Source organism: Sporosarcina sp. So3-204 (genome assembly GCF_058068165.1).
In genome coordinates this window covers 2,883,570-2,998,912 of the sequence record NZ_CM176485.1, presented here as the reverse complement: position 1 = coordinate 2,998,912, position 115,343 = coordinate 2,883,570, and the positions used below count along the sequence as shown (strand labels likewise).

The 115,343-nt window shown below is 36.6% G+C and carries 108 protein-coding genes, 1 tRNA gene, 1 other RNA gene, 1 pseudogene and 1 riboswitch (2 of these 112 cut by a window edge); of the genes and pseudogenes, 89 read left to right on the top strand and 22 right to left on the bottom strand.

Going from position 1 to position 115,343, the window contains the following annotated elements:
• The 13 genes from AC3RV6_RS14775 to AC3RV6_RS14715 all read left to right on the top strand — a co-directional run.
• Positions 1 to 10, top strand: the 3' end of a protein-coding gene (locus AC3RV6_RS14775) for a DUF4097 family beta strand repeat-containing protein (RefSeq protein WP_489746756.1). It extends 1,166 nt beyond the left edge of the window; 10 of the gene's 1,176 nt are visible here — the last part of the coding sequence; the start codon falls outside the window, past its left edge; its stop codon occupies positions 8 to 10.
• A 183-nt stretch (positions 11 to 193) separates the two neighbouring features.
• Positions 194 to 1,144: an HPr(Ser) kinase/phosphatase gene (gene hprK, locus AC3RV6_RS14770; RefSeq protein WP_489746755.1), complete on the top strand. Its 951-nt coding sequence runs from the start codon at positions 194 to 196 to the stop codon at positions 1,142 to 1,144.
• A gap of 2 nt (positions 1,145 to 1,146) precedes the next feature.
• Complete coding sequence (gene lgt, locus AC3RV6_RS14765; protein WP_489749277.1) at positions 1,147 to 1,956, top strand: prolipoprotein diacylglyceryl transferase; 810 nt, start codon at positions 1,147 to 1,149, stop codon at positions 1,954 to 1,956.
• A gap of 16 nt (positions 1,957 to 1,972) precedes the next feature.
• Positions 1,973 to 2,914 (top strand): nucleoside recognition domain-containing protein, encoded by a 942-nt coding sequence (locus tag AC3RV6_RS14760; protein ID WP_489749276.1) that lies wholly within the window; start codon positions 1,973 to 1,975, stop codon positions 2,912 to 2,914.
• Entirely contained in the window at positions 2,907 to 3,560 is a 654-nt protein-coding gene (gene ppaX / locus AC3RV6_RS14755; protein ID WP_489746754.1) for a pyrophosphatase PpaX, read from the top strand. The genes AC3RV6_RS14760 and ppaX overlap by 8 nt, the downstream gene beginning before the upstream one ends.
• The gene (locus AC3RV6_RS14750; protein ID WP_489746753.1) at positions 3,557 to 4,090 is read left to right on the top strand and encodes an acyltransferase; all 534 of its coding nucleotides are present in this window, start codon (positions 3,557 to 3,559) and stop codon (positions 4,088 to 4,090) included. The genes ppaX and AC3RV6_RS14750 overlap by 4 nt, the downstream gene beginning before the upstream one ends.
• Positions 4,091 to 4,185: 95 nt before the next feature.
• Positions 4,186 to 5,709 (top strand): tetratricopeptide repeat protein, encoded by a 1,524-nt coding sequence (locus tag AC3RV6_RS14745; RefSeq protein WP_489746752.1) that lies wholly within the window; start codon positions 4,186 to 4,188, stop codon positions 5,707 to 5,709.
• 73 nt (positions 5,710 to 5,782) lie between these two features.
• Positions 5,783 to 6,733, top strand: coding sequence for a thioredoxin-disulfide reductase (gene trxB / locus AC3RV6_RS14740; RefSeq protein WP_489746751.1), 951 nt, complete (start codon positions 5,783 to 5,785; stop codon positions 6,731 to 6,733).
• Between the two features lie 241 nt (positions 6,734 to 6,974).
• Entirely contained in the window at positions 6,975 to 7,448 is a 474-nt protein-coding gene (locus tag AC3RV6_RS14735; protein WP_489746750.1) for an NUDIX domain-containing protein, read from the top strand.
• 6 nt (positions 7,449 to 7,454) lie between these two features.
• On the top strand, positions 7,455 to 8,345 hold the full coding sequence (gene rapZ, locus AC3RV6_RS14730) for an RNase adapter RapZ (RefSeq protein WP_489746749.1): 891 nt from the start codon (positions 7,455 to 7,457) through the stop codon (positions 8,343 to 8,345).
• A gap of 4 nt (positions 8,346 to 8,349) precedes the next feature.
• Positions 8,350 to 9,327: a gluconeogenesis factor YvcK family protein gene (locus AC3RV6_RS14725; protein ID WP_489746748.1), complete on the top strand. Its 978-nt coding sequence runs from the start codon at positions 8,350 to 8,352 to the stop codon at positions 9,325 to 9,327.
• A 29-nt stretch (positions 9,328 to 9,356) separates the two neighbouring features.
• A complete protein-coding gene (gene whiA, locus AC3RV6_RS14720; protein WP_489746747.1) occupies positions 9,357 to 10,304 on the top strand; it encodes a DNA-binding protein WhiA in 948 nt (315 codons plus the stop codon).
• 80 nt (positions 10,305 to 10,384) lie between these two features.
• On the top strand, positions 10,385 to 10,642 hold the full coding sequence (locus AC3RV6_RS14715; protein ID WP_489746746.1) for an HPr family phosphocarrier protein: 258 nt from the start codon (positions 10,385 to 10,387) through the stop codon (positions 10,640 to 10,642).
• Positions 10,643 to 10,917: 275 nt separating this feature from the next.
• On the opposite strand, the gene clpP is transcribed toward AC3RV6_RS14715, so the two are convergent.
• Positions 10,918 to 11,532: an ATP-dependent Clp endopeptidase proteolytic subunit ClpP gene (gene clpP / locus AC3RV6_RS14710; protein ID WP_489746745.1), complete on the bottom strand. Its 615-nt coding sequence runs from the start codon at positions 11,530 to 11,532 to the stop codon at positions 10,918 to 10,920.
• Positions 11,533 to 11,818: 286 nt separating this feature from the next.
• On the opposite strand from clpP, the gene AC3RV6_RS14705 reads away from it, so the two are divergent.
• Positions 11,819 to 11,890, top strand: a tRNA-Arg gene (locus AC3RV6_RS14705).
• Positions 11,891 to 13,150: 1,260 nt separating this feature from the next.
• Complete coding sequence (locus AC3RV6_RS14700) at positions 13,151 to 14,422, top strand: RidA family protein (RefSeq protein WP_489746744.1); 1,272 nt, start codon at positions 13,151 to 13,153, stop codon at positions 14,420 to 14,422.
• A gap of 271 nt (positions 14,423 to 14,693) precedes the next feature.
• Here AC3RV6_RS14700 and AC3RV6_RS14695 read toward each other — a convergent pair whose 3' ends face one another.
• A complete protein-coding gene (locus AC3RV6_RS14695; protein ID WP_489746743.1) occupies positions 14,694 to 15,338 on the bottom strand; it encodes a TetR/AcrR family transcriptional regulator in 645 nt (214 codons plus the stop codon).
• Between the two features lie 290 nt (positions 15,339 to 15,628).
• Here AC3RV6_RS14695 and AC3RV6_RS14690 point away from each other — a divergent pair, with 290 nt between their 5' ends.
• The 4 genes from AC3RV6_RS14690 to AC3RV6_RS14675 all read left to right on the top strand — a co-directional run bounded on the left by AC3RV6_RS14690 (position 15,629) and on the right by AC3RV6_RS14675 (position 20,668).
• The gene (locus AC3RV6_RS14690) at positions 15,629 to 16,555 is read left to right on the top strand and encodes an NADP-dependent oxidoreductase (RefSeq protein ID WP_489746742.1); all 927 of its coding nucleotides are present in this window, start codon (positions 15,629 to 15,631) and stop codon (positions 16,553 to 16,555) included.
• A gap of 829 nt (positions 16,556 to 17,384) precedes the next feature.
• Positions 17,385 to 17,894 (top strand): YfiT family bacillithiol transferase, encoded by a 510-nt coding sequence (locus AC3RV6_RS14685; RefSeq protein ID WP_489746741.1) that lies wholly within the window; start codon positions 17,385 to 17,387, stop codon positions 17,892 to 17,894.
• Positions 17,895 to 18,582: 688 nt separating this feature from the next.
• Positions 18,583 to 19,209 carry a superoxide dismutase family protein gene (locus AC3RV6_RS14680; RefSeq protein ID WP_489746740.1) on the top strand — a complete coding sequence of 209 codons (627 nt, stop codon included), beginning with the start codon at positions 18,583 to 18,585 and terminating at the stop codon, positions 19,207 to 19,209.
• An 817-nt stretch (positions 19,210 to 20,026) separates the two neighbouring features.
• A complete protein-coding gene (locus tag AC3RV6_RS14675; protein ID WP_489746739.1) occupies positions 20,027 to 20,668 on the top strand; it encodes a YfbR-like 5'-deoxynucleotidase in 642 nt (213 codons plus the stop codon).
• 359 nt (positions 20,669 to 21,027) lie between these two features.
• Here the strand turns inward: AC3RV6_RS14675 and phaC are convergent, their stop codons facing one another.
• From phaC to AC3RV6_RS14660, 3 genes are all read right to left on the bottom strand, one after another.
• Positions 21,028 to 22,113, bottom strand: coding sequence for a class III poly(R)-hydroxyalkanoic acid synthase subunit PhaC (gene phaC / locus AC3RV6_RS14670; protein ID WP_489749275.1), 1,086 nt, complete (start codon positions 22,111 to 22,113; stop codon positions 21,028 to 21,030).
• 77 nt (positions 22,114 to 22,190) lie between these two features.
• The gene (gene fabG, locus AC3RV6_RS14665; RefSeq protein ID WP_489746738.1) at positions 22,191 to 22,973 is read right to left on the bottom strand and encodes a 3-oxoacyl-[acyl-carrier-protein] reductase; all 783 of its coding nucleotides are present in this window, start codon (positions 22,971 to 22,973) and stop codon (positions 22,191 to 22,193) included.
• 90 nt (positions 22,974 to 23,063) lie between these two features.
• Complete coding sequence (locus AC3RV6_RS14660) at positions 23,064 to 23,489, bottom strand: poly(R)-hydroxyalkanoic acid synthase subunit PhaE (RefSeq protein WP_489746737.1); 426 nt, start codon at positions 23,487 to 23,489, stop codon at positions 23,064 to 23,066.
• 249 nt (positions 23,490 to 23,738) lie between these two features.
• Between AC3RV6_RS14660 and phaQ the strand changes: the two genes are divergently transcribed.
• From phaQ to AC3RV6_RS14620, 8 genes are all read left to right on the top strand, one after another.
• On the top strand, positions 23,739 to 24,158 hold the full coding sequence (phaQ, locus tag AC3RV6_RS14655; protein WP_489749274.1) for a poly-beta-hydroxybutyrate-responsive repressor: 420 nt from the start codon (positions 23,739 to 23,741) through the stop codon (positions 24,156 to 24,158).
• A 77-nt stretch (positions 24,159 to 24,235) separates the two neighbouring features.
• Positions 24,236 to 24,721, top strand: a complete 486-nt coding sequence (locus AC3RV6_RS14650; protein ID WP_489746736.1) for a hypothetical protein — start codon at positions 24,236 to 24,238, stop codon at positions 24,719 to 24,721.
• A 533-nt stretch (positions 24,722 to 25,254) separates the two neighbouring features.
• Positions 25,255 to 26,001 (top strand): IclR family transcriptional regulator, encoded by a 747-nt coding sequence (locus AC3RV6_RS14645; protein WP_489746735.1) that lies wholly within the window; start codon positions 25,255 to 25,257, stop codon positions 25,999 to 26,001.
• A gap of 334 nt (positions 26,002 to 26,335) precedes the next feature.
• Positions 26,336 to 27,400: a TRAP transporter substrate-binding protein gene (locus AC3RV6_RS14640; RefSeq protein ID WP_489746734.1), complete on the top strand. Its 1,065-nt coding sequence runs from the start codon at positions 26,336 to 26,338 to the stop codon at positions 27,398 to 27,400.
• 14 nt (positions 27,401 to 27,414) lie between these two features.
• Entirely contained in the window at positions 27,415 to 27,900 is a 486-nt protein-coding gene (locus tag AC3RV6_RS14635; RefSeq protein WP_489746733.1) for a TRAP transporter small permease, read from the top strand.
• Positions 27,897 to 29,174 carry a TRAP transporter large permease gene (locus tag AC3RV6_RS14630; protein WP_489746732.1) on the top strand — a complete coding sequence of 426 codons (1,278 nt, stop codon included), beginning with the start codon at positions 27,897 to 27,899 and terminating at the stop codon, positions 29,172 to 29,174. Before AC3RV6_RS14635 ends, AC3RV6_RS14630 begins: the two co-directional genes overlap by 4 nt.
• A gap of 209 nt (positions 29,175 to 29,383) precedes the next feature.
• A complete protein-coding gene (locus AC3RV6_RS14625) occupies positions 29,384 to 29,869 on the top strand; it encodes a flavin reductase family protein (RefSeq protein ID WP_489746731.1) in 486 nt (161 codons plus the stop codon).
• 21 nt (positions 29,870 to 29,890) lie between these two features.
• Positions 29,891 to 31,375 (top strand): 4-hydroxyphenylacetate 3-hydroxylase family protein, encoded by a 1,485-nt coding sequence (locus AC3RV6_RS14620; RefSeq protein WP_489746730.1) that lies wholly within the window; start codon positions 29,891 to 29,893, stop codon positions 31,373 to 31,375.
• Between the two features lie 465 nt (positions 31,376 to 31,840).
• On the opposite strand, the gene AC3RV6_RS14615 is transcribed toward AC3RV6_RS14620, so the two are convergent.
• The 3 genes from AC3RV6_RS14615 to phnW all read right to left on the bottom strand — a co-directional run bounded on the left by AC3RV6_RS14615 (position 31,841) and on the right by phnW (position 34,481).
• The gene (locus AC3RV6_RS14615) at positions 31,841 to 32,362 is read right to left on the bottom strand and encodes an MgtC/SapB family protein (RefSeq protein ID WP_489746729.1); all 522 of its coding nucleotides are present in this window, start codon (positions 32,360 to 32,362) and stop codon (positions 31,841 to 31,843) included.
• 65 nt (positions 32,363 to 32,427) lie between these two features.
• Positions 32,428 to 33,231, bottom strand: coding sequence for a DeoR/GlpR family DNA-binding transcription regulator (locus tag AC3RV6_RS14610; RefSeq protein WP_489746728.1), 804 nt, complete (start codon positions 33,229 to 33,231; stop codon positions 32,428 to 32,430).
• Between the two features lie 125 nt (positions 33,232 to 33,356).
• On the bottom strand, positions 33,357 to 34,481 hold the full coding sequence (gene phnW, locus AC3RV6_RS14605) for a 2-aminoethylphosphonate--pyruvate transaminase (RefSeq protein ID WP_489746727.1): 1,125 nt from the start codon (positions 34,479 to 34,481) through the stop codon (positions 33,357 to 33,359).
• A 481-nt stretch (positions 34,482 to 34,962) separates the two neighbouring features.
• Between phnW and AC3RV6_RS14600 the strand changes: the two are divergent.
• The 28 genes and pseudogenes from AC3RV6_RS14600 to AC3RV6_RS14465 all read left to right on the top strand — a co-directional run.
• Positions 34,963 to 35,301 (top strand): annotated as a pseudogene (locus AC3RV6_RS14600) (DUF4372 domain-containing protein); the annotation flags it as partial.
• Between the two features lie 663 nt (positions 35,302 to 35,964).
• Entirely contained in the window at positions 35,965 to 37,155 is a 1,191-nt protein-coding gene (locus tag AC3RV6_RS14595) for a saccharopine dehydrogenase family protein (protein ID WP_489746726.1), read from the top strand.
• Positions 37,156 to 37,242: 87 nt separating this feature from the next.
• Positions 37,243 to 38,052 (top strand): phosphonoacetaldehyde hydrolase, encoded by an 810-nt coding sequence (gene phnX / locus AC3RV6_RS14590; protein ID WP_489746725.1) that lies wholly within the window; start codon positions 37,243 to 37,245, stop codon positions 38,050 to 38,052.
• A 100-nt stretch (positions 38,053 to 38,152) separates the two neighbouring features.
• Entirely contained in the window at positions 38,153 to 38,704 is a 552-nt protein-coding gene (locus AC3RV6_RS14585) for a BMC domain-containing protein (protein ID WP_489746724.1), read from the top strand.
• Entirely contained in the window at positions 38,701 to 40,176 is a 1,476-nt protein-coding gene (locus AC3RV6_RS14580) for an acetaldehyde dehydrogenase (acetylating) (RefSeq protein ID WP_489746723.1), read from the top strand. Before AC3RV6_RS14585 ends, AC3RV6_RS14580 begins: the two co-directional genes overlap by 4 nt.
• 22 nt (positions 40,177 to 40,198) lie before the next feature.
• Positions 40,199 to 40,486: a BMC domain-containing protein gene (locus AC3RV6_RS14575; RefSeq protein ID WP_489746722.1), complete on the top strand. Its 288-nt coding sequence runs from the start codon at positions 40,199 to 40,201 to the stop codon at positions 40,484 to 40,486.
• Positions 40,487 to 40,496: 10 nt separating this feature from the next.
• A complete protein-coding gene (gene pduL, locus AC3RV6_RS14570; protein WP_489746721.1) occupies positions 40,497 to 41,270 on the top strand; it encodes a phosphate propanoyltransferase in 774 nt (257 codons plus the stop codon).
• A 9-nt stretch (positions 41,271 to 41,279) separates the two neighbouring features.
• Complete coding sequence (locus tag AC3RV6_RS14565; RefSeq protein WP_489746720.1) at positions 41,280 to 42,110, top strand: hypothetical protein; 831 nt, start codon at positions 41,280 to 41,282, stop codon at positions 42,108 to 42,110.
• 12 nt (positions 42,111 to 42,122) lie between these two features.
• Entirely contained in the window at positions 42,123 to 42,389 is a 267-nt protein-coding gene (locus AC3RV6_RS14560) for a EutN/CcmL family microcompartment protein (RefSeq protein WP_489746719.1), read from the top strand.
• 153 nt (positions 42,390 to 42,542) lie between these two features.
• Positions 42,543 to 43,478, top strand: coding sequence for a malate dehydrogenase (gene mdh / locus AC3RV6_RS14555; RefSeq protein ID WP_489746718.1), 936 nt, complete (start codon positions 42,543 to 42,545; stop codon positions 43,476 to 43,478).
• A gap of 337 nt (positions 43,479 to 43,815) precedes the next feature.
• Positions 43,816 to 44,901, top strand: a complete 1,086-nt coding sequence (locus AC3RV6_RS14550; protein ID WP_489746717.1) for a putative 2-aminoethylphosphonate ABC transporter substrate-binding protein — start codon at positions 43,816 to 43,818, stop codon at positions 44,899 to 44,901.
• Between the two features lie 179 nt (positions 44,902 to 45,080).
• Positions 45,081 to 46,130 carry an ABC transporter ATP-binding protein gene (locus AC3RV6_RS14545; protein WP_489746716.1) on the top strand — a complete coding sequence of 350 codons (1,050 nt, stop codon included), beginning with the start codon at positions 45,081 to 45,083 and terminating at the stop codon, positions 46,128 to 46,130.
• Positions 46,131 to 46,150: 20 nt separating this feature from the next.
• The gene (locus tag AC3RV6_RS14540; protein WP_489746715.1) at positions 46,151 to 47,920 is read left to right on the top strand and encodes a putative 2-aminoethylphosphonate ABC transporter permease subunit; all 1,770 of its coding nucleotides are present in this window, start codon (positions 46,151 to 46,153) and stop codon (positions 47,918 to 47,920) included.
• 107 nt (positions 47,921 to 48,027) lie between these two features.
• Positions 48,028 to 48,873, top strand: a complete 846-nt coding sequence (locus tag AC3RV6_RS14535; RefSeq protein WP_489746714.1) for a DMT family transporter — start codon at positions 48,028 to 48,030, stop codon at positions 48,871 to 48,873.
• Positions 48,874 to 48,896: 23 nt separating this feature from the next.
• Positions 48,897 to 50,267, top strand: a complete 1,371-nt coding sequence (locus tag AC3RV6_RS14530) for an aspartate aminotransferase family protein (RefSeq protein ID WP_489746713.1) — start codon at positions 48,897 to 48,899, stop codon at positions 50,265 to 50,267.
• 257 nt (positions 50,268 to 50,524) lie between these two features.
• Positions 50,525 to 51,643, top strand: coding sequence for an alanine dehydrogenase (ald, locus tag AC3RV6_RS14525; RefSeq protein WP_489746712.1), 1,119 nt, complete (start codon positions 50,525 to 50,527; stop codon positions 51,641 to 51,643).
• Between the two features lie 690 nt (positions 51,644 to 52,333).
• The gene (locus AC3RV6_RS14520; protein WP_489746711.1) at positions 52,334 to 52,540 is read left to right on the top strand and encodes a 2-hydroxymuconate tautomerase family protein; all 207 of its coding nucleotides are present in this window, start codon (positions 52,334 to 52,336) and stop codon (positions 52,538 to 52,540) included.
• A gap of 249 nt (positions 52,541 to 52,789) precedes the next feature.
• Positions 52,790 to 53,335, top strand: coding sequence for a 3-hydroxyanthranilate 3,4-dioxygenase (locus tag AC3RV6_RS14515; protein ID WP_489746710.1), 546 nt, complete (start codon positions 52,790 to 52,792; stop codon positions 53,333 to 53,335).
• Entirely contained in the window at positions 53,326 to 54,339 is a 1,014-nt protein-coding gene (locus tag AC3RV6_RS14510) for an amidohydrolase family protein (protein ID WP_489746709.1), read from the top strand. The genes AC3RV6_RS14515 and AC3RV6_RS14510 overlap by 10 nt, the downstream gene beginning before the upstream one ends.
• On the top strand, positions 54,339 to 54,785 hold the full coding sequence (locus tag AC3RV6_RS14505) for a RidA family protein (protein ID WP_489746708.1): 447 nt from the start codon (positions 54,339 to 54,341) through the stop codon (positions 54,783 to 54,785). Before AC3RV6_RS14510 ends, AC3RV6_RS14505 begins: the two co-directional genes overlap by 1 nt.
• A gap of 18 nt (positions 54,786 to 54,803) precedes the next feature.
• Positions 54,804 to 56,273, top strand: a complete 1,470-nt coding sequence (locus AC3RV6_RS14500) for an aldehyde dehydrogenase (protein WP_489746707.1) — start codon at positions 54,804 to 54,806, stop codon at positions 56,271 to 56,273.
• Between the two features lie 71 nt (positions 56,274 to 56,344).
• Complete coding sequence (locus tag AC3RV6_RS14495) at positions 56,345 to 57,124, top strand: 2-keto-4-pentenoate hydratase (RefSeq protein ID WP_489746706.1); 780 nt, start codon at positions 56,345 to 56,347, stop codon at positions 57,122 to 57,124.
• Between the two features lie 41 nt (positions 57,125 to 57,165).
• Positions 57,166 to 58,059, top strand: a complete 894-nt coding sequence (locus tag AC3RV6_RS14490) for an acetaldehyde dehydrogenase (acetylating) (protein WP_489746705.1) — start codon at positions 57,166 to 57,168, stop codon at positions 58,057 to 58,059.
• A gap of 22 nt (positions 58,060 to 58,081) precedes the next feature.
• Positions 58,082 to 59,101, top strand: a complete 1,020-nt coding sequence (gene dmpG / locus AC3RV6_RS14485) for a 4-hydroxy-2-oxovalerate aldolase (protein WP_489746704.1) — start codon at positions 58,082 to 58,084, stop codon at positions 59,099 to 59,101.
• Positions 59,102 to 59,104: 3 nt separating this feature from the next.
• Complete coding sequence (locus AC3RV6_RS14480; RefSeq protein ID WP_489746703.1) at positions 59,105 to 59,896, top strand: 2-keto-4-pentenoate hydratase; 792 nt, start codon at positions 59,105 to 59,107, stop codon at positions 59,894 to 59,896.
• A 72-nt stretch (positions 59,897 to 59,968) separates the two neighbouring features.
• Complete coding sequence (locus tag AC3RV6_RS14475; protein ID WP_489746702.1) at positions 59,969 to 61,213, top strand: MFS transporter; 1,245 nt, start codon at positions 59,969 to 59,971, stop codon at positions 61,211 to 61,213.
• A gap of 698 nt (positions 61,214 to 61,911) precedes the next feature.
• Positions 61,912 to 62,562, top strand: a complete 651-nt coding sequence (locus AC3RV6_RS14470; protein WP_489746701.1) for a DsbA family protein — start codon at positions 61,912 to 61,914, stop codon at positions 62,560 to 62,562.
• Positions 62,552 to 62,956 (top strand): disulfide oxidoreductase, encoded by a 405-nt coding sequence (locus tag AC3RV6_RS14465; protein WP_489746700.1) that lies wholly within the window; start codon positions 62,552 to 62,554, stop codon positions 62,954 to 62,956. The genes AC3RV6_RS14470 and AC3RV6_RS14465 overlap by 11 nt, the downstream gene beginning before the upstream one ends.
• 159 nt (positions 62,957 to 63,115) lie before the next feature.
• Here the strand turns inward: AC3RV6_RS14465 and kynB are convergent, their stop codons facing one another.
• From kynB to kynU, 4 genes are all read right to left on the bottom strand, one after another.
• Positions 63,116 to 63,748, bottom strand: a complete 633-nt coding sequence (kynB, locus tag AC3RV6_RS14460; RefSeq protein ID WP_489746699.1) for an arylformamidase — start codon at positions 63,746 to 63,748, stop codon at positions 63,116 to 63,118.
• A 14-nt stretch (positions 63,749 to 63,762) separates the two neighbouring features.
• Positions 63,763 to 65,109, bottom strand: coding sequence for a sodium-dependent transporter (locus AC3RV6_RS14455; RefSeq protein ID WP_489746698.1), 1,347 nt, complete (start codon positions 65,107 to 65,109; stop codon positions 63,763 to 63,765).
• Positions 65,110 to 65,176: 67 nt separating this feature from the next.
• The gene (gene kynA / locus AC3RV6_RS14450) at positions 65,177 to 66,031 is read right to left on the bottom strand and encodes a tryptophan 2,3-dioxygenase (RefSeq protein ID WP_489746697.1); all 855 of its coding nucleotides are present in this window, start codon (positions 66,029 to 66,031) and stop codon (positions 65,177 to 65,179) included.
• A gap of 173 nt (positions 66,032 to 66,204) precedes the next feature.
• Complete coding sequence (gene kynU, locus AC3RV6_RS14445) at positions 66,205 to 67,488, bottom strand: kynureninase (RefSeq protein ID WP_489746696.1); 1,284 nt, start codon at positions 67,486 to 67,488, stop codon at positions 66,205 to 66,207.
• 539 nt (positions 67,489 to 68,027) lie between these two features.
• Here kynU and AC3RV6_RS14440 point away from each other — a divergent pair.
• Complete coding sequence (locus AC3RV6_RS14440) at positions 68,028 to 68,642, top strand: TetR/AcrR family transcriptional regulator (RefSeq protein ID WP_489746695.1); 615 nt, start codon at positions 68,028 to 68,030, stop codon at positions 68,640 to 68,642.
• A gap of 448 nt (positions 68,643 to 69,090) precedes the next feature.
• Here AC3RV6_RS14440 and AC3RV6_RS14435 read toward each other — a convergent pair whose 3' ends face one another.
• Complete coding sequence (locus AC3RV6_RS14435) at positions 69,091 to 70,281, bottom strand: MFS transporter (protein WP_489746694.1); 1,191 nt, start codon at positions 70,279 to 70,281, stop codon at positions 69,091 to 69,093.
• Between the two features lie 52 nt (positions 70,282 to 70,333).
• A riboswitch (purine riboswitch) is annotated at positions 70,334 to 70,433 on the bottom strand.
• Between the two features lie 155 nt (positions 70,434 to 70,588).
• On the opposite strand from AC3RV6_RS14435, the gene AC3RV6_RS14430 reads away from it, so the two are divergent.
• On the top strand, positions 70,589 to 71,428 hold the full coding sequence (locus AC3RV6_RS14430) for an aldo/keto reductase (RefSeq protein WP_489746693.1): 840 nt from the start codon (positions 70,589 to 70,591) through the stop codon (positions 71,426 to 71,428).
• Positions 71,429 to 71,575: 147 nt separating this feature from the next.
• On the opposite strand, the gene AC3RV6_RS14425 is transcribed toward AC3RV6_RS14430, so the two are convergent.
• Together AC3RV6_RS14425 and AC3RV6_RS14420 are read right to left on the bottom strand one after the other, a co-directional pair.
• Positions 71,576 to 72,685, bottom strand: coding sequence for an NAD/NADP octopine/nopaline dehydrogenase family protein (locus AC3RV6_RS14425; protein WP_489746692.1), 1,110 nt, complete (start codon positions 72,683 to 72,685; stop codon positions 71,576 to 71,578).
• Between the two features lie 20 nt (positions 72,686 to 72,705).
• On the bottom strand, positions 72,706 to 74,181 hold the full coding sequence (locus AC3RV6_RS14420; protein ID WP_489746691.1) for a YfcC family protein: 1,476 nt from the start codon (positions 74,179 to 74,181) through the stop codon (positions 72,706 to 72,708).
• Positions 74,182 to 74,416: 235 nt separating this feature from the next.
• Here AC3RV6_RS14420 and AC3RV6_RS14415 point away from each other — a divergent pair, with 235 nt between their 5' ends.
• From AC3RV6_RS14415 to AC3RV6_RS14355, 13 genes are all read left to right on the top strand, one after another.
• The gene (locus tag AC3RV6_RS14415; RefSeq protein ID WP_489746690.1) at positions 74,417 to 75,076 is read left to right on the top strand and encodes a response regulator transcription factor; all 660 of its coding nucleotides are present in this window, start codon (positions 74,417 to 74,419) and stop codon (positions 75,074 to 75,076) included.
• On the top strand, positions 75,073 to 76,407 hold the full coding sequence (locus AC3RV6_RS14410; protein WP_489746689.1) for a sensor histidine kinase: 1,335 nt from the start codon (positions 75,073 to 75,075) through the stop codon (positions 76,405 to 76,407). The genes AC3RV6_RS14415 and AC3RV6_RS14410 overlap by 4 nt, the downstream gene beginning before the upstream one ends.
• A 517-nt stretch (positions 76,408 to 76,924) precedes the next feature.
• Positions 76,925 to 77,155, top strand: a complete 231-nt coding sequence (locus tag AC3RV6_RS14405) for a hypothetical protein (RefSeq protein WP_489746688.1) — start codon at positions 76,925 to 76,927, stop codon at positions 77,153 to 77,155.
• A 12-nt stretch (positions 77,156 to 77,167) separates the two neighbouring features.
• Positions 77,168 to 78,085 (top strand): M20/M25/M40 family metallo-hydrolase, encoded by a 918-nt coding sequence (locus tag AC3RV6_RS14400; protein WP_489746687.1) that lies wholly within the window; start codon positions 77,168 to 77,170, stop codon positions 78,083 to 78,085.
• Between the two features lie 37 nt (positions 78,086 to 78,122).
• The gene (gene dpaL / locus AC3RV6_RS14395) at positions 78,123 to 79,349 is read left to right on the top strand and encodes a diaminopropionate ammonia-lyase (RefSeq protein WP_489746686.1); all 1,227 of its coding nucleotides are present in this window, start codon (positions 78,123 to 78,125) and stop codon (positions 79,347 to 79,349) included.
• 91 nt (positions 79,350 to 79,440) lie between these two features.
• Positions 79,441 to 80,940 carry a sodium-dependent transporter gene (locus AC3RV6_RS14390; RefSeq protein WP_489746685.1) on the top strand — a complete coding sequence of 500 codons (1,500 nt, stop codon included), beginning with the start codon at positions 79,441 to 79,443 and terminating at the stop codon, positions 80,938 to 80,940.
• Positions 80,941 to 81,109: 169 nt separating this feature from the next.
• Positions 81,110 to 82,267, top strand: coding sequence for a M24 family metallopeptidase (locus AC3RV6_RS14385; RefSeq protein ID WP_489746684.1), 1,158 nt, complete (start codon positions 81,110 to 81,112; stop codon positions 82,265 to 82,267).
• A 96-nt stretch (positions 82,268 to 82,363) separates the two neighbouring features.
• Complete coding sequence (locus tag AC3RV6_RS14380; protein WP_489746683.1) at positions 82,364 to 83,581, top strand: diaminopropionate ammonia-lyase; 1,218 nt, start codon at positions 82,364 to 82,366, stop codon at positions 83,579 to 83,581.
• A 278-nt stretch (positions 83,582 to 83,859) separates the two neighbouring features.
• Complete coding sequence (locus AC3RV6_RS14375) at positions 83,860 to 84,525, top strand: GntR family transcriptional regulator (RefSeq protein ID WP_489746682.1); 666 nt, start codon at positions 83,860 to 83,862, stop codon at positions 84,523 to 84,525.
• A 281-nt stretch (positions 84,526 to 84,806) separates the two neighbouring features.
• Positions 84,807 to 84,932 carry a hypothetical protein gene (locus AC3RV6_RS14370; RefSeq protein WP_489746681.1) on the top strand — a complete coding sequence of 42 codons (126 nt, stop codon included), beginning with the start codon at positions 84,807 to 84,809 and terminating at the stop codon, positions 84,930 to 84,932.
• A 188-nt stretch (positions 84,933 to 85,120) separates the two neighbouring features.
• Positions 85,121 to 86,464, top strand: a complete 1,344-nt coding sequence (locus AC3RV6_RS14365) for a sigma-54 interaction domain-containing protein (RefSeq protein ID WP_489746680.1) — start codon at positions 85,121 to 85,123, stop codon at positions 86,462 to 86,464.
• A 366-nt stretch (positions 86,465 to 86,830) separates the two neighbouring features.
• Positions 86,831 to 88,159 (top strand): GntP family permease, encoded by a 1,329-nt coding sequence (locus tag AC3RV6_RS14360; protein ID WP_489746679.1) that lies wholly within the window; start codon positions 86,831 to 86,833, stop codon positions 88,157 to 88,159.
• A 48-nt stretch (positions 88,160 to 88,207) separates the two neighbouring features.
• Positions 88,208 to 88,975, top strand: coding sequence for a 3-hydroxybutyrate dehydrogenase (locus tag AC3RV6_RS14355; RefSeq protein ID WP_489746678.1), 768 nt, complete (start codon positions 88,208 to 88,210; stop codon positions 88,973 to 88,975).
• Between the two features lie 137 nt (positions 88,976 to 89,112).
• Here the strand turns inward: AC3RV6_RS14355 and AC3RV6_RS14350 are convergent, their stop codons facing one another.
• Genes AC3RV6_RS14350 through AC3RV6_RS14340 form a run of 3 tightly spaced genes read right to left on the bottom strand, consistent with a single transcriptional unit; the run spans position 89,113 to position 92,603 of the window.
• Complete coding sequence (locus tag AC3RV6_RS14350) at positions 89,113 to 89,820, bottom strand: ABC transporter ATP-binding protein (RefSeq protein ID WP_489746677.1); 708 nt, start codon at positions 89,818 to 89,820, stop codon at positions 89,113 to 89,115.
• The gene (locus AC3RV6_RS14345) at positions 89,817 to 91,469 is read right to left on the bottom strand and encodes an ABC transporter permease (protein ID WP_489746676.1); all 1,653 of its coding nucleotides are present in this window, start codon (positions 91,467 to 91,469) and stop codon (positions 89,817 to 89,819) included. Before AC3RV6_RS14345 ends, AC3RV6_RS14350 begins: the two co-directional genes overlap by 4 nt.
• 3 nt (positions 91,470 to 91,472) lie before the next feature.
• Positions 91,473 to 92,603, bottom strand: a complete 1,131-nt coding sequence (locus AC3RV6_RS14340; RefSeq protein WP_489746675.1) for a Fe(3+) ABC transporter substrate-binding protein — start codon at positions 92,601 to 92,603, stop codon at positions 91,473 to 91,475.
• 371 nt (positions 92,604 to 92,974) lie between these two features.
• Between AC3RV6_RS14340 and AC3RV6_RS14335 the strand changes: the two genes are divergently transcribed.
• Positions 92,975 to 93,496: an acyl-CoA thioesterase gene (locus AC3RV6_RS14335; protein ID WP_489749273.1), complete on the top strand. Its 522-nt coding sequence runs from the start codon at positions 92,975 to 92,977 to the stop codon at positions 93,494 to 93,496.
• A gap of 94 nt (positions 93,497 to 93,590) precedes the next feature.
• Here AC3RV6_RS14335 and AC3RV6_RS14330 read toward each other — a convergent pair whose 3' ends face one another.
• Positions 93,591 to 93,908 carry a YflT domain-containing protein gene (locus AC3RV6_RS14330; protein ID WP_489746674.1) on the bottom strand — a complete coding sequence of 106 codons (318 nt, stop codon included), beginning with the start codon at positions 93,906 to 93,908 and terminating at the stop codon, positions 93,591 to 93,593.
• Between the two features lie 280 nt (positions 93,909 to 94,188).
• Between AC3RV6_RS14330 and AC3RV6_RS14325 the strand changes: the two genes are divergently transcribed.
• The 15 genes from AC3RV6_RS14325 to ssrA all read left to right on the top strand — a co-directional run bounded on the left by AC3RV6_RS14325 (position 94,189) and on the right by ssrA (position 108,106).
• Positions 94,189 to 94,446 (top strand): GlsB/YeaQ/YmgE family stress response membrane protein, encoded by a 258-nt coding sequence (locus tag AC3RV6_RS14325; RefSeq protein ID WP_489749272.1) that lies wholly within the window; start codon positions 94,189 to 94,191, stop codon positions 94,444 to 94,446.
• A gap of 246 nt (positions 94,447 to 94,692) precedes the next feature.
• A complete protein-coding gene (locus tag AC3RV6_RS14320) occupies positions 94,693 to 95,271 on the top strand; it encodes a LemA family protein (RefSeq protein WP_489746673.1) in 579 nt (192 codons plus the stop codon).
• The gene (locus AC3RV6_RS14315; RefSeq protein ID WP_489746672.1) at positions 95,268 to 96,056 is read left to right on the top strand and encodes a TPM domain-containing protein; all 789 of its coding nucleotides are present in this window, start codon (positions 95,268 to 95,270) and stop codon (positions 96,054 to 96,056) included. The genes AC3RV6_RS14320 and AC3RV6_RS14315 overlap by 4 nt, the downstream gene beginning before the upstream one ends.
• A gap of 95 nt (positions 96,057 to 96,151) precedes the next feature.
• The gene (locus AC3RV6_RS14310; RefSeq protein ID WP_489746671.1) at positions 96,152 to 96,394 is read left to right on the top strand and encodes a glutaredoxin family protein; all 243 of its coding nucleotides are present in this window, start codon (positions 96,152 to 96,154) and stop codon (positions 96,392 to 96,394) included.
• Between the two features lie 133 nt (positions 96,395 to 96,527).
• Positions 96,528 to 97,556: a sugar-binding transcriptional regulator gene (locus AC3RV6_RS14305; protein WP_489746670.1), complete on the top strand. Its 1,029-nt coding sequence runs from the start codon at positions 96,528 to 96,530 to the stop codon at positions 97,554 to 97,556.
• Between the two features lie 87 nt (positions 97,557 to 97,643).
• The gene (gap, locus tag AC3RV6_RS14300; protein WP_489746669.1) at positions 97,644 to 98,651 is read left to right on the top strand and encodes a type I glyceraldehyde-3-phosphate dehydrogenase; all 1,008 of its coding nucleotides are present in this window, start codon (positions 97,644 to 97,646) and stop codon (positions 98,649 to 98,651) included.
• A gap of 130 nt (positions 98,652 to 98,781) precedes the next feature.
• Complete coding sequence (locus tag AC3RV6_RS14295) at positions 98,782 to 99,966, top strand: phosphoglycerate kinase (RefSeq protein WP_489746668.1); 1,185 nt, start codon at positions 98,782 to 98,784, stop codon at positions 99,964 to 99,966.
• Positions 99,967 to 99,981: 15 nt separating this feature from the next.
• Positions 99,982 to 100,740 carry a triose-phosphate isomerase gene (gene tpiA, locus AC3RV6_RS14290; protein WP_489746667.1) on the top strand — a complete coding sequence of 253 codons (759 nt, stop codon included), beginning with the start codon at positions 99,982 to 99,984 and terminating at the stop codon, positions 100,738 to 100,740.
• Entirely contained in the window at positions 100,733 to 102,259 is a 1,527-nt protein-coding gene (gene gpmI / locus AC3RV6_RS14285; protein ID WP_489746666.1) for a 2,3-bisphosphoglycerate-independent phosphoglycerate mutase, read from the top strand. The genes tpiA and gpmI overlap by 8 nt, the downstream gene beginning before the upstream one ends.
• 15 nt (positions 102,260 to 102,274) lie before the next feature.
• Positions 102,275 to 103,570: a phosphopyruvate hydratase gene (gene eno, locus AC3RV6_RS14280; protein ID WP_489746665.1), complete on the top strand. Its 1,296-nt coding sequence runs from the start codon at positions 102,275 to 102,277 to the stop codon at positions 103,568 to 103,570.
• Positions 103,571 to 103,716: 146 nt separating this feature from the next.
• The gene (gene secG / locus AC3RV6_RS14275) at positions 103,717 to 103,944 is read left to right on the top strand and encodes a preprotein translocase subunit SecG (RefSeq protein ID WP_489746664.1); all 228 of its coding nucleotides are present in this window, start codon (positions 103,717 to 103,719) and stop codon (positions 103,942 to 103,944) included.
• A 71-nt stretch (positions 103,945 to 104,015) separates the two neighbouring features.
• Positions 104,016 to 104,762 (top strand): alpha/beta hydrolase, encoded by a 747-nt coding sequence (locus AC3RV6_RS14270; protein WP_489746663.1) that lies wholly within the window; start codon positions 104,016 to 104,018, stop codon positions 104,760 to 104,762.
• 91 nt (positions 104,763 to 104,853) lie between these two features.
• Positions 104,854 to 107,145 carry a ribonuclease R gene (gene rnr / locus AC3RV6_RS14265; RefSeq protein WP_489749271.1) on the top strand — a complete coding sequence of 764 codons (2,292 nt, stop codon included), beginning with the start codon at positions 104,854 to 104,856 and terminating at the stop codon, positions 107,143 to 107,145.
• A 46-nt stretch (positions 107,146 to 107,191) separates the two neighbouring features.
• Positions 107,192 to 107,665 carry an SsrA-binding protein SmpB gene (gene smpB / locus AC3RV6_RS14260; protein ID WP_489746662.1) on the top strand — a complete coding sequence of 158 codons (474 nt, stop codon included), beginning with the start codon at positions 107,192 to 107,194 and terminating at the stop codon, positions 107,663 to 107,665.
• Between the two features lie 81 nt (positions 107,666 to 107,746).
• Positions 107,747 to 108,106, top strand: a transfer-messenger RNA (tmRNA) gene (ssrA, locus tag AC3RV6_RS14255).
• 623 nt (positions 108,107 to 108,729) lie between these two features.
• On the opposite strand, the gene istB is transcribed toward ssrA, so the two are convergent.
• Entirely contained in the window at positions 108,730 to 109,482 is a 753-nt protein-coding gene (gene istB, locus AC3RV6_RS14250) for an IS21-like element helper ATPase IstB (RefSeq protein WP_489745758.1), read from the bottom strand.
• The gene (gene istA / locus AC3RV6_RS14245; protein ID WP_489746077.1) at positions 109,475 to 111,016 is read right to left on the bottom strand and encodes an IS21 family transposase; all 1,542 of its coding nucleotides are present in this window, start codon (positions 111,014 to 111,016) and stop codon (positions 109,475 to 109,477) included. Before istA ends, istB begins: the two co-directional genes overlap by 8 nt.
• 440 nt (positions 111,017 to 111,456) lie before the next feature.
• Here istA and AC3RV6_RS14240 point away from each other — a divergent pair, with 440 nt between their 5' ends.
• The 3 genes from AC3RV6_RS14240 to AC3RV6_RS14230 are packed head-to-tail and all read left to right on the top strand — an operon-like array spanning position 111,457 to position 114,556.
• On the top strand, positions 111,457 to 112,218 hold the full coding sequence (locus AC3RV6_RS14240; protein WP_489746661.1) for a glycoside hydrolase family 16 protein: 762 nt from the start codon (positions 111,457 to 111,459) through the stop codon (positions 112,216 to 112,218).
• A gap of 35 nt (positions 112,219 to 112,253) precedes the next feature.
• Positions 112,254 to 113,633 carry a glycosyltransferase family 2 protein gene (locus AC3RV6_RS14235; RefSeq protein ID WP_489746660.1) on the top strand — a complete coding sequence of 460 codons (1,380 nt, stop codon included), beginning with the start codon at positions 112,254 to 112,256 and terminating at the stop codon, positions 113,631 to 113,633.
• Entirely contained in the window at positions 113,630 to 114,556 is a 927-nt protein-coding gene (locus AC3RV6_RS14230) for a polysaccharide deacetylase family protein (protein ID WP_489746659.1), read from the top strand. The genes AC3RV6_RS14235 and AC3RV6_RS14230 overlap by 4 nt, the downstream gene beginning before the upstream one ends.
• Before the next feature lie 344 nt (positions 114,557 to 114,900).
• Here the strand turns inward: AC3RV6_RS14230 and AC3RV6_RS14225 are convergent, their stop codons facing one another.
• A protein-coding gene (locus tag AC3RV6_RS14225; protein ID WP_489746658.1) for an STAS domain-containing protein crosses the window boundary here: on the bottom strand, positions 114,901 to 115,343 show its 3' portion. It continues 409 nt past the right edge of the window; the window shows 443 of its 852 coding nt (coding positions 410-852); its start codon lies beyond the right edge, outside the window; it ends in the stop codon at positions 114,901 to 114,903.

Below are 115,343 nucleotides of genomic sequence, written 5' to 3'. Positions count from 1 at the left end.
AAAAAAATAAATAATAATAGGTGAATAGAAGATAGTCTAATAACTGGATGTATAACGGTTGTTTAGACTATTTTTTTTAGATTTATAAAAGAATTGAGATTGTTAAACTAAACTAAAATAATCAGCTGGACAGCTACTCCTTTCGATATTGTGTTAAAATATGACTTATGAATAAATAGAAGGGGGATATATCGTGTCTTATGTAACTGTGATAGATGTTCAAAATAGACTAGGACTTGAAATAGCTGCTGGCAGTGCTGGTTTGAATCGCAAAATACATACAAGTGATATTTCGCGGCCGGGATTAGAAATGGCCGGTTATTTTGATTTTTATACTTCTGATCGAGTTCAACTATTAGGAAAGTCTGAGTTGTCCTTTTTTGCGAAACTAGATAAAGAAACCCGGATGGATCGAATGAAAAAGCTATGCTCCAGTGAAACTCCAGCAATTATTGCCGCTCATGGCATGGAAGTTCCACATGAATTACTCGAAGCTGCTGAAAATATGAATATTCCCGTTTTGATGACGGATGTCGCGACTACTAAGTTTTCTGGCATGTTGGTGAATTATTTGGAAGGTAAGTTTGCACCTATGACAGCTATACATGGGGTGTTGGTTGATGTCTATGGTATTGGTATATTACTGACAGGAAAAAGTGGTATCGGTAAAAGTGAAACTGCACTTGAATTAGTGAAGAGAGGACATCGACTTATTGCTGATGATCTTGTAGAAATTAGACAAGTTTCTAAAAATATATTGATTGGAAATTCGCCGAAACTACTCGAGCATATGTTAGAGATACGCGGCGTCGGTATTATCGATATCATGACCTTGTTCGGAGCTAGTGCTATTAAGAGAGACAAACGTATTTTAATGGCGATTGAACTAGAATTATGGGATCCTGAAAAAAAATATGACAGACTTGGCTTGGATGAAATGAAAATGAAAATTATTGATTCCGAGCTGACTAAACTAACCGTCCCTGTTCGTCCTGGTAGAAACTTATCAGTCATTATTGAAGTAGCTGCCATGGATCACCGATTAAAAAGGATGGGCGTAAATGCTGCCGAAGACTTTGCAAGACGCTTGGATGATGAAATTGATGAAAAATCGAACTTGATAAATGGAGGTGGGCTTGAGTGACAATGCTAAATTTACTTGCAATTAACCCAATAGCGTTTTCGCTTGGTCCGTTAGAAGTTCGTTGGTATGGTATTTTAATTGTAACTGGAATTATACTAGCATTTATCGTCGTACAACGTGAGATGGTAAAGCGTGGGATGCACCAAGACTTTTTAACAGATTTACTCGTTTGGGCAGTACCTATTTCAATTATTAGCGCGCGGATTTATTATGTCATTTTCACTTGGGATTATTATAAGGATCATCTAGGACAGATTATCCAAATATGGGAAGGTGGAATTGCTATCCATGGCGCATTAATAGGCGCGTTTATCACTGCGTATGTATTTACAAAACGGCGTGGTATATCCTTTTGGAAAACCGTTGATATCACAGCTCCTGGACTCTTGATAGGTCAAATAATCGGTCGTTGGGGAAACTTTATGAACCAAGAAGCTCACGGTGGACCTGTTTCTCAACATTTTTTAAATAACAATATTATTCCTGATTGGATTATGAACCAAATGACGATTGAAGGTATAACCTATCATCCGACATTTCTTTATGAATCACTGTGGAATGTTGTGGCGCTTGTCGTTCTTTTATTGCTACGTAAAGTCCCATTAAAACGAGGCGAGATGTTCTTGTTTTATTTAGTATGGTATTCTGCAGGGCGGTTCTTCATAGAAGGTATGCGAACAGATAGTTTATATGTGATTGGAGAGCTACGAGCAGCACAGCTTGTATCCATTATTACGATTGTCGTTGCCGTGTCGGTTTTCATTATGAGGCGATTTTTCCAGAAAGTTGATGTGAAATATCAAGATGAGTAGAAATACTATTAAGGAAATGGGGACGCTACAAAATGGATTAAAGGCAGGATTAAAAACAACGTGGACGTTAGGGAAAATTATTTTTCCGATTACGATCCTCGTTGTAATTCTGCAACATACGCCGGTTTTACCTTGGATAGTTAAGTTAATTACACCGTTTATGGGGTTGTTTGGCTTAAGTGGAGAAGCCGCAATTCCTTTGGTGTTAGGTAATGGGTTAAATTTATATGCAGCAATTGCAGGGATATTGTCACTAGAGTTTTCTGTCAAAGAAGTATTTATAATTGCTGTTATGCTTTCTTTTTCACATAACTTATTTATTGAGACGAGTGTTGCATTAAAAGTTGGCGTGAAGTTATGGATTGTACTGTTAGTCAGATTCGGTCTGGCTGCTCTTTCCGGTATTATTATTAATTTAATGTGGAAGGGTGGCGGAGAAACAGCGGTTTACGGTATGTCACCTAAAGTAACTGCAATTCCTGATGGTTGGGTAGAGATTGTCATATTAGGTTTACAAAAGGCCTCCTATGGTGTGTTACAACTCGCACTCATTGTGATTCCATTAATGATTATTGTTCAACTTTTAAAAGATTTGAATTTTCTACAGAAGTTTTCAGAAAAACTAGCTCCTTTTACGAAACTTATTGGCGTGAAACCGAATGCTTCTATGACACTTGTAGCGGGATTGGTCATCGGCTTAGCTTATGGTGCAGGGGTTATGATTCAGGCGGTGCAAGAGGACGGAGTTAGTAAGAAAGATGCAACACTGGCCTTTATTTTTCTTATTGCTTGCCATGCGGTCATTGAGGACACACTTATTTTTCTTCCGCTAGGGATACCAATACTGCCACTCCTCGTCATTCGACTTATAACAGCATTCGTACTAACGATAACCGTAGCTTATGTCTGGAGAAAAGCAGAACAAGCTAAAGGAATGGAGGTTCCGACAGATGGTTAAAAAAATAACAACTTTATTATTTGATTTTGATGGTACTTTATTAAATACGAATGAATTAATCATTCAGTCCTTTGAGTATGTATTAAATAAGCATTTTCCTGGTCAGTTCGACCGTCAAGATATATTGCCGTTTCTTGGGCCAACGTTGAAAGACACATTTGATACTGTTGATTTAAATAATTCGGAGTTGCTATGTGCTGAATATAGAACGTGGAACAAATCGATGCATGATGAACTATCGAGTGAATTTGATGGTGTCACGGAAACGCTTCATTTATTAAAAGAAGAAGGTTTGAAAATGGCCATTGTTTCAACGAAGAAAAATGATATGGTCATGAGAGGACTTAATCTTTTAAAAGTTGCCGATTTGTTTGATGTTGTTGTTGGACTCGATGATGTGACAAATCCGAAACCAGATCCAGAGCCGATTTTGCTTGCACTTGAACGATTAGGTGCAGATAAAGCAGAAGCGCTAATGATTGGTGATAATTACCATGACATTGAAGGCGGAAAAAATGCTGGTGTACGTACTGCAGGTGTAGCATGGACGGCTAAAGGTGAGGACTTTTTACAATCTTTTAATCCGGACTATATGTTACAACATATTTCAGATCTCCTTGAAATTATCCAAGGAGAAGAAGTGTGAGAAGGACGCAAAGGTTTCCAGCAAAAGGTGGGGCAAATTCACTTTGGCATATTTATAAAACAGTACCTTTTTTCAAAGTAGCAAAAAACTTTGCTGTCATTCAGATTTCCAGGTATACACCGTTTATATCAATGAAGAATTTTTTGTTTCGAACTTTTTTGAAAATGGAAGTGGGCAAACAGACTTCCTTTGCGCTTATGGTGATGCCCGATGTGATGTTCCCAGAACTAATCAAGGTGGGTGATAATTCGATTGTTGGGTATAATACAACTATCCTAGCGCATGAGTATTTAATCGATGAATATCGCATTGGTGAAGTTATAATTGGTAAAAATGTTTTAATTGGTGCTAATACAACTATTCTGCCAGGAGTCGAAATTGGTGATGGCGCGATTGTTTCAGCAGCGACACTTGTGAATCGGGATATCCCTCCTGGTGTGTTTGCTGGAGGAAATCCGGTGAAAATAATTTTTACAAAAGAGCAGATGGCAGAGCGTTTGAAAATATCAACATTAGATGAAATTAATTAGTATGAGTTGGTAATAACGCTATATATGATATAATAGTTGTAATTAAGAGAAGGGACGTCAGATACGTTCCTTCTTATTTTTTCGGGGGAATATGATTGAATAATAAAAGATCAAATGAGAATAAGAAAATAATTACGTTCATACCCAATGGCGAATTCTACTATGAAAAAGCCGTGCAAGCGTTGGAAAAAGAACGTTTTGATGTTGCCAAAAAATATTTAATGAGGGCTGCTGAACTTAGTCCAGAGGACCCGCTTATTTTAATGCAATACGGTGTTCTAATTATGGAGGAAGGTCATTTTGAAGAGGCTCACGAGCTACTTATGACGGCCTATAAACACAATCCTAAAGATGAGTCAACAGTGTTTTATTTAGCTGAGGTTCATGCGCATCTTGGCTTATTATGTGATGCGAAATCATACGCAGAAATGTATATCGGACTTAATCCAGACGGTCCTTTCGGAGATGAGTCAATGGAGATAATTGATTTTGCAGAGCAAAAAGCAGCTGATTACGAAGAAGGCGAAGAGCAGGATGGGGAAATATTTTTCATCCAGGAAAAAGCACGTCGTCTGATGGAGTCAGGTGAATTTAAAGAAGCTGTTGCATTACTTGAATCGATTGTGAAGGATCATCCTGATTTCTGGGCAGCGTATAATAATCTTGCGTTAGCCTATTTCTACATAGGTGAAACTGAAAAAGCGAGTGATCTCCTTCATGATGTTTTAGGCCGTGATAAAGGAAACTTTCATGCGTTGTGTAACTTAGCTGTCTTTTATTATTACGAAAAGAAAGAAACAGACTTGGAATCCTTGCTTGAACTACTTTTAAAAATTAAGCCTTATTCGGTTGAAAATCGATATAAACTAGGTGCGACATTTGCCCTTGTTGGTAGACATAAAGAGGCATTTAATTGTTTGAGAAGTTTACAAAAACAGGGATTTGATAAAGATACTGGCTATTACTTCTGGCTATCCCATTCAGCTTATTTTACGGGGCATGAAGAAATTGCTCAAACTGCATATGCGAATCTTGTTGAAATTGATCCGACAAAAGAAGGATATGAGCCTTGGAAAGGCGTAGATGTTAATATTACAGCAAATTCTGTTGAGCAGGACAGGGATTTTTTACTTGAGAAAATTCAGAACGAATATAGAAGTGAGCGAATGCTTGGTTTTTATTTACTAGGGAAGTCTGGTCATAAGCAGGAGATTATTTCACATCCTTCTTATATTGAAATTGATAAACTTAGTTCGCTGGAGCGTTTGTTTTTTGCAAGTGGCCTTAATTATGAATTTATGCCAGAAACGTCTTTCGATAAATCTTTCGCACGCGCATTAGAGACAACAGAATTACTTTACGGGAAATATAGTCCATTAACCAAGCAGGCAACGCATCTCTTTCAAATGTGGTTTACATTATGTGAAAGTGCATTAACACGAGCATATCCATTTAAAAACCCTGCTGGACTAGCTTGCGCCGCTGATTATATGTTTCAGTCGGCACGCTACTCAGGTGTGACGAAAAAGTCAATAGCAGAAAAGTATGGCATTTCTACGCCAACTTTAACTAAATATGTAAATGAATTGATTGAATTTTTACCCCAGTTTGATGTGTAGGCAAGAAAGTTGAACAGAAACTGCTAATCTTATACGATTTGTTTAGTTGTAATGTTTAGAGGAGGAATTTAACATGACTGAAGAGAAAATATATGATGTTGTTATTATTGGTGCAGGCCCTGCTGGTTTAACTGCAGCGGTTTACACTTCACGTGGGAACTTGACTACGCTTATGCTTGAAAGAGGCGCACCTGGCGGACAGATGGCGAATACGGAAGATATAGAGAACTACCCTGGATTTGAACATATTCTAGGACCTGATTTATCTACGAAAATGTTTGACCATGCACGTACATTTGGTGCAGATTATGCTTATGGTGACGTAACTGACGTCATTGATGGCGAAGAGTTTAAAACAATTGTAGTAGGTAAAACGGAATACAAAGCACGGGCTATTATAATTACGACGGGCGCGGAATATAGAAAAATGGGTATTCCAGGTGAGGCGGAACTAACAGGCCGTGGTGTAAGTTACTGTGCGGTTTGTGACGGTGCATTTTTCAAAGAAAAAGAATTGGTCATAGTAGGCGGAGGGGACGCTGCAATTGAAGAAGGTGCATATTTAACGCGTTTTGCAAAAAAAGTTACCGTTATTCATCGACGTGATGAGTTACGTGCGCAGAAAATCCTTCAAGACCGTGCTTTTGCTAATGAAAAAATGAGTTTTGTTTGGAATTCAACTGTTAAAGAAGTAAATGAAAAAGATGGTAAAGTTGGTTCCGTAACAATAGTATCAACAGAAGATGGCAGTGAGAAGGAATTTAAAACAGATGGTGTATTTATCTACATCGGAATGGATCCGCTCACAGCTCCGTTTAAGAAGCTTGGTATTTTAGATGAAAATGGCTATATTAACACGAATGAAATAATGGAAACAACCGTGCCAGGAATTTACGCAGCCGGTGATGTTAGAGAGAAATTATTACGTCAAATTGTAACCGCAACAGGTGATGGTAGTGTTGCTGCTCAAGCTGTACAAAAGTATGTTGAGGAACTTATGGATAAATTAGGCGTCAATGCATAAGCTAACTTAATATATCCTTAACACAGCTGTAACAGGAATGCAATATCAAAAGCGTATAGTTAAGGAGAATTATCAATTGACCCCCCTTTTGATATAGTATTTCCTACAAGCTGTCTACCAGTTTTTACTGGTAGATGGCTTTTTTTGTTCATAAATTGACTTTTATATGCCTTTCTAATGACGTTTTATACTGGTAAGATGTATAATAGTTGTATGCATACGAAAGTGTGGGGATATACAGATGCAAAGAATTGCAAATTTACTAGTGGTTAAAAACAATCAAATATTATTATTAAAAAAACCAAGACGTAATTGGTATGTGGCACCTGGTGGGAAAATGAATTCGGGAGAGTCGATTTACGAAGCGGCGATACGAGAATTTGTTGAAGAAACGGGTGCGAAGCCGGTTAATCCACATCTAAAGGGTGTCTATACAATGATCATCAAAGATGAAGCAGACGTAGTCATACAAGATGAATGGATGCTTTATACTTTTGTTGCGACCGATTTGATTGGAACGCCATTTAAAACAACGGTTGAGGGTATACTGGAATGGCATTCTGTCGAGAGTTTAAAAAAACTACCGATGGCTGAAGGAGACCGAACTAATTTATTGTTTGCCGTTTCTCAGCCGGGCTTACAATATGGAACATTCTATTACACAGATCAATTTAAACTTTTAAAAGCAGAAATCCAGAACTCATTGGAAGGGTGATTGACGATGACAGATGAGACATCATATAGTCCGGATATGGAGCTAGTCATAATTACGGGCATGTCGGGCGCCGGTAAAACCGTTGCAATGCAAAGTTTTGAAGATTTAGGGTTTTACTGTATTGATAATTTACCTCCAGAACTGCTTGTTACATTTCTTGATTTGATGATGAAATCAGATAATCGAATGCGGCGTATAGCGGCCGTTATGGATACAAGAGGCGGAGATTTATTTGATTCTTTAATTGGTGCGCTAGATGACTTATTGTTAAGGGATCGTATATCGTCACGTGTTTTATTTTTGGAAGCCGATGATGAAAATCTTGTAAAGCGTTACAAAGAAAGCAGAAGATCACATCCACTATCTAATGGTGGATTGCTGCTCGAAGGTATTAAAAAAGAACGACAGTTATTATCAGAACTAAAAGGGCGTGCGCGCTCAATATACAATACATCAACCTTGCTTCCGCGCCAACTTAGAGAGAAAATCATAGCTGAATTTTCTTCTAGTTCAGATTCAATATTTACTGTAAACTTCATTTCATTCGGTTTTAAGCATGGTATGCCAATCGATGCAGATGTTGTTTTTGATGTACGATTCTTACCCAATCCTTTTTACAGTATGGAATTAAGACCGAAAACAGGTCTTCAAAAAGAGGTTTCGGATTATGTACTAAAATGGGGTGAAACCCAGATACTTATAGAAAAACTAACGGATTTGTTTAAGTTCCTCATTCCACAATATAAAAGTGAAGGTAAATCACAAGTAGTAATTGCGTTTGGTTGTACAGGCGGACAACATCGATCTGTAACACTTGCCGAGTTCTTTGGAGAACGCTTTCATTCCGAATACAAAACATTTATAACGCACCGCGATATCGAGAAAAGGAAGGGGTGATGCTATGCTTCGCTCCGTAGAAACAAAAAAAATAGTGATTTTTGGTGGAGGTACAGGCCTTGCAACTTTGGTGAGGGGTCTTAAAACGTATCCTGTTGATATCACCGCGGTTGTTACGGTGGCTGATGATGGCGGTAGTTCGGGCAGACTTTTGAATGAGTATGAAATTCCACCACCGGGAGATGTCCGCAATGTAATGGCTGCGCTATCAGACGTTGAACCACTTATTGAAAAGATGTTTCAATATCGCTTTGCAAGTACACAGGATTTAAAAGGCCATTCATTGGGCAATTTGATGTTAGCGGCAATGACAGATATTACGGGAGATTTTGCACGTGCTGTTGAACAAATGAGCCGCATTTTAAATATTAAAGGAAAAGTTTTACCTGCTGCGAATCAGCGTATCACCTTACATGCCGAGCTTGAAGATGGAACAATTGTGACTGGAGAATCCAAAATCCCTGTTTATGGACGTCGGATACGTCAAGTGTATTTATCGCCGCAAGAAGTAAAACCACTTCCTGAAACAATAGATGCTATTATGGATGCGGATCTAATCGTTTTTGGGCCTGGTAGCTTGTATACGAGTATATTACCAACGATACTTGTGCAGGCAATTCGAGAAGCTGTATTATCATGTAATGCAAAAAAGGTGTATATTTGTAACTTAACCACACAAGCTGGGGAAACGACGGAGTATTCAGCATCTGAACATGTTCAAGCACTATATGCCCACGCTGGGAAGGACTTCATTGACACAATACTAATAAATAATAATGATTTCAATTCGCTAATTAAAGGTACTGTCCATGAAGGAAAACTTAAGCCTGTAGATATTGATATAGAGTGTCTAAAGCAATTAGTTCCTGAAGTCGTATTAAAAGATATTGCAGTCATTATAGAAGGTAATATTCGACATAAGTCAGATGTAGTTGCGAACTGGCTCTTTGAATATATGCAAAACTCGACTGTAAATCATTAAGATTGATTCGGTGAGAAAGGAGCAAAGAAATGTCATTCGCTGCAAAAACAAAAAAAGAACTTACTCAATTTGAAGCCGATGATTGTTGTGTGCGTGCAGAAGTAGCCGCATTTGTTAGAATGAACGGAGCTTTATCCTTTTTAAATAAACAGCTTAGTTTTGATGTTCAAACAGAAAATGCTGCAATTGCTAGAAGGCTATATACAAATTTAAAAAGACTTTATCCTTATAAAATAGAGCTACTTGTAAGGAAAAAAATGCAACTGAAAAAGAATAATGTATACATTTGTAGAATTCGCGAAGGCGCAAAGACAATCTTAAAAGACTTACTCATTTTAACTGGGAATTTCGAATTCAAAAATGAAATCGCACCAGCTCTAGTAAAAAAAACCTGTTGTCAGCGTGCTTATTTACGTGGCGCATTTCTTGCAGGTGGCTCAGTAAATAATCCTAAAACATCAACATATCATTTGGAGATATTTTCAATATATAAAGAGCATAGTGAAGCACTCGTAGATCTAATGAATAAATATCGTTTGAATGCAAAGTCCATTGAACGTAAAAACGGTTATATTGCCTATATTAAGGAAGCGGAAAAAATTTCCGACTTTTTAGGTCTTGTAGGTGCTCATGTTGGACTCATGAAATTTGAAGATGTTCGGATTCTAAGGGATATGAGAAATAGCGTCAATAGACTTGTTAACTGCGAAACTGCCAATTTGAATAAAACGATTGGTGCTGCTCAGCGTCAAGTCGGCAATATTCAATTTATCGAAAAAACGATTGGTTTGGGACAATTACCAGACAGACTTCAAGAAGTAGCTCGACTGCGCATTGAACATCAGGATATTACTTTAAAAGAGCTTGGTGAACTTGTTTCGGGTACAACAGTGAGTAAATCAGGCGTAAATCACCGCCTTAGGAAGATTGAGGAGATTGCAGACAATCTTCGTAATGGAGGAACAGGAATTACATAAAATAATACTTTAATAAGTGGTAAACTAACTATATGTTAAAGTGAGATTAATTTACATGGGGAAGAGGGGTAGATTCTTGAATGGCAGAACAAATTGTAGAAGTCAAAATGAAGCCGGGATTACAAGCTCGACAAGCAGCATTATTTGTTCAAGAGGCAAATCGTTTTGAATCAGATATATTTTTACAAAAAGATAATCGTAAAGTAAATGCAAAGAGCATTATGGGCATTATGAGCTTGGCAATTGCGCATGGCACAACTATAACGCTTATTGCTAATGGAATTGATGATGAGCAGGCTATTGCATCATTGACGACGCTTGTGCAAAATGAGAGATGATTAATCAGTTAGGCCACTTCCTGTGGCTTTTCTGGCACTAGTACATAATGTACATTGGTGTTTAAACTTAATTCAGCCGAAATTTGACCCTCCATTTTGTTAAGGAAATAATATTGATTTAGTCCAAGAGGGAGTAAACAACCTCTTTCCGACATTTCACTTTAAGTAGGGTGGACTTCTGCTAAATTTAGTTAAAATAAATAAAAACCGCCAGATTTCGATCTGGCGGTTTTTCTGATTGTTGGCTAAGAAAATATAGACAACTAATTTTATATTTACTTTTCGTCTTTTTTGTCGATTTTTTTCATATCACTACGTGTAATAATATGGTCAATCAGGCCGTATTCTTTCGCGCGGTTCGCTGTCATGAAGTTATCGCGCTCTGTATCTTTACCAATAACCTCAACAGACTGTCCCGTGCGCTCTGAAAGGATTGTATTGAGTTTTTCACGTAAGAATAGAATACGTCTCGCAGCAATTTCGATTTCAGTTGCTTGACCTTGTGCGCCACCTAGTGGTTGGTGAATCATTACTTCAGCATTAGGGAGTGCATAGCGTTTTCCTTTTGTACCTGCAGCAAGAAGGAAAGCACCCATTGATGCTGCCATACCGATACAAATTGTTTGGATATCTGGTTTGATAAACTGCATTGTGTCAAAAATTGCCATTCCAGCAGTGATGCTACCACCGGGGCTATTAATATAAATTGAAATGTCTTTATCAGGATCTTCTGCTTCTAAGAACAAAAGTTGTGCAACGAGAGAATTTGCAACATTATCGTCAATTCCGCTTCCAAGCATAATAATTCTGTCTTTCAATAGACGAGAGTAAATATCATAAGCACGCTCGCCACGGCTTGTTTGTTCAATAACTGTTGGTATTAGATTCATTCCATTTCCTCCTTCAAGGTGGATATTAAGTTGTTTTTAAAAATTTGTAATGTAACAGAGGTGAAAGTACTTTGATTTGAATAAAGTTAAAAAGTATTTAAACGCAACAAATTTTTAAATGTTAATTAAAACAGTTTTGTTGAAACACTTTTCATTTCAACTCTAATAATATCATACCTATTATGGTCAATATAGGTCAAATATAACGCTCTAAAATAAGTCTTGCTTTCAATTAGTGCTATTAGTATAATGAAGAGTGTTCGTTGGAATTTGTTTTTTGATATCCGTCCTCGTGGTGCAATGGATAGCACGTAAGCCTCCGAAGCTTAAAATGTGGGTTCGACTCCCGCCGAGGGCATCCCGGAATGAGTAGGTAAGGATTTTGTAGCGCGAAACTTAGTGCGAAAGGATAGGCATTTGGTTTTTGCGTAGTAGCACGTAACCTTGAAAACTTCTGTTCGATTTACGTGGAAATACGTAGAGCGGATGGTTTTTTTCTTTAATAAAAAAATAATTGGATTCATCGCTTTTTTCGGCAATCAATAATGCAGCATGACGTACTGTAGAAAGTCCTGTCATATCGCACAATGCGGCTATAAATGAGTTTTCAGACTACGCCGATATGCGTGGGCTATCAGAGTATACGATAGCTTCTTGCGCTAAAGAACTAAAACAACTTCGTCTTTATTTTATTGATGCCGAAATTAAAAAATCAATACAGATTGATTAAGAATATCACTTGAATAAAAATAAAACCAATTACTCCTAAACGTGTAAGAAATTAACCTAGGATTATAAATCCCAAGGTATTCAGAAATGATGGCTTCATTGATTTAGTTATAAATTTCTTCTCATCACCAGCATTCTATTGCTACATACATACCTGACACAGGGAGTGTGTGGTGTTGGTAGTGAAGAAAAGGCTTGTATCAAAGGTTTTGAGCGAAACAAGTGAATATTGAAGTGTGTTTTATGTTCCCTCAGACTAAGGGGGGAGGGGATTATTTGTTGAAGGGGTCTCGCAATTACGCAGGACAGGAGATATTTGCGTTAAGGTATAGGATTACATATTAGTGTGAGATACTACTTAAGAATAAAAAAATCAGTTTTGTCATTCAGTAAAGTTATTGGATTTAAGTAATTTTCGTGGTAACATTATTTATTATATGGTATTTAATACTCTTTCGGTTGAACTTAAGCAGCCTTCAAATCCTTATCAATGACTTCATCATAAAAAGTCCGATGATTCCGTCATCGTTTTCACTCCAACAACAAGTTCTGTGAAAAAACAATGGAGGTGTGCGCGACGAGCGCACCTCCATTGTTACATTGAAACTCATTTGCAAGGCGAAGCGGCGACATAGTCGATTTGAAGAAAACTTGAATGCTTCAGTGGATGCCATATATTTAAATGATTTCAGCATCGCAAAGGGTCGCATCGGTACTGAGTACACCTAGCGCTTCACTTTTTGCGGTTTTGTACGAACACGATTCTCACGGCGAATCCATTTTTCGTCTTTGCAATCATGTAACCATGGTTTAGTCCGTTTTCTTCGGTGCGAAATAAGAGTTGATAAAACAATCTATTAAAAAAATTGTCTAAAAGGGGAACACTATCATGAGCGGCTATAACGCAGTAGTAGCAAAAAACACGGAAAATGCTCCAAACGGTAACGGTCTATATTCACAAACTGTCGCTTTTTCTCATTACAATAATCTTTCAGCTCAATTACCTATTGAACCGGAAACTGGGAAATTGGTAGCTGGTGGTATAAAAAAGCAAGCTGAACAGTGCTTTAAAAATATCGAGGCAATTGTAGACAGCATCGATCATGTTATGAGCGATGTTGTTAAAATCACTGTATTCGTTAAGAATATTAAAGACATTGACGCTGTAGACGAGGTTTATAAAACATTCTTCCCGACCTATGTTCCTACACGGACTACAGTCGCAGTTGCAGCTTTACCTATGGATGCTTTGGTGCAAATTGAAGCACTTGTTTCACACGGTGAAGGTACAGTTCCAAACGCACCACAATCAGGCGACCTCATAAAGCTAACAAATAACACGTCAAATGCACCAACAAGTCTTCTATCTACACAAACTGTGTCTTTCTCTCATTACAATAATCTTTCAGCTCAATTACCTATTGATCCGAAAACGGGTAGATTGGTGGCTGGTGGTGTTAAAGAGCAGGCTGGACAGTGCTTAAAAAATATTAAAGCAATTTTAGGAAGTATCGACGTTCCATTTGACGATATTGTTAAAATTAATATTTACCTTAAAAACCTTTCAGATATTGAAGCCGTAAACGAAGTTTATTCAACATTTTTCCCAGACTCGGCTATCGCCAGGACCGTAGCCTATGTACCTGCACGGACGACAGTTGCAGCTTCAGCTTTACCTATGGATGCTTTGGTACAAATTGAAGCAGTTGTTTCACACGGAGATGGTACACCTCCACAAGCCGTCGAGGATAGACTTGGAATCGTTATCTGGGCAAACAACACTGAAAATGCACCAAAGAGTTCTCTATCTACGCAAACTGTAGCATTTTCTCATTACAACCACCTTTCAGCTCAATTACCTTTGGATTCAAAAACTGGTGAATTGGTAGCTGGTGGTGTAAAAGAACAGGCTGAACAGTGCTTGAAAAATGTAAAGGCAATTGTAGAAAGTATCGACCATGCTATGGAAGATGTGGTTAAAGTAAATATCTTCCTTAAAAACATCGAAGATATTAGTTCTGTAGATGCAGTTTATACGACATTTTTCCCTGGCGGTATTCCTGCACGAAGAACAGTTGGCGTATCAGCTTTACTTAAAGATGCTTTAATCCAAATTGATGTAGTTGTATCAAATGCTGAAGGAACACCTCCAAAAGCATAATCGGTATTTTTTTATAAATACAGGTTCTATCAAAGTTACTTGCTAATGCCGATGGTGAATGCGAAACCGCATATCCTATTCATAAAAAAGAGCTGTCCCAAATGAAAATGTAGACAGCTTCCGTTTTTAACAGCGCAGATGAAAAAGCATCAAGATTTTAGCCGATTATGGCAGAAATCTTGTTGCTTATTTTATTTTCAGGGCGTAACAATAAATTGGGTTAGCTTGCGAATCTATAGGTTACTTAATATATACTTTATGCCATACAATGCTAGTAATGGCCATGCCTGTAGTTGTAATTCTCATTACAACTTACAAGTAATGGTCGAATACATACATTATATATATTATCCACAATTTCATCCTTTGAATAGCCACGATCATCACGCAAGAATTGAAATAAATTTGGTGCAATCGCTGCGTTAATTAAATCGGCTACATATGTTGTATCGAATGGCTGAAATTCATTTTTACAGGGAATCTCTTCTAGCAAATTACGAAATATATCGTGCTTAGATTTGTATATAGGTGAATGATATATAAGTGTTAAATCATCCTCACAGTTTGGAGCTTTTATCGCACTTAGTAATTGACATTGCTCCTCTATAAAATCAAGTGAATAAGAAAGGGTCTGTTTCAATCTTACTTCAATAGGTTCTTCGTGATAATCATGTAAGTATGTAAGGATCTCATCACAATTTTTTTGAGCAGCATCAAGTAACAAATCTAGACACAACTCTCCTTTATGGGCATATCGCCGATAAAGTGTTCCTTGACCAACTCCTGCTGCTTTGGCAATTTGATGCATACTTGTCTTGGCGATACCATTTTCCTTAAATAGAGTACGCGCTTCTTTTAGAATAATAAATTGATTTTGTATAGCATCTTTTCGTAATTTACGTTTATCTTGATCCAACAAATTCTTCCCCTACCTTCAAAAGAGTACAAACTAATAAAAAATTCCCTTTATTGCCAATCGGACAACTGTCCGTTAATGTCGTCTGTATAATATACTATCCTTGAATATGTCATCAGGTCAAGAAACGGAAGCGAATTAAGAAGAATTATGTTAAGTCTGCAGGTAGGAATGAAACTTGATTCCTCCTTATTTCACTGGATTTTAAAGTAGTATTTTAAATGAGCCTGAAATAATATGAACGCATATAAGCCGAAATTTAAACTGATTACAACTTAGGAGGGAAATCAATGAATAATATGAAAGCAATTGTTAAAAAAAGTGCAAAACCTAATGATTTTATTTTAATGGAAGTGCCGATTCCAGAAATTAGCGGAAATGAAATGCTCATTCGCGTGAAAGCAGTTGGTGTAGGGATCCATGATGGTTACTTTTTACCGGAAAATATTCAATACCCGTATCCGCTCGGTATTGAAGCAGCTGGTATTATAGAAAAAATAGGATCCGACGTCACTGATTTTCAAAAGGGAGACAAGATTGCATTTATCAGTTCGATGCAAATTAAAGGAGGTACATGGGCAGAGTATGCAGTTGTTGCTGATAGTTCCCTAATCATACCTATACCAAAAGGAATGAGCTATGTAGAGGCTGCAGCAATTCCGGTCGCTGGGAACACGGTACTAAAGGCACTGAACGCGCTTCAACTGAAAGCGAACGACTCACTATTCATTGCAGGCTCATCGGGTGCAATCGGTACGTTTGCTATTCAAATAGCTGCCGCGCGAGGATGTATTGTGGCAGGATCTGCTTCAGAAAAAAACCATGAGTACATGCTCTCCCTATGTGCCAAGAAAGCGGTTGATTACAACGACGCAAACTGGACAAAGCAAATTAGACAGTGGATGCCTTCTGGAGTGGATGCGGTAATGGCCATTCAACCAAATACTGGCCGAGTCAGTATGGATGTACTCAAAGATGACGGTAGGATTGTAGCTGTATCGGGAGACCAACTCTCGTCGCAAAATAACATTGTAATTAAGCAATTTCCTTATCAGGCTGATGTGAAACTTGAATTAACTCAGCTAATGGAGAAGATTGCTACGAATGAAATAAAACTTGTTATTGAACGCGAGTATCCTTTCGAAAAAGGACTCGAAGCTTTACAGAAAAAAAGTACACGATGCGCCCGCGGAAAACTTGTCATTACAATCCCTTAAAGCTAGTTGTACAATCAAGTTAGCCATCTAAATTCAGACAAAAAAAAGGCCATTATAAAATTTCGTGTATCATTGAAGTTGACAGACTCACAATGAGAGGAAATTTTATAATGGCACACACTTAGAATAACATACAAAACCGTGAAAATAAAAACTTATCCTCTTTTGAGCGTAGGCAAATTGGTGCTTGCAAAAAGGGCGGGATATGCAAATCGTAAGACGCTTAGGGCGGATTCACCAGTCGATTGCTAACGAACTTAAGCGTGGAACAACGACACAGCTAAAGATTGGCCGAAAGTCTTACAAAGTCTATTTTCCTCAAACGGGACAGGTTGTATATGAAAAAAATACGAAACTGTGGAGCGAAAAGTAAGTTACTAATTGCATATGACTTTATTGAACAGGCTTGTCGTAAAATCAAGATTCATAGCTGGTCACCTGACGTGGTAGTGGGATAAGCAGAGCGACACAACGATTGGAAAAGCAATTCAACGAATTTATCAGACAATCAATAATTTATTAAGAAAGATTATAGACTACAAACAAACAACATTGACTTTTGAAGTGGAATTAGCTAAATTAGCCGTGTATTTTGTGTTAATAAATATAAAGGGTAGTTAACCCTGATTGTTTAAATACTTGGAGTGAAGAACGATAAGGTTATTGAATATATAGTTTATTCTGACGTTAAGTGCTATAATTAAATATTCATGGTACATGTTAACCACAATAATAGCAGTCTTGGTTTAGGGATAATGCTATTGATTACAAGATTTGAGACAATGTATAAATAAGTAAAAAATAATGATTAGAAAGAAGGGGATTGACAATGGATGTAAGATTTCCAATCGGAAAATTACAAGTTCCTGAAATCGTAACATTAGAAAATATTGAACAATGGTTAAAGGAAATTGAAACATACACAAGTCGATTAAGAGAAACTGTCGACTCATTAAGTGAAGAGGAATTAATCAGAACATACCGTGATGGTAGCTGGACAGTTCGTCAACTTGTTCATCACATTGCTGATTCTCAGTTGAACATGTATCAACGTTTGAAAATTGCTTTAACAGATGAGAATCCTACGGCAACAGCTTTTGATCAAGATAAATGGGCTATTCTACCAGATACAAATAGTCCAATAGAAAGTTCTATTAAAATTTTAGAAGGCATAAATAAGCGTATCGTATCTTTAGGGCATAGTTTAACTAAAGAGCAGCTAAATCGGACTTTTACTCACCAGGTAAACGGTGAAATAACTGTTGCGAAAAAAGTTGCAAAATTGGCTTGGCACGAGGAACATCACTTAGCCCATATAAAAATTGCATTATCAAATTAACACAATAGGTGAATCAATTTCATAATTACCTTAACTTGCTACAACGAACAACATATTGTTCGAGAACGTTCTAACTCGACTATATGTTGTGGTGGTGTAGCAATAAAACACTATTATGAATTTGATTGAGGTATAGAATGATGACAGAAGTTTTATTCCATTAAAGCACAAAAATGATATAGCAACCTTGAGAGTTTGAATGAATGCTTTATTAAAATAAAATCAAAAATCTGAGGTTGAATCCATTTTGAGTAATACTCTTTCAAAATGGGTTCTTTTATTTGTCGTTAATTAAGAATCATAGCATTTTGATTAGATGAATGGTTAGGGAATATTCATAGGGTGGATTGGTGCCTACATTCACTCGTCTTAAAATCAATCGAGATGTTTCCAAGTTGAACAAGACTTCTTGAGAGGATGTTTTAGACTTGTCCACACATACATTATGTCCCACCTGCGAAGGTTTAGGCCTTAATCCGAAAGTGCTAGCCCAGAGAACTGTATGGAAATATCTACAGAAGAAAAAAGAATGACAGAACGCTTATCTCTAAATTCTTTTTAAAAAAAATATAATTACATTGTTTGTACTACAATCGGGTACAATTTCGAGCTTGCGTCCATTTAGGTTTAACTTTTGCAATTAGTGGAATGTATATGTATTGGAACATTTCAATAGAAGGGAAGGATTATGATGAAAAAATGGCTTTTGTTAATTCCGGGATTTATTCTCGTTTTTGTTCTTGTTGCATGTGGGGATAAAAACGAATCGTCCGAAACTGATGAGGTGGATGATAAGACGACAGGAAAGACCGACACAGATAATGCAAGTCCATCTAAAGAAGATGAGGTGGCTGTAGATGAAGACCTACTTGTAGTTAATGTTGATTTGAAGAATAGCAGTGGGGATTCGATTGGAACAGCAGAATTGACTAATGAAGATGACGGTGTTCAAGTTAAATTGAATGCGAAAGGTGTACCTGAAGGCACGCACGGTATCCATTTTCACGAAGTGGGGAAATGTGAAGTTCCTGCCTTTGAATCAGCAGGGGGTCATTTTAATCCGGCTGACACAAACCATGGATTGGATCACGAAGAAGGTCCGCATGCCGGTGATTTGCCGAATCTTAATGTAGGTGAGGACGGAGAGGTAAATGAAGAGTTCTTAGCTGAACATGTAACGCTTAAGAGCGGAGAAGAAAACTCACTGCTGCAAGAAAGTGGAACTGCTCTTATTATTCACGCTGAAGCAGACGATGGAGAAACCCAACCATCTGGTGATTCGGGCGATCGCATCGTGTGTGGCGTTATTGAATAACAGTACATGCATAGAAAAATTGTTGGAAGCATACTAAATACTTACGTATTATTTGCGTGATATATACTTTAAAAGTCTATTGATCCAGCTAAGAATTGAGCCTCATTTGATGGACAGTTTGAAAAATCGACGTTTTAATCTATACTACATGAGATGACTTCGGTATTGGGCCGGAGTCATCTTATTTAAATTTCGTTGCTTATGTTTACAGTTGAAGTGTTCCATGTACCCATTTTCCATTACTTTCAACTCTAAAAGATTGGTTGTAATTCGATATATGTAGCTACCTTGAATATCAAGAGGTTAGATAAGTATTGAAATTATTATTAGTATCTATTGTTTTTTTACTCCTAAGCAATTGATTTAGCGATGATTTTGCATTGAGATTTCAAGAAGTGAAGCATTAGATAAAATAACGCATTCATTTTAACAGCTATTTTTTAAATATTTACTTCTTCGAATTCATCATATTTTTTCTGTTCTTCTTGGTACTACTCTTTTGCATCAGTTGTTATGGGTATAAACGTTTCGTTATCGGCATGCGTTCGTCTACCATAGCGAATTAATTCATAAATAAACATGCCATTATTTGGTCTTCTATTTATTATTATCATTGGACTCACATCGGAAAGTGTATAAAACGAATAAAAAACAATAGCTCATTTTATTTTAATAAAAAGAAGACACATTCCTGAATACTTTAGTCTGGATAAGGGAAAGTAATAAAAGACAATGTTATATGTAAATCCACCCCTGTTACAAAAATATAAGCGTATTTTATAGTCATATAAAAAAATATAGTTAGGTGATGAATTTGATGGGTATACATCAATATTTTAAAAGTTTATCTGATTTAGAACAAATTATTCGTTGTCCGGGAAAATTCAAATATCAGGAGCATTCTGTCGCTAGTCATTCATTTAAGGTGACGAAAATTGCTCAGTTTCTTGGAACAGTCGAGGAGGAATCTGGAGAGAAAGTGGATTGGAGAATCCTATATGAAAAGGCATTGAACCATGATTATGCAGAACTTTTTACTGGAGATATAAAGACGCCCGTAAAATATGCTTCGAAAGAATTAAAACAATTATTCAGTGAGGTAGAGGAGGAGATGACAAGAAAGTTTGTAGAAAAGGAATTTCCATCTGAGTTTCAAAGCATTTATTTGGAGCGATTGAAAGAAGGCAAAGATGAGACATTGGAAGGGCGCATTTTATCTGTTGCAGATAAAGTTGATTTGCTTTATGAATCATTTGGTGAGATACAAAAGGATAATCCGGAGCCATTATTTTTAGAGATATACGAAGAAGCGTTAAGGACTATACTGCTGTTTCAAGATATGAACTGTGTAGCCTACTTCTTAGAAAATATTCTTACTGATATGCTCAGTGAACGATTCACTGAACACGGTGAATTGAAGGACATTGCAATGCGAATCATCAAAGAATATGGAGGTTAAAAGACAATTGTAAAATGAATTTAGGTGCCTGTGCTCGGTAATACTCAGACAATTCACCGCAACTTTATAAATAAAAAAAGAGTACGACTATGAAACGAGTTATTGACTTATTATAAAGTGTATCAGAATCCTTTTGGTGAGGATATTTCATCAGTGTTAGAGGACATACAAGTGGAATAAAGTATTTAAAATTTTAATGCTGCCACTTTTAGTACGGGTGAGGCGCTTCACGGAAAACTGTACAGATTTTATCTTTTAGTTATCGTTTTCCCCGGTAAGTAAAAAAAATAAGCGTCTGCCCCAATTAAGATTGAATTAGGGCGGAAACTTATTTATTTTAGATTTATCTTAAGAACCGATTACTTTGAGTTTTCCACTAACCAACCATCGATGAGCGGATAAGTTTCGTTAATTGCTCTACGACCAACGACGACTGATACATGACCCGTTTCCAGTAGATGAAATGTCTTATTTTTACTAGACACTTTATCAAGAAGTGGTTTTACTTGCTCAGGACTAGCAATAATATCCCGAGATCCTGAGATGTTTAAAATATTCGCTTTAATGTTGCTCAGTTCCACCTTTTGACCTCTTATATATAGCTCGTCGTTTATTAATTTATTCTCATGATAAAATTCGCGAATCCATTGTCTGAAAGCTTCACCAGGGAAAGGGATTCCGTCATTTAACCATTTTTGCATGAGCATCCAATTTTCAACAAATTCCTCATTATCTGCACGGTCTGCAAGATTGACGAATGGGCCGTAGACATTTGCAATTGGATTCAACATTTTGTTACCAGAGTCAATCATATCATGTGGAATATTACCGAGTGTATCGACTAATTTATCTAAATTAAAGTAACGTTTATCCAAGAAATTTGCGTACAAACCCGTCGCAGAAAAATCAAATGGGCTTGTCATAAATACTAAATTTCGAATTGGTAAATTAGGATGAAGGGCTGCAAAAATTGAGGTCATTGTTCCACCCATACAATAGCCAAACAAACTGATCTCTTCGGCATTTGACGTTTGTAATACCTTTTTTACAGCTTTCGGAATATAATCCAAGATAAAGTCATCTAACTTCATATGCCTATCTTCAAAACCGGGCGTACCCCAGTCGAGTAAGTATACATCGTGACCTTGATTGGTAAGATGTTCAATTAAACTATTACCTGGCGTCAAATCAAGAATATACGGTTTATTAATCAAAGCATAGATCATTAAAATAGGAATTTTATTTGTTTTCTTTAAAGATGTTTGGTAACGATATAGTTTAGATTTATTTTTTTTCCAAATTACTTCTTTAGGCGTTTGACCAACTTGGGGTTCGGCTTCAGTGGTAAGAACACCCGCCACTTTTTTCATCCGTCGGTAGTTATTCTTTATATCCTCTGGCATTGAATCCATCCATTTATCAAGTTCGATTACATTTGAATCTATCATCTTACTCCTCCTAGTAATTGAAAGGGAACCCCTGGTTTGGGAGTTCCTTTTTTAATATCAGCAATATAGAAAGGTTACATGTAAAGTCCGCCGTTTACATTAATCTCCTGCCCAGTTATATATTTTGCTTGGGCAAGGAATACGACAGTTTCGGCAACTTCATCCACATGACCCAAACGCTTCAATGGAATTTTTGAAATTATATTATCTTTTATATTTTCAGGCATTTCTGCCACCATTTCAGTTTCAATAAAACCAGGGCAAATTGCATTGACAGTAATCCCGCTTTTAGCTGTTTCCAAAGCAAGTGATTTTGTGAAACCAATAAGTCCAGCTTTAGAAGCGGCATAGTTGGTTTGACCAAATCCACCAGATTGCCCAACAATTGAGCTGATATTAATTATACGACCAAACTTTTGCGCTAACATTTGATTGATAACTGCAGAAGTTGTATTGAAAACGCTATTCAAATTTACATTGATGACTTCATTCCATTCTTCTATGGACATATTACGGAATGAACGATCTCTTGTAATCCCAGCATTATTGACAAGAATATCAATTTTTCCGTAACGCTTTATGACTTCCTCCAAACAAATGTTGACTTCTTTTAATTCGGAGACGTTGACTTGAGACGCATAAGTAGAGCCGCCATCATCTTCAATTTCGTCCACAACACTTCCAGCGCTAGTAGCATCGAATTGATAGGTGAATACAACTTGTGCACCTTTTTTAGCTAACATTTTAGCAATTGCAGATCCTATTCCACGTGATCCACCCGTAACAACTGCTACTTTTCCTTCTAGCGGCCTTGAATTTTCTTCTGTTTTTGGTACTTCGATTAAATTAATTGTCATGTTGAGTAACACTTCCAGTCATCATAATATTTTTATAAAAGTTAATAAGTAATTGACGGACCTCTGCATTAAATTCAATTCTTTCGACTGTTACTTTCCTTTTGCTGCCGGGGCTTTCTTTTTTTCGTTCATTACCTCGAGTATCTGATCTAATTTTAAATCTAAATTTGAAACACTATCTTTTAGATTGCTAATTTCTTTACTCGTTTGATTTTTAAAAACCTCTTCTTCTATATTATCTTGTAAATCATCAACTTTTTGTTCTAAATTAATAACAAGTGTGGCAAGGCTTGCAATTTCATCACGTGTTGGCATATTAAGTTGTTTCAAATAGGATTCAGTCATACCAGAAATCATTTCAGTACTTTGTAGATGGTTATTTAACGTCTGCCCAAGACCTTGTGAAAAGGCTTCTTTTTTCATTGATTCTTGAATAATATCGCTCCATGTTGCTTCAGTCTTTTCATACATATCTTTCCACATCGTAAATGGATCCATAAACTTTGATTGTGGCATACGACTTCATCCCCTTCATGTTCGCTCAAGTATTGCATCTATAAGCATAGCAACCATTCAGTATTTTCTAAATAGGATAGTGGGACGATTGTCTCGTTGCCTTTCACTTAGGTTCTACAATGTTCGACACAATTGATATTCTAAAGGCCTACTTTTTAGCGAAACTAAAAAACTTGTCAATTGACTAAAAGTGCATATAGGTGTAAATTACATGTATGGGTAATTTATGTAAAAGGTAGGTGATAAATAATTAGTTTAAATCAGGAAGATACTAAAAAAGATAAAAGTAATAATTTGGGAACGCCAAAAAACTTTTTGATTCCTTTAACTCTTTTACATTTGCGAGAGTTAAACGCCCATGGCTATGAGTTGATGGAAAAGCTCACTCAATTTGGCATTCAATCAATGGATCAGGGAAACTTTTATAGGGTTCTTAGACAACTTGAAAAAGATGAGCTTGTCACATCCATTTGGGATACTTCATCAGGCGGACCGGCAAAAAGAATTTATTCGATTACAGATGGTGGAGAACAGTATTTAGAAGTATGGGCTGATTCACTTGGACACTATCAAAAAATGTTGAATCAGTTTTTCAACTTATATAATCCGTTCTATAATCCATTTTCGATGCCATCAAAGGAAACGAAAGAAGAAAATAAGACAGACTGAAATTCGGATTAAATATGGAAAATCGTATTTAATATAATGACATCATTCACGGATATAATACTAAGGGGGAATTAATCATGACGAAGAACATCGATGCAAGTCAATCAGTAGTTAACGGGTCGGAGCTAATTTGGGATAGCTGGTTAAATAGTTTTAAGAGCCTTCAAGGTTTTCAAAATGAAATTGAAGAGAAATCTTTACAAGTATTTGAACAACAGAAAGAGTTGCTTACTTCTACACGTGAAGCTTTAAATGACCTGGAACTAAAGTCGAAGCAGCTAACTGATGAATTTAAAGGACATTTTTCTGCTACAGAACAACCCGCACCAATTATGAACTGGGTGAATGTTGTTGAAGAAGCTACAAAAAATGCACAAACGTCGATTTGGAATCCAGGCTATGCAATGATGGATTTATTCTCGAAATCCCAGAAACAATTTGAGGAAGTTAGTAAAGAAGCAGTGAAGCAACAGCAAAAAAGTCGTACAGAGGCACTGGAAAAGATTGAAGAAATTGCTGAACAAATGAAACAAAGGCAAAAAGAAATGTTGCCGACTGCTTAAATAGTAAAAATAGTTAAGTGCCAGAATCTTAACCAGTATTTTTTAGTAAATTTAGATAAATTATGTTTCTGATGAAAACATGATTAGCTCAAAAATTAAACGAGTACCGTAATAACTTAACTCAACCTTTTCTTGAATTGGCTGTTAGTATCGGTTCTGAAAACGTTTTAAAGTTATTGAAAATTATAAGTGTCTTTAAACATTTAATTATTTTGATGTTTATGGATGCTTTTTTTGTTGGGTATAATTGAAAGCCAAATAGTAATTTATCTGAGTTTTGGTTGAAAATGTACTTTTATGATAAATAGTTTTTTGACCTGTTATCCGTAATGAAATCGAATGACCTCAATCTATTAATTACAAAATGAATTCTTCAAACAAAATTAAATTTAAAGTTAGAAGAATGAAAAAATATGTTCTTGTATACTATAACAAGCTTAAGTATACTAAAGTATCAATCTATTCTATTTATTCGGAATAGGCGGTTTGCAAGAACTAATTGATATTTTTGTTAAGGGAGAGGGGGGTCTTACTTGATAGAATCAGTTAAAAAGGCATGTGATATTATTAGTTGTTTTACTAGTGAAGAGCCTGTTTTGGGAAATGGAGAAATTGCTGCAATGCTTGGAATGAATCCCAGTACAACCCACCATTTAGTTAGCACGCTTTGCAATCAAGGAGTGTTGATGAGGGATCGTAATAGACAATATCGTCTAGGTTGGAAATTGCTTGAATGGAATAATAATGTGATGTTTCAGCAAGATATTTACGATAAAGCTATTCCATTAGTGAAGGAATTAGTACATAGATTCCATGGAACGGCTCATATTGGCATGTTCGATAAAGGGGAAGTAGTTTTTGTACTTAAGATATCATCACAAGAGGCCTCGCCGATTCATACGTATATCGGCTCAAGAAAACCTGCTTACGCAACCAGTACTGGAAAAGTTTTACTCTCTTTTAATTCATCCTATTTACAAGAAACAATTGACAGAGGATTGTTACAGCAAACACCTAATACGATTACAGATATCGGATTGCTAAAACGAGAAATTGAAAATGTACGTGAAAAGGGTTATTCAATTAGTAATAATGAAAATAGCACAGGTACTTATGCCATTGCTGCACCTATTCTATCGTATTCTGGGAAAACAATTGCTGCGGTCAATCTAGTTGGTACTAGTTCTTATATGCAAGGTAAAAATCGTGAAAACATAATTAGAAGCATTTTAAATACCGCTCACTCAATCTCTCAAGAGTTAGGATATATTGAAGTTTAACAGTTTTTCTAACTAATTTAGCCTATGCTCATGCAACAATAAATTTAAGTACTTTCCCAAATTTCATAATGTGAAATAATGAGAGTGTGTTTGAAAAACGAGTTTAGTATAATCAGAATAATAAAACTATTAGGGAGTTATTGTTTACTCTTCTAGTAAATTATGAAATGTACTATATGTCGTATCATATGAGTAATAGGAGGTGAGATTTAAATAAAATTTTACAGTAATGTAAACGATTTCATTATTAAAATAAATTATTTTAATATTTATTGTTGTATGTATGCAAAAAAATATTAACAGTGGTAAAAAAACTTAGAAGAGGTGTTTATAGATGATGAAAAAAAATAGCTTATATATCTTTATTCTAGTGATGGCAATGATGCTTGTTTTAGCTGCTTGTGGTGAAAAGGACAAAGATGAAGCTGCTGAAAAGGATGAAGGAGAAACTATCGAAACAAGTGGTGAGGCAAGTGAAAGCGAAGATGCTAAAGGTGAAACATACAATTTTAAGTTAGCTCATATTGCACCACCTACTCATATTTGGAATGAAACAGCTGAAAAGTTTGCGGAAGAACTAGAAGCACGTTCCGATGGAAGAATGAAAATGGATCTATATCCTGGTGGCCAATTAGGCGGGGAGCCTGATATGGTTCAACAACTAGAAACGGGATCTTTAGATTTCGGATTTATAACAACGGCTTTTCTAACATCAAGATCAGATGCTTTTAGTGCTTGGTTTGCACCATTTTTATTTGATTCATATGAAGAAGCATTTGAAGCAAAAGATTCTGATGTTGCAAAAGAAATTTTAGCAACTCTTGATGGTCAAGGTATACATGCAATGGATTACTTCTTCTCAGGAAATCGTACAATGATGTTTAGTAAGAAAGTTGAAACACCAGAAGATATTGCGGGTTTAACTTTACGAGTAACACCTAGTCCAGCATTACAAGACTTTTACCGTTATATGGGTGCAAATCCAGAATCAATTTCATTGCCAGATGTTTATCAAGCAGCACAAACAGGTGTAATCGACGGTATGGAAATGGATCTAGATGCTGCAGTAACATCGAACTTTAATGAAGTTACAGGGTTTGCCGCAATGACAAATCATATGGTTTGGCCATCAGTTATGATTGCAAATAGTGAAAAATTCGATGCAATGCCAGAAGAAGATCAGAAAATTATTAGAGAAGCTATGGCGGCTGCATCTGAATACGGTACTATGAAACGTTCTTCACTAGAAGATGAGTACAAAAAGACACTTACAGATAGAGGTATGGAACTCTATGATATGGACGAGTCATTATTCGATCCATATAAAGAGAAGTTTGACACAGAATACAAAGCTAAAGATCCATTAATTAAAAAGTTTATCGAAACGTTCCGTAAGTAGGAGGCGCTAGCTTTATGCAAACATTAAGTGGTTGGATTGAATCAATAGAGAAGTTTGTTGCAATGATATTAATTGCTGCAATGACTATAGTAATTGCTACTGCAGTTGTATTTAGATATTTCTTTAATGACCCGATTTTTTGGGCAAGCGAAGCAAGTATTTTTATGATGGCTTGGATTACATTTATTGGCGGAAGCTTGGGACTTAAGAATAAGTCCCAAGCATCTGTTACATTTATGGTAGATCGCTTTTCAGAAAAGGGAAAAAGGATAATTGAAATAATTTCTTATATCATAATTTTAGGTTTTATGCTTTTATTAATATACTTAAGCTATCAATGGTTGATAGCAGCATCTCATCAAAAATCAACGTCAATGAGAATTCCGATGTGGATTCCTTATTTATCTGTTCCGACTGGTTTAACTTTTGCTTTTATCCATTTATTAAGTCATTTAATAAACCTGTTTAAGAATAAAAAGCAGGGAAGTGAACCATTATGACATATGTAGTTATTGCGTTATTTTTTCTATTCCTATTACTCGGAATCCCAATTTCACTTGTTCTAGCTATCACTTCACTCTGTTATTTATTGTTAGGTGATTTAAGTACTTTAATGAGTTCGGCTCCACAAAAAATGTTTTCAGGGATAGATAACTTTGGACTATTGGCAGTACCCTTATTCATGTTTGCTGGTGAGTTAATGAATGGTGGCGGAATTACTACTAGACTTGTAGCCTTTGCTAAAGTTTTAATTGGACATTATCGAGGCGGTTTAGCGTATGTTACTGTCGTTGCGAACATGTTCCTTGCTTCTATTTTAGGGTCGGCAAATGCTCAAGCAGCAATGATGAGTAAAGTAATGGTTCCGGAGATGGAAAGAGAAGGATACTCTCGTGAGTTTTCATCAGCTATTACACTTGCGTCATCAATTGTAGCTCCAATAATTCCTCCAAGCATGTTATTTATTATTTACGGAACATTAACAGGTGCTTCTATTGCAGATCTATTTATGGCGGGAATCATTCCGGGGATACTGTTAGGAATAGGATTTGTTATTGTTATCGGGATTATGAATCGCAGAGAGCAGTTTCCAAAAAGTGAAAAAGCGAATTTTGCTAAGATATTTAGAACCTTTATCTCAGTTATTCCTGCTATGCTTATTCCTTTTACTATTATATTTGGTATTTTAGGTGGCGTCTTTACACCTACGGAATCTGCAGCAATTGCTTGTGTAATTGCATTCGTTATTGGATTGGCATATAGAGAATTAAAACTAAAGAATCTGCCTACAATGCTGGTAAATACCGTTATCAATACAGCGACAATTTCATTCCTAATTGTTATGGCAAATTTGTTTGGATTTATAATTGCTTTTGAACAAATTCCGCAACTTGTTGCAGAGTCAATGCTCAATCTTTCTGACAATCCACTTGTGTTTTTATTATTAGTGAATATATTTTTACTTTTAATTGGTACGGTATTGGACGGAATTGCTGCGCTAATTATTATAATACCTGTAATGTTACCTTTACTTGCAACTTATCAAATAGATCCTGTACATTTCGGGGTTATCGTTTGTATTAACTTAACGATAGGACTACTAACACCACCGGTTGGAACAGGGTTGTTTATAGTATCATCTATCGCAAAAGTTAAGTTTGAGGACCTTGTCAAAGCGATTATGCCATTTTTAGGGATGGCTATATTGGTACTACTTATACTGACTTATTGGGAAGATGCTGTCATGTGGATTCCGAATCTTTATAGGGATTAAAAATAAATATGTATAATTTAGAAACACTCAGATCTTAATTCTGAGTGTTTTTTATTTTATCAAACATTAGGATTTGAATACATAATAGTTTCATTAATAAATTTAACGATTATTCTAACTATTTCACATAGTGAAATAATTGAGTTGAGAGATAAAAGTTGATTCGGTATATTTAAATCACATTGAAAGTAGAAAAGGAGATGTTGAATATGGATTTAAGAGAGTTAAGAAATTGCTTTGGCCAATTTGCAACCGGTGTCACGGTAATTACGTGGAACGATGATAATGGGGAAAAGAGTGGAATAACTGTAAACTCATTTACTTCAGTATCCTTAGATCCTGCACTTGTGCTTGTTTCTATTGATAAGAAAGCAAATGCGTTAAATGGATTAAAAAATCGTCCGTTTGTCATTAATATATTATCTGATGAGCAAGAGAAATATGCATGGCAATTTGCTGGAAAGTCAGATGAAAACCTAGTTGTTGAATGGGATGAAGATTCAGAAGTTGGTCCGCGTTTGAAAGATACAATTGCAACGATTGAATGTAACCCATGGAAAGAGTATGACGGTGGAGATCATGTTTTATTCCTAGGTGAAGTAGTGGATTTCTCATCTAGAGAAGGTGAAGCTCTTCTTTTCTTTAGAGGAAAATGTTTGAAAATGCAAAGCACAGAAGATAAAGTAAAAAACTAAATTATTGGAGGAATAAATAATATGGGTATTAGAACAGGTGCAGATTATATTAACGCAGTAAAGTCAAGACAACCAGAAGTTTGGTTGGGAGGAAGAAAGTTAACTGATTTAACTGAGGAACCGGTTTTTAAACAGCCAATAAAAGAGCTTGCTAGATTATATGACATGCAACATGATCCTGAATTTCAAGAGAAGATTACACATGTTTGTGAAGAAACAGGAGAACGTGTAAATAATTCTTTTTTAAATCCACGCAATGGTGAAGATCTACAAGCACGCCGTCAACTATTTGAAATATGGTCAAGAGCGACATTTGGTTTAATGGGAAGAACACCAGATTTTTTAGGAACAGTTGTAACTGCAATGGCTTCGAACGATTGGTTCTTTAGACAGTATGGAGAAAAATGGGGAGATAACATTGTAAACTACTATAAATATATTAGAGACAATGACCTTTTCTTAACTCATGCAATTATTAATCCACAAAACGATCGAAGTAAAGCTTCTAATGACCAAGAAGATATGTTCACACATTTAGGCGTTGTTAGAGAGACAGAAGAAGGTTTAATCGTTCGCGGATCTAAAATGTTGGCAACGCTTGCACCGTTAACTGATGAAGTAATTATTTATTCGTATCCAAGTTTTAAGCCAGGTGATGAGAAATATGCGATTTCATTTGCACTCCCTATAGATACACCGGGTCTTCGTATACTTTGTCGTGAGGAAACGCAAAGTGGACTGAGGTCGACATGGGATCATCCGTTAGCTTCAAGATTTGAAGAGATGGACGCAGTATTGGTATTTGATGATGTATTAGTTCCATGGGAACGCGTTTTCATTAATCAGAACGTAGAAGCGGGCAATTTATTATATCCGAAAACGGGTATAAATTTGCAACCATCGCATCAATCGGGCATTAGAGGACTTGTTAAAATTCAATTTGCAACAGAAGTTGCATGTTCTATTGCAGATGCAGTTGGTGTTGACGGATTTTTAAATGTTCAGAATCAATTATCTGAACTTATACAAGGTGTAGAAACGGTTAGGGCATTAGTTCGTATCTCTGAAATTGAATTTATTATGACGCCAAATGGCGAAGCAGTTCCAGCAATTGTTCCACTAGAAACGGTTCGTGGTATATTACCTACACTGTATCCTAGAGCAATTGAAATCTTGCAAATAATTGGTGCTGGTGGTTTGTTAATGTCTCCAACAGGAGCTGACTTTGAAAATCCTGAGTTAACAGAAGATATGCATAAATATTATGGCGGTCGTGAAGGTATACCTGCTGACGATAGAGTTCGTCTCTTTAAACTTGCTTGGGATTTATGTGGAGAATCATTTGGGCAAAGACTAGTTCAATATGAGCGCTATTATTCTGGAGATCCAATTCGTAAGATGGGCATGTTCTATAATACACATAAGAGAAATAATCCGACATATCCAATGGTAGAAGAAGCACTTAAAACTTCACTTGAAATGTCAAAAGAAAAAGTTTCGAACTGATTAAACAAAAATGATAGCAGTTTCTTGTAAGTGTTGAAAATAATTAATAGGTATAGTCAAAGTATTTCTTTTAAGTATACTCTGATTATGCCTATTCTTTAATTTTATTCGGTAAAAAAATGTTGATTTCCGCTTCGAATAAAGCCTCAGTAGATACTAAGTGCCGCTTAGGTGAGCGTTTTAATAAACTTGGCAACTTCAGCCGTTTTCCCTGGCAAGGCGATCAGTCTGGGGTCTTCAGTTGAGAGAAAGTGGTTTTAATTATAAGAGGACGGATGAATTAATGTATTTCATTTTTCGTGAATAGTTTTAGATACACCAAAATTTATTATCAAAACAAAAAAAAGTTTTCCGAACCCGATAGTTTACGGGTAATAGGGAAACTCTTTTATACTTCTTCAGGTATACAAAAAAATCAGTACATTACATTTGTTTTGTGTAATATATATTGAGATAAATTTATGATTATCCGACTTTACTTTTCAATTCTTTCTTTTTCGCTTGTCCTTTTTCTTTTAATTCTTGTTCTCTCTTTTCAATCACATTACTAATTTTAGCCAAAGTAAAGGTAATTAGGACAGCGAAAAATACTATACCATAAAATCCGGCACCGATACCGATTCCTACTCCGCCAGCAAAGAATACCATAGCGGCAGTTGTTAATCCGGTTATACGTAATCCGTCTTTCATAATTAACCCTGCCCCTAAAAATCCTAAACCGGAGACGATTTGTGCAGCAAGACGCATAGGGTCCACTCTATTATTTATATTTGTTCCGCCAAATTGTTCCGCACTATAAATTGAGATAAGTGTAATTAACGTACAAGATACGGAAACAAAAGTAAATGTTTTTAAACCAGCAGGTTTGCTTTTAGAAGTTCTATCATAACCTAAGAACATTCCTAGAAATGCGCTAATTAAAATCCGAAAATATATTTCTAAGTTTTGAACTATTTGTTCTTCATAAAAAATCCCTAGTGTATCCATTATTTGGTTCCTCCTTTGCAGATAAGTAGCTTGCTTATCTAGTGGAGAACTAATTGTTCTATTATTTAGCTTTTTCTATTTTGGCTATCTTCAGTAAGCCATCTCACGTTATTGTCATTCAAAATTAATTCCCAGTTTTTAGGATGTTTTTTATCGGAAATGATTATATCTATATCTTCAAGTTCTGCCATCTTATAATGTGTTCGTTTCCCGATTTTATCGTAATCAATTAATAAAATTACTTTATTCGCATGTTCGATTAATTTTCTAGTTACCATGCCTTTTGAAAGATCAAAACTAGTGACTCCGCCATTTAGTGAAAGACCATCTGCAGAAATGAAATATTTATCTACATGAATATTATCTAACATATCCAACGTAAGCTCACCAATTACTCTGTAATGGGCAGTATCAATTAGGCCACCTAATAAAATTACTTTCCCAGTAAAAACGTTTCGAGTTAATAGATCAATTAAAACGTTCATGGAATTAATTGATGAAGTGATTATCGTTAAATTATTTTTATCTCGGATATTTTTAGCTAGTTGGAGAGGCGTACTCCCATCATCGATTGCTATTACATCATTATCATTGATGTAATTAACAGCCATTTTCCCTATTTTTTCCTTGACCTTAATATTAATTATCTCCCTTTCTTGGGAGGGAGGTTCATTATTAAAGAATGTAGGATTAATAGCTCCGCCATAAACCTTCTTTAACTTATCTTCCTGTTCTAAGTCATTTAAATAATTACGGATCGTTTCAGTAGATACTTTTAAAATGACGGCAAGGTCTTTCACTTGCACCTTGCCGTCAATTTCAAGTAATTCAAGAATTTTTCTTTTTCTATCTATACTGGCTAATGACAAAACTAATACACCTCATGATTTGTGATATTTAACTATTAATTCCTAAAGATCTATAAGCTTAAGAGTATATATAGTATAAGGAATAACAATAGAAGTCACAAGTATCATATATTTATGAAATATTATTAAACAGGACTTTTCCAATAACTAGATTCTTCAACGCTAGTTAATAATGCATTAATTTTAGCGGGTGTTACCGCGCCGATATTCCCAATTCTAAACGTATTTAAATCTGTAACTTTTCCTGGATAAATAACAAAACCTTTTGCTTTTAATCTGTTATAAAATTCACCGAAAGTGAAATCATCAGATTCTGGGAAGTAAAACGATGTAATAATTGGAGATTGGTTTTCATCTGCAAGTAAAGTTTTAAAACCAAGGTTTCTCATGCCTTTAACGAGTGTAGTTTGGTTTTCTTTGTATCTAGCAGCTCTGGCTTTAACTCCGCCTTCCTCCTTCAATTCCAGGATAGCTTGAGCAAAAGCACGTACAACATGTGTAGGTGATGTAAAGCGCCATTTTCCGTTGTTTTCTTCCATTGTTCTCCACTGGCTATAAAGGTCAAGGGATAAAGAGCGTGCATTATTCCAACATTTTTCAAACTCTTCTTTGTTTACGATGATGAATCCAAAGCCTGGTACACCTTCAATACATTTATTGGCACTACTCACTAAATAATGCACGCCGAGTTGGTCGATATCCATTTCGATCCCGCCAAAGCTACTCATCGCGTCTAATATGAATATCCGGTTATGTTTTTTAATGACTTCACTAATTTTTTCTATCGGATTAAGCCTTCCTGTCGTTGTTTCACAATGTACAACTGCGACGTGTGTGATGTCTTTGTCAGCTTCAAGCAGTTCGTTTAATTCATCAATATTGGGATCATCTACTTCGCCGCTGTCTAGCATAACAGTGTCAATGTTTAACATTGTAGAAATTTCAGCGATACGGTAACCGTAAGCACCATTTCCAATTACTAGTAACTTACCATCAGGTGGTATGGCCGTTCCGATGACAGATTCAACACTGAATGTTCCGCTTCCTTGCATTAAAACAGTTGAATATTTATCAGTGTTGGTAGTCGCTAGTTCAAGAAGGTCGTGTCGAATACTCTGAACGATTTTATTGTATTCATCGTCCCATGTGCACCAGTCTTTCATCATTGCTAATCGTACAGTGTCACTTGTCGTTAGTGGACCAGGTGTCAATAAGAGGTAAGGGTTATTTGTAGATTCAACTAGATTCATAATTAATATCATCCTTTCAAAATGAGATAGATTTTATTTGTGAGTTGTGTTTCGGATTAATACTTGAACCAGATATTTATATCGTTAATGTACTACTTTAATTAAATTGGTGTTTTTAAGAAATTAACTAATTAAATTACACCTCTCACACCTTTCTGATTAACTATTTTTAATTTAAAGCGTTTTCAAACACCGCTTGAGAAATACTATATCATGCTTTCAGAAAATTGTGAATGGTTTTATTGGGAAAATAGCTAATTAATTTTGTATTGGTTGTTTTATCTAGTTATTACTTGGTTTTGTTAGAGGGTGGAACGACGTACTTAATTATTTTATATCTATTATTTCACTAGTGTCGCATTAAAATAAAATACTATTTTAATGGAAACTGAATACTCTTTAATTAAACTGTGACCCAAAAAAACCTTTATATTGGTTGGCAGGTAGTAACCTATCCAAATCTAAAATAAAGGACTCACGCATGGATAAGATTACACGGAAAACTGCATTTGAGCAGTGGATTACACCGATTACGAACGATTTATTTGAAAATCTAGTGAAAACCCATTGCCTTGACTACTATACAAAGAAACTACATATGGCTTCATTTACGAAATTACTATTGTACGCGCAGCTTCTTGAAACAGAAAGTTTACGTGCAATCAGCGATAGCGTCTTTTCTGAGGAACTGGCAGAAGCGACAAACTTGGATGCTATCAGTTTCTCCTGAAACGGCAGATGCTTACGTCAACTGTCGCCTGAATTCTTCCAGTCGATCTTTGTTGATTTGGTTGCACAAATTCATGAAGTAAGTGAACATACTTGCAAATTAGCCGCTACCTAAAGGCATACTTATGGAAGTCAGCCCATATTTGAATCCGAAAAGTAGAAGGGAAATACGTACCATAATCCCATCGTTTAATCTTTGTTGGGCTCGTCAAAAGGTATCGTTAAAAAGTGGATGCTCACTACCTCTATTATGGTGTATTCGTTTTTTCTTTAGAAAGACCGAAAACGAAAACAGAGTATTCGGAACCTATTTATGCGACGCTAGTGCTGTTATTTATATTAAAATACTAGAGAGGAATGTGACTACGCTTGTTGGTTATTATGCGTACTGAACTGCAAAAATAATGATGGATAAAAAAGGTTTATTAATGTCGAAAATTGGTACCCTGCATATATTACAGGCAATCTGATATGTTTTAAGTAATAATAATTAGCAATGTATTATGGATATGAACAGAATAATGAAGCAAATAATTTATTTGTTTAAGTGAAACCTACTTAGTTATTATAATTTGTGTTTTCTTGTAATAGAATTGGTTTACATACTATTTCTACGAGCTAGCAAGTCAATAAAATACAAGTAAAAGCAAATTAATAAAGACTTTATCAAAAAAAAGCAAGACAAACAAAATAAGTTGTGGTAAGATTCGATTGTAATGAATATTCTGATAAATAGAGAGGGGTAATGTTGTCGATGAAAGTATTTTGTTTGGGTGGGGCAGGAAGAATTGCCAGAGAAGCTGTACTTGATCTTGTTGAACATTCCGAGTTTGATGTTATTACAATTGGTGATTTTAACGAATTAATTGGACAGGAGCTAGTAAATGAACTGAATGACTCCCGTGTGAACTTCGTAAAAGTAAATGTAATGAATCACGAAGAAACAGTTGAACAAATGAGAGGCTATGATGTAGTAATGGATGGAACAACCATTACGTTAAATGGTCTATCTACAGCTTGTATCGCAGAAGCCGGATGTCATGGAATTAACTTAAATGGATTTGGAGCAGAAGACGAGTTTTCAGAAACATTTAAGAAAAATAACAAAACGGCGGTACCTGGATTTGGAATGACTCCTGGGGTAACTCAGATGATGGCTATGCATGCTGCTAATCAATTGGATACAGTAGAAATTGTAAGGGTAAGCCACGGTTCATTTAGACCGTTTGCATTCTCCAAATCGATTACTGAAACAACAACTTACGAATATGATCCAGACCTTCCCGGTCGTATCGTTTTTGAAAAAGGTCAATTTGTACAAGTTCCACCATTTGCAAGACCAAGAACGATTCAATTACCTGAACCCTATGGAGAAACAATTCAATATATTATACCTCACTCTGAAACAAGAACATTAGCTACAGCACTATCTCACAAAGGTATCGAGTTAATAGAAGTAAGAGGAACTTGGCCAAAACAAAATATGAACCTAGTACGTGGACTTTATGATTATGGTATTATGCGTAACCCACAAATCACGGTTAACGGTAAAGAAGTAGGTTTAATGGATGTTATTGGAGATTACCTAATGGACTCGAAGGAAGGCCAAGAAACTGAACTATATGGTTATTCTCTTCATATAGAAGTGATTGGCACAAAAGATGGTGTGAGAAAACGCCATGTCCTATATCATACACATCCTGCAAGCGATGGTTCTGTAGAAGGTTGGGAAAAGCTAAGAGCATATACTCGGAATGTGGGTATTCCAATGGCGATTGCAACAGAACTACTAGCCAAAGGAAGAGTTAGAAAGACGGGTGTACTTATTCCAGAAGAAGCTTTTGATCCGGAAGAGATTTTTGAACAATTGAAAAAGAGAAAGATTTATATTCATGAAGAGATTGATGTAGTTACTGAAGAAGTAATGGACGAACTGACCATTTAAAGTTGTAATTTATTTTCTCGAAGAAAAAGTAAAGATACACTACTAATATAAATATAGTTGAGTTTTCTAATGAAGGAGGTCAATGTTTTGAATAAACAATCTTCCCAGATTGAAGCGGTAATATTCGATTGGGCAGGAACAACTGTTGACTATGGTTGCTTCGCACCACTAGATGTCTTTAAAGAAGTGTTTAGTAAAAGAGGTATTGAAGTGTTAGACGAAGAGGCACGCGAACCGATGGGCATGCTGAAATGGGATCATATAAATGAAATGTGTAAGATGGATAGAATTGCACAACTATGGAAAGAAAAGTTTGGAAGATTACCAGAAGAGAAAGATGTAGACGCGTTATATGCAGATTTTGAACCCCTATTATTCTCTATATTACCTAATTATTGTACACCAATACCTGGTGCAGTAGATTTGGTAGCTCGTTTAAGAGACCAAGGGTTAAAAATAGGTTCTACAACTGGCTATACTGGAAAAATGATGGAAGTTGTCGCTGCAGGAGCGAAAAAGCAAGGTTATTCTCCTGATACACTGTTTACGCCAGATGATTTACCGGCGGGACGTCCGGCGCCTTGGATGGTTCAATTAAATGCAATGCATTTAGGCGTTTATCCTATGAAGCACATCATAAAAGTCGGTGACACTTTAAGTGATATTAAAGAAGGCGTTAGTTCAGGTACGTGGAGTGTTGGCGTACTATTAGGAAGTAGTGAAATGGGATTAAAAGAAGCTGAAGCAGATGCACTTTCTCCCGATGAGTTGGCTGATAGAATGGAAGCGGTTGCTACGAAATTTAAAAAAGCAGGTGCGCATTATATTATTGATCGTATCGGTGACCTGGACAAACTTATACCGAAAATCAATGCGCGTTTAATAAACGGTAATTAAGGTTCCGGCAATAAATGTTTTTGTGCTAATCTATTTCATTCCATTAGCTAAAGAATCGTTTTGCTAATGGTGAAATTGAGAATTAAAGGGGTGATAGTAGGTGGAAAACCAGAACTATGCACTAGGCTTGATTGAGACAATCGGTTATCCGGCTCTTATAGCCGCTGCAGATGCTGCTTGTAAAGCTGCAGATGTAAAGGTTGTTACATATCAAGGAGCAGACGCTGGTCTTGTTACGATTTATATTGTTGGGGATGTTGGTTCTGTCCAAGCTGCTGTATTAATTGGGAAAGAGGCTGCCGAACAGGTAGGCCGCTTACATCATTACCATGTCATTGCAAGACCCGATGAAAACGTGAAAAAGATGATTTTCCGAATTTTGTCAGATGAAAAAGATAAAAATATTGAAAAAAAAATAGACGAAAAGGAAGTACAGCCAAAAAAACAAGTGAATAAAGAAATTAGTGACAGTAAGGCAATCGATAATAATTCGGTAGATTTTCTGAAAAGCAATATCCAGGAATTGAGAAAAGTTGCCGGCACTGTCAAGAAATTTCCTTTAACTGCAGAACAAATCCAATCTGCAAAAAGAGAAGAATTAATTAAGCACTTGTCTGCAACACAGGTTGGGAAAGGCGGCGATAATAAATGAAGATGGATACTGAACTTGAATCAATTCAAGAAGTAAGAAACCTTCTTGGGCAAGCCAAAGATGCACAAAAAATAGCTGGAAAAATGTCGCAAGAAGAGATTAATAGAATAGTAGGCTATATGGCACAAGCTGCCGTGAAAGAATCTGGAAGACTCGCTGTATTAGCGGTAGAAGAGACAGGATTCGGAAAGGTTGCAGATAAGTTAACGAAAAACCTGTTTTCTGCCAAAGATATTTACGAATCTATTAAAGATAAAAAGACAGTTGGTATAATTTCTCGTGATGATGAAAAAAAGGTCTGGGAAATAGCAGAACCGGTTGGAATAGTTGCTGGGATTGTCCCTTCGACAAATCCTACATCTACAGCGATTTTTAAAGTCCTGATTGCAGTGAAAACTAGGAATGCGATTGTAATTAGTCCGCACCCTGCAGCTGCAAAATGTACGAATGAGACGGTTGAAATACTTAAGAATGCTGCTCAATCAGCGGGTGCCCCAGAAGGTTTAATTTCATGTATTTCAAGTCCTACTCTTGCTGCGGCAAATGAGTTGATGGAGCATAACCTTACAAATGTAATATTAGCAACTGGTGGATCAGCAATGGTGAAATCCGCTTATAGTTCGGGGAAACCGGCCTACGGAGTGGGTCCAGGTAATGTTCCTGTATTTATTCATCCGAGTGCAGATGTGAGAAAAGCTGTCAAACAAATTATTCATAGTAAAACATTTGATTATGGAACTATATGTGCATCAGAGCAGGCGTTGGTTGTTGAGAAATCAATCAAGCACAAAGTAAGAAGAGAACTAGAAGGCCAAGGTGCCTACTTCCTTGATGAATATGAAAAAGGAAGAATTGAAGGAATAATTTTGAAAAATGGTAGATTGAACCCAGGAATTGTAGGTAGATCACCACAAAAATTAGCCGAGATGGCTGGCATTGTAATTGAAGATAACTGTAAATTGTTACTAGCTGAAGAAAGTAAAGTTGGTAAAGATTATCCATTTTCACTTGAAAAATTGTCACCAATTTTAGCATTTTACACGGTTGAAAATGAGCAGGAGGCCAACGCAATATGTACTGAGCTACTTGAATTAGGTGGTCTTGGCCATACAGCAGGAATCCATAGTGAAAATGCTGAATCTATTGAAAGATTCAGTTTAACACAACAAGCATCTCGTATAGTCGTTAACTCGGGTACAACATTTGGAGGAATTGGAGCTACGACAGGAATTCAACCATCAATGACATTGGGCTGTGGTTCATATGGCAATAATATTACATCTGATAATATTAGTGCGGAGCATCTACTAAATGTGAAACGAGTGGCTTTTGGTATTCGCGAAATAGAAAATAACACGAATGGATCTGATTATTCAAATCCTGCAATTCCAGTTATTAATAATGGACCGAGTATTTCGAGAGAAGAAATAATGGATATTGTAAAAACAGTATTACAAGAATTAAAACTATAAAATTTACTGAGGAGGAAAAAGAATGAGTTTAGAAATGGGAGCACTAGGAATGATAGAAACAAAAGGTTTAGTTGGGGCTATAGAGGCTGCTGACGCAATGTCAAAAGCAGCAAATGTAAGATTAATTGGTAAAGTACATGTTGGTGGGGGATTAGTTACAGTAATGGTACGTGGAGATGTAGGCGCAGTTAAGGCTGCGGTTGATGCTGGTGCAGCTGCAGCAGAAAATATTGGCGAGTTGGTCTCTGTGCATGTAATCCCACGCCCTCATTCGGATATTGAGCTTATACTTCCAAAGCTGGAAGGGTAAATCATAGTTTATGGCGCTAATAACGGAAAATAATTTGAGAGCGATGTTGAAAGAGGGGATTCCAAATCCCTTTCCGCTTAATAAGGGAGATAAAATTACCCCTGCGGCGATTGATTTTCTTAGGGACAGAAAAATTGAATTAGACAATAAAAGGTCTGTTCATTCAAATCGAACATCGGTGAAAAAAGAAAAGGATTTAATGATTCCTGTGGGTGTATCAAACAGGCATATTCATTTATCAAGTGATGACATTAAGGTGCTATTTGGTAAAGATTATGAGTTAACTCCTCTTCGCGAATTATCCCAACCTGGACAATTTGCGGCTAAAGAACAAGTTACGTTACTTGGACCAAAAGGCCTTATAAAAAATGTTAGAGTACTTGGACCAGCGCGAGGAGCTACACAATTAGAAGTGTCAATTACGGATGGATTTCAATTAGGAATCCATCCTCCGGTTAGAATGTCAGGATCGATTGAAGGAACTCCAGGTTTAACACTTATTGGTCCTAAAGGCGTTGTTTCCCTTCAACAAGGAGTGATTGTTGCAAAGTGTCATGTCCATATGTCGCCTGCAAATGCTAAAGAGTTCGAGGTTTCTGATGGAATGAGTTTAATGTTAAAAACACAAGGTGATCGATCTGTTATTTTCACAGATGTGATCGTTCGTGTTAATGCGAATTACCTATTAGACTTTCATGTGGATCTTGATGAAGGAAACAGTGTAGGATTAAAAACAGGTGACCAAGTTAAGTTAATTGGTAAAAATGGTGAGTTCCTTACTTGACATGGGGAGGTGAAGAAGATAGATATTCGTGAAATTGTTGAATCAGTTATACGAGAAGTAGTAGATTCGGTGAAAGCCGAAAAGGAAAAAGAAAAGAATGGAAAAGTATTATTTGTATTCTGTGATAGTTCAGCCCATGAGTTATACGCTGATCAGTTTATTAAGATGAAAAGACTGAATATTGGCTATGATTCTTTATTTTTAGATGGTGAAACTTCATCGTGGCTTGGGATGAATCAAGTTGAATCTAGTGGTTGTGGAAAAGTGATTATTGCAGATGGCAATGCTCCCTCACCAATGGAACTTCCTAAATCCTATAATGGTATTATTATTCCAGAAATTGATTTGGATAATGCTGCCCGCGTTGCTACTGGATTAAAAGGAAGTATTAAAGCGGAGATTATTTTCTCGGCCTTACTTCAGCAAAAGTTTGTATTAATCGGAGATGACGTTACAGGGATTAAACGCGCTGATCGTCAGACTTTGAAAACAGTATCGTTACCTGCACCTTATCAAAAAATGTTTAAAAACTATATTCGCCAGCTGAATGAGCTAGGTATTGAGTTTGTGCCATTAAAAGATTTCACTGACATCGTAGGCACTAAATTAGGTATAAAAGAACAGCTATCTGAATCTAAAACTGAAATACCAAAACTAAACACTGAATTATCTACTGGTGATAAGTTGATATTCAACAAAAAATTACTTACTCCAGGGTGGATTCAATCACAACCAAATATTTTAAACAATACGATTTATCTACCTAAAGGTGTCATTATCTCTCCTCTTGCAAAAGATCTTATTAAGGATAGAAAATTGACAATAAAAGTAATTGACTGAGGGTGAATAGTCATGTTTCTAGCTAAAGTAGTAGGAAGTGTTTGGACAACTCAAAAAGAAAAAGGAATGGAAAATTTAAAGCTTCTTATTACACAGCCACTCAATTTACAGAAAGATCCGGTAGGAAATGTCATAATTGCAATCGACAGAATAGGAGCAGGCGTTGACGAATTAGTGATTATCACTCAAGGTTTACCTGCTCAAAAGATAACCGGTGTAAAAGAATCTCCAATAGATGCTGCCGTAGTAGGTATTGTGGACTCGTTCGAAGTGAATTAATGACTGTTTTTTAGTAGAGGTTCCCATTCTTACTTAAAACACATATAAAATGACTCCGTGATTTATATAGGGGTCATTTTGTTAAAGTGTGAGATAGAAACTAACAATTAATATCATTTGAATTGTCATATCTAATGGAAAAAGGTGATAACTTTGGCATTTAAACGTAATAAAATCACAATAATTGGAGCTGGATTTACAGGAGCAACGACCGCTTTAATGCTTGCACAAAAAGACTTAGGTGATATTGTATTATTGGATATTCCTGAAAAAGAAAACCCGACTAAAGGTAAAGCACTTGATATGATACAAGCGGGTGCCGTGCAGCGATTCAACTCTCGAATTAAAGGAACATCTAATTTTGAGGATATAGTAAATTCTGACATGGTAATTATTACGGCCGGGATTGCTAGAAAACCTGGAATGAGCCGGGATGATCTTGTATCGACAAATGCAAGAATCATAAGTTCGATTTCCAAAAAAGTTGTAAAATATGCACCGGACTGTATTATTATTGTCTTAAGCAATCCTGTTGATGCGATGACTTACGTGTGCTATAAAACAACAAACTTTCCGAAAAATCGAGTGATTGGACAATCAGGTGTCTTAGACACATCTAGATTTAACGCATTTGTCGCTGAAGAGCTAAAAATTTCTGTGGAGGATGTATCTGGATTTGTGTTGGGTGGTCATGGTGATGAAATGGTACCACTCGTTCGTTATTCATATGCAGGAGGAATACCGCTCGAAAAAATGATAAAGAAAGAACGCCTTGATGCAATTGTTAATCGTACTCGAAAAGGTGGAGGTGAAATTGTTAATCTATTAGGTAACGGCAGTGCTTATTATGCTCCGGCAGCTTCTTTAGTTGAAATGGCTGAAGCCATTATTCGAGATAAAAAGAGAATACTTCCTTCTGTTGCCTATTTGCAAGGTGAATACGGGTACAACGATATATATTTAGGAGTTCCAACAATTTTAGGTGCAGAAGGTATTGAAAATATTATTGAATTAGATCTTACGTTTGATGAAAAGTCTATGCTACATCGATCCGTTGAATCTGTAAAAGAAGTTATGTCACTATTGTGAAAATAGAAATAACTAGTCCTAGTGAATAAAGAAAAAAAGATGCAGAATTGAATGCAGGTCTTTATTATCGTTATCTCGTTAAAGCGATGTGGCCTGATTCATAGTTTCTATAAGTAGGATGCATGAAATTGGAAAAAATATATTTACCTATAAAAATAATAATATAAATCCTCTTAGAAATAACTGAAAATATGGTATATTCAAAATAGACAAAATGGTAAGCGTTTGCAATTTTGTTTAATTCATTATTTATAGTTTAATTAAGTCGGAAGTATTGATTCTTAAAATACTTTGTTTAGAAGGTTTCTCTAAAAAATTAAAAAAAAGGGGTTTTGAGATGAAAAAGAAGCTAATTTGGTTATCGATTACTGTAGTTGTTTTAATGATGCTTGCCGCATGTGGAGGTAGTGATGAGGGAAAGGAAGGAGCAGATAGTGAAACCGATACAAGTAGTGGAAATAAAAGTAAGAACCTTGTAGTTTATACTGCGATAGAAACTGATTATCTACAAGATTACATTGATTTATTTGAAAAGGATCATCCAGAAATTAAATTAGATATTGTTAGAGATTCTAGTGGTATCATCATTTCCCGCATATTGGCAGAAAAAAGTAATCCCAAAGCCGATGTTATATGGGGATTAAGTGTTGACAGTCTTATAATGTTTGATACTGAAGGTCTTCTAGAGGGCTATAATCCCAAGGGATATGAAGATATTATTCCAACTTTTGCTGATCAGAAAAACGATCCTATGAGATGGACTGGGATAGCCGCTTATATGACTGCTATTGCCGTTAACACTGTAGAAATGGAAAAGTTGGGTTTACCTATACCTAAGTCGTATAAGGATCTGATTGATCCACAATATAAAGGATTAATTTCTATGCCGAATCCTGCTTCAAGCGGAACAGGATTTTTAACAGTATCCGGGATATTACAACTTTTTGATACTGAAGAAGAAGGTTGGGAGTATATGGACAAACTTCATCAGAACATTGGAACTTATACTCATTCTGGTTCAAAACCTGCTGTAGAAGCTGCTACTGGAGAATTCCCAATTGGAATATCTTTTGATGGACGTGCCATTAAACAAGAAGAAAGTGGAGCGCCACTAGTGACAGTATTCCCAGAAGAAGGATCTGGATGGACATTAGAAGCCAATGCTTTAATGAAAAAAGAAAATATTAATGATAACGCTAAAGTATTCCTAGATTGGGCTAATAGTAAAAATGCAATGGAAGGTTATAATAAGCAATTTGCTATTACAGGAATTGATTTAGGTAATAAACCTCATCCAAGTTATCCAGCAGACCCAATGGGGCAATTGCTCGAAAATGATTTATATTGGGCTGCGGATCATAGAATTGAAATTGTAGATAAATGGATTGAAAAGTATGATGGGAAAAGTGAACCGGAATCATAAGATAGATAACCATAGGTAAGTTAGTAAGAGAACATAGTATTATCAGAATAAAGAGTTTTAGAAGTCAGTTTTCATTGAATTAATTTGGGGTTGGTTTGGTATATTATCCAACAGCCCCAAGTTTTTTCCACAATTAAAGTAAATCACTTTTAATAAAACTATGAAAAGAGGCGACTAGCATGGAATTCTTGAAAATTCAAAACGTAACTAAAAAATTTGGAGATTATACGGCTTTGGATAATATTAATATCACAATTAATAAGGGTGAATTTATTTGTTTACTTGGACCAAGTGGATGTGGAAAGACGACATTATTAAGAGTAATAGCTGGATTAGAAGAACCAAATGTAGGATCTAAAGTAATAATGGGCGATAAAGATATTACACAGTTGCCTCCTGCTAAAAGAGACTTCGGAATTGTTTTCCAATCATATGCGCTTTTCCCGAATATGACTGTGGCTCAGAACGTCGCTTATGGCTTGAAAAATAAAAAAGTTTCAAAAGAAGATATTAAAAAGCAAGTAAACGAATCATTAGACGCCGTTAATTTGGTTCATCTAGGTAAACGTTATCCAGCACAGTTATCGGGTGGACAACAACAACGGGTCGCTTTAGCAAGGGCTTTAGCGATATCCCCAGGATTTCTCTTGCTCGATGAACCCCTTTCAGCATTAGATGCAAAAGTTAGGATAATGTTAAGGCTAGAAATTCGTAAGATACAGGAAAAACTTGGGATTACTACGATTATGGTTACTCATGACCAAGAGGAAGCATTAACAATGGGTGATAGAATCGTTGTAATGAACAACGGAACTGTGGAACAAGTCGGCACGCCTCAAGAGATTTATGAAAAGCCTGCCACGCCGTTTGTTGCCGATTTTATTGGTACTATCAATCAATTTCGTGGCATGGATTCTTACGTTGCAATTCGCCCTGAACATATAAGGATTCGAGAAAAGATGTCGCAAAATACAGTTAAATCTACGTTGAGCACGATGGAGTTTCGTGGCAGCTCTTATAGACTCTATCTTGAGGTTGAGCACAGCGGGCCATATAGTTTCGAGAGTGGGTTACTTATGACAGATGTCTCAACGAGTGAATTTAGGAAGTTAAACCTTAAAGTAGGGCAAATAGTCTTTGCAGAGTTTCCCAACGATGACTTAATTACTTATGAGAATAGTATAGAAACCGAGGAAAGTATTAAATATGCCATTGCTGACGGGCTTTAAAATAGAAGGGGGATCATCGCATGACAAAAAGAATTTCTGTAGATTCTGCAACGAAGATAACAAATAGTAGAAAAATAGTGCGACAAAAAACGAGTCCTGTAGATCTTTTGCAGAAGCTTTTGATTTTGTTGGTAGTTGCAGGACTTGGGGTTGCTCTTGTTTTACCTCTAATTCAGTTAATACTGGTATCTATGCAGGATAGAAGTGGAGACTTTATTGGTTTAGGGAACTTTATTAAATATTTCACAACAGCTTCTTTAATCCAGCCACTGTATAATACCTTGTTTGTCGCGGTGACTACTGGCTTAATTGCTGTTACACTTGGATTTTTCTACTCCTACGCCTTAACTAGGACAAATATAAGATGGAAACCTTTTTTTAAATATGTGGCATTTGTACCGTTATTTGCTCCAACGATGATGTATGGTATTGGTTTAGTTAATTTGTTTGGGAATAATGGAGTTATTACGACAGGATTCTTTGGTTTTTTTCAAGGAATCGATATTAACTTATACGGGCCTGTGGGCATAATCATTTCGCTAATATTTTATACTTTTCCTCAAACCTTTTTACTTTTAACTATTTCTCTTTCGAATACGGATTATAGATTATATGAGGCAGCAGATTCCCTTGGTTCGGGAATAGTGAAGAAGTTTTTCACCGTAACTCTGCCGAGTATAAAATTTGGCCTTTTTAGCGCCTTCATCATTGGTTTTATTTTGAGTTTTACTGATTTTGGTGCACCGATAGTCGTTGGTGGTGACTTTAAGGTAATGGCAGTAGATATTTATCAACAAGTGGTGGGGCAGTTTAATATGTCTATGGGAGCAACGGTCGGAGTTGTATTAATTATTCCAGCAGTTCTCGCATTTTTTGCCGATAGGTTAGTGCAACGAAAAGAAAGTTCGGGAATATCATCTAAATCAGTTTCTTACAAAATCAAACCAAATTCATTACGTGATCGTATATATTTTACATACTGCTTAATAATTGCAGGCGCTATTTTCTTGCTAATTATAGCGGTTTTGGCACCTACTTTCGTTAAGTACTGGCCATATAATTTCTCGTTCACATTAGAGCATTATACTTTTAAAAATGTACTTGGTGGTTTTCAGCCTTATTATAATAGTCTCCTCATTGCATTTACAACGGCGATATTGGGTACGTTTATGGTATTTTTTGCAGCATACTTAATTGAAAAGTCTCGTTTTATGAAATGGACTAGACAACTAGGGTATTTTCTTTCGATAATCCCTTTGGCTTTACCGGGGTTAGTTGTGGGTTTGGCTTATATCTTCTTCTTTAACCAACCGGAATTCTCTATCCCATTTACTGGAATTATAATTCCAAATCCTTTAAGCGGACTTTATGGAACAATATGGATTCTCGTTCTTGCGAATTTAATACATTTTTATTCAGTTAACTTCTTTACTGCAACTACAGCATTAAAGCAACTAGATAAAGAGTTTGAACCAGTTTCAGAGTCGATGAATATTCCATTTTATAAAACATTCACTAGGATCACGTTTCCTATGTCACTTCCAGCAATACTAGAAATGGCTGTTTACTTCTTTGTGAATTCAATGACAACGATATCAGCAGTTATCTTTTTATATGCACCAAGCACTAGACCAGCTTCCGTGGCAATAGTTGACATGGTTGGAGCAGGTGAGATGGCTCCTGCTGCTGCACTAGCTATTATTATTCTCTTAACGAATGTTATAGTTCGCTTTGGTTATGAATTACTAACAAAGAAAATGAGGAATCGAGCAAATCAATGGAAGAGTTAAGACTGATCAAATTAATTGGGTAACTAATTATGTTAGATAGTAGGAGGTGGAAAATTGTGTTAAGGGCACAATATCTATTTTTTGAATGCTAAAAGGAAGGTGACTTATTGTTACTAATAGCATTTTTACTTGTTATTTTTTCAGGATTAATCCATGCACTTTGGAATGTATTTACAAAGAATAGTGTTAGTAAGATTACTTTTCTTTGGTCAATACATCTTATTTCTTTTATTGTTCTTATGCCTTACTTTTTTATTGAAATTCAAAATGTCCAGTTAGACGGACTAGGTATTGTTCTTATAATGGCTTCTATGCTTTTTCAAGTACTCTATGTATTTAGTTTGATAACAGGGTATACGATAGGAGAGTTTTCGGTAATTTATCCAATTTTACGTGGATCTGCTTCTTTAATGATTCCTATTATGGGTGTTATTATTTTTGGAGATAGGTTGTCTGCATTGGGATGGACAGGTCTGTTTATCGTTTTGATAGGGATCTTTTTAATAGGTAATTTTAATTATAAATCTGACAAGAAACTAAAACTCTCGGTTTTAATAGCGTTGGCAGGCGGCCTTTCAATTACAGGTTATACATTAAGTGATAAAATTCTGTTGGATTATATGTCTCCATTGCTAATTATTCAGTTCCAAAATTTTATTCATGTAATATCTCTTACCTGGGGGTCTTTTAGTTCTGGAAAACTGAAAGACGAATGGGTTTCTAATTGGAAGATTATCTTGTTAGGATCATTATTTGTACCTGGAGCATACGTATTATTTTTATATGCTTTGCAATTAGCCCAAGTTTCGCAACTTGGACCAATTAGGGAAATTAGCATTGTGTTTGGCGTGTTAATAGCTGTAATATTTTTGAAAGAGAAACAAGGAATAAGAAAGATAATAGGCTCGTGTATTATTGTAATTGGTATCATTATTCTTGGTTTGTTAGGTTGAAGCAAAATAGGGAGTGATTGACAATGAAAATGACTGCGGGTATTTTAAGAACTGAAGGAGATATTAATATATCTAAAAATCGAGATATATGGCAGCAAAATCATTTAAGTGAAGAAGCATTTAGGCTATTAGAAGAAGATTCTAAGTACTATATACACCAATCACTTTCTACACCTTGCTTAAACGTAATTGAAAAGAGTTATGGAATTTTTATTGAAGATATCGATGGTAGAAAATATATGGATTTTCACGGAAATAGCGTTCACCAAGTGGGTTATGGAAATGAATATGTTGTCAAAGCAATTAAGGAGCAATTAGACGTACTGCCATTTTCTCCACGTCGCTATACGAATAAAAAAGCTATAGAATTATCCAAGAAACTTGTTGATCTAGCTCCAGGTGACTTGAATAAGGTTCTTTTTGCTCCGGGAGGAACGTCTGCCGTGAGCATGGCATTGAAGATTGTTCGAAAGGCCACAGGAAAGTTTAAAACAATTTCAATGTGGGATTCTTTTCATGGTGCGTCTCTAGACGCAATTTCTGTAGGTGGAGAAGCTATGTTTCGTAATGGAATGGGACCACTAATGCCTGGAAGTATCCATGTGTTACCGTTTAATTCATACCGGTGTTTATTCGGAAAAAGCGAAGATTCTCAGACGAAAAGCCTGGATTATCTTGAATATGTGTTAGAAAGAGAAGGGGATGTAGGTGCAATTATTCTAGAACCGATTCGGTGTACTGATGTGCAAGTCCCCCCGATAGAATATCATCAACGATTACGTAAAATTTGCGATGAGAATAATGTACTATTGATTTTCGATGAAATTCCCACAGCACTTGGAAGAACTGGTAAAATGTTTGCTTTTGAAAATTATGGCATTGTGCCAGATATAGTGTTATTAGGTAAAGGTTTAGGGGGTGGGATTTTCCCGATGGCTGCATTGATGGTACACGATAAATTAGACATTGCCCAGAATATTGCATTAGGTCATTTTACGCATGAAAAAAGTTCGCTTGGTTGCGCTGCAGCATTAGCCACCCTTGATTATATTGAAGAATATAACTTACTTGAGAAAACTAACGAGTTAGGAAAGTACATGAATACGCGCCTCGAAATGATGCAAAAACGATTTAACATTATTGGAGACCTTAGAGGAATTGGTCTATTATATGGGGTTGAATTAGTACTGGACCGAGAATCTAAGGAAAAAGCTATCTCAGAGGCAGAACAGATAATGTACAAATGTATGGAAAAAGGACTAAGTTTTAAAGTTTCGCAAGGTAATGTATTAACTCTTGCTCCACCACTAATTATTACTGAAAAGCAATTAGAAGAAGCGATGAATATTTTAGAACAATCAATTGCAGAAGTAGTGTGTGTAAATGTAGACTAGTTTTTCATGAATAAAAATATTTCGAAAGGTTTTTAAGTATTCGGGAAGTCTTTTAGAATAAAAAATTTATAGATTATTGTTTAGGATTCAAGAAAAAATTAATTGAAATTAAATACATTTTATTGTCGTTGAATTATATACAGTGTAATAGAGTCGAATGTACTATAGTGAATAGGAATTGGTTTATACTTACAGAGATATTTATTTTGTAGAACTAATTTAATAGAATTAACTAACATACAGGAGGTTACATTATTATGCGTATCGGTGTCCCAAAAGAAATATTAAACAATGAAAACCGTGTAGCTATGACGCCAGCGGGAGCTTTTACACTAAAAACGTCAGGTCACGAAGTTTTCATCCAAACAGGTGCAGGACTAGGATCGAGTTTTTCGGATGAAGATTACATTGAAGCAGGAGCAAAAATTGTCGGAACTGCTAAAGAAGCATGGGATACAGAAATGGTTATGAAAGTGAAAGAACCACAAGCTTCTGAATTCGAATTTTTTAACGAAGGACAAATCGTTTTCACATATTTCCATCTTGCACCAGAAACTAAATTAACAAACGCGTTGCTTAAAAAGAAAGTGTCTGCAATTGCGTATGAAACAGTACAGCTACCAAACAATACACTGCCACTTCTTGCACCTATGAGTGAAGTTGCAGGACGTATGGCTACCCAAATTGGAGCACAATTCTTACAAAAAACAAATGGTGGAAAAGGGATTCTTCTTGGTGGTATCCCGGGTGTATCTCGCGGTAAAGTAACAGTTATTGGCGGCGGAATGGCTGGAACGAACGCAGCCCGTGTTGCAATTGGAATGGGTGCACACGTTACTGTAATCGATTTATCTACGGATCGTCTACGTCAATTAGAAGAGTTATTCGGTAACGATGTTCAAACTCTTGTTTCAAATCCGTATAACATTGCTGAAGCTGTAAGGGATGCTGATCTTGTTGTTGGAGCTGTCCTAATTCCAGGGGCAAGAGCACCAAAACTTGTGTCCGAAGAAATGGTTAAATCGATGAAAACAGGCTCTGTCCTTGTAGACATCGCGATTGACCAAGGCGGTATATTTGAAACGTCTGATCGCATTACAACGCACGACGAACCAACATATGTGAAGTACGGTGTCGTACATTACGCTGTAGCAAATATGCCTGGTGCAGTTCCACGCACTGCGACAATGGGACTTACAAATAACACAGTTCAATACGCATTACAAATTGCAAACAAAGGTGTAAACAAAGCACTTCTGGACAATCCTTCTCTCCTGAAGGGGCTGAATACATTTGATGGTCATGTAACATACAAAGCTGTCGCAGAAGCACAAAATCTTAAGTTCGTTTCTGCTGAATCAGTATTGAATAACTAAGTGAATTTAAAAGGCTGCCCGCTTTCAATGATATGCTCCCCATAAGGTAGACAGATTAAAAAAAAATCTGTTTATCTAGGGGGAGTATTTTTTTTGGCCAGAAGTAAACATTCCGTTGAAGAGAAACTACAAATTCTTCATTTGTTAAATAAAGGGAACTATTCTCAAAGAGAATTATGTGAAGGCTGGAAATAACAGCTTATATAACCAAAGGGTGTCAGTGGCGACGCGGAATCTAAAGGGAGCGGGCGGCAAAACTCCAATGATCTTCAATATATTTGTGTCAATGTCTGTTTTACCTGAGACGAGGCTTTCTAATAATAAAAAAATCTTTATTTTTTTATAATTCCGTTAGTGATAGGTCTTTTTCTTATTACTATTTTTCCAAAGATTGTATTGTTGTACTTACCATCTAACATGTGATTTAAAAATTAAATAATAATAGTCTTTTAAGAATAAAATGTTAGAAAACTAGTATCAACACACTTTCTTCCAGGTATTTATACTGAGGGAGAATATATCTATGCTAGTATGTATTTTTCTGGTGATAGAATAGTGCCTAATGATTTACAGGAAATAAATATTCTTATTAAAAGCTTGAACCAGTAAAGACATAACGAACTCATATGTTTTAAATATTTTTAAAATTACTTTACTAATAAATTTTGCATAGATTGGGAGGAATTTAAGTTGCCTATTATTCAAGTTCAAGTACTGAAAGGTAGAAGTAATGAGCAGATCAAATGTCTAATTGCAGATTTAACAGAAGCGGCAGTGAAGAATTTATCAGTTCGACCAGAACAGGTAAGAATCCTAGTAACAGAATTTGAAGATACACATTGGGGTGTGGGAACAAAAACAATGAATGAAATCAAAAGAGATTTAGATGAGAAGTAATTTTTCTAATTAGTTATCATAACTTCGCCTTGTTTCATCTTAAAAAAATGTTATTACAAAATATTCCCGCAATTTCACATGGTGAAAAAACAAGGTTTTATCCTAAAGTAGTTTTCACTATAATGGAGACACAGCATTAAGTAATAAATCAGAATGCGGTGAAAACGTTAAGTAGTTCATGCTCCAATTTAGTGCATATTTTTAGACTCGCATTTCTTTCTACTAATAAAAAAATGGAGGTTTTACAAAATGACAAAATCTACAACGACAAAATTTAATGCTTTTAACTTACTAAAATGGATTGAAGAAAATAAGGATCAGCTTAAGCCGCCGGTTAATAATAAAGTTCTTTGGGAGGATTCTGAATTTATCTGTATGATCCTAGGTGGTCCAAACAGACGCCGTGATTTCCACGTAGATCCTTCAGATGAATTCTTTTATCAAATAAAAGGTGACTGCTTTGTCGAAGTTATTAACGACGAAGGAAAGCGTGAAGTTGTGACAGTTAAAGAGGGCGAAGTATTTATGTTACCAGCTATGGTACCGCATTCACCACACCGTATTGCTGATACGTATGGTTTAGTTATTGAACGTAAAAGAGATATGGGGGAATTAGAAGACTTCGTTTGGTTCTGTGATGAATGTGATCATGAAATGCATAAAAACACTGTTCAATTAACAGATATTGAAACACAGGTAAAAGGTGCAATTGAAGAATTCAATGGTAGTGAAGAACTTCGTACATGTGGTAATTGTGGCCACGTAATGCCAGCAGAAGTAGGACTATGGAAATGAGAGTAGACTTTCATACACATATTATTCCAGAAGATATTCCAGATTTCGTAGAAAAATATGGTGGTGGACGTTGGCCAACTTTAGAAAAAACATGTTCTTGTGGTGCTAATATCATGGTAGCTGGTAAAGTCTTTCGTGAAGTAACAGATCAAGCGTGGAGTCCAGAAAAAAGGATTCAAGATATGGACGCTGAAGGTGTTGATATCCAAGTGTTATCACCTATTCCAGTTACGTTTTCTTATTGGGCGGATGCTGATGCAGCAGAAGAAATGTCGAAAATTCAAAATGATTTTATTGCTGATACGGTGAAACAGTATCCGGATCGTTTTATTGGCCTAGGAACTGTGCCGATGCAAGACGTCGAAGTAGCGATTCGAGAAATGGATCGTTGTATGCATGAGCTTGGCTTAAAAGGAATAGAAATTGGTACGAATATTAATGGAAATAACCTAGACGATCCAGCGTTCACAAAGTTTTTTGAAATGGCTGAACAATGGGAAGTCCCATTGTTTGTTCATCCATGGGAAACATTAGGAACTGAACGTATGCCACGCCATAATTTTATGTATACGGTAGGTATGCCAAGTGAAACTGCATTAGCTGCTGCTAGTTTAATAAATGGAGGTGTTATGGAGAAGTTTCCTGATTTGAAAGTTTGTTTTGCCCATGGCGGTGGATCTTTCCCATATATCCTTCCACGTTTAGATAAAGGTTGGGAAGTATGGCCACATCTTAGGAAAACAACTAAACCTCCAAGTCATTATGCAAAGAATTTTTACTTTGATTCATTAAATTATGATCCATTAAATTTAAAGTATTTAATAGATCGTTTTGGATACGAGAAAATAGTTATGGGTTCTGACTATCCATTCTTATTAAGAGAAGTTCCACCAGGGAAAGTGATTGATGATACAGTCGATTTAACTGATGAGGAAAGACAAGCAATATTGGGCCAAAACGCGCTTAGATTTTTGAATATTCATGTAAAGGAAGAGATTAAATAATGACACCTGAAGAGAAATTGAAAGAGCTAGGATTAGAGTTACCGGCTTTACGACCTGCATTAGGTGATTATGCAAGATGTGTTAGAGCTGGGAACCTTATTTTTACTGCTGGTCAAGGCGTGGATCAATACCACGGTAAGTTAGGTAAAGATTTAACTGTAGAAGAAGGCTATTTAGCTGCAGAGCAATCTATGCTTAACTTATTTAGTGTTATTAAAGAGGAAATTGGCGAGTTAAGTAAAGTGAAACAATTCGTGAAAATTCTTGGTATGGTAAATAGTACAGAGGATTTTACTGATCAGCCCAAAGTGTTAAATGGGGCATCTGATCTAATCGGAAAAGTGTTTGGAGAAAAAGGTAAACACGGTCGATCTGCAGTCGGTATGTCGCAGTTACCAAATAACACTGCAATTGAAATCGAGATGATTATTGAGGTTGAGGATTAAAAGTAGGAGGGGATAATTGTGCCAAAAGAGCTAGTGGCTGAAACTATAAAAGTAGAAAATGCACAGTTATTTATTGATGGTAAATACATTGATGCTATTTCTGGAGAAACGTTTGATACGATTAATCCTGCAACAAATGAAAAGCTTGCCACGGTTGCAAATGGTGGAGAAGCGGATGCTAAATTAGCAATAGATGTAGCGCACCGCACATTTGTAAGCGGTGTCTGGAGCAAAATGCCAGTAGAAGAAAGATCACGTATTCTTTGCAAAATGGCAGACTTAATTATGGAAAACGTTGATAAGATTGCTTATATCGAAACATTAGACGTTGGCAAACCAATCAAAGAAAGCCGTGAATTTGATATTCCGCGTGCTGCAGCTAACTTCCGTTTCTTTGCGGAGATGGCGAAATTCCGAGTGCATGAGCATTTTGATATGGCCAATCACATGTCATATGTACAATATGCACCAGCAGGGGTAACGAGTTTGATCATACCTTGGAATCTACCATTCATGCAAATGACTTGGAAAGCATCCGCAGCATTAGCAGCAGGGAATACTGTCGTTATTAAACCAGCATCTTACACACCTTTAAGTGCTGTACTATTAGGTGAAATTGCGAATGAAGCTGGATTACCTCCTGGCGTTTTGAATATATTAACAGGGCCTGGAAGTACTGTTGGAACTGTAATGGCTACTCATCCATCTGTTCGTAGAATATCATTTGTTGGTGAGTCGAATACAGGGAAAACGGTTATGCGGAATGCTGCAGAAAACTTAATTCCAGTTTCCTTAGAGCTTGGTGGGAAATCGGCAAACATTGTTTTTGACGATGCTAATTTGGAAGAAGCGGTAGCTGGTTCTATAGAGGCAATTTATCGTAATCAAGGAGAAATTTGTTTAGCAGGTTCTCGTATATTAGTACAAGAAAAGATTTATGATGAGTTTTTAGAAAAGTTCGTAGAAGCTGTGAAGAATATCAAAGTTGGTGATCCTTTGGATGAATCAACAGATATGGGCGCACTTGTCTCTAAAGGTCATTTAAAGTCGGTTGATGAATACGTTAAAATCGGTCTTGCTGAAGGAGCGAAACTTGCTTATGGCGGTAAGGTCATAGCGGATTTACCTGAAGGTAACTTCTATGAACCTACCGTTTTATATGATGTAGATAATAAAATGCGTGTAGCACAAGAAGAGATATTTGGACCTGTTCCAGTAATTATTAAATTTAAAACAGAAGAAGAAGCAATAGAAATTGCGAATGATTCTATTTATGGATTAGCTGGCGTTGTCTGGACCAATGATTTGCGTCGTGGTCATCGTGTAACGTCACTAATCGATTCTGGATTACTTTGGGTAAATTGCTGGTACGTTCGCGATTTACGGACCCCGTTTGGCGGATCCAAAGCAAGTGGAATAGGACGCGAAGGCGGACGACATAGTTTTGATTTTTATACGGATGCGAAAACAATTACAGTGAAAAAATAAGCAAACAATGAAAGGTGGCATTATGCACACCTTTTATTGTTTTAAGTTTATTTTATTAGGGGGCCATTAAAGTGACGGTAAAGAATATACAGTTTGCAACAGAATTATTAGAGGCAGAAACAACGTGCCAAGGAGTTGCGCCTTTGACGGAAAGAGATGAAAGTCTCACTGTGGAAGATGCATACCAGATACAATTGGAAATTGTGAAACTAAAACTTGCTGAAGGAAAGAAAATAATAGGTAAAAAAGTTGGTTTAACGAGTGTAGCGATGCAGAAAATGTTAAATGTAGATGAGCCTGATTATGGTCATTTATTTGATGATATGCTATTTGATAATGAGACGACTGTTAAGGTAGATTCAATGATTTCACCTAAAATAGAAGCTGAAATTGGATTTGTCCTTGAAGAAGATTTAGTCGGACCAAATGTAACTTATATAGATGTGATAATGGCGACAAAATATGTTGTCCCTACACTTGAGATAATTGACAGTCGCGTCAATGACTGGAAAATAAAGTTAATAGATACTGTAGCTGATAATGGTTCGTCAGCAAAAGTGGTCGTTGGGGATAAAAAAACTACGCTAGAAACAGTGGATTTACGAACAAATGGTATGGTGCTGTTCAAAAACGATGAATTATTAGCGACAGGTGCTGGTGCTGCTGCACTTGGTCATCCTGCACATGCGGTTGCTTGGCTTGCAAATAAGTTACACGAATTTGGAATTACATTAAAAAAAGACGAATTAATTTTACCTGGTGCATTATCTGGTGCGGTAGCTGTAGCAGCTGGAGATACGATTAAGGCTACTTTTGGTGCCCTTGGATCAGTTACTGTTCATTTCGAGTAATAAAATTACTTATCAATACAAGTTTAGAAAGGGGTATGACAGTGGGGAAAATTAAAGCTGCAATTATCGGTTCAGGTAATATCGGAACAGATTTAATGTATAAACTTGAAAGAAGTAATGTGATTGAATTAACAGCAATGATTGGCATTGATCCAGAATCCGAGGGGCTTAAAAGGGCTGAGGAAAAAGGATATAAAGTACTTTCTAATGGTGTCCAGGGGATTGTAGAAAATCCAGATATAGCGGAGATATTTTTCGATGCTACTTCTGCTAAAGCGCATATTCACCATGCGAAGGTTTTAAAAGATTTGGGTAAACTTGCTATCGATTTAACGCCAGCTGCGATTGGACCATTCTTTTCTCCTGCAGTTAGTTCTGTAGAAATTTCTCTAGAAATAGACAATGTGAATATGATTACCTGTGGTGGTCAAGCAACAATACCGATTGTTCACGCTATTAATCAAGTAGCAGATGTTACATATGGCGAAATAGTTGCTACGATTTCTAGTTTAAGTGCTGGACCGGGAACGAGAGCGAATATAGATGAATTCACTATTACAACACGACGTGGGATAGAAGAAGTTGGCGGTGCCGATAAAGGAAAAGCGTTGATTATTTTAAATCCTGCTGATCCGCCTATCTTAATGCGAGACACTGTTTACTGTGAAGTGAAAAATATGGATGAACCAGCTATTCGAAAATCGATTGTAGAAATGGTTGAGAAAGTAAAAGAATATGTACCAGGTTATCGTCTTAGACAAGACCCGATGTTTGACGGGAACCGTGTGACCGTCTTAATTGAAGTTGAAGGTGCCGGAGATTATTTCCCAGAGTACGCGGGTAACTTAGACATAATGACAGCAGCAGCTACACGTGTTGCAGAAGACTTTGCCCTGCAAATGTTAAAGAAGAAAGAAGAAGAATCATTAATATAAATTGATTGAAGGGGGAAGCTAAATGTCTAACAAACCTATACAAATAACTGAAGTTTGCTTACGAGATGGTAGTCATTCTGTTGCACATCAATATACTGTAGAGCAAGTTCGTAATGTTACAAGAGCCCTTGATGATGCTGGAATGCATTATATTGAAGTAAGTCATGGCGATGGTTTGGGTGGTTCTACTTTACAGTATGGAAAATCACTAGTTGACGAAATGTCACTAATTGAAGCGGCTGTAGATGAATGTAAAAACTCAAAAGTTGCTGTTTTACTTATACCGGGTATTGGAACAATGGGGGAGCTCAAACAAGCTAGTGATTTGGGTGCTAAATTAGTAAGAGTTGCTACACATTCTACTGAAGCAGATGTTTCTGCGCAGCATATTAATAAAGCGCGGGAACTAGGAATGGATGCATTAGGTTTTTTGATGATGGCACATTCTGTTCCAGTAGAAAAATTAGTAGAACAAGCTAAATTGATGGAAAGCTACGGTGCACAAGCTGTTTACGTAACGGATTCAGCAGGAGCTTTACTGCCGAATGAAGTGCGTGAGAGAATTAGAGCACTTAAAAATTCTTTAGATATTGAAATCGGTTTCCATGCGCATAATAATTTATCACTTGCGGTTGCGAATACGTTAGTCGCGATTGAAGAAGGTGCAACGCGTATAGATGGTAGTGTGCGTTGTTTGGGAGCCGGTGCTGGGAATACGCAAACAGAGGTTTTACTTGCTGTCTTGGATAGAATGGGTATGGATGTAGGCATCGATTTATATAAAATGATGGATTTAGCAGAAAATGTTGTAGGACCTTTAATTCCAGATACGCAGGAAATCAAAAAAGGTAGTCTTGTATTAGGTTATGCAGGCGTTTATTCTAGTTTCTTACTTCACGCTGAGCGTGCTGGAGCAAAATTTGGTATAGATCCACGCGATATTCTAATAGAGTTGGGTAAAATGAAAGTTGTTGGCGGGCAAGAGGATATGATTCTCGATGTAGCAGCTGAATTAGCAAAAAAACATAAAGTGAGGGTATAAAGTATGACTGTACTTACAAATAAAGAAAATGAAATTATTGACTATTTATATAATGCTGAACGCGATGTACGTGAAGTTGTTAAAGTAACAGATAAATATCCTGAGTTAACAATAAAAGAAGCTTATGAGTTACAAGATGGTTTACTCGCTAAGAAACTAGAAGAGAGTGGTACAAAAACCGTTGGTGTAAAGCTAGGTTTAACGAGTAAAGCCAAACAAGAAATGATGGGTGTCGATGAAGCAATCTACGGTTATTTACATGATGATATGTTAGCTTTTGAATGGGAAGCGATAAAGTCGTCTGAGCTAATTCATCCAAAAGTAGAGCCGGAAATCGCTTTTTTATTAGCAGAAGATTTGCAAGGGGAAAATGTTACTGAGGAAGATGTTCTAAGAGCCACAAAATATGTAGCACCTGCACTTGAGATTATTGATAGTCGCTATAAAGATTTTCGTTTTACATTAGTGGACGTTATTGCTGATAATTGTTCATCGACTAAATTTGTAGTAGGTAGTAAGTGGATTTCTCCAGATGCTATTGATTTAGGAAATATTGGTATGGTGATGTCGAAGAATGGAAAAGTAGAACAAACTGGTTCCAGTGCTGCTGTATTGGGGCATCCTATAACAGCGATTGTTTGGGCTGTTAAAGAATTGGCTGCTCGTGGAAAAGGATTTAAAAAAGGAGATATTATCCTTAGTGGTGCAATGTCTGAGGCGATAGCATTTAATTCAGGTGATTCCGTAATTGCAGAATTTGATGGTTTGGGTAGCGTTTCAATGTTTTGCGAATAAGTTAGAAAAGAAAAAGGAGAGTGCTACCTAGTTAGCAACTCTCTTTTTTGTATGAAAAAGAGGTGATAATATATGGGGCATTTACAAGAGAAAAAAGGTTTTTTTTCGGTTACAATGGCTTGGAAAATGCTTTTATGGCTCTTAGTAGCCCAAATGATGGTTGCATTTGTAGGAAGAAGTTTAGCCCCTTTAACTATATTAATAGGTGGAGATTTAACGCTTAGTAATGCACAAATGGGCATGTTGCCCGCAGCTTTATTCTTCGGTCAATCTTTAAGTGCAATACCATCTGGCATATTAGTGGATAGAATTGGATCGAAAAGACAATTGTTAGGGACGATAATATGTTTATGCATAGCTTTTGGCATGATTGCGTTATCGAGTCATTTCTACCTTTTACTAATTTCGATTGTGATAGGTGGTGCAGCCTATGGGGCGATGCATCCGACTACGAATCGAGGTATTCTTTATTGGTTCCCACAGAGAAAAAGAGGCCTTGCAATGGGAATTAAGCAAATGGGTATTACAGTTGGGGCGGCACTTGCGGCATTAATATTATTACCTCTTGCAAACAATATCGGATGGAGACCTGTCCTCATTATTAGTTGTCTAGTATTAGTGTTAGTAGGTATCCTTGCTTCGTATTATTATAAAGATCCAGAAATTAATGAGGTTAGGGAATCCTCGATAAAGAGGAAATCAATTTTTAATCAAATAAAGGAAATTATGAAAAACAAATCATTAATATTAATTAGTATTAGTGCAATGGGGTTACAAGGAGCTCAACTATGCTTAACAACTTACATAGTTCTCTTTGCTTTTCACAAATTAGAACTTTCACTTATTGTGGCAGGCTTACTATTGGTTGTTGCTGAAATCGGTGGATCAATAGGCAGAGTGGCTTGGGGTGCAATTAGTGATACTTTCTTCAAAGGTGAAAGAATGAACATTATGTTTATTGTTACTATATTGACGGCTTTGAGCGCACTTATATTTGCGATTCTAACAATTGACACGCCACTGTTAGTAATAACTATTATTGTTTTATTATTTGGTTTTTGCATCTCGGGATATAATGGGATTTGGATGAATATAGTTACTGAACTCGTTCCTAGAGAAAGTTCAGGATTAGCAACTGGTATAACTGTTACGATTAGTTCATGGGGTGTTGTCTTTATTCCGCCACTATTTGGTTTTATCATAGATGAAAGTGGTTCATATTCAAATGGTTGGCTCTTTTTGATGGTATTGATGGGTGTTGTTTTTTTACTTTTAAAAGGTGTAGGGAAACATTCACAAAAACCTTTGGTGACATAAAGTATAATCTAATAGGAGATTATTCTAGGTTGACGGTTTATGTGACCTGCAAAAAATCATAAATTATTAGAATTCAAATTCTAAATATAATTGCAAAACATCCTTCACTATTCGTAGTGAAGGATGTTTATATGCGCCCAGTATGGGGTTAGTCTATAGGTATAATTACGAAACTGGGTAGTCAAAATTAACAGTCATACCGACGTGGGTGTGTCTATGGTGACATGGAATCTAAAGGAAGCGAATCGTGAATATCTGTACCTAGGAAAGCGCGCTTTATATTATATCCAATTGTGTGAGTTTTAAAAAAGAAGCAAAGCCCTTTCTACCGAAGTTGGAATTTAGTAAATTAAGCTGATAGATTGAGGCGAAAACTATGTTCTCACCTTGGATGGGCTTATTAATATGCCGAATACACTTGGTAACCTGTCCAGTTATAGAAATATTTTAAGTATAGAAAGAATTATTAGTCACTTTTATAACAAACACATGATAGTACCTAATTTATTGACGGTTCATGCCACATCAAATTACAATGAATAATGTGAGTTAGTCGAGTTAAGGTAACCTGTAATTGGGCGAGTAACGAAAGTGTTTGAATTATATTTGTATTAGATACTACTTGTAAAAAATAAGATATATCGATAGAATTCCCATTTGGGTGGTATGATCATTACATTATGTAGAATAAATTAGGAGTGTTTAATTTGTCTAAGAAAATTTTTTGGTTTGTAGGAATAGTTGCAGTTTGTATCATTGGAATCATTGTATTAACAAACGTCGATGAAGAGTCGGTCGCAATTGACTATGAAGGGCAGCCGTTTTTAGGTGAAGCTTCAGCCCCAGTGGAAATTGTTGAGTTTGGCGATTATAAATGTCCGAGTTGTAAGGATTTCAATGATCGACTTTTTCCGGTGATTCAAGAGCAGTTTGTTGCAACAGGGAAGGCGAAGTTTTACTTTATGAACTACTCATTTATTGCTGAAGATTCAACGACAGCCGCACAGTTTGCTGAAACGGTATACAAGGAACTAGGCAATGAAACTTTTTGGGCTTTTCATCACCTACTATTTGCCAATCAACCAACATCTGAGCAACTCATTGTATTTACAGATGAAGTTATGGAGAAAATGTTGATGGAGGTTGCGAGTGCTGAAGAAACGAGTAAAGTAATGGCTGCTTATAGGGAAAGTAAAGGAAAAGAAGCTTGGGATATAGATATGAAAACTGCAAAAAGTCTAAGCATTTCTTCAACACCTACAATATTTATCGGCGGCAAAGAGTTTAAGGGAAGTACAATGGATGACTTTACAAAAATGGTGGATGAGGCCGCAAAGAGTGGTAAATAAATCTATTCTTTTTGCTTGGGTTGTGTCCCTTACAGCAATGATAGGGAGTCTGTTTTTTAGTGAGAGAATGGGTTTTGTTCCGTGTACCTTTTGCTGGTATCAACGGATTTTAATGTACCCACTTGTTTTTTTGTTGGGGACTGCCTTTTATAGGAATGACCGGGATATTTATAGATATGTACTTCCAATGTCAATAATTGGGGTACTCGTATCTGGCTATCATTACGCCTTGCAAAAGGTCCCTTCATTAGAAGAATTCAGTGCATGTACGAGTGGCGTACCGTGTTCTGGGGAATATATTAACTGGTTTGGATTCATAACAATACCATTCTTATCGTTGGTCGCTTTTTTATTCATTACGATTATGATGATAAAGTTAAGAAAGAGTAAATGAGATAGGGAAGACTTTCAAATATTAAAGAGCACTGAAAACTGTGTGTTAATTACACATATAAAAGGTAATGTTTTACTCTATTAGGAGTGAAACATTACCTTTTTATGGAAATGGAACTAACCGTTAAAATCCCGATCCAAGGTGTCTCTTCATCACACTTTAATCTAACAGTCGAACCACAGCACGCACTGGGCTCCCGTCTGCCCCAACGATTGCCAGTGGCAATGCAATTAATTCATAATTCCCAGGCTTAATATGTCCCAACATAACATTCTCCAAAATATTTATACCATTTCTATGGAGCGAATGATGAGCACTCACTGATTTACTATCAGCCGGGTCAACCGATGGAACATCCACCCCCAGTAACCGAATCCCTTTTTCTTTTAAAAATGGACCGATATCTTCCCGCAAATAAGTGAAGTTTTCCGGAAATACGTTTGGGGCGACTTCAGTTACCGTACGTAGTAACAGCCGCGTAACTCCCTCTAACTGAAATGACTCCAACTCTTGTCTACCAACACTTTTATAACCAGTCACGTCAATAATACGCGTGGGTCCTACATAAAGATTTACGTCCAATTCGTGGACCTTTTTTCCATTATTATCGAAATGGAATGGCGCATCAATATGAGTACCTGTGTGTAAACTGGTCGTGATTTTTCCAATATTGACGGAGCCCGTCTGCTCTTTCGTATAAGATAGCTGATAGGTGAACGGCGCATCTCCTGGCCACGTACCAATCGCATTTGTCAATGGCTGCGAAATATCAATCCATTTTCGTTCTTGCATCTAATTTCACCATCCTATCCAATAATACCTAGCGTATTCAAGAAGACTACGACAATTGTAATTGGCACAATCCATTTCATTAAGAATGACCATGTTGAAAACAAAGCAGGAGATACTTTACTACTGAGATAGAATTCCTCTTTGACAATCACTTGGTTCATTTTATGTACAATGAAAATGGCGATTAACAAGTTTCCGAAGGGAAGCATCAAGTTACTTACTAGATAATCCGTCCCATCAAATATACTTTTACCAAATATCGTGAACCCTGAAAGACTACTTGAAGACAAAGCCGCAGGTATGGCTGCAATAAAGATTACTAGACCTGTTAACCAAGAAGCTGATTTACGCGATCTCTTACCATTAGCCGTTAGCGCAGCAACAATAATTTCATATAGACTGAATGACGATGTTAACGTTGCAAAGAGGAATAACAATAAGAACATGCATAAGAATAATCCACCTAACGGTAACTGTGAAAAGACAGAAGGTAACACCATGAATAACAAACCAGGCCCTTGTTCAGGTTCGTAGCCAAAAGCAAACACTACAGGGAAAATTGCTAAACCAGCTAATAGCGAAACGAAAATATTTAAACCTACAACTGTCCCTGCGGAAGATGTCAAACTAACATCTTTCTTTAAATAAGAACTGTATGTCACCATACAAGAAAAACCAACAGCCAAAGAGAAGAACGACTGTCCTAATGCATATAAGATTGATTGTCCTGTTATATTTGAAAAGTCAGGTGCTAAGAAAAATTTAACCCCTTCCATTGCTCCTTCAAGTGTCAACGAACGCACGACAAGAATGATAAAGAAGATGAACAAAAGAGGCATCATATACTTATTCGCTTTTTCAATCCCGTTTTGAACACCTGAAGAAATAACAAGAACATTCGCAAGTGTGAAAATCAGTAATCCCATTATAGTAACCCATGGAGAGCCCGTTATAGTGCCAAATAATTCTGGATAATTGGCTCCCTCACTAATAATCTTACCTGGGATTGACAGACCACTATATATAAGTACCCATCCACCAACAACACTATAAAAAGATAAAAGTAAGAAACAACCGACTACACCCAGCCTACCAATCCATACCCATAAACTGTCCGGCGCAAGTTTTTTATAAGCACTAATCGCTTCTTTCGCCGATCCTCTACCAATAATGAATTCAGATAAGAGCATCGGAAGCCCAATCAATAACGTAAAAGCAACAAAGATGAGGAAAAATGCCCCTCCACCACTCATCCCTGTGACATATGGAAACTTCCATATCGCCCCAAGTCCAATGGCTGCCCCCGCTGAAGACAGGATAAACCCGAATTTTGACGACCATTGTTCTTTTCTTTCGTTCATCATATTTCCCCCAAATCAAACAGATTTTATATATCGCCAGATTCCCCCAGAATCTGGCGCTGGACTCTTATAATTTCGTACGTAAATCCCATAGCTCAGGGAAGAATCGGTGATCCAGTACTTGCTTCAAATAATTCACGCCTGAAGAACCGCCAGTCCCTACTTTGAAGCCAATAATCCGTTCCACTGTTTTCATATGACGGAATCGCCATTGTTGTAGCCAATCTTCCACATCTACTAATTTTTCAGCCAGCTGATACAATTCCCAATACTTATCCACATCTCGGTAGACTTCCTCCCATGCAGCAGCAACGGTTGGATCACCAGCATATGTCTGCGAAAAATCACGTGTCAGTAATTCCGGATTAATCGAAAATCCTGCTCGAGCAAGCGACTTGATTGCAACGTCATAAATACTCGGCGCATGGAAGGCTTTTACAAGTACTTCATGTACAGCAGGATCTTTTTCATAAATTTTAAGGATATGAGGCGTTTTATAACCTAAAGCAAATTCAATCTGTCTATATTGAAACGATTGGAAACCAGATGCTTTTCCTAAATCATCGCGGAATTCCAAATATTCGGCTGGTGTCATCGTGGACAACACATCCCATGCCTGAATAATTTGTGACTGAATCTTCGTCACACGCGCCAATTTTTTAAAAGCAGACTGCATTTGGCCAGCTTCAATCGCCTCGATAGCAGCGGTCATCTCATGTAACGTTAGCTTCATCCAAAGCTCACTTACTTGGTGAATAATGATGAAAAGCATTTCATCGTGGTGACCCGAAAGTCTATTCTGGCTAGATAAAACGGAATCCAAGTTTAAATATTCACCGTATGTCATATTATCCTTAAAATCTGTATGGATATTTTTTTCTTCTTCCAATTTCTTATGAAGATCTGCTATTGATTTTGACATGTTGTTTCCTCCTTTTGATATACATACTCAATTTCTTGTCTGTAAATCTAATTAACTTTTAAGGATGGAAGCGTTTTCTCGTTTTATAGAACGAATTTTTCCTACCATTGCTATTAAAATAATCCATGACTCGTATGAAACTTATTTGATTCGAATCATGGATCTGCTTTAGTTTATGCAACCACGTCGCGCTTATTTTCAAATTTTTTGTATTGCTCTTCTTTCATAATGTTTTTCAAGATTTGAACAGCTTCCCACACCTCTTCAAACGTGTTGTATAAAGCTACAGGAGCTAAACGAATACCGTTTGGTGTACGAAAATCAGGAATAACATTATTTTCTTTCAACGCCTTACAAATTCTAGCAGCTTCTGGATGCTCAAGGTAAATATGACCGCCTCTTGATACATCATCTCTTGGATTTGCAATCAAAAATCCATATTCGCTTAATTCAGCATCAACTAATGTCATCAGATAGTTTGTCAATTGTAATGACTGTGATCTAATATTTTCTATTCCTACCTCGTTGAAAAGATCTAATGACCCTAGAAGGGGAGCCAAGCTAAGCACGTGAGGTGTTCCCATTTGATAAGCACCCGAATCTGAAGCTGCTGTCAACGTATGTTCCATATCAAACTGTTTATCCTTTTTCGAGCTGAACCAGCCAGCTAATCCTGGAGCAGTTCCGAAATGCTCCTTATTGATATATAAACCACCAACAGAACCTGGTCCGCCGTTTAAGTGTTTGTACGTACACCAGAAAGCGAAATCCACATCCCAATCGCTAAGCGCATGAGGAATCGAACCAATCGAGTGACATAAATCGAAGCCAATCATAATTCCACGATCATGTGCTTCCTGCGTCAAGCGTTTCATATCCAATAGCTGTCCGCTACGGTATAACACACTTGGCAACACAATAAGCGCAATGTCATCGGACATTGCTGCAATAATATCATCTTCTTGTAGCGTCTTGCCGTCGCGGCTTTTTACTTGAACAAGATGCTCCTTTGGGTCATAGCCATGTAATTCCAGTTGGCTTTTCAAAGCATAAATATCCGTTGGGAAATTTAGTTCGTCTGCCAATATTTTAGTTTTTTTTCCTTCTGGTTTATAAAAAGTAGCTACTAGCTGATGCAAGTTTGTAGTAGTAGAGCCAGTCACAATTACTTCTTTCAGATCTGCGCCAATGAGCGGAGCACATGAATCGCCTAATTTTTCAGATAAATAAAACCAAGAATGATCACCAGTTGTCCAACCGTCAATTCCGTACTTCTTCCAAGAATCCAACAATTGAAGCAACGTTGATTCTGCCCGCTTAGATAGTAAACCAAGTGAATTGCCATCAAAATAAATAACGCCAGGCCGAATATAGAACTCCTCACGATATTGTTTCAATTCATTTTGTTGATCAAGTTCTTTTGAATATTCTCTTGTTAATTGTTCATTCACTAGCACTTTAGCCAACTCCTTCACTGCTTAGTTTTAAGTATACTAACACTATATCAGCACTTATTACTAACAGTCAATGACATTATGTCACCGAGAGAATTGCTAGAGCTTTTTTTAAAATAAAAACTATATAATTATGTAATTTATACAATAATCAATAGTATAATCTAAAAAAATAAGTTGATTATTACTTTTATAGAGGGTATTAACACTATTGATTAGCGTGAGTGTCAGTAGCAACAATACCGATAAAATGTTAGTGACTGAATGTCTATATAGTTTTTAAATCCACCCCAATGACAAACGGAAGGGAATTTGAAATCCTTCATTACATTTTGTATAATAGAATAAATAGAAAAATCGTGGAATTGAAGCTATTTTCGATTTCTAAAACACTTTTTGCATGATTTTGAGTCATACCTTAATTATACTTAAAAGCCTTTTGAAATAAGGGTTCATCTAACTTTTTTGGTTCTTTAAAATAGTTTTTTTATTGAATTATCCAGGTCCGAAAATTAAGTTAGACATTGAAAGGATGAATAAGAGTGAATAAGACGAACCACCTTTCTAAACGGCAGCTTCAAGCATTGCAAACAAGAGAAAATATATTGAACGCTGGCCGCATCATATTCTTAGAAAAAGGGTTCCAGAAAGCAACTATGACTCAAATTAATGAACTTGCAGAAACAGGCTACGGCACTGCCTATTTATATTTCCGCAGTAAAGATGAACTATTTACGGTATTGATGGAAAACGTTATGAGGAAAATGTATGTGGTGGCAGATCTACCTTTTCAACCTGAAACAAAACAAGAAGCCTATTCACAAATTATTGAACAAACCTATCTTTTTTTGAAATCAGCTTTAGAAGAAAAAGAACTGATGCAAGTAATTAAAGAGGCAATTGGGGTATCCAAAACTGTCCGAGAAAAGTGGAGTAATATTCGTTTGCGCTTTATTGTTGGTATAATGAAAGATATCGAACACGTACAATTAAGTGGTTTGGCAAGAAAAAAGGTAGATGCAGCTCTCATCGCAAAAGGATGGTTCTATATGAATGAGCAACTTATGTGGGATCTAGTGCTTGACGAAATTTCGGACGACATTAAGGACATTGCAACAACGCTTACTGACTTGTATACCGGGGGACTTTATGAATGAAGAAAATGTGCGGTAAAGATAAATAAATCATTTTTAAAGATGACTTAAAAAGTTAAAATGAGCGCCAAGGATTCCTGTTATTTTGATGATTCATAAGTATACTCTGAAATGTATTGTTTCGTTCTTTTAATATGTTCTAAATGATTTAAAAGGTTAGTGTAAACGCCAATGCTTCTATTATTTAAGCAAAACTTATCAAATTCGGATACCATCGTATAACATGAGTCAAGCGCAATTTTTTATGAAAAATACTTTACGAAACTATAGCTTTTAGAGATAAATTTAACAATCATAGTACTCTTTGGTAGTATAGTATTCATACTATTTATTAGTGACTTCAACATGAAAAAAGACAACTCATTCTATTATGAAAGAGTTGTCTTTTTTACTTATTTTAATAAAGAAATATTTGTTACCAAACGATTAAATTATAAGCCCTTTTTTCACTTTATTGATTACTAAAAAGTAAATTATTTTTGCTCCCAGAATCTACTTTTTTAACAGCTATAGAAAGTGAAATAGCTGCACAAATAAAGGCGATTAATACAACCGCTCCACCAACTGGAGGCATATTCATCACGTTACCTGTTTGACTAAAGACTATTCCGCCGACACCAGAGCCTAGTGCAATGCCGACTTGCAAAGCAGAATTGTTAAAGCTTTGGTGAATATCCGATGAAACTGGATCACTTTGAATAATATATTCCTGTTGTGCAGGTGCAAGACTCCAGCTTAGTGCGCCCCATATCATCATGCCAATCAAGAAAATTGGAAGTGAGAAAGTGGTGAAGGGAAGAATAAACAAACTTACCGCGAAGGCTCCTAAAATAAATAAAATACTTTTTTTAGGGCCAATGCGCGTAGCAAGTCCGCCCCCGAAAGCCCCTCCGCTAACTGCAGCTAATCCAAATAAGAAGTAACAAATACTAATCCAGTAAGGGCTAAGCTGCATCGTCGTCTCCAGAAAAGGAGTGAAATAAGCATAAACTGTATAGTGTCCTGCCAACATGAATGTCGTCGCTAAATGAGCAAAGAAAATCTTTTTATTGGTCAAGGCTTTTAATTGTGCAGAGATAGAAAGCACTTCTCCGGTTGGAATTTTTCCTAGAAACTTTGCGATTAACACAATGGAACCAATAGTTAAGATCCCAATTCCTAAAAAGACTGAGCGCCAGCCAAATGCGTTGGTGACGATAATTCCAAGGGGAACACCGAGTACAAGTGATGAACTAAGTCCCATATAAATATAACCTAAAGCTTTCGCTCGATGAGCCGGTTTTGCGATGCGAGCGGTAATTGTTAAGGAAAGAACGATTACCAAAGCTGCACTAGCAGCAGTTAAAACTCTCGCTGCCATCATTAGTGCGAAAGTTGAACTGAAATAAGTGAAGACTGTACCAATGAAGAATACAGATAAAGAAATCAAATATAACTTTTTACGCTCCATCTTTGCAGTCAATGTTAGCAAAACTGGTCCAGATACTGCATATACTAGTGCGAAAACCGTAATAAGTTGTCCGGCTGATGCAATTGAGACCTGTAAATCATCCGCAATCACTGGTAAAATACCTCCTACGACCAACTCTACCAATCCTACGGTAATGGTCGAAATGGCTAATAATAAGATACGAAAATCCAAAATATCTCCTCCTGAAAGGGTTCTAGACCCATTTTTGACATAGAAAAATCCCAATTACAAAAATTCCTTTTGTAATCAGGATTTAACGGTTCCTGGTAGAGACCCTCGAACCATATTATCGAGGTTATACATGATGATTCCTATAATGAAATTTTCTATTACTAAATTTATCATGAATTCTGTAGATTAGCAATAGGTGAGTTTAAAAATTTAATTCGTAGAAGGATAGGGAAACGATAGTAATATTAAATAATAATGGTATCTATAAAAAAACTCTGTTTGATTAAGGGATAGGGGATATAAACTAATGGAAAATCTACAGTCTACAGCAACGTTGAGTAACGGTAAGAAAATGCCTTGGCTAGGTCTTGGTGTCTTTAAAGTTGAAGAGGGTCAAGAACTTGTAAACGCTGTGAAGACTTCAATTGTACAAGGGTACCGCAGCATTGATACAGCCGCTATTTATAAAAATGAAGTTGGTGTAGGACAGGGTATCCGTGAAGCAATTGAGGAAACCGGACTTTCGAGAGAAGAGTTATTTATCACATCAAAAGTGTGGAATTCTGAGTTGGGCTATGAAACGACTATTGCGGCTTATGAAGAGAGCTTAACAAAACTAGGTTTAGATAATTTGGATTTATATCTAATTCACTGGCCAGTTACTGGAAAGTATAAAGAAGCATGGCGCGCATTGGAAACACTGTATAAAGAAGGAAAAGTAAAGGCAATCGGCGTTAGTAACTTTCAAATTCATCATCTAGAAGATCTGTTGAAATATGCTGAAATCAAACCTATGGTGAACCAAGTGGAATACCACCCACGTCTAACACAAAAAGATGTACTAGCATTTTGCCAACAACACGATATCCAGTTAGAAGCATGGTCACCGCTCATGCAAGGCGAATTACTGAATAACGGAACGCTCCAAGAAGTTGCGGATAAGTACGCTAAGTCTGTGGCGCAAATTATTCTGCGATGGGATTTACAAAATGGAGTCATCACAATTCCCAAATCAACAAAAGAACATCGGATTGCTGAAAATGCGGATATTTTTGATTTTGAATTATCAGCAGAAGATATGAATAAAATCGATACTATGAATGAAAATAAAAGAGTAGGTCCAGATCCGGATAACTTTGATTTTTAATTAAATTCAGTTAGATGTCACATATTTTTTTAAGGGAGCTTTTCAAGCAAGCTCGAAAAAATCTGAACGAAATTACGCCGAGGCGTAATTGATAATAATCGATGTTAAAAAGCTATCCAATTGGATAGCTTTTTCAATACCTACTTCTTATTTTAAAAAAGCAATAATCTCTTCTTTTGACACATCATCAAACCCCATCTTTTCTAGTGTGCGTCCTGTTTCGAAATAGTTGGTGTCATTATAAGCAGAAGCAATGTGGATGCATGATTCGACGATAGGTACTTTAATTCCAGCAGCTTTGGCAAGTTCGAAGCATGGGACAAGAAGATATGGAACGTCTTCTGTGATATAGCGGTTTTTTGAATTATTTGGTGCGCTATTTATTTTACCATGCGTTTTAGAATCGCGGTTGAAGTCATAGACAGAGTCGTAATTCGATCCGTACAATGCATTCATTGCTTCTAGCTCAGTTTGTAATGAAAGACCGAATGCTTCTCCGACAGCAAGACGCTCCTTATCCATTTTTGCAGCAGCATTGGCAGTTGCAGGACTACAACAGTCTCGGTAATAATTGAAGTCACCTTCAAAGTTTTCAAGGAGGCCCATATTTAGTGTCGTAAGCAGTGGATGACCACCGAAATTGATATTCTCCAATCCTGCAACGAGTGGATTTGCAAGGAACTTCACGGGAACAGGTAATGTTTCCTCAATTAATTGTTTCACTTTTTCTGTTGCGTTCTTTTCTGGGAAAATACTAACTGACAAGAATTCCTTTATTCCCATAATTGTCAGGACACCAGGCTCAACAATTCGAGTTGCCCATGGAATACTAATTGCATCTACGAAAGTAATATTGATATCTTTCTGTTCTGATTCATTTTTCATTTTATTCAATACTAAACCGCCGTAGTTTCCCGGCATTACAAGTATTATTTGTCCATCACGCAGATGAGGAATCATTTGTTCAAAGAAAATCTCTTGAGCAAATGATGGACAAATCATGATAATGACTTCAGCAAAGTCCATTGCTTCTTTTATATTTGTTGTCGCTTTCTCGATTTTTTGAAATCCTGGGAACATCATTTCCGCTCCGTGATCTTCAGCCAATGCTTTAATCCCATCTAGCTCATTTACAGCTTTTATTTGAGTGTCGAATTTAGGTGAATCAAATAAGCAGATGTTATGACCTATTTTAGATAAATGATAGGATGCTGTTAAACCGCCGTTTCCTGCTCCAATTATTGTAATATTATTCATAAAAATCCCTCCAGATTTAATTAAATTAATACTGCTAAAGTTAATACGACGATTGTGATTAAAATAATTCCGATAACAAATGGAATGATATGCTTCAGCCAACGTTCATATGGAATGTTGGTTAGTGTAAGTGCACCGACAAGTACAGCTTGGGTAGGTGAAAAGAAGTTCATCGTTTCAGAACCTGCTTGCATTGCTGTCACGATATACTCTCTGCCTACACCTGCAAAATCAGCAAGTGGCGCAAGAATTGGAATTGTTGCGGTTGCGAGACCTGATGATGATGGAATTAAAAAAGCTAATGGTATATATAGGATATAAGCCAGTGGTGCGATAACTGTACTGCTCACCCCAGCCAATAAATGTTCACCCCAGTTCAATATCGTACCGATAATGAGTCCATCTGCCATAATTACTGAAATCCCTTTTGCTACAGCAAGAATCAAAGCAACACTTAAGAGATCCTTCGCACCGTTAATAAATAAGCGAACCATATCGTTTTCTTTATAGGAATAAATCTTAGCGATAATAATAGAGCCGATAAAGAACATGACAGTTAGTTCGCCGAAACCCCAGTCGCCAAGAGGTTTTAAATTCCCAACAAGTACACCGAGGAATGGTGTATTCTGTATGGCATCATGAATTGTATTAAAAAAGGTAATCCCGAACTTATCTTTCCATGGGATTAGGGCAAGGATCATCAATAGAAACATACTGCCGAAAACAGCTAATACAGCTTTTCTTTTTCCAGTAAGTACTGGTATATCATTTGCGTCAATTTTACTAAATGGTGCTTCAACTTTATGTTTTATATCAAATACAATCGATTTTTCGGGATGAAGTTTTACTTTTGCAGCATAGCGCATGACGAAAATAATTCCGAAAGTTAGGAACAAGCCGAACAGTATTAACCGGTGGAAAATTCCTTCTCCAATAGAAATGCCAGCTAAATTGGACGCAATTCCAACAGAAAATGGATTTGTGATCCCTGCGGCAACGCCAACGCCGGCACCAAGGAAAATTACCATAACCGCAGTAACAACATCATAACCAGCCATTAATAGAATTGGTACGATAATTGGGTAAAAGGCAATCGTTTCTTCCGCCATTCCATACGTTGATCCTCCTATTGCGCATATTGTCATTAAAATTGGAATCATCAATTTTTCTCGTCCTTTTAACGAGAAGATTACTTTGGAAAGACCGGCATCAATTGCTTTTGTTTCAAACACAATCCCAAGACAACCACCTAGGACGAGTACGAATATGATAATTTCAGTCGCGTTAAAGAATCCATTTATTGGTGCGGAGAAAATATCCCACAGACCTTGAGGATTATTTTCGACTTGCTCATAAGTGCCAACAATTGGTGTTCCATTTTCGTTAAAGTCATACTCACCCGCAGGTATAATAAATGTCAAAAATGCAATGAAAAATGTAATAAACAACAATGTTGTAAAGGCAGTAGGTAACTGAAACTTCTTCTTCTCTTTCATGAGAACCCCCCCTAAAAATTAGTTTTGTATGCGTTTTCTTACAACCGACATAAGCGGTAGTTCCAAATCCAAGTTCATATTCTATGATAAAGGGGTATTATGATCATGAGGTCACCAGGAAATATTCGATTGTCATGGAATTGTGTTTAATTATGTCAAGTATGCATAAACCGCAATAACTACTTTTAAGAATTGTATACTTACTTTAAGAACTATCCGAAAAGGAGAAGTTTACATGAAAAGAATTTGTCTTGTGGAAGATGAAATAGATTTGCTTCAAATACTTTCTATTTATTTACGAAATAACAATTGGAAAGTCTTGTCTTGCAATAACTTAAAAGAGGCAATGACAAAACTGGATATGGACGTAGATTGCTGGGTAGTAGACATCATGTTGCCAGATGGAAGTGGATTTGAGTTGTTAAAAGAGGTAAAGCGGTTAAACCCGCAAATTCCCGTAATTTTAATTTCAGCCCGGGGGGAAAGCATTGATAGGGTCATTGGTTTTGAAATCGGGTGTGATGATTATATTGCAAAACCATTTTTACCTGCGGAACTCGTATTCCGTGTTAAAAAACTACTGAGTAACACTGAAAGTAAAAGTGAGAAAACCGTTATTCGATTTAGCACCTATACAATGGATACGGAAAAAAGGGTCGTTAGGGAGAACGGGGATGAGTTGATTTTAACGAGCAGAGAGTTTGATATAATTCATTTTTTTATTAAGCATAATGCTGCTGCCATTCCTAGGGATCAATTGCTACAGCAAATCTGGGGAATGGATTACTTTGGCAGTGAACGAGTCGTGGATAATTATATCAAAAGAATACGAAGTAAATTGCCGGCGTTTCAGATTGAGACGATATATGGTTTTGGGTATAGGTGTAATTTATGAAAAGGACGCAGACTTGGCTTTTTTCCAAAATATCGATTTTAATTTCTGTCTTTATAACGCTAATCATCTTAGTAACTGTAGGTATTGTTTATTTCTGGTCTTATTATTATTTTGGAAAAATCTTCGAAGATCGAATTATAGATGAGTATACTTATGAAAAAAATGCAGAGCGCGGCGTATATAATGAGTGGATTCTCGGCGTCACTGCCCATAGTATCGATGTCGTGGAGGCCATTCATGGTGAAGAAACAGCGGAGCATATTCTGAATCAAGCAATTCTACAAAATCAAGCAAGCAGGTTGTATAGGGAAGAGGTAGAAGGGAAATATTTACTTTATCAAATTGAGTTGGATTACGAAAATGGTGAGAAAGTATATAAGTATTCCATAGTGAAAGATATTTACAAAGAAATTCTTCCTAAAATGCTTGCTTGGCTTCTGGCATTTACAATCATCATTTTCTTACTCTCTATTTTGTTGACGCGATCAATTACGAATAAACTTTATGCGGATATTCGGAAATTAAAGTTATACATCAAACAAACGGGAAATCATAATTGGAATACTGAACTTATGTTGCAAACCGAAGATAAAGATATAGAGGAGTTGGCAACCTCATTTACGCAAATGAAAAGCAATTTGCAGGAAAAAGAAGTGGCACAACAGTCCATGCTTCAATATATTTCTCATGAACTGAAAACACCGATTATGATTATTAACAGCTATGCTGAGTCTGCCAAAGATCAAATCTATCCTAAGGGTAGTATTGAAGCAACTTTAGAGACGATTACAAATCAAGCCGCACGCATTGAACGTAAAGTTGAAGATTTATTGTTTATCGCGAAGGCCAATGCAGAAAATGTGGAGAATAGCGATGGAGAAATAATGCTTGTCCACGTGGATGAACTTGTGGAAGATGTCGTCGAACATATGAAAGTGAAAGATACTAGTAAATTACTACATGTGAAAATGGCTAAACAATTATCGGTTATTGGATACAAGTATAAATTAGAGATTTTATTGGAAAACATGATAGATAATCAATACAAATATGCTAACCAATATATAGAAATAAATGGCGTAAAGGAAGATGGAAAGATTGTCCTCTATTTTTATAATGATGGCAAACAAATTGACCCTAAAACAAAAGCTAAATTATTCACGCCCTTTACAAAAGGCGAGGATGGTGAACATGGTCTGGGATTATCAATTGCAAAACGAATAACGGAATTGCATCAAGGCGATATCATTTTGATGGATAAACCAAGCGGTGTATTGTTTAAGGTGATAATTGGGAACTGTATTGAAGGCACTGAAAAGTTGGGTAATTGAATCAACCTACATGCATTTATCGTGATATAAGGTAATTAAATTATAAAATAGTTCTATCAGGAGATAATGCTGATGTGATTCCTAGAAGTTAGATTGAAACTCTAACTTTTTGGGTGCACATCATGCCCTGATAGAACTATTTTTGTATTATGGGCGAATTGATGGTTTTTTTAATTTGTAATGATGAAAACCCGTTCTTGATTACAGCTAAATTTTTAAGGAAATGGAGTCTGACTAATTTAAAATATAAATTTTTATTGACTAGTATTTGATATGTGATATATTACTTACTAACAACTAAATAAATTGATTTTGCAGAAATAACTATGTGGTTAATATTTAGTTAATAGATATCGCGTGATTTTGGCTTGTAAGACAAGAGTGAATAAGTGTTTGTCTCAAAGATGCGATGCCTTTAGACTAACTATCATCAAAGTTTCGGAACAATTTAGATTAGATGAAATTCATATATTGTATCCGTTCAGTCATTATGAAATTGTAAAGGAGTTGGGATACCGTGGCAGCGCTTACAAATGAGAGTGTTTTAGATTTACTACGTAATTTAATTAAAATTCCATCCGTGAATCCTAGTCTTGCACCAGAAGAAGGCCATAACGAAGTCAAAATAGCTGAATTCGCGGTTCAATGGTTGTGTGAACATAATGTCCATGCAGAAATAGAGTATGTAAAACCTGGTCGGCCTAATGTATATGCAGAAGTTGGTGATGGAGATGGTCCCACCTTATGATTATGTGCACACTTGGATACTGTAGGAACTGAAGGTATGGAGATTGATCCGTTTGAACCTAATGTCGATGGGAATCGCGTTTATGGTCGGGGAAGTTGCGATATGAAAGCCGGAATCGCAGCAATCATGAGTACTGTTGCTTCGCTTGCTGCAGGAGGAACGATAAAAGGAAAAGTGATTTTGGCATTAGTTTGTGATGAGGAATATGGAAGTATTGGGGCAGATCATTTTGTACTAAATCATAAAGCGGATGCTTGTATTCTTACAGAGCCTAGCGATTTGAAAATGGTTGTCGCTCATAGAGGGTTTATATGGGGGAACATTACAACGATAGGGCGTGGTGCGCATGGGTCTAGATGGGATATAGGAGAAAGTGCAATAACGAAAATGGGTCCGGTACTTGTTGGTTTGGATCAGTTAGATAGAAATGTTCTAAGAGAAAGAAAAGATAAACTTGTTGGGCCTGCTTCTATGCACGTAAGCCTTGTTAATGGGGGGCTTGGAATTTCGACTTATACACCAGAATGTCAGATTCACATTGAAAGAAGAACACTCCCTGCTGAAGATATCGATGCTGTAAAAGCTGAAATCGAAAGTGTCGTACAACTAGCTGCTAAAGGTTCAAAAGTTGATTGGTATTTTCAAAGAGAGCCTTTGATATGTGATCAAAATGAGCCAATCATTCGGCATGTCACGAATGCATATAAAAATTTGCTAGGTGCTGAACCTGAAAAAATAGGCTGGGGCGTTTGGACAGATGCCGCTATTTTCAATCAAGCAGGCATCCCAACAGTGAATATAGGTGCATCTGGTTTTGGTCTTCATGAGTCTGTAGAATGGGTGGATTTTGACTCTGTAATGATGAATACAAAAATACTCATAGAATCTGCCAAGTCATTTTTAGAAGACCATAAAATTAATGCAAGATAAAGTTAATATCTTACAAATAATGAGGAGGAATAGAGCATTGGAAAATTCAAAATACAAAACGGTTGAATGGCAATTTAATAGGATGAAAGGAAATTCTTCAGTAAATGAACTTTTAGAGGGTTTTACACGTGAAGAAGTTGACAAAGTATATCAATTTCAACGTAGCTATAGTGATTATAACGAAACGCCATTAGTGAGATTGACTAAACTATCTGAGTACTTAAGTGTTAAAGAGATATTTGTGAAAGATGAGTCGTATAGATTTGGCTTAAATGCATTTAAAGTACTTGGGGGCATTTATTCCGTAGCCAAATATATTTCTGAGAAGATTGGTAGAGATATTGATACACTTTCTTTTGACGAATTAAAAACACCTGAAATAAAAGCAATTACAGGGGAAATTACTTTTATCTCAACTACTGATGGTAATCATGGACGAGGACTGGCTTGGGCTGCTAGGGAGTTAGGACATAAAGCGATAATTTACATGCCGAAAGGATCCACACAGAGAAGATTAGAAGCGATACGTAATGAAGGCGCTGAGGCAGAACTTACAAACTTTAATTACGACGAAACTGTTCGCTATACTGCTAAGTTGGCAGAAGAAAATGGATGGGTATTAGTGCAAGATACAGCGTGGGAGGGATATGAAACAATCCCATATTGGATTATGCAAGGCTACGCTTCATTGCTAAAAGAAGCAGTGGAACAAATGGGTGTGCATACGACTGAACCACCAACACATGTAATTTTACAAGCTGGGGTAGGTTCTTATGCAGCAGCAATGGTCGCTTTTTTAGTAGAACAATATAAAGAGAAATGTCCGAAAATCATTATCGCAGAGCCACATTTAGCAAACTGTTACTATCAATCATTTAAGGAGTCGGATGACGAGATACATGCCGTTGGTGGTGCAATGAATACAATTATGGCTGGTTTATCCTGCGGTGAACCAAGTCCAACTGCGTGGAAAATATTAAAACAGTATGCTGATATCACATTTTCATGTGATGATAATATAGCTGCTTTAGGAATGAGAGTACTAGGAAATCCACTAAAAGGAGATACGGCTGTCATATCAGGGGAGTCCGGGGCCGTTACAACGGGATTACTTTACTACTTAGCAACAAATGCAGACATGGTTGAAATAAAAAAACAGCTCGGTATTGATGAAAATTCTAACGTTTTATTGATAAATACTGAAGGTGATACAGATGAAGAGCATTACCGAAATGTCGTCTGGAACGGTATATATCCTATCTGAGAAAATTGAATGAATACGCTTAGGGTAAACAAAGTGAACTGTGGAATAGAACTACAAACATTAAATGAATAAAAATCTAGGGGGCTTACATTTGAAAAAGACAGCTGCAGGTTATTCTTCACAGTTAGGATTAGTTATTACACTCATTGCAGGTTCAGTAGGGCTCGGTAATATATGGAGGTTCCCACGTATTGCTGCACAAAATGGTGGGGGTACGTTTATTGTTGCTTGGGCAATTATGATGATTCTAGTATGTTTACCAATTATGCTAGGAGAGCACTCAATGGGACGGGCAACTCGGCATGGAATGCCTGGTGCATTTAAGGATTTTATCGGCAAGAAATATACGTGGATGGGAACATTGGTTGTCATCTTAATGTTCGCTTTGAATGCTTACTATACGGTATTGACAGGTTGGGTAGTCTACTATTTGGGTTTATCAGTAACCAAAGGATACGAAAATGTTGATAAAGCTATACTTTTCGATTCAGTTTCTAGTGGTAATTATATTACAGTTTTAATTTACATTGGGCTAATATCCTTGGCATGTTACATAGCATATAAAGGTATAAAAGGAATTGAAAAAGTATCGAAAATATTTTTACCGATACTCTTTATAAGTCTATTAGTTGTTGCTATCTACGCAATTATGTTACCTGGCTCTTCAGAGGGATTAAACTATTTATTCTCTTTTGATCCAGCATTGTTATTAGGTTCTAAAATTTGGCTCGAGGCTTTAACACAGGCAGTATGGTCTGCTGGAGCAGGGTGGGGGTTAGTAATTACACTAGCAGTTTTTACAAAGGCAAAATCAGATGTGTCCTTAACGACGAGTCTGCAAGTTGCTGGCGATGGAATGGTAGCACTTCTTGCTGGGATGGCTGTTTTACCTGCAATATTTGCTATTGCACCAAATGTCGAAGCAGCAAAAGAAATGTATACTACAGATAATTTTGGACTAACATTTATTTCATTAACAAGTCTGTTTGAGCAAATGCCAGGTGGTTACTTTATAGGAATTCTGTTTTTCTTAAGTCTTGCATTAGCAGCTTTCTCTTCTGTAATTGCATCCGTTATGATTGTATTACTTCCTATGGCGGATTCAGGAATATCTAAGAAGAAAGCGATTACATGGACGTACCTAATTCTTCTTGTTTGGGGAATCCCGTCAGCATGGAACCCGGAGTTTTTAGCAAATCAAGATTGGGTAGTTGGTCAAATGATGGTATTCGGAGCATTTTTATCTTGTTTCGCATTGTATAAATTTGGTGTTTCTAGGGTGCGAAAAGAATTTATTAATAACCCATATTCAGGGATGCCGATTGGTAAGTGGTGGGAGTATTCAATTAAGTTTTTTGCTCCTATAATAATAATTATTATGTTCGTTTGGTGGTCAATTCAATCGATAGGTTGGGATGATCAATGGTGGAATCCTTTTGCAGCACTTAGTTTGGGTACTTTAATCGTACAAGGTGGTCTAATGATTCTAATAAGTATTATCTTTAATAACAGAGTTTCGGATTCTATAAAGGATAAACACTTTACTGGAAGTGGGTTTCCTGAAATTCCTAAAAACGATTATTCCGAGTAATACACCAATCCGTTTGACTGGAGGAGTTTTGATGACGATTAACGCAATTGTAATGATGATTATAATTTTGGGCGGTTTTTTTGGAGGCTTTGCTATAATGCTTGCACGTCTTTTGAGTAATGCAAAGAGCCAAGAGATAGATTAATAAAGTTTGAAGGGTGAGAATAAAATGACATATATTAACTTTGTAGAAGAAGATATTGCAGAAAGAGTAATTTCGTGTCAAAGAAAACTCGAAGAACAAGGCTTTAATGGCCTTGTTCTGTCAGCTGAAAGTAATTTAACATACTATAGTAATTTTCATACACATGCACCATGGGCGACATTTACGAGGTCAACATTTCTATTTATTCCTCTTAAAGGTAAACCAGTGCTATATGTTCATGACTTTCAAATACCTAATGCCAAGCAGATTACGAAGGCATGTGAAGTTAAAGGGTTTGAAAGCTTAACGGGACCGACAGCGATACAGCTAAGAAATATTATGGACGAGTTGGGAATGGGAAGCGGTTCGGTTGGTTTGGAAATGGGTTATGAGCAGTTAATCGGTTTCCAACTAAATTTATATGAAGAGTTAAAAGCACAACTTCCAATGGTTAAATTTAAAGATGCATCTGACTTAATTTGGAGTCAAAGGTTGATTAAATCGTCTAAAGAGATTGCTTGTATTAGAAAAGCTTGCGATGCAACGAGTTATGCTCACGATAAAGTTTTTGCCAATATTAAAGAAGGAATGTCAGAGTTAGCTATTTCTAGAATGGTTCAAATGTACATGCTAGAGGGCGGCGCCGATTCTCCTGGATTTGTGATACTTGCCTCGGGAGAAGGGAACTATGATCGTATTAGTAAAACGGCTACTGATCGTATTTTAGTTGATGGCGATTATATCTTTTTAGATATCGGAGCAAAATATAATGGATACTGGTCGGATTTTTGTCGGACAGGTGTTATTGGGGTAGTAAGTGAGGAAAGGAAAACATATCAACAGAAAATACATGAAGTGACAATGCGTGCATCAGAAAACATACGTCCGGGTGTTCCAGTAGCAGATGTGGCAAGAGCTTGTTTTAAAGAGATGGAACGGGTAGGCATTAATGCTAATTTTGATTGCGGTAGATTAGGACACGGAATGGGCCTAATGAGTACGGAGCCACCATCTGTTACCATCTATGATGATACGATTTTACAAGAAGGAATGATTATTAATTTGGAGCCTGGCTTAATAAATGATTTGGGCGTATTCAATCTTGAGGAAAACTTTGTAATTACAAAAGACGGTTCTGAAATTCTTTCCGGTGGAAGCAGAGAACTTCATTCAATTCTATGAAATAATTAACCTTTTAAAAAGTAAGGATAAAATACAAACAATTCATACGTGGATTGTTTGTATTTTCAAATATAATAGAGTAAGGGGATATTAATAATGAACAAAATTGAATTTAATGGTTGCAAAATGATAGATGGAATACCTGGTGAATTTGAAAAAAATGATTTCTTAACAGTAGAAAAAGCAAAACAGGTAAGTAGATTTTTCGGTACAATTGAAGACTACAAACCAACTCCCTTAGTTTCATTAGATTCGCTTGCAAAAAAACTTGAAGTGAAAAAGATCTATGTAAAAGATGAATCTAAACGTATGGGACTCAATTCATTTAAAATGATAGGAGGTTTGTACGGTATTTCATTGTTAATTTGTGAGAAATTAGAAGTAGATATTAATGACATAGATTTCGATTATTTATTGTCGAAAGATGTTCATGAAAAAATAAAAGATATGGTCTTTATATCAGCTACTGATGGTAACCATGGAAAAGGTATTGCTTGGATGGCAAATAAACTAGGATGTAAATGTGTCATCTATATGCCTATGAACACAGTTTCTTCACGTGTGAAGACCATTGAATCGCTTGGCGGAACAGTGCATGTAACTGATTCAAATTATGATGATACATTGAGAAAAGTGGAAGTCGTAGCAGAAGAAAATAATTGGTATCATGTGCAAGATCAAGCTTGGGGGAATTATACTAAAATACCAAACTGGATTTCGCAAGGGTATATGTTAATTGCACATGAAGCAAAAGAACAGATGCTTGATGACAATACTAATGCGCCAACTCATATTATGATACAAGCGGGAGCAGGTACATTTGCTTTTGGAATAGTGAGTTATTTTGCAGATGCATACATGGATCAGAAACCCCATACGACTATTTTAGAGCCAGAAAATGCAGCATGTTATTTTAAATCAATACAACAAGGCAGTTATACTAAAGTTAATGGGAACTTAGAAACAATCATGGCGGGACTATCAGTGGGAGAGGCGAATACAGAGGCATGGGAAACACTAAATAAAATTACAAATGCTTATGTTACCTTACCTGATTATGTTTCGGCAAGAGGGATGCGTGTTCTTTCAAGTCCTTTAGGAGATGACGAAAGGATTATATCAGGTGAATCTGGATCATCAATTGGTGTTGGATTGATTTCAATGTTAGTCAGTAATGAAGGAAAATCAATGAGAGATGCATTGCAAATTAACAAAGATTCAATTATTCTTCTATTTAATACTGAAGGTAATACGGACCCTGAAGGCTATGAAAAGATTATTTGGGATGGATATTGCTCTACTTCAAATAATTAAAAGTAGTCTTAGGAAATTGAATCTAACGTAAGGTACACACGATGGGATATACTAAATATAGGTTGGAAAAATATAAGGTGAAATGAACTAAAACGAAATCTCAACTAATGACGATTATAATAAAATTAAGTTATTAAAACATGGGGTAGGATAGCTTTATTAGTAAGCGAGACTTACCCAGTGGATATTCCATGTCAAGTTGTGTTAGTTTAAGCAAAATAATGTTTATCTGCTTTATCTTCATACATTTAAAGAGATGAATAGGAGGATTGGATTGAATGGCTATTGGTAATACCGTGAAAATAAAACGAACATTTATGAGAGATGAGGCCTATGACATTCTACAGAATTGGATTATTATTGGGAAACTGGAGCCAGGGTCACTACTTAAAGATCAAGAGCTTTCCGAATTACTGGGGATTAGTCGTACACCTATTCGAGAAGCGCTTTTACGATTAGAACTAGATGGTCTAGTAGTTACAAAGGCAAATAGCTCTACTTCAGTTACACCTGTTTATTTCAAAGAAGCTGAAAATATATATCCGATTGTTGAAACACTAGAATGTCTCGCTATTGAGCAAGGTTTTCCTAATATTTCAAAAGAAGTTATTCAAGAAATTGAAGAACTCAATGATAGCTTTATAAACAAGCTTAAGGAAGGCGATAAGGTGGCTGCTTTCCAACTTGATAACTATTTTCATGGGAAAATAGTAAATATGTCTAATAACATTGAGCTTAATAATTTACTTACAAATTTGAAGATAAAAGTACAGCGTATGGAGATTCATTATTTTGGTCTAGCTGGAAATGGTGAAAAATCTATTGATGAGCATAATGAAATTATTGAAGCTTTAAAAAATAAAGATAAGTTAAAGTTAATAAAAGCAATCCAAGAAAACTGGAGAAACAGCCTAAGTAGAATAATGGAGCGTAATATTAACTAAACTTCATAGTTTTAATTAGGTTATTAGATCATGCAATAAATATTACGGTATGCGATCTAACGTCGTCATTCGGGTTTTATGATTTGTTAACCTCTTTAGTACCGAATCATTTAGGGGAAAATGAAGAAAATCGATACTACGAATGAAGACAAACGAGTGGGCCCTGTTCCTGATAACTTTGATTTTCAATCATTACAAATTAAAATCCGCCAGTATCGATTTACCGTGAAAAATATAATGGCGAAGTTAAAGCCAATGATTATATCAAATGGGTACAGCATATGGAGTATCATAAAGTTTTAGAAAATATAAGTCTGGATATGTCATTTAATTTATTTGAAGAACAGATGCGCAGAAAAAATATGGGTAAGCTTGTGGATTATTTTGGATTTGATGAAATAAAATAATGTGTATGAGTGCCTATGTAGAATTGAATTTATAATTCAATTCTACATAGGCACTTTATTCGTTATAAACTAAAAACTTGCAGTTATGCAAAAATAAACCTAATGTAAATGAGAAGATATATCTTAATTAATCAATTAATATGATCATAACTATATTTAAGAAGCTTTGTTTAGAGAGGATAATAGATATGGAAACGACACCTAAAAAGTTACCAGAGTATGTTTTGGCGCAAATACTTGAAAATGCTTTCCAATGGTTTGTTGTTGTGGATAGTGATTCCAAGATTATATATATCAATGAAGATTATTGTAAGTTTTTAAAAGTGATTAGGGAAGAAGCTATAGGAATGCCTGTGAACGAGGTCATAGAAAATACGCGTATGCATGAAGTAGTTCAATCGGGCGAAGTACATATAGCTTCACCTCATTTTATTAAGGGGACTTATATGCTCGCAAATAGAGTTCCGTTAAAAGTAGACGGTAAAATTGTTGGTGCTTTTGGTAGCGTCATTTTCAGAGACCTTCATGATTGGCATCATTTAAGCTCACATGTTAAACAAACATTAAAGAAAATTCATATTGGCTCTGTTGATAACATCGATTCATCTAATCCGCTAAGTGATATCAAAGGTTCATCTAATGCAATACGATCTATTAAAGAAACAATACAAATGATTGCACCAAGTAATCTTCCTGTATTAATAGAAGGTGAAAGTGGAACGGGAAAAGGGTTATTCGCTCAAAGTATCCATCAGTTGTCTGATCGTTCGGAAAAGCCGTTAATAATGGTGAATTGTGCAGCTATTCCATCAGATTTATTAGAAGTAGAATTGTTTGGAATCGGTGGGACGTTATCGTTAACGAATAAAAAAGGTAGAATTCATTTAGCAGATGAAGGGACTTTATTTTTAGATGATATTGGTAGTTTGCCCTTACCGGTACAAGTGAAGTTATTGCGTGTGTTAAATGATGGTGAAATTGAATCACAGGATACGCATCAAATTCAAAAAATTAATATACGGGTAATCGCAACATCAAATCAACCTCTAACAGAATTAATTGAGTTAGGTCAATTTCGAACAGACTTATATTACCGGATACAAGCCATCACTTTACAAGTTCCTCCCCTACGTGAGCGAATGGAAGATTTTCCTGAAATCACTCGTTATATGTTTGATAAAGTCGTAGAAAAGGCAGGGAGAAGAGGACTTGCTTTTGCGCAAGAAACGTTAGACATATTACAGACGTACCACTGGCCAGGAAATATCCGTGAATTACAAAACGTTATTCAAGCATCTGTTTATTTAACAACTGGGAACACGATTTTACAAAATGCTTTACCGCCACATGTTAAAAAGAGACATGCCTTTTCCAAGAGCGGCTCTAGAACACTTGCGGAATTAATGTCAGAAGTAGAGAAAGATATTATTATCGAAACGGTTCAACAATATCCCAATAAACGGGAAGCTGCAAAGATTTTAGGATTAAGTAAGAGTACATTTTACGAAAAAATAAAAAAATATGAGTTATGACCTATTTTCCGATTTTTAGGAATGTTGTCCGTAATATCGGAACCTTTGACAATCTAGAAATGTAGGTTTATTAGAATAAACTAAAAGTTTTCCGATTTTTCGGACAAGTATTGACAAAGAAGCTTGTAAATCCCATTGTAAGTGGGTTTGCAAGTTTTTTTGTTTTCTGTTTTAATTATTGAAAGCGCTTCAATTACTATTTTGAAAGTTAGATTGGATAGGAGGAAACAATATGTAAAGGGTTGTTTTGTAATGGAATACGAAAATCACTGAACTTTTCAAACGTAGAATAAGACTTTATGAATCTTAGAAATTGATCAAGGTTAATAGGGATAAAATTAGAAAGATTTTAAAGGGGGAATTTTAATGGGTGTATTAGGTATGATTGGACTTATTGGGGGCTTGGCATTACTAATTACTTTAACGATGAAAGGTGTAAATATTTTAATTGCAGGACCAATATCGGCATTATTTGTAGCATTATTAAGTGGTATGGCATTGTTTCCACAACTAGCTGCGGAAGGTGAAGTGAATTTCGTTACGAGTTATATGACGGGCTTTACCGGCTTTATTATGTCATGGTATTTAATGTTCCTACTAGGGGCTGTCTTCGGAAAAGTAATGGAAGATAGTGGAGCAGCAGATGCGGTAGCAAAATGGTTTGTAGATAAGTTAGGTATGAAATATGCCGTTCTTGCCATTGTTATGGCCTGTGCAATTCTCACATACGGTGGAGTAAGTCTATTCGTAGTAGCATTCTCTGTGTATCCTATGGCGATTTCATTATTCAAACAAGCGAACTTGCCTAGAAGATTTATACCGGCAACACTTGCACTTGGTTCTGTTACATTTACAATGACTTCTGCCGGTTCTCCAGAAATTCAAAACTGGATTCCAATGGAGTTTTTAAATACAACGCCTTATGCAGGGTGGGAAGTAAGTATTATTGTTGCTATATTCATGGCGCTATTTGGTTATTGGTGGTTGAAACGTATGATTACGAAAGCAGTTAACAAAGGTGAAAAATTTGTTGACAGAAAGACGGATCCGACTTTCGATACAACACGTGCATTACCAAATCCGTTCTTATCAATGATTCCATTAGTAATTGTACTTGCAATTTCATTCTTTTTCCATGATGCTTTAGCTCAATCTGCATTGATTCTAGCACTTTTAGGTGGAATCATAGCTACTTATTTTGTTGGCAGAAAGTATTCGGAGAACTACGGAGCAGCTGTTTCAGCAGGTACTCTGGGGGCAATGGTCGCTATTGGAAATACTGCAGCTGTTGTTGGATTTGGTGGCGTGGCGAAATCTGTTCCTGCATTCCAAAATGCGGTTGAGGTGATGACGAATATTCCTGGGTCACCGCTAATCGGTGCTGCTATAGCAGTATCAGTGATTGCAGGTATGACTGGATCAGCTTCAGGTGGTCAAGCAATTGCGTTGCCGCTACTTGCACCTCATTACTTGGATATGGGCGTAAATGCAGAAGCAATGCACCGTGTTGTAGCAATTTCATCTGGTGCACTTGATTCACTTCCACATAACGGATATGTAGTAACAACAATTCAGTCTATCGCAGGAGAAACACATAAGGCGGCATATGGTGCAGTGGGAGCCGTTACTGTAATTGTGCCAGCAATTGGGGTCGTTATAGCGATTATCTTATTCTCGTTTGGATTTGGAATTTGATAAGATTTAATATTTTTATTAATATGTTGGACTTTGGGAGGAATTACATTGGTAAAAGATAAAGTTTTATTAATTACAGGAGCGGCCTCAGGTATAGGCTTTGAAATATCTAAGGACTTTTATTCGGCAGGAGCAATAATTGTCCTTACAGATATAGATGAAGAAAAAGTAAAAGAAGCAGCGGCAGCTATAGGTGAAAATGTAGTTGGGATTAAATGTGATGTTACAAGTGAACTGGAAATTCAAAATGCCATTGATGAAACGATATCACGTTTTGGCCGAATTGATATATTAGTTAATAATGCCGGTATGCAGCATGTTTCGAAACTAGAGGATTTTTCAACTGAACGGTTTGAATTAATGGTGAAAATCATGCTAACAGCACCATTTATAGCGACAAAATTAGTATTGCCACATATGAAAAAACAACAATTTGGTAGAATATTCAATATGGCATCAATTAATGGGCTTGTTGGATTTGCGGGGAAAGCTGCTTATAATTCTTCTAAACATGGTTTAATTGGATTGACAAAAGTAGCAGCTTTAGAAACAGCAACTGATGGAATTACAGTCAATGCCATTTGTCCAGGATATGCGGATACGGCTTTAGTTCGGAATCAGATGGAAGACTTAGCACGTGAAAGAAATGTTCCATTAGAATCAGTAATGGAAGAAGTTATTTATCCATTAGTTCCACAAAAACGTTTAATCGATTTAAAGGAAATATCTGATCTAGTGTTATATTTATCAAGTGATAGTGCTAGGGGCATAACTGGTCAGGCAGTTGTATTAGATGGTGGTTATACAGTTCAATAAAAGGCAATACCTATGTAACATTGAATGGTAAATTCAATGTTGCATAGGTATTTTTTTATTCTTAATATTGACTTAAACGTATTAAAAAACATCTGTTGCCAAGCAATAATAAATTGCTTAGAAACAGATGTACTTAATCAAGAAGTTGTTGGCACCATTTCGTGATTTGTTTTTAAATTATTACCTTTTTTTTCCTTTTTCATTTCATTCGAAGTCCTATAAACACGGTCGCAGATTGCATCAATATCTGCTTGGTCATGTGAAACGAAAAGGCATGTCATTTCTGCTTTTTCTAATATCTCTCTCAGTTCAAGCCGTATTGTCGTTTTTAAGTCTGTGTCAAGATTACTAAATGGTTCGTCTAGCAACAGGATAGATGGGCGTGCAGCTAGCGCACGTGCTAGGGCAACACGTTGTTGCTGACCTCCAGAGAGTTCATGCGGGTATCGATTTTTATAATCACTTAATTGGACGAGTTCTAACATTTCATCTAACCGACTTTGACGTTCCTTGCGTGATAATTTGTGTAAGCCGAAGCTTATATTACCTGCAACTGTCAAATGTGGGAAAAGAGCATAGTCTTGAAAGACCATACCTATACCTCTTTTTTCAGGCTCAATATACGTCTTATTATTAACAATTACGCGTCCATCAATAATAATATTTCCTTCTTTTGGTTCCTCAAGTCCAGCAATTAATCGTAGTAAAGTGCTTTTCCCACTGCCACTTGCGCCGATTATACCGACGATTTCACCTTTTTCAACAGTCATTGAAAATTTTTCAACAATTGGACGTTGTAATTTTGCGAATTGGAAAGTTAAGTCTTCAATTAATACGAACATCATTTCACCTTCTCTTCGAATTTCAAAATAATGAAAACGGAAAGTATGCTTAAAATAATTAGGATTAAAGATGGTAATGCCGCTTCATAAATTCGTTCATCAATGGCATACTGATAGGTCCTTGTAGCTAAAGTATCGAAATTAAACGGTCTTAATAATAAAGTTAAGGGTAATTCTTTCATGATTTCTAAAAATGCAAGTACAAATCCAATCAAAATGACATTTCTAAGCAATGGTAATTCAATCTTAAAAAATGTCTGAGTGGCACTTTTTCCTAGTAATTGCGATGCTTCACGGTATGTCCGAGGAATTTTTTCGAATCCTGCATCCACAGCATTAAAACTAGGTGCGATAAAACGAATTACATACCCCGTTATTAGCATCCCGAGCGATAAGCTTAATACCATTCCACTCATTTCTACTCCGAAATACGTTTCTTTCAGTGATAGTAGAATTTCATCGGCTTTAATAAAAATAGCGAGCACACCAATGGCGATTACTGCACCTGGAACTGCATATCCTGCTGTCATCATTCTTGCAAGTATACTTGAAAAAGTTGAAGGAAATACATTAATCGTTCTTGCTGCTAATAAAGTGATGATGATAATAATCATAGAAGCGAAAAATGCACCTGTTAAACTATTTATCAATAACTGAATGAATTCAGGACGCCAGACAGATTTATAAGTCATAAGTGTCCAAACAATAATTTGTAGTAAAGGAATTATAAAAGCAATTAATAGAAGGAATGAGCATGAAAGAAATGCATAAATGCCTTTACTTCTATTTAATTTTTTAAGTTTTAATTGTCTATTTTGAGATGTTGTAATGTGGTATTTTCGTCGTTTACGTAAAAATCGTTCCATTACAAATAATCCGATTAGAATAATGATTAGCCATGAAGCTAAGCGCATTGCTGAGGAAATATCATATAGTCCGAACCAAGTCTGGAAAATTGCCGTAGAAATGGTTTGAACACCGAAAAAACTGGACACCCCATAATCACTTAATACTTCAAATACGACTAACATCCCACCAGCAATAATAGCTGGCCGCGCAATAGGGAGGGCTACTTTAATAAATAATTTGAAGCCAGTGACGCCTAATAACTTTGCGTTCTCTATATAGGAAGCACTTTGTTTTTCAAGAAAACCGAGCGTGATCATGTATACATAAGGAAATAAAAACAGCGTCAGTATAAAAATCGCACCTTTAGTAGACATAACTTCAATTGTACCAGGAACAAATTTATAGTCGAATGTATTGCGAAAATAGGATTGTATAAATCCGGTATAACTTGTCATTGTGCTATAAGTATATGCTGCGATATACGGTGGTACTGCCAGAGGAAGTACAAGTGCCCATCTGAAAACTTTACGCATTGGAAAGTCATATGCCGCAATTAGCCAAGCAAAAACGACCCCTATCGTAGTAGCCAAAATCCCTACAACGAAAACGAGTTGTAGGGAGCCGATGACATAATCTGTGAGTAAATATTCTTTCACATGTGCCCAGTTTTCACTTTCAGGCCTAACTAATTCCAGTATTACATAACCAGTCGGTAACAGTACAAGTGCTGCTACAATTAGCGTTAGAATGTACCAAACACTCATTCTTCGTCCGGATTTACGGAAGACTGAGATTTTTTTCATTGATTATTTCCAGCCGACTTCGTTCATTATTTTAACGGCAGTTGGATTGTGTATACCGTATTCTGCGAAATCTATTTTTTGTGTTTCAAATGTACCCCAGCTAGCCAGCACCTCTGGTAGTGCTGCATCTTTGTTGACGGGGAATTCAAAGTTTTCTTGTGAAATCAATTCTTGTGCAGGTACTGCTGTTAAAAATTCAATTAGCTTTATTGCATTTTCTTTGTTTTTGCTATCTTTAATTAAGCCAGCACCACTAATGTTTACATGAGTACCAGTCGTTTCTTGGTTAGGGAAAAATACACCGATTTGCTCGAACACTTTAACTTCTTCAGCTTCTTCTGAAACTGATAGTCTTCCGACATAATAACTATTCATAATGGCTACATCACCGACTCCAGCAACAACAGCTTTCGCTTGGTCGCGATCTCCACCTTCTGGGGCACGTGCCAAGTTGTTAGTAATACCAGCAGCCCATTCCTTAGCTTTCTCTTCACCATTTATTGAAACTAATGAAGCCAGTAAAGATTGGTTATATAAGCTATCTGATGAACGAACTAGTAATTTGCCTTTCCATTTATCTGTTGCAAGATCCTCATACGTTGATAGTTCACTAGGATCTACACGGTCTTTTGCATAAGCGATTACACGTGCTCTTGTTGAAAGACCAATCCAGTTACTATCTGTATCACGTAGATCACTAGGAACTTGATCATCTATAATAGCCGATTCAACAGGTTGAAGTAATCCTTCTTCTTTCGCAGAATTCAAGATGCCGCCATCAACTGTGACAAATAAATCTGCTGTCGTGTTAGCACCTTCGCGTTTTAGTCGTTCAATTAATTCAGGAGCTTTAGCTTCTATTACATTAACTTGTATACCAGTTTCTTTTTTAAACTGAGCATATAATTCTGCATCTACATCATAGTGACGCGCAGTATAAACATTTACTTCGCCACCTGTTTCTTCTTCTTTAACTTCAGGCTCTTCTACTTCCGCACTAGGTTCTGATTCATTTTCAGTTGCTACTGGTGATTCTTTCTCAGCAGGCTCTTCCTTCGCTCCGCATCCAACTAAAAGGAATGCTGAAAGTAGAAACAGTGACGCTAGTAGAAATGAATTCTTAAATTTAATCATTATGCATATCTCTCCTCATTCTACATTTTATGTATAAAGATGATTACTATTTTAAATTACTTTGTGAAAAAATAGACTTCCTATCAATTTAATTCAATTGATACTGAGAATCATTTTCAACACTAGTTCCATTCCAAATTATATCAAGTTAATTAGAAATATCAAGTAAAAAAACAACTATTCTGAAATAGTAAAAGTTGAATTTGAACTTTAATATATAAATTTATATTGACATAGAAACGAAAAAGGCATAATATTGCTTTGTTATTGGCTAAATATCATTTTAAACATCAATTTTAAGCCATCATTAGTACTATATTTCACGAAAAAAAACCGTTTAGGGAAACTAAGGGAGCATTTAATAAGTGAGTATTAAAGCCAAATTTTGTCGAGAATCAAGAGTTGTTAGAACGAGTCGCGTATTCCCTAATGATGTAAACAATCGAAATACTCTCTTTGGTGGACGCTTAATGAGTGACATTGATCAGATTGCATCTATTTCAGCTGCGCGTCATAGTCGGGGTGAGTGTGTAACAGCTTCCATGGATTCAGTGGATTTCTTGCACCCAATCCGTCCCACAGATTCAGTTTGTTTCGAGTCGTATGTAACGTGGACAGGTACTTCCTCTATGGAAATTTTCGTGAAGATTATTGCGGAAGATTTATCTACTGGAGATTGTAAAATCGCTGCAACGTCACTTTTGACTTTTGTAGCACTTGATAAAAATAATAAACCGATTCAAGTACCTGAAGCGGTGCCGGAAACAAATGAAGAAAAAAGGCTTCATGAAACTGCACCACAACGTGCAGAAATTAGGAAAATGAGAAAAATGCAAAGTAAAGATCTAGCTACATTCTTAACAAGTAATTATCCGTGGAATCATACCTCATAATTCAATACATTATAAAACCCAAGACTAGTAAAAAGTCTTGGGTTTTAATTTTTCCATTATGGAGTTGCTTACGTCTGTTCATTCTGCAAAGTCGTTAATTCGTAATAATAACTAGTTTTCCTGTATCTAACACTGCTTCGGCATCTTCTGCTTCTTCCGCTGATAAACCAGCTGCTTCCATTTTATTACGCAATTCATCACCGCGTGAAGAGAAAATGTTTTTCATACTATCAAAAAATCCTTGTTCTGCCATACCGACATCATTCGTATGCAAAGCATCTGTTATATCCGAATCCCTTTGTTTTGAGTGTGCAAAAATATAAATCTCATCTCGTGAAATACCTCTCGCTTCTAACATTTCTACATGCTCTTTTGCTTGTACGACATTTTCTACTGCTGTATAGTTTGACATTTAAAATCTCTCCCTTTAATTGATTTTTGCTTACTTGTTAGTCTATTACCTATTTTAGGAGCGTTAAACTTGAGTAATCGAATTGTAACAATATTAAAGGGATTGAAATATTGAAGAACAATTGTATTGATTCGCATATAGCAAAGTGTGTGGTGTGGAGAAAATCCGCGCCTTTTTATGTTGAGAACAAGGGCATATTTAGAGGTGACGGCACGTATTAATTTATTAACAAATAAATTACTGATCACCTACGTAAAAAACTATTGAAAGGGAGGTGTTCATCTTGATTCTAATTTGGAACTTGATCGTTGGTGGTATTGTTGGGTGGTTCGCGGGGATTATCTTAGGAAAGGAATTACCGGGTGGAGTTATTGGTAACGTTATTGCAGGAATTATTGGGGCGTGGATTGGCAGTCAATTGATAGGTCAATGGGGTCCTAAGTTTTCTGATTTCTATATTGTTCCAGCAATTATCGGTGCAATTATTTTTATTTTAATTGTTAGTTTCATTATGAAATCAACACGTAGAAGATTTTAGTGAAAAAGATATATAGTTAAAACGGCAATCAATAACTGAGATGAAATTAAGGTGAATAAGCGAAATGTTATTAAATAGTACTAGTAGGAATGAAATATCTGTATCGCTTTTAAATCAAGCGGTGTAGATATTTTTTTGTGTAACATTGAAACTTTTTAATGTGTCAGGCGTATACATAATATGTACTACGTTTTTATTTATTGAAATAAGGGAAAGATATTAATATAAATTTAAGGAGTGATTTGTTTGAAAAAAATACTTGGACCAATAGCTGCAATTGTCATCATATTAGTCGTTCTCGGTCTAATACTAGTACCGAGTTACAATAAGTTCGTAACAGGTGAAGAAAATGTAGATCAATCCTATTCACAAATTGAGACGCAGTTACAAAGAAGATTAGATGTAATACCTAACCTTGTTAATACGGTTAAGGGTTTTGCAAAGCATGAAGAGAAGGTACTGGGTGATATTTCTGACGCACGCACTAGACTAGCAGGTGCAAGTGGTCCACAGGAACAATCTGCTGCAAATGGTGAATTAGAAAGCGCTATAGGGAGACTACTGGTTGTTGTTGAAAATTATCCTGATTTAAAAGCGAACCAAAACTTCGCGCAATTAATGGATGAGTTAGCGGGTACTGAAAATCGAATTGCTGTTGCGAGAAAAGACTATAATGAAGAAGTTTCTTCATTTAATAAACAAGTAAAACGTTTTCCAGGAAAACTTGTTGCTTCCATTTTCGGATTTGACGAAAAGGAATATTTTAAAGCGGATGCAGCCGCGAGTGAGGTACCTAATGTAGATTTTGGAGATGACAAGGAATGATTAGAAAGGCCGCAAGCGTTGTAATCGCTTTATGCTTAATCGTGTTAACATCTTTTACAACTATTGCATTTGCAGACGGTGTTCCAATTGTTCAGGATACTGCAAATATATTAACAGCTGAACAAAAAGCTGAAATTGAACAATTAGGAGAACGTTTATATAATGCAACTTCTTCGGAGCTTGCCGTGTTAACCATTCCGAGTATCGGGGATGCACCAGTTGAAGAATACGCTGTTGAGAAGTTGCGGGAATTTAAATTGGGAACTAAGGAAGAAGATAATGGTGCTTTGCTTGTTGTGACGACTGAGAAGAATTCGAGTGGCAAAAGACATTTTTATTTGTCTGTAGGCTACGGACTTGAAGGTGCACTTCCTGATGGTAAAATTGGTCGTATTATGGATGAAGTCGCAGTACCTTTTTTACAGGATGAGCAACCAGATTCAGCAATTATAGAGGCATATAAATCCTATTATAATGCAATCGCTGCGGAATATGGTTTAGAAGGTGATGAGTTGCCTGTGAATACTGTTTACGGTGCTTACGAAGAGTCCGATGAAGGGTTTCCTTTTATCTTCGTCATTATCTTCGCAATTATCATCATTAGCTTTATGTCCAGAAAAGGCGGCGGTGGTAAAGGCGGAGGTCCCGGTGGACGTAATAGTGGTGGTCCAATCTTTTTCCCCGGCTCTTTCGGAGGAGGAAGTGGTGGAAGTTCAGGCGGTGGATTTGGCGGCTTTGGCGGCGGAGGATCCGGTGGTGGTGGCGGAGCTGGTCGAAGCTGGTAATAACTGAAGCTAATGAAAAGGATGGTACGCAGTGTATGTTGTGCATTTCATCCTTTTCTCATTTATAATCTAGTAGAGATTAAGAATATGTAGAAGTGGATGTGTTTGCTTTGCATGTAAATTTTTACACGAAACCTGGTTGCACTCTTTGCGAGGATGCCAAACGAATGATGAAATTAGCACAGGAAGATTTTCCATTTACTTGGACAGAAATTGATATCCGTTCTGATGATGAGATCCATGAAGAGTATTTACTGATGATACCTGTTATTGAAAAGAATGGAACTGTGTTATTATACGGCAATATAGGTTATGTTGATGTCGTTGGTTTATTCTGAAAATATAAAGTATTGCTTGATATTTATATAAATTACATCTATAATAACAGTAAGTTCTATTTTTTTGTTGTTAGTGGGACGTTCTTTGTTTCGATGGGACGTTAAATGTCCTTTCTGGTTAGGAGTGAAATCTTTGGAACATTTATTAGCAGCACAAAACAAACTTGTGCCTGAAATGCTTGATTTATTACAAGATAGGTACAGGATGCTAAAGTACGTCAAAATGGTAGGTCCAATTGGTAGGCGTACATTGGGTGAAATGGCTGGTTTATCTGAACGTGAAACGAGAACATTGATTGATTTATTACGATCACAAAAATTACTCAATATTGATAGGAGTGGTGCTTCTATTACAACTGAAGGTATTGATGTACTTGAAACGCTTGAATCGACAATGGAAAAATGGTCAGGACGTACAACGATTGCGAAAAGACTTGCAAAAATTCTTGGCATTCAATTAGTCAAAATAGTTGCAGGTAACTCTGATGCAAATGCTGCTGCGAAATCCTTACTTGGTTTAGAAGCGGCTAACGAATTTATATCAACTGTAGGTGAAGGGAAAACAGTCGCTGTAACAGGTGGAAGTACTGTTGCCTCCATTCCGCAATACATTGAAAACTTTAATACCGAGAAAGACTTGCGGTTTATTGCAGCAAGAGGTGGTGTTGGAGAGGATATTGGTTTGCAGGCAAATGTAATTGCTGCTTCATTTGCGGACGTTTGTGGTGGAACGTATAAAACGTTCTACTATCCAGAAGCTTTAAGTAAAGAAGCGCATCTTGCATTTAAAAAAGAACCTTCTGTAATAGAAATGAACCAACTTTATGATGAAGTAGACTGTGTAATACATGGTATTGGAAATGCTGAAAAAATGGCATCACTTAGGGGTTCTTCTGAGGAAGAGCAGCAGTCACTAAAAAGTTTGAATGCAAAAGGTGAGGCGTTTGGGTATTACTTCGACTTTACGGGCAAGGTAGTACATCGCATCAGAACAATTGGCATCCAGACGGAACAATTAAAGCGAGTCCCTTTCATTATCTCTGTAGCAGGTGGCAAGAGTAAAGCAGAGGCGATTTTGTCCTATATGGCAACAGCGCCAAAGCAAACGATTCTTGTGACAGATGAGGGTGCAGCGAATGAAATATTGAAAATTAAGGCATAACTATTGATATGTGTTTATTTACGACAATCATTTTAAAAGTGGTTTGCGTAATGCTTAATATAAAAAACAATAACTGGAGGAATTATAATGACTATAAAATTAGCGATTAATGGATTTGGACGTATTGGACGCGTAGTATTTCGTGAGGCAATGAAATCAAAAGAAATTGAAGTAGTAGCGGTAAATGATTTAACAGATGCAGCAATGCTTGCTCACTTACTTAAGTACGATTCTGTACATGGTGTTTTAGACGCGGATGTTAGCGCTGAAGGTGAATATATTGTAGTTAATGATAAAAAGGTTAAAGTTTATGCCGAGAAAGATCCATCAGCACTTCCATGGGGAGAACTTGGAATTGATATCGTAATCGAATCAACAGGTATTTTCCGTGACCAAGAAGGCTTGAGCAAACATTTGCAAGCCGGTGCTAAGAAAGTAATTTTATCATCACCTGCAAAAGGAGATATTACAACACTTGTAATGGGTGTGAATCATGAGAGCTATAATCCTGAAACGGATGATATCGTCTCTAACGCTTCTTGTACAACAAATTGTCTAGCACCTGTTGTTAAAGTGCTTAATGATAAGTTCGGCATACAGCGTGGGCTAATGACAACAATACATTCTTATACAAACGATCAGCGTATTTTGGACTTGCCGCATGAGGATTACAGACGTGCACGCGCTGCTGCAGAATCAATGATTCCGACAACAACTGGTGCTGCTTCAGCAGTAACTAAAGTTATTCCTGAACTAAAAGGAAAACTTGACGGCATGGCGGTTCGTGTGCCAACGCCTAACGTTTCTCTTGTAGACTTCGTAGCTGAACTTAAGCAAAATGTAACAGTTGAAGAAGTGAATAATGCTTTCAAAGAAGCTGCTGATAATGAATTAAAAGGATTCCTCGTATATAACGAGATTCCACTTGTATCTAGTGACTATAATGGCAATACTTCTTCATCAACAGTCGACGGTTTATCTACGATGGTACTTGAAGATAATATGATTAAAGTTATTGCTTGGTATGATAATGAAACAGCCTATTCTGCAAGATGTATTGATTTAGCACTTTATATGCAAGAAAAAGGACTGTAAGTATAGCCAACACTACCACGAACCCTTATAATGGTAGTGGGTAAAGGAGCGGGGTTTCCCGTTCCTTATTTTTATATATAAATGAAAAACTTGAAGGTTTATTTAAATAATCAGGAGGTGGACATTCTTCATGGTATCGAAAAAAACGATGAAGGATTTACAGTTTGAAGGGAAACGTGTATTTTGTCGAGTAGATTTTAATGTGCCAATGGAAGACGGGCTGATAACAGATGACACAAGAGTTCGTGCAGCAATTCCGACGATTAATTATTTAACAGAACAAGGTGCAAAGGTTATTCTTGCAAGCCATCTTGGACGTCCTAAAGGCGAAGTGAATGAAGACATGCGACTAACAAGTGCTGGTGAAAAACTTGCACAGTTAATTGGTAAACCTGTAAAGAAACTTGATGATTCAATTGGTGAAGGCGTTGTTGAGGCCATTTCAACTATGGAAAACGGGGATATCATACTTCTTGAAAATGTTAGATTCCATGCTGGAGAAGAGAAAAATGATTCGGAACTGGCTAAACAGTTTGCTGACCTTGCAGATATATTTGTAAATGATGCATTTGGTGCGGCTCATCGGGCTCATGCCACAACCGCAGGCATTGCAGAATATATTCCAGCTGTTTCTGGACTGCTACTTGAAAAAGAGTTGGATGTTCTTGGGAAAGCACTTACAAATCCAGAAAGACCATTTACTGCAATTATCGGTGGAGCTAAAGTTGCTGATAAAATTGGCGTAATAGACCATTTATTAGATAAAGTAGATAATTTATTAATTGGTGGCGGACTTTCTTATACATTTTCAAAAGCGCAAGGACATGAAACAGGTAAATCACTTGTAGAAGAAGATAAAGTGGAACTTGCGAAGTCTTTCATTCAAAAAGCGATTGATAAAGGCGTGAAATTATATTTACCGATTGACGCAGTTGTAGCGGAAAAGTTTGCGGTAGATTCAAAAATAGATACAGTGCCAATTAATTCAATACCTGGTGATTGGATGGGTCTTGATATTGGACCTGAAACCGCAGCGCTCTATGCGAAGGTTATTTCACAGTCTAAACTCATCATTTGGAATGGTCCAATGGGCGTGTTTGAAATGGAACCGTTTGCAAATGGAACGAAAACTGTTGCCCAAGCAATGGCCGAAACAGAAGCTTATACAGTAATCGGTGGTGGTGATTCTGCTGCTGCTGTCGAAAAATTCAATGTTGCGAATCAAATGGACCATATTTCTACTGGTGGAGGCGCATCCCTTGAATTTATGGAAGGGAAAGAATTGCCAGGCGTAAATGCGTTAACTAATAAATAAAAGGGTGTGGATATTATGCGTAAACGTATAATTGCAGGGAATTGGAAAATGTATAAATCATTAGAAGAAGTACGTGATTTTGCAGAAGAAATCAAAGGGAAAGTATCGACATCTGAACTTGTAGAAGCGGTAATTTGTCCACCTGCACCTTATTTGTTAGAACTTGTTCAACTTACAGAAGGTTCAGTAGGCATTGGCGCTCAAACAATGCATCATAAAAATGAAGGTGCCTTTACTGGGGAAATGAGTCCCACGATGTTAAATAGTATAGGTGTTAAATATGTCATTTTAGGCCATTCAGAACGTCGTCAGTATTTCGGTGAAACGGATAGCGGTGTTAATCAAAAAGTGCATGCTGCATTTGACGCAGATTTGACACCTATTATTTGTGTAGGTGAAACACTTGAAGAACGTGAAAATGGATTAACAGTTGAAAAAGTAGCTGACCAAGTTAAAAAAGCGCTTGAAACAGTTAGTGATGATAATACAGCAAAAACTGTCATTGCTTATGAACCGATTTGGGCAATTGGAACGGGGAAAACGGCTACTGCTGACGATGCTAATGTAGTTTGCGGTGCTATACGTTCAACAATTGAAGAAGTTTACGGCAAAGAAATTGCACAAGCTGTCCGTATCCAGTACGGGGGCAGTGTGAACCCTGGCAATATTTTAGAGCTACTTGCAACGGAACATATCGACGGGGCACTTGTCGGAGGCGCTAGCTTACAATCGGACTCATTTTTGCAATTAATAGAAGCTGCTGCAAATGAGTAATGGACCGATAGCGCTAATTATATTGGATGGATTTGGACTACGAGAAGAGCGGTTGGGAAACGCAGTCGCTCAAGCATATAAACCAAACTATGATCGACTTTGGAATACGTATCCACATACGACACTTACAGCATGCGGGGAAGCAGTTGGACTACCAGATGGACAAATGGGTAACTCTGAAGTTGGCCATTTGAATATTGGTGCGGGTCGTATTGTTTATCAAAGTTTAACTCGAATTAATAAATCAATTCGAGAAGCAGACTTTTTCGAAAATGAAGCCCTTTTAAGAACAATTGAGCATGTGAAGGAAAATAACTCGGCTTTACACTTAATGGGTCTTCTATCGGACGGTGGTGTACATAGTCATTATGAGCATTTGTTTGCGCTACTTCAACTAGCTAAATTAAACGGCATTGAGAAGGTGTATGTTCATGTTTTTTTAGATGGACGAGATGTCAATCCGCAGTCTGCGCTTAATTATCTTGAACAAACTGAAGAAAAGATGGCGGAGATTGGTGTAGGTAAAATTGCAACAGTGTCTGGACGCTATTATGCGATGGATAGAGATAAACGTTGGGATCGAGTTGAAAAGGCTTATCGTGCAATCGTAGACGGCGTTGCACGGACAGCTGTTACACCAACTGCAGGTGTTCTTGCGGCATATGAACGCGAAGTTCATGATGAGTTTATCGAACCGTTTATTATTGAAGAGTTGGGAAAACCAGTTGCTACGATTAATGACGACGATGCGGTAATAAGTTTTAATTTCAGGCCTGATCGTTCAATTCAATTATCTCGCGCTTTTACAGATTTTGCTTTTAAGGACTTTGAGACAAGTGAGAAATCATTTAAAAATTTAAAGTTTACGACTTTTACTCATTATAGTGACGATGTTATTGCGGATGTCGTGTTTAGTGGTGATAACTTAGAGGATACGCTAGGTGAAGTCATTTCAAAAAATTGTTTGAGACAATTGCGCATTGCGGAGACAGAAAAGTTCCCTCATGTTACATTCTTTATGAGTGGTGGTAAGGAGGCTAAATTTGAAGGAGAGGAACGCATTTTAATCGCTTCTCCAAAGGTAGCAACCTATGATTTAAAGCCAGAGATGAGTGCTTATGAAGTGACCGAAGCATTAGTAGACGCTATCCATGCAGAACTTTTTGATGCAATCATCCTTAACTTTGCAAATCCGGATATGGTAGGTCATAGTGGACTACTGGGGCCGACGATGAAAGCAATTGAAACAGTGGATGAATGCCTCGGGAAAATTATTTCTGCAATACATGAAAAAAACGGATTTGCGATAATTACTGCTGATCATGGCAATGCGGATGAAGTTATGACCCTTGAAGGGACACCAATGACAGCACATACGACAAATCCTGTGCCTGTAATTATTACGAAAGAGGGTGTTGAGTTACGCGAAGGCGGTATTCTTGCTGACTTAGCACCAACAATGCTTACCTTACTTGAATTAGAACAACCTGCTAAGATGACAGGAACTTCATTACTATAAAAGGGGAGATATAACATGCCAATTATTACACACATACAAGCAAGAGAAGTACTAGATTCACGAGGAAATCCAACAGTCGAAGTAGAAATATTAACGGAAAGCGGCGCATTTGGTCGTGCTATCGTTCCTTCAGGCGCATCAACGGGTGAATACGAAGCGGTTGAACTACGTGACGGCGATGCTAGTCGTTACAATGGAAAAGGTGTATTAAAAGCAATTGAAAACGTTAATGGTATTATTGCTGATGAACTAGAAGAAGGATTTTCAGTTATGGACCAAGTTGGTATAGACAAAGCACTTATTGAGCTAGACGGAACGCCGAATAAAGCTAATCTAGGAGCGAACGCGATTCTTGGTGTTTCAATCGCCGCTGCACATGCGGCTGCAGACTACTTAGAATTACCACTTTATAAATACCTAGGCGGCATCAATGCGAAGCAATTGCCAGTACCTATGATGAATATTCTAAACGGCGGCGAACATGCGGATAACAACGTAGACATTCAAGAATTTATGATTATGCCAGTTGGTGCTTCTTCTTTCCGTGAAGGACTTCGCATGGGAGCAGAAATATTCCATACGTTGAAGAGCGTGCTACAAGAAAAAGGCTTGAATACTGCTGTTGGTGACGAAGGCGGATTTGCACCGAACTTAGCTTCGAGTGAAGAAGCACTTGAAACAATTATTGCTGCAATTAAAAAAGCTGGCTATGTACCAGGGGAAGAAGTTCTTCTCGCATTAGACGTTGCATCTTCCGAATTTTATGATGTAGAAAAAGGTGTATATAATTTAGTAGGAGAAGGCGTAGTAAGAACAACTGCTGAAATGGTTGATTGGTACGAAGAGCTTTGCAATAAGTATCCAATTATTTCAATCGAAGATGCATTTGATCAAAACGATTGGGATGGACATAAAGCACTTACAGAAAGAATTGGTGACCGTATTCAACTCGTAGGTGATGACTTGTTTGTAACGAATACCGAAATTTTGGCACGTGGAATTGCAGAAGGTGTTAGTAATTCAATTCTAATTAAAGTTAACCAAATTGGTACACTGACGGAGACGTTTGATGCAATCGAGATGGCTAAACGTGCAGGTTACACTGCAATCATTTCGCATCGATCAGGTGAATCAGAAGATACAACGATTGCAGATATCGCTGTTGCGACAAACGCTGGTCAAATTAAAACAGGTGCACCTTCACGCACAGACCGTGTTGCGAAATACAATCAGCTATTACGTATTGAAGATCAGCTTGAGGAAACAGCAGATTACGCTGGTATGAAAACATTTTATAATTTGAATAAGTAAAACCAAGCTTATAATTACAATGTTTTATATATTAATACGAATATACTATTAACTATCAATTCCTGATGAAGAATAAGGGTTGTAACAATAGCGTATTTTTGGTAATATAGTACTGATGTGAAGTTTGTATCAGGAGGTGGAACAAAATGCACGCTTTGTTTATGACACTGCTCTTAATAGTAGCAATATCATTGATTTTAGTCGTTCTATTACAATCTGGATCAAGTGCAGGTCTTTCAGGTGCAATTTCTGGTGGAGCTGAACAGCTTTTTGGGAAACAGAAAGCACGTGGGCTAGATTTAGTTCTTCAACGGGTAACGATTGTCCTTGCAGTTTTGTTTTTTGTATTGTCAATCGCTGTTATGAAATTGTAATTTAAATAGACTATAATCGCCCGACCTATCGTTATCGTATGGTCGGGCGTTTTTTTTCGGAGGTTTTTAATATGAAGATTAATCAACCTAAACCATTTTTTATACAAACTGGAAAACGTGCAGTATTGCTTCTCCATGGATTCACTGGAACTTCTGCAGACGTACGGATGCTTGGACGTTTCCTGGAAATGAAGGGATATACATCTCTTGCGCCTCATTATAAAGGGCATGGTGTACCTCCAGAAGAACTTATTCTGACAGGACCCGAAGATTGGTGGGAAGACGTCGTTGCTGGGTATAATCAGTTAAAAGAAGCTGGTTACGATGAAATCGCCATCGCTGGTTTATCACTTGGTGGTGTATTTTCACTTAAAATAGGGTATAACATGCCAGTAAAGGGTATTGTGACGATGTGTGCACCGATGTCGATGAAAACGACTGACTTAATGTATCAAGGTGTACTCGAATACGCGAAAGAATATAAGCGTTATGAAGGAAAAGATAAGGCTCTTATTGAACAAGAAGTAGAGGCATTAAAAGAACATTCTATGCCTTCATTAAGTGAACTACGTGAACTGGTTTATGATGTGCGTGATCATGTGGACTACATATATGCACCACTTTTTGTAACGCAGGCTTCATTAGATAGAATAATTGATCCTGAATCGGCTAACGTAATTTATGACCTTGCTCAATCAGACAAAAAACAAATTAAATGGTACGAACAATCAGGTCATGTCATCACACTTGGGCCTGAAAAGAAACAATTACATGAAGATATTTATGGGTTTCTAGAATCGCTTGATTGGAGCGTGTGAAATTGATGAAAATAGGTCATGCTAAAGAAGAAATGGAGGGGTGCAATTGAGTCATTCAGATATAGATTTACAAGAAAAGTTATTGCGAGTAATGAAAGAAGAGGCGTATAAGCCACTGACTGTTCAAGAGATTCAAGAACTACTTGGCTATGAACAGGCAGCTGAATTTAAAGAGCTGGTAAAAATGCTCGTGCATCTTGAACAAAAAGGTCTCGTCATTCGTTCAAAATCAAACCGGTATGGTATTCCTGAACGTATGAATTTAATCCGCGGGAAGTTTATCGGGCATGCTAAAGGATTTGGATTCGTTGCACCTGAAGTAGAAGGAATGGATGATATATTCATTCCGCCAAATGAAGTAAATGGTGCTATGAACGGTGATGTGGTATTGGTTCGTGTCTCGAATGATAGTTTAAGGGATAGACAAGAAGGATCTATTGTTCGAGTTTGTGAACGAAAGACAACAAGCATTGTTGGGATGTATCAAGATAACAAAGGATTTGGTTTCGTTATTCCTGATGATAAAAAGCTTCCAATGGATGTTTTTATCGGTAAAGGAAATTCACTTAACGCAGCAGATGGTCATAAAGTTGTCGCTGAAATTACAGAATGGCCAAGTGATTCTAGATCAGCAACAGGAATGGTTACCCAAATCTTAGGGCATAAAAATGATCCTGGCGTTGATATCTTATCGATTATTTATAAGCATGGAATTGCTATTGAATTTCCTGAAGAAGTAATTGCTCAAGCAAATAAGATACCAGAGGATGTACAAGAAAAGGATCTCTTAAATAGACGGGATTTACGTGAAGAACTACTTGTAACTATCGATGGTGCAGATGCGAAGGATTTAGATGATGCAATTTCAGTCGTGAAAAATGATAATGGTACCTATAAACTTTCCGTTCATATATCGGATGTCAGTTACTATGTAACCGAAAATACATCAATGGGTGACGAAGCATACGCACGTAGCACAAGTGTTTATTTAACTGACCGTGTTATTCCGATGCTACCTCACAGATTGTCAAACGGGATTTGTTCTATTAATCCTGGTGTTGATCGACTTACATTGTCTTGTGTGATGACGATTGATCAACACGGTAAAGTGATTGATCATGAAATCGTAGAGAGTGTTATTAATTCAAAGGCAAGAATGACTTATACAGATGTTTATAAAATCATCGAAGAAAAAGATGAAGAACTGTCAGAAAAATATGCGGCTGTTGTTCCGATGCTAAATGACATGGCGGATCTTGCTGCAATCCTGAAAAATAAGCGTATTGACCGCGGTGCGATTGATTTTGATTTTAAAGAGTCGAAAATTCTCGTAGATGAAGACGGTTGGCCTACAGATGTTATCGTTATTGAGCGTACTGTTTCTGAAAGACTGATTGAGGAGTTTATGCTTGTTGCGAATGAAACAGTAGCTGAACATTTTCATTGGTTAAAAGTACCTGCTATTTATCGAATTCATGAAAATCCAAAACCTGAGAAACTTCAACGGTTCTTTGAGTTCCTTACAAACTTTGGTATTGTTGTAAAAGGAACAGGGAACGATGTGCATCCACGTGCACTACAGGAAATTGTTGAATCAATTGCTGGTCTTCCTGAAGAGGCAGTTATTTCAACGATGCTTTTACGTTCCATGCAACAGGCGAAATACTATGAAGAAAATCTGGGTCACTTTGGTTTATCTACTGATTTTTATACACACTTCACAGCACCAATACGACGTTATCCCGATTTAATCGTTCATAGATTGATTCGTACCTACTTAATTGAGAAAGATACTTCTCCTAAAACAATTGAACATTGGGATGCAGTATTAGCTGAAATTGCACAGCATACATCAGAACGCGAACGTCGTGCGGTTGAAGCAGAACGCGATACGGAATCACTGAAACAAGCGCAATTTATGCTAGATAAAATAGGTCAAGAATTTGATGGTATTGTTTCATCAGTTACGAATTTTGGTTTATTTGTAGAACTTGAAAATACAATCGAAGGTCTTGTACATGTAAGTTATTTGACTGATGATTATTACCGCTTTGATGATAGACAAATGATGATGATTGGTGAACATACAGGTAAACAATTTAAACTTGGTGATGAAGTAACTGTTAAAGTAGCTGCTGTTAAACCTGAAGAGTCTGCAATCGACTTTGAACTTGTCGGTATGAAACCATCATTCCATCGTGCGCGTAGGGAATCACCAAAGGTTATTCATGCGAAGAAACCTGGTACAGCTACACAGAAAAGAAGAGCGCAAAACCAGACTGATAGTAAAGGGAAAACCGACAGTCAATCTGGAGAGAAAAAGAAGTATTATGAAAATGTAGCGAAAAAGAAAAAGAAAAAAGCACCAAGAAAAAGAAAATGATGCCGGCGTGACACTTGTTGTCCCCGGCTCATAAGGGGGAAATGCAATGGCGAAAGACAAAGAAAAAGGTAAAGTTTTCGCTAGAAATAAAAAGGCGAATTATGATTATGCAATTGAGGAAACGATTGAATGTGGTATCGTTCTTCAGGGAACAGAGATTAAATCAATTCGTGCGAGTAAAGTGCAACTAAAAGAAGCTTTTGTTCAAATCCGTAATGGAGAAGCCTGGATTATTAATATGCATATTAGTCCATATGATCAGGGCAATCGGTTTAATCATGATCCGATTCGTACTCGTAAGCTGCTTCTTCATAAGCGTCAAATTGCACAATTAGTTGGTAAGACAAAGCAGCAAGGGTTTAGTATTGTTCCTTTGCAAATGCATTTGAAGAACGGCTTTGCCAAAGTACTAATCGGAGTTGGTAAAGGTAAAAAAGATTATGATAGACGCCAGGATTTAAAACAGAAGGAAGCGAAGCGAGATATGGCGCGAGCTTTGAAAGACAGACAGCAAGATTGATTTTCAGTTAAAACTACGTTATACTAAATATTGTACAATTAGTTCGGAAGCCTTTGGTAGGCTGTCCTGACTTCCCTATACGGGGACGTTACGGATTCGACAGGGGTAGTCTGAGCTTGAGTTGCGCGTCGGAGGGCTCGGCTCCGTCATAAACGGCACTTATAATAACAGGCAAAACAAACAACAACCTAGCATTCGCAGCGTAAGCTGACTGAATCTGCCTTATAGCTCCATCGCCCATGTGGTGGTTATAAGGCTCAACTTAAGTGGGATACGACGTCTGCTCTCTCCTGAGGCAGCCGGAAGAGATTCGCAGGATAGCGCCCCGGCCGCCTTGATTGTTGGCAAATGGATGCGCGAAACCCAATAGACAATCTACACGCGTAGACGCTTGAGTATAGGAGCCTTTGGACGCGGGTTCGACTCCCGCCGTCTCCATCTTTGTTGTCACATCTAGATTCCCTAGATTGATAATACCTTTATGCTAATAACATAAAAAAACGATTTCATCTTCGGATGAGGTCGTTTTTTTTGTTTTGCCGATTATTCACTATATAAAACTATTTTACATGTATGAAAGACTTACAAATAGACAATACTTTGACTAGATGAATTAGAAAGTGATTATTGACGTAGTCTGTGCTTTCAATTTGCAATGTAGTTCTTTTCATTTAAGAGATTGAATAAAGTGTACTACGGCGATAAATAACTAGATACGGTTGGAATTCCATTTTATTCAATATTAACTACTTGAAATAGTCTCTAGGAGGTCGGTAAATGCATAGAATAATTTTCAAGGTTAATACCCCACAAAAACATTATGTTATTTGTAATGGAAAAGAGTGTTTGATATTGGGACAAGCTAGTCATTAATCATACTATGTAGGCCTTTGCTATTAATCTTTTCAATGACTAGTTTAATTTCTTCTGAATGGCCTTTTATTTATTTAAAACAGCTAACAACTATTCTTAGCTCTATACTACCAAGCATTTTTGTGTTTTTAGAGACATCTGTATTTCGCAAGTGAAAAGTGAGCCATTTCGCAATTCAATTTTGAGCCACGTTAATTAGCACCAGATTTCATCCATTCTTCCGTTTCTTTCATTCTAAAAGAGGGCCCATTCATATTTAAAACATGAGATTTATGAGTTAAGCGATCTGTTAATGCAGCGGTTAATACTGGATCATGAAAAACCTCTTGCCATTTTAAAAAAGATAAATTGCTTGTTATAATTGTTGATTTTCTTCCTGCTCGTAAGGAAAGATGCGAGAATAATAATTCTGCTCCTTCTTTATCAAAAGAAATATATCCTAACTCATCAAGGATAACCAAATCATATTTTTCAAATTTCATCTCAAAAGATCGAAGCGTTCGTTCTGAACGATGTTCTTTTAGTTGGTTCACTAGTGAAGGCACTGTCGCAAAAAACACTCTGTATCCCGCGAGACATGCTTCCATTCCAAGTCCTATGGCAATGTGAGTTTTTCCGGTGCCTGGAGATCCTGTTAAAATTAAATTTTGTCCTTCTTTGATAAAATCTAATGATTTTAAATGAGGCAACTTTTGCTTTGCTTGATCAGGTAAAGCATCGTGAACAATTTCTTCTAGTAACCTTCTTTGAGGAAAATTAGCTGCACGGATTCGATTTTGTTTTGCACGTAAGAAACGATCTTTTTGTTCCTGTACAAGCACTTGATATAACACATCATATGCTAAAGTAGGATTCTCAAACGATGTTTCATCTTTAGCCATACTCCTAATACTAGGGAGACGAAGCTCCCTACACATCTCAATTACTTTCTCTTTTTTATCCACAATAAACGCCTTCTTTCTCTGTTTGCTCAAACATATTTGCATATGCTCGCATATTGTTTTCTGATTGGTTTGTCGTTTCATCACGATTTAAATCATCAATATTCGCCGTTGGCGATTGCTCACAGATGAAAAGGATTCGTTCAGTACTTACATAGCCTAATCTAATATTATTTAGTTTATTAACTGCACTTAAAACTTCTTCTAGTCTGTTATTTTCCTTTATGTAAAGAAGTAACTCTATGAATTCTTTCTCTTTTCCGATATAATGGTCATTGTATAAGTTTTTTATTTGCGTTGGTGCCTGCCTCAAACATTCACTTTGAGCTATGGCACCTTTTTTCTTTTCAAATGTTTTTAGAAAGTGATTAATATTCATAATCCACTGATGTAAACCCCAGCTACGTAAATGCTCAGTTGCTAATTCTCCGTCTATAAATAATTTAATTCTCTTTGCTCCTACTTTAGCCTTTATATGCTTACCTACGTGACCTTCTGGAACAGAATAACGATTTTGGTTGATTGTTACAGTACTATATTTATCAACCCGGCACTCTATGAAGTCTGTGGCATCGAAAGGTGCGATTGCAGGACTTGATACAGCTTTTTCATTCTCCATCAATTTCTTATGACTAATTTTATGTTCATGATGTTTTCGGTTATTTAGCTTCTCCAGAACAACTGACAGGTATTCTTCAGCTTCTTTCAAACTAGTAAAAGTAAATTGTGAAGAAAATGTCTTCCTTCGAATAAATTCAACACTTCGTTCTACGTGACCTTTTTCATTTCCTCTTCTAGCTTGACATAACCTAATTTTAAAATTGTAGTAGTTTGATAAATTCACCATACTATCTGTTATAACTTTTTCATTTCCAACAAATGATTTAACGACTGTTCTCATGTTGTCATAAGTAAATACCGTCGGTATGAAGCCTACATGATCAATAAAGTTTGTATGAACATCTAGAACGCAGACACGTGTTTCAGATTCATAAAGCATAGCGAATCGATAATTACTGTGGGCTAAAGTAAATACTGCTAGGGAATAACTTTTAATCTTACCGTCTATTTGTAGCTTTACCTCTCCCCAGTCAAATTCTACTTCGTACCCTGGTTTAGAATGTCTTCGGATATATACTTCCTTTGATTTTTCATTCTCTTCATTCACAAAGTTTCGTACAGTAGTGTAGCTAATAGCGAAATCCGCATCTTCGAGCTTTTCATGCATATCAACTATTTTCATTTGTTGCTTTGTCATGTAATGATTTCTTTTCCATTTGTTCTCTTTTATATAACCTCGTAATATATTTTTGATTTCCTCCGTTAAAACTGGTTTTCTACCTTTTCTTTTTTTGTAAGTCGGAGGCTTCATGATGTCTTCAGTAATCGGAAGATTACGAGTATCTTTATGTTTGCTTTGTTCGAAAAGCTTAATATATTTATCAACTGTATTTCTGGATTTCTTCAATTCTTTTGCTATTTTTCTCTTACTTAAACCTTCCAAATACAATTTAATAATTTTCTGTTTATCATTCAATGTAATCACTCCTGATAATTCCCCCTAATATAGATCTAGGGTTATTTTCTATCAAAAGTGGCTCAGTTTTCAAGTGCTATGGTGGCTCACTTTTAAGTTACCATATACAGACATCGACATTTCAGTCTAATTGTCAGAACCGTATCTGAATTGCATCATGCACAGGCAGCGCTTTTTTATCTCTACCTATTCAAATAATCAAACATTCTTTAATACTTAACCTTTTTTCATCATAAAATATAAAAGTCGTCATCGAGAGGGAGGAAATCTAAATTACTCGCCGGGCATTCACAATTCTTGTTGTCTTGATTTTTATAACCTTTTTGACTTATCGTCTCAATGTCGACCATTCTACAGGCTCTACTGCTTCGTCTCTTTCCGAGTTCAGTCCTATCCATCCTATCCATCCTACCATTAAACATTCAAGTTATGAGAACCTAATGAATGAGTCTCTTTTTTGTAAGGAGATGCAAGTAAATGAGGACCTTGTCCTACCCGATGCATCATCACCTAATACTGGCTGGCAACTGATATGGCAAGATATGTTTAACACAAGCTGTTTAGATCCAGGTAAATGGAATGTCGAAGATTGGGCTGCTGAAAAAAATAACGAACTCCAATACTACAAACCAGATAACATCCTGGTCGAAAACAATATATTGCGATTAACAAGTAAAAGAGAACGCTATCAAGGAAGAAACTATACATCCGGCGCTGTGCATACAAAAAATACATTCGATTTGCTATATGGAAAGATTGAAATGCGAGCTAAACTTCCCGCAGGTCAAGGGGTTTTTCCTGCTTTTTGGATGATGACGGATCAGAAAAATACATGGCTTCCTGAAATCGACATTATGGAATTGCTAGGACATAAGCCAAACGAAGTCTGGATGGTTATTCACTCATTAGATAATACAGGTAAGTTGACGAGTGAGAGTCGCGCTTACCAAGGAGAAGATTTCTCAAAAGAATTTCATACATTTAGTGTTGAGTGGTCCCCAGACTCTATTCGCTGGCTGATAGATGACGTTGAACGCTTTACAACTACAAACAATATACCTCAGGAGCGGATGTATCTTTATCTAAACACCGCTATTGGAGGTGATTGGCCAGGGGTGCCCAATTCGACAACTGAATTTCCCGTTCACTTTGAAATCGACTACGTGAAAGTCTATAAATTACTATCTTCACTGAGTCAGTAATATGGATGAGCATAAAGTATAAGGGAGGATAATTTTTGATATTATTCATTACGTTACTCTTTTTTTGTGTGTTTACCTTCTTCCAACTTCTATATATATTTATTCCACTCTACACAAGTAAAAAGCAAAAAGGTATGAATCCTCCAATAGAAAAAGGGATGAGTGTCCTAATTCCTTCATATAACGAAGCTCTTGTTATTGAAAATTGTTTGAATGGAGCGTTGACTGTCGATTATGACAACGTTGAGTTCATCTTCATCAATGATGGGTCTACAGACCAAACACTAGAAATACTACGTTCACGTGTAGATTTGCAGATCTCTTCCAAACGACCTACAGAAGTATTACGGTATGAACACGTCCGAGAAATCTATCATTCGACAACCTATCCAAACGTCTGGGTTATTGATAAAGACAACGGTGGTAAGGCAGATTCTTTAAATGCAGGAATCGCTTACGCAACAAAAGAAATCATCATCACTCTGGACGCAGATAGCATTCTAGACATTCATTCATTACGTGAAATGAACAAGGCTTTCGCTGAAGACTCAGTGATTGCCGCAGGTGGACTTGTGAATATCGTTCAAGCTTTTACTCATAAAGAAAAGCACTTTTCCCCGAGCTTCAACATTCCAGGGTTAATCAAGTTCCAGGTCGTTCGATACTTAACCGGATTCTATATGAATAAAACGACGCAATCCAGGCTCGGTTCACTCACCGTCATCGCAGGAGCATTTGGTGCGTTTCAACGAAGTGTTCTTATTCAAACGAAAGGATATCGAAAAACCGTTGGTGAGGATATGGACATTACCTTGAGAATCCAAGAATTAATTGGAACAGTGTTAAAAGGAAAACGGATTGTATTTGTTCATGAGGCGATTTGTTACACTGAATGTCCTGCCAGTTTCAAGAGTTTGTACCAACAACGAATACGATGGCAAAAAGCTTTCATCGATTGTATGATCACATATCGAAAATCTTTTTATCGAAAAATGAAGTTCAATATCTCGACTTTTTTGCTCATAGATTCACTATTACTTGGGACACTTTCTGCGTACTCTGTACTATTTATTCCACTTATTTTACTATTTACTCAAACGCATGTCACATTGATGATGTTCTTATTCTCAATTTCATTCTCTCTGGCGTTGACGCTTAATATTGCCACCTTATTTGTTTCTAGAAGACTGGGGCACAAATACAGTGCCAAAGATTTTCTATCAATTATTCTTTACCTTCCACTGGAAATTGTCCTGTACCGAATAACCGAAGTAATATTTGTTACGTTCGGCACCATTCTTTATTTTTTCAACAAAAACGGTTGGAGTCGTTCAGACCGAATTGGAAAACCTGTCACACTTAATCAGAGCAAACGACTTGAAGTCAAAGAAAGCAGGGGAGGATCGCAAGCGTGAAAAAACATTTGGTTTCCAATCTACTACTTACCTTTGCTTTTTTACTGATTATTATACCTCTCTTCTTAGGTCTTTTTAATTATGTATTGAATGTGGACTCAACTGTGATCGCAGCTAACAAACCATTAAGTAAACAAAACTTTTCTTCACTTAATGCGAATCGTGATTTCGCAGATGTACAAGAATACGCAAGTCAAGTACCCGTTTTGACTTACCATCAGATTCTCCCTGAAAAAGTATTACAAGAATACCATCTGAATGAAAAAGGTGAATTGATAGATACCGTTGTGACGCTTGAACAATTTACTGAGCAAATGGCCTATTTAGCAGATGAAGGTTATACCGTTTTGTCATTACGAGAATTTGAACTGTTCATGACAAAACAAAAACAAGTACCTGCAAAAAGTGTATTGATTACATTTGATGATGGGCTTAAAAATGTATTTGAGTTTGCTTATCCTGTGTTGAAAAAACATCGTTTTTATGCGGTGCATTTTATCATTACAGATTTGATCCTACAAGATACTATGGCATATGATAGTTCTATGGTTCAATATGCTAGTCTCGACGAATTAACAAATGCCTCAGATGTTTTTGACTATGGTAGTCATACCGATTCTCTTCACCAAAGAAACGAAGATGGCTTATCTTTATTAGAAGTCTACAATTCTGAACAGGTACGAGATGATATCGCTTACTCACTGGAATGGATTGGACACTCTACTGCTTTTGCATCACCTTACGGAGTCTACACTGACGACACGCTACAAGTATTACAGGACTTGGAGGTTACATTAGGCTTCACGACGATTGAACCAGGATACGCCGACCCTACTCTCCCATTATTAGAGATTCCAAGGCATGGCATCTTTCCCTCTTATACAATGCAAGAGTTTGACAATATTATTAGTTTCCCTCAATGAGAGGTTATAAATATAGGATAAATTGCTAAGAGACAGGACTGCTTCTTAGCAATTTTTGATGTGCACCCCACATGGGCGAATACTCAGTGGTTAAAGTCCGCTGCAGGCTTGGCAGTAGGAACTGTTAGCGAAAGACAAGGTGGCTATCGTGAGGTAGTGGCTGAAGGAAGTCGGACGCAAACTCCTGAACTGACCAACAGAAACTAGATATAAGGCTGAATTAGGTCGGATAAGGTTGCATTACAAACTGAAGTCCAATACTGCCCGAAACCTATACAGTAAATCTAACAGTTACAATGAAGCAACTCATAAGCAAATGAGTCTACTCCTAATTATCAATTTTACTATTTTAATACGAATTCATTTAATGCTTGTTGTAAAGTGCCAAAGGTTTTCGTTTCTTTATCAAAATTAATGCCTAAACTGATCAACTGTCTAACAACATCTGGACGTAAGCCGGTAATGATTGTGCGACACCCCATCATGGATGTACCATAAATCGTTTTCATTAGATGCTCAATTACATTACTTTCCATACTTGCTATGCCAGATAAGTCAATGATTAATGTTTGAAAATGGAGTCTGTTAATCTCTTCTAAAACCTTTTCCTCTAAGATGGTTGTTCTGAATGAGTCCATTGCGCCAATTAAGGGAAGTATACAGATGCTTGGTGTTATCGGAATAATCGGGACTGATAAGTTTTCAACTATTTCCCTTTGGGCCAAAATCAAAGAATCTTTATATGTTGAATAGTTAATGAAAAACGAATTTAAAAAGTCATCTATTT

Excerpts from the sequence above, each read along its gene's own strand:
- dmpG (WP_489746704.1), top strand. The coding sequence starts at position 58,082 with ATGTCTAACAAACCTATACAAATAACTGAAGTTTGCTTACGAGATGGT.
- AC3RV6_RS14630 (WP_489746732.1), top strand. The coding sequence starts at position 27,897 with ATGACATATGTAGTTATTGCGTTATTTTTTCTATTCCTATTACTCGGA.
- smpB (WP_489746662.1), top strand. The coding sequence starts at position 107,192 with ATGGCGAAAGACAAAGAAAAAGGTAAAGTTTTCGCTAGAAATAAAAAG.
- ald (WP_489746712.1), top strand. The coding sequence starts at position 50,525 with ATGCGTATCGGTGTCCCAAAAGAAATATTAAACAATGAAAACCGTGTA.
- kynB (WP_489746699.1), bottom strand. The coding sequence starts at position 63,748 with ATGCAAGAACGAAAATGGATTGATATTTCGCAGCCATTGACAAATGCG.
- AC3RV6_RS14760 (WP_489749276.1), top strand. The coding sequence starts at position 1,973 with ATGGGGACGCTACAAAATGGATTAAAGGCAGGATTAAAAACAACGTGG.
- AC3RV6_RS14650 (WP_489746736.1), top strand. The coding sequence starts at position 24,236 with ATGACGAAGAACATCGATGCAAGTCAATCAGTAGTTAACGGGTCGGAG.
- AC3RV6_RS14725 (WP_489746748.1), top strand. The coding sequence starts at position 8,350 with ATGCTTCGCTCCGTAGAAACAAAAAAAATAGTGATTTTTGGTGGAGGT.
- eno (WP_489746665.1), top strand. The coding sequence starts at position 102,275 with ATGCCAATTATTACACACATACAAGCAAGAGAAGTACTAGATTCACGA.
- rapZ (WP_489746749.1), top strand. The coding sequence starts at position 7,455 with ATGACAGATGAGACATCATATAGTCCGGATATGGAGCTAGTCATAATT.
- AC3RV6_RS14410 (WP_489746689.1), top strand. The coding sequence starts at position 75,073 with ATGAAAAGGACGCAGACTTGGCTTTTTTCCAAAATATCGATTTTAATT.
- AC3RV6_RS14330 (WP_489746674.1), bottom strand. The coding sequence starts at position 93,908 with ATGTCAAACTATACAGCAGTAGAAAATGTCGTACAAGCAAAAGAGCAT.
- AC3RV6_RS14455 (WP_489746698.1), bottom strand. The coding sequence starts at position 65,109 with ATGAACGAAAGAAAAGAACAATGGTCGTCAAAATTCGGGTTTATCCTG.
- AC3RV6_RS14615 (WP_489746729.1), bottom strand. The coding sequence starts at position 32,362 with ATGGATACACTAGGGATTTTTTATGAAGAACAAATAGTTCAAAACTTA.
- AC3RV6_RS14475 (WP_489746702.1), top strand. The coding sequence starts at position 59,969 with ATGGGGCATTTACAAGAGAAAAAAGGTTTTTTTTCGGTTACAATGGCT.
- AC3RV6_RS14340 (WP_489746675.1), bottom strand. The coding sequence starts at position 92,603 with ATGATTAAATTTAAGAATTCATTTCTACTAGCGTCACTGTTTCTACTT.
- rnr (WP_489749271.1), top strand. The coding sequence starts at position 104,854 with ATGAAAGAAGAGGCGTATAAGCCACTGACTGTTCAAGAGATTCAAGAA.
- AC3RV6_RS14550 (WP_489746717.1), top strand. The coding sequence starts at position 43,816 with ATGAAAAAGAAGCTAATTTGGTTATCGATTACTGTAGTTGTTTTAATG.
- AC3RV6_RS14385 (WP_489746684.1), top strand. The coding sequence starts at position 81,110 with ATGACATATATTAACTTTGTAGAAGAAGATATTGCAGAAAGAGTAATT.
- AC3RV6_RS14375 (WP_489746682.1), top strand. The coding sequence starts at position 83,860 with ATGGCTATTGGTAATACCGTGAAAATAAAACGAACATTTATGAGAGAT.
- AC3RV6_RS14620 (WP_489746730.1), top strand. The coding sequence starts at position 29,891 with ATGGGTATTAGAACAGGTGCAGATTATATTAACGCAGTAAAGTCAAGA.
- AC3RV6_RS14530 (WP_489746713.1), top strand. The coding sequence starts at position 48,897 with ATGAAAATGACTGCGGGTATTTTAAGAACTGAAGGAGATATTAATATA.
- AC3RV6_RS14370 (WP_489746681.1), top strand. The coding sequence starts at position 84,807 with ATGGAGTATCATAAAGTTTTAGAAAATATAAGTCTGGATATGTCATTT.
- AC3RV6_RS14735 (WP_489746750.1), top strand. The coding sequence starts at position 6,975 with ATGCAAAGAATTGCAAATTTACTAGTGGTTAAAAACAATCAAATATTA.
- lgt (WP_489749277.1), top strand. The coding sequence starts at position 1,147 with ATGCTAAATTTACTTGCAATTAACCCAATAGCGTTTTCGCTTGGTCCG.
- gpmI (WP_489746666.1), top strand. The coding sequence starts at position 100,733 with ATGAGTAATGGACCGATAGCGCTAATTATATTGGATGGATTTGGACTA.
- phnW (WP_489746727.1), bottom strand. The coding sequence starts at position 34,481 with ATGAATCTAGTTGAATCTACAAATAACCCTTACCTCTTATTGACACCT.
- clpP (WP_489746745.1), bottom strand. The coding sequence starts at position 11,532 with ATGAATCTAATACCAACAGTTATTGAACAAACAAGCCGTGGCGAGCGT.
- AC3RV6_RS14270 (WP_489746663.1), top strand. The coding sequence starts at position 104,016 with ATGAAGATTAATCAACCTAAACCATTTTTTATACAAACTGGAAAACGT.
- ppaX (WP_489746754.1), top strand. The coding sequence starts at position 2,907 with ATGGTTAAAAAAATAACAACTTTATTATTTGATTTTGATGGTACTTTA.
- AC3RV6_RS14595 (WP_489746726.1), top strand. The coding sequence starts at position 35,965 with ATGAAAGTATTTTGTTTGGGTGGGGCAGGAAGAATTGCCAGAGAAGCT.
- AC3RV6_RS14580 (WP_489746723.1), top strand. The coding sequence starts at position 38,701 with ATGAAGATGGATACTGAACTTGAATCAATTCAAGAAGTAAGAAACCTT.
- AC3RV6_RS14700 (WP_489746744.1), top strand. The coding sequence starts at position 13,151 with ATGAGCGGCTATAACGCAGTAGTAGCAAAAAACACGGAAAATGCTCCA.
- AC3RV6_RS14640 (WP_489746734.1), top strand. The coding sequence starts at position 26,336 with ATGATGAAAAAAAATAGCTTATATATCTTTATTCTAGTGATGGCAATG.
- AC3RV6_RS14505 (WP_489746708.1), top strand. The coding sequence starts at position 54,339 with ATGACACCTGAAGAGAAATTGAAAGAGCTAGGATTAGAGTTACCGGCT.
- AC3RV6_RS14685 (WP_489746741.1), top strand. The coding sequence starts at position 17,385 with ATGGATGTAAGATTTCCAATCGGAAAATTACAAGTTCCTGAAATCGTA.
- AC3RV6_RS14315 (WP_489746672.1), top strand. The coding sequence starts at position 95,268 with ATGATTAGAAAGGCCGCAAGCGTTGTAATCGCTTTATGCTTAATCGTG.
- AC3RV6_RS14430 (WP_489746693.1), top strand. The coding sequence starts at position 70,589 with ATGGAAAATCTACAGTCTACAGCAACGTTGAGTAACGGTAAGAAAATG.
- AC3RV6_RS14515 (WP_489746710.1), top strand. The coding sequence starts at position 52,790 with ATGACAAAATCTACAACGACAAAATTTAATGCTTTTAACTTACTAAAA.
- AC3RV6_RS14360 (WP_489746679.1), top strand. The coding sequence starts at position 86,831 with ATGGGTGTATTAGGTATGATTGGACTTATTGGGGGCTTGGCATTACTA.
- AC3RV6_RS14690 (WP_489746742.1), top strand. The coding sequence starts at position 15,629 with ATGAATAATATGAAAGCAATTGTTAAAAAAAGTGCAAAACCTAATGAT.
- AC3RV6_RS14625 (WP_489746731.1), top strand. The coding sequence starts at position 29,384 with ATGGATTTAAGAGAGTTAAGAAATTGCTTTGGCCAATTTGCAACCGGT.
- secG (WP_489746664.1), top strand. The coding sequence starts at position 103,717 with ATGCACGCTTTGTTTATGACACTGCTCTTAATAGTAGCAATATCATTG.
- trxB (WP_489746751.1), top strand. The coding sequence starts at position 5,783 with ATGACTGAAGAGAAAATATATGATGTTGTTATTATTGGTGCAGGCCCT.
- AC3RV6_RS14295 (WP_489746668.1), top strand. The coding sequence starts at position 98,782 with ATGGTATCGAAAAAAACGATGAAGGATTTACAGTTTGAAGGGAAACGT.
- AC3RV6_RS14415 (WP_489746690.1), top strand. The coding sequence starts at position 74,417 with ATGAAAAGAATTTGTCTTGTGGAAGATGAAATAGATTTGCTTCAAATA.
- tpiA (WP_489746667.1), top strand. The coding sequence starts at position 99,982 with ATGCGTAAACGTATAATTGCAGGGAATTGGAAAATGTATAAATCATTA.
- AC3RV6_RS14345 (WP_489746676.1), bottom strand. The coding sequence starts at position 91,469 with ATGAAAAAAATCTCAGTCTTCCGTAAATCCGGACGAAGAATGAGTGTT.
- AC3RV6_RS14715 (WP_489746746.1), top strand. The coding sequence starts at position 10,385 with ATGGCAGAACAAATTGTAGAAGTCAAAATGAAGCCGGGATTACAAGCT.
- kynA (WP_489746697.1), bottom strand. The coding sequence starts at position 66,031 with ATGTCAAAATCAATAGCAGATCTTCATAAGAAATTGGAAGAAGAAAAA.
- AC3RV6_RS14680 (WP_489746740.1), top strand. The coding sequence starts at position 18,583 with ATGATGAAAAAATGGCTTTTGTTAATTCCGGGATTTATTCTCGTTTTT.
- whiA (WP_489746747.1), top strand. The coding sequence starts at position 9,357 with ATGTCATTCGCTGCAAAAACAAAAAAAGAACTTACTCAATTTGAAGCC.
- AC3RV6_RS14540 (WP_489746715.1), top strand. The coding sequence starts at position 46,151 with ATGACAAAAAGAATTTCTGTAGATTCTGCAACGAAGATAACAAATAGT.
- pduL (WP_489746721.1), top strand. The coding sequence starts at position 40,497 with ATGGCGCTAATAACGGAAAATAATTTGAGAGCGATGTTGAAAGAGGGG.
- AC3RV6_RS14560 (WP_489746719.1), top strand. The coding sequence starts at position 42,123 with ATGTTTCTAGCTAAAGTAGTAGGAAGTGTTTGGACAACTCAAAAAGAA.
- AC3RV6_RS14575 (WP_489746722.1), top strand. The coding sequence starts at position 40,199 with ATGAGTTTAGAAATGGGAGCACTAGGAATGATAGAAACAAAAGGTTTA.
- AC3RV6_RS14365 (WP_489746680.1), top strand. The coding sequence starts at position 85,121 with ATGGAAACGACACCTAAAAAGTTACCAGAGTATGTTTTGGCGCAAATA.
- AC3RV6_RS14240 (WP_489746661.1), top strand. The coding sequence starts at position 111,457 with ATGAATGAGTCTCTTTTTTGTAAGGAGATGCAAGTAAATGAGGACCTT.
- AC3RV6_RS14675 (WP_489746739.1), top strand. The coding sequence starts at position 20,027 with ATGGGTATACATCAATATTTTAAAAGTTTATCTGATTTAGAACAAATT.
- AC3RV6_RS14380 (WP_489746683.1), top strand. The coding sequence starts at position 82,364 with ATGAACAAAATTGAATTTAATGGTTGCAAAATGATAGATGGAATACCT.
- AC3RV6_RS14480 (WP_489746703.1), top strand. The coding sequence starts at position 59,105 with ATGACTGTACTTACAAATAAAGAAAATGAAATTATTGACTATTTATAT.
- AC3RV6_RS14510 (WP_489746709.1), top strand. The coding sequence starts at position 53,326 with ATGGAAATGAGAGTAGACTTTCATACACATATTATTCCAGAAGATATT.
- AC3RV6_RS14425 (WP_489746692.1), bottom strand. The coding sequence starts at position 72,685 with ATGAATAATATTACAATAATTGGAGCAGGAAACGGCGGTTTAACAGCA.
- fabG (WP_489746738.1), bottom strand. The coding sequence starts at position 22,973 with ATGACAATTAATTTAATCGAAGTACCAAAAACAGAAGAAAATTCAAGG.
- gap (WP_489746669.1), top strand. The coding sequence starts at position 97,644 with ATGACTATAAAATTAGCGATTAATGGATTTGGACGTATTGGACGCGTA.
- AC3RV6_RS14350 (WP_489746677.1), bottom strand. The coding sequence starts at position 89,820 with ATGATGTTCGTATTAATTGAAGACTTAACTTTCCAATTCGCAAAATTA.
- AC3RV6_RS14660 (WP_489746737.1), bottom strand. The coding sequence starts at position 23,489 with ATGCCACAATCAAAGTTTATGGATCCATTTACGATGTGGAAAGATATG.
- AC3RV6_RS14545 (WP_489746716.1), top strand. The coding sequence starts at position 45,081 with ATGGAATTCTTGAAAATTCAAAACGTAACTAAAAAATTTGGAGATTAT.
- AC3RV6_RS14635 (WP_489746733.1), top strand. The coding sequence starts at position 27,415 with ATGCAAACATTAAGTGGTTGGATTGAATCAATAGAGAAGTTTGTTGCA.
- AC3RV6_RS14420 (WP_489746691.1), bottom strand. The coding sequence starts at position 74,181 with ATGAAAGAGAAGAAGAAGTTTCAGTTACCTACTGCCTTTACAACATTG.